The organism is Paenibacillus radicis (ex Gao et al. 2016) (genome assembly GCF_014641555.1).
Lineage (GTDB): Bacteria > Bacillota > Bacilli > Paenibacillales > Paenibacillaceae > Pristimantibacillus > Pristimantibacillus radicis.
Genome location: NZ_BMHY01000001.1, coordinates 230,686 through 346,028 on the forward strand (window position 1 = coordinate 230,686; position 115,343 = coordinate 346,028).

The 115,343-nt window shown below is 46.4% G+C and carries 92 protein-coding genes and 1 pseudogene (2 of these 93 only partly in view); 63 read left to right on the forward strand and 30 right to left on the reverse strand.

Going from position 1 to position 115,343, the window contains the following annotated elements:
* Window positions 1–336, forward strand: the final stretch of a protein-coding gene (locus IEX98_RS00960) for an alpha/beta hydrolase (RefSeq protein WP_188887078.1). Its footprint begins 561 nt before the window's first position; only the last 336 of its 897 coding nucleotides appear in the window; the start codon falls outside the window, past its left edge; it ends in the stop codon at window positions 334–336.
* Window positions 337–421: 85 nt separating this feature from the next.
* On the opposite strand, the gene IEX98_RS00965 is transcribed toward IEX98_RS00960, so the two are convergent.
* Window positions 422–3,904: an NHL domain-containing protein gene (locus tag IEX98_RS00965; RefSeq protein ID WP_188887079.1), complete on the reverse strand. Its 3,483-nt coding sequence runs from the start codon at window positions 3,902–3,904 to the stop codon at window positions 422–424.
* A gap of 121 nt (window positions 3,905–4,025) precedes the next feature.
* On the opposite strand from IEX98_RS00965, the gene IEX98_RS00970 reads away from it, so the two are divergent.
* Entirely contained in the window at window positions 4,026–6,023 is a 1,998-nt protein-coding gene (locus IEX98_RS00970) for a hypothetical protein (protein ID WP_188887080.1), read from the forward strand.
* A gap of 38 nt (window positions 6,024–6,061) precedes the next feature.
* Here IEX98_RS00970 and IEX98_RS00975 read toward each other — a convergent pair whose 3' ends face one another.
* A complete protein-coding gene (locus tag IEX98_RS00975) occupies window positions 6,062–7,069 on the reverse strand; it encodes an ABC transporter substrate-binding protein (protein ID WP_188887081.1) in 1,008 nt (335 codons plus the stop codon).
* Between the two features lie 109 nt (window positions 7,070–7,178).
* A complete protein-coding gene (locus IEX98_RS00980) occupies window positions 7,179–8,762 on the reverse strand; it encodes an AraC family transcriptional regulator (protein ID WP_188887082.1) in 1,584 nt (527 codons plus the stop codon).
* Between the two features lie 129 nt (window positions 8,763–8,891).
* On the opposite strand from IEX98_RS00980, the gene IEX98_RS00985 reads away from it, so the two are divergent.
* The 11 genes from IEX98_RS00985 to IEX98_RS01035 all read left to right on the forward strand — a co-directional run bounded on the left by IEX98_RS00985 (window position 8,892) and on the right by IEX98_RS01035 (window position 23,691).
* Window positions 8,892–9,050 (forward strand): hypothetical protein, encoded by a 159-nt coding sequence (locus tag IEX98_RS00985; protein WP_188887083.1) that lies wholly within the window; start codon window positions 8,892–8,894, stop codon window positions 9,048–9,050.
* A gap of 265 nt (window positions 9,051–9,315) precedes the next feature.
* Window positions 9,316–10,590 (forward strand): ABC transporter substrate-binding protein, encoded by a 1,275-nt coding sequence (locus IEX98_RS00990; protein ID WP_188887084.1) that lies wholly within the window; start codon window positions 9,316–9,318, stop codon window positions 10,588–10,590.
* Between the two features lie 64 nt (window positions 10,591–10,654).
* Complete coding sequence (locus IEX98_RS00995; protein WP_188887085.1) at window positions 10,655–11,539, forward strand: carbohydrate ABC transporter permease; 885 nt, start codon at window positions 10,655–10,657, stop codon at window positions 11,537–11,539.
* 21 nt (window positions 11,540–11,560) lie between these two features.
* Window positions 11,561–12,388 carry a carbohydrate ABC transporter permease gene (locus tag IEX98_RS01000; protein WP_188887086.1) on the forward strand — a complete coding sequence of 276 codons (828 nt, stop codon included), beginning with the start codon at window positions 11,561–11,563 and terminating at the stop codon, window positions 12,386–12,388.
* Window positions 12,389–12,414: 26 nt separating this feature from the next.
* Window positions 12,415–13,443 carry a LacI family DNA-binding transcriptional regulator gene (locus IEX98_RS01005; protein ID WP_229691920.1) on the forward strand — a complete coding sequence of 343 codons (1,029 nt, stop codon included), beginning with the start codon at window positions 12,415–12,417 and terminating at the stop codon, window positions 13,441–13,443.
* A gap of 25 nt (window positions 13,444–13,468) precedes the next feature.
* Complete coding sequence (locus IEX98_RS01010; RefSeq protein ID WP_188887087.1) at window positions 13,469–14,440, forward strand: carbohydrate kinase family protein; 972 nt, start codon at window positions 13,469–13,471, stop codon at window positions 14,438–14,440.
* Entirely contained in the window at window positions 14,419–15,699 is a 1,281-nt protein-coding gene (locus tag IEX98_RS01015) for a glycoside hydrolase family 125 protein (protein ID WP_188887088.1), read from the forward strand. The genes IEX98_RS01010 and IEX98_RS01015 overlap by 22 nt, the downstream gene beginning before the upstream one ends.
* A 34-nt stretch (window positions 15,700–15,733) precedes the next feature.
* Window positions 15,734–18,769, forward strand: coding sequence for a glycoside hydrolase family 2 TIM barrel-domain containing protein (locus IEX98_RS01020; RefSeq protein WP_188887089.1), 3,036 nt, complete (start codon window positions 15,734–15,736; stop codon window positions 18,767–18,769).
* Between the two features lie 65 nt (window positions 18,770–18,834).
* The gene (locus IEX98_RS01025; RefSeq protein WP_188887090.1) at window positions 18,835–19,770 is read left to right on the forward strand and encodes an aldo/keto reductase; all 936 of its coding nucleotides are present in this window, start codon (window positions 18,835–18,837) and stop codon (window positions 19,768–19,770) included.
* Between the two features lie 2 nt (window positions 19,771–19,772).
* Window positions 19,773–20,528, forward strand: coding sequence for a sugar phosphate isomerase/epimerase family protein (locus IEX98_RS01030; protein WP_229691921.1), 756 nt, complete (start codon window positions 19,773–19,775; stop codon window positions 20,526–20,528).
* 31 nt (window positions 20,529–20,559) lie between these two features.
* Window positions 20,560–23,691: an alpha-mannosidase gene (locus tag IEX98_RS01035; protein ID WP_188887091.1), complete on the forward strand. Its 3,132-nt coding sequence runs from the start codon at window positions 20,560–20,562 to the stop codon at window positions 23,689–23,691.
* A gap of 91 nt (window positions 23,692–23,782) precedes the next feature.
* Here IEX98_RS01035 and IEX98_RS01040 read toward each other — a convergent pair whose 3' ends face one another.
* From IEX98_RS01040 to IEX98_RS01060, 5 genes are all read right to left on the reverse strand, one after another.
* Entirely contained in the window at window positions 23,783–24,262 is a 480-nt protein-coding gene (locus tag IEX98_RS01040; protein WP_188887092.1) for a hypothetical protein, read from the reverse strand.
* Between the two features lie 20 nt (window positions 24,263–24,282).
* A complete protein-coding gene (locus IEX98_RS01045) occupies window positions 24,283–24,840 on the reverse strand; it encodes a nitroreductase family protein (RefSeq protein WP_188887093.1) in 558 nt (185 codons plus the stop codon).
* Window positions 24,837–25,340, reverse strand: a complete 504-nt coding sequence (locus IEX98_RS01050; RefSeq protein WP_188887094.1) for a MarR family transcriptional regulator — start codon at window positions 25,338–25,340, stop codon at window positions 24,837–24,839. Before IEX98_RS01050 ends, IEX98_RS01045 begins: the two co-directional genes overlap by 4 nt.
* 176 nt (window positions 25,341–25,516) lie before the next feature.
* Entirely contained in the window at window positions 25,517–25,774 is a 258-nt protein-coding gene (locus IEX98_RS01055) for an EamA family transporter (RefSeq protein ID WP_268237816.1), read from the reverse strand.
* Window positions 25,775–25,865: 91 nt separating this feature from the next.
* The gene (locus IEX98_RS01060; RefSeq protein ID WP_188887095.1) at window positions 25,866–26,279 is read right to left on the reverse strand and encodes a MerR family transcriptional regulator; all 414 of its coding nucleotides are present in this window, start codon (window positions 26,277–26,279) and stop codon (window positions 25,866–25,868) included.
* A 168-nt stretch (window positions 26,280–26,447) separates the two neighbouring features.
* Here IEX98_RS01060 and IEX98_RS01065 point away from each other — a divergent pair, with 168 nt between their 5' ends.
* On the forward strand, window positions 26,448–27,278 hold the full coding sequence (locus tag IEX98_RS01065; RefSeq protein ID WP_188887096.1) for an oxidoreductase: 831 nt from the start codon (window positions 26,448–26,450) through the stop codon (window positions 27,276–27,278).
* 341 nt (window positions 27,279–27,619) lie between these two features.
* Here the strand turns inward: IEX98_RS01065 and IEX98_RS01070 are convergent, their stop codons facing one another.
* On the reverse strand, window positions 27,620–28,225 hold the full coding sequence (locus IEX98_RS01070; protein ID WP_188887097.1) for a TetR/AcrR family transcriptional regulator: 606 nt from the start codon (window positions 28,223–28,225) through the stop codon (window positions 27,620–27,622).
* A 166-nt stretch (window positions 28,226–28,391) separates the two neighbouring features.
* Here IEX98_RS01070 and IEX98_RS01075 point away from each other — a divergent pair, with 166 nt between their 5' ends.
* The gene (locus IEX98_RS01075; protein ID WP_308421728.1) at window positions 28,392–29,531 is read left to right on the forward strand and encodes an NAD(P)-dependent alcohol dehydrogenase; all 1,140 of its coding nucleotides are present in this window, start codon (window positions 28,392–28,394) and stop codon (window positions 29,529–29,531) included.
* 109 nt (window positions 29,532–29,640) lie between these two features.
* Here the strand turns inward: IEX98_RS01075 and IEX98_RS01080 are convergent, their stop codons facing one another.
* Entirely contained in the window at window positions 29,641–31,476 is a 1,836-nt protein-coding gene (locus tag IEX98_RS01080) for an amidase (protein ID WP_188887098.1), read from the reverse strand.
* 303 nt (window positions 31,477–31,779) lie between these two features.
* Here IEX98_RS01080 and IEX98_RS01085 point away from each other — a divergent pair, with 303 nt between their 5' ends.
* Entirely contained in the window at window positions 31,780–32,397 is a 618-nt protein-coding gene (locus IEX98_RS01085; protein WP_188887099.1) for an acetate uptake transporter, read from the forward strand.
* Window positions 32,398–32,568: 171 nt separating this feature from the next.
* Here IEX98_RS01085 and IEX98_RS01090 read toward each other — a convergent pair whose 3' ends face one another.
* The 4 genes from IEX98_RS01090 to IEX98_RS01105 form a co-directional block, all read right to left on the reverse strand.
* The gene (locus IEX98_RS01090) at window positions 32,569–33,405 is read right to left on the reverse strand and encodes a phosphotransferase (RefSeq protein ID WP_188887100.1); all 837 of its coding nucleotides are present in this window, start codon (window positions 33,403–33,405) and stop codon (window positions 32,569–32,571) included.
* Window positions 33,402–33,977 (reverse strand): TetR/AcrR family transcriptional regulator, encoded by a 576-nt coding sequence (locus tag IEX98_RS01095; protein ID WP_188887101.1) that lies wholly within the window; start codon window positions 33,975–33,977, stop codon window positions 33,402–33,404. Before IEX98_RS01095 ends, IEX98_RS01090 begins: the two co-directional genes overlap by 4 nt.
* A 621-nt stretch (window positions 33,978–34,598) precedes the next feature.
* Window positions 34,599–35,927 carry a catalase gene (locus IEX98_RS01100; protein WP_229691923.1) on the reverse strand — a complete coding sequence of 443 codons (1,329 nt, stop codon included), beginning with the start codon at window positions 35,925–35,927 and terminating at the stop codon, window positions 34,599–34,601.
* Window positions 35,928–36,017: 90 nt separating this feature from the next.
* A complete protein-coding gene (locus IEX98_RS01105; protein WP_188887102.1) occupies window positions 36,018–36,914 on the reverse strand; it encodes a LysR family transcriptional regulator in 897 nt (298 codons plus the stop codon).
* A gap of 125 nt (window positions 36,915–37,039) precedes the next feature.
* Here IEX98_RS01105 and IEX98_RS01110 point away from each other — a divergent pair, with 125 nt between their 5' ends.
* Window positions 37,040–38,194 (forward strand): MFS transporter, encoded by a 1,155-nt coding sequence (locus tag IEX98_RS01110; RefSeq protein ID WP_188887103.1) that lies wholly within the window; start codon window positions 37,040–37,042, stop codon window positions 38,192–38,194.
* 117 nt (window positions 38,195–38,311) lie between these two features.
* Here the strand turns inward: IEX98_RS01110 and IEX98_RS01115 are convergent, their stop codons facing one another.
* From IEX98_RS01115 to IEX98_RS01125, 3 genes are read right to left on the reverse strand one after another with little or no spacing between them, the layout of a single operon-like run.
* Window positions 38,312–38,677: a GntR family transcriptional regulator gene (locus IEX98_RS01115; RefSeq protein WP_188887104.1), complete on the reverse strand. Its 366-nt coding sequence runs from the start codon at window positions 38,675–38,677 to the stop codon at window positions 38,312–38,314.
* The gene (locus IEX98_RS01120) at window positions 38,677–39,330 is read right to left on the reverse strand and encodes an ABC-2 transporter permease (protein WP_188887105.1); all 654 of its coding nucleotides are present in this window, start codon (window positions 39,328–39,330) and stop codon (window positions 38,677–38,679) included. Before IEX98_RS01120 ends, IEX98_RS01115 begins: the two co-directional genes overlap by 1 nt.
* A complete protein-coding gene (locus IEX98_RS01125) occupies window positions 39,323–40,177 on the reverse strand; it encodes an ABC transporter ATP-binding protein (protein WP_188887106.1) in 855 nt (284 codons plus the stop codon). The genes IEX98_RS01120 and IEX98_RS01125 overlap by 8 nt, the downstream gene beginning before the upstream one ends.
* 147 nt (window positions 40,178–40,324) lie before the next feature.
* Here IEX98_RS01125 and IEX98_RS01130 point away from each other — a divergent pair, with 147 nt between their 5' ends.
* From IEX98_RS01130 to IEX98_RS01155, 6 genes are all read left to right on the forward strand, one after another.
* Complete coding sequence (locus tag IEX98_RS01130; protein ID WP_188887107.1) at window positions 40,325–41,017, forward strand: response regulator transcription factor; 693 nt, start codon at window positions 40,325–40,327, stop codon at window positions 41,015–41,017.
* 83 nt (window positions 41,018–41,100) lie between these two features.
* The gene (locus IEX98_RS01135) at window positions 41,101–42,024 is read left to right on the forward strand and encodes an ABC transporter ATP-binding protein (protein ID WP_188887108.1); all 924 of its coding nucleotides are present in this window, start codon (window positions 41,101–41,103) and stop codon (window positions 42,022–42,024) included.
* Window positions 42,017–42,778, forward strand: coding sequence for an ABC transporter permease (locus IEX98_RS01140; RefSeq protein ID WP_188887109.1), 762 nt, complete (start codon window positions 42,017–42,019; stop codon window positions 42,776–42,778). The genes IEX98_RS01135 and IEX98_RS01140 overlap by 8 nt, the downstream gene beginning before the upstream one ends.
* A 19-nt stretch (window positions 42,779–42,797) precedes the next feature.
* Window positions 42,798–43,736 carry a sensor histidine kinase gene (locus IEX98_RS01145; protein WP_229691924.1) on the forward strand — a complete coding sequence of 313 codons (939 nt, stop codon included), beginning with the start codon at window positions 42,798–42,800 and terminating at the stop codon, window positions 43,734–43,736.
* Between the two features lie 64 nt (window positions 43,737–43,800).
* Window positions 43,801–44,250: a MarR family winged helix-turn-helix transcriptional regulator gene (locus IEX98_RS01150; protein ID WP_188887916.1), complete on the forward strand. Its 450-nt coding sequence runs from the start codon at window positions 43,801–43,803 to the stop codon at window positions 44,248–44,250.
* Between the two features lie 49 nt (window positions 44,251–44,299).
* The gene (locus IEX98_RS01155) at window positions 44,300–45,124 is read left to right on the forward strand and encodes an SDR family oxidoreductase (protein ID WP_308421729.1); all 825 of its coding nucleotides are present in this window, start codon (window positions 44,300–44,302) and stop codon (window positions 45,122–45,124) included.
* Between the two features lie 83 nt (window positions 45,125–45,207).
* On the opposite strand, the gene IEX98_RS01160 is transcribed toward IEX98_RS01155, so the two are convergent.
* Both IEX98_RS01160 and IEX98_RS01165 read right to left on the reverse strand, forming a co-directional pair.
* Window positions 45,208–45,825 carry a DUF2306 domain-containing protein gene (locus IEX98_RS01160; RefSeq protein WP_188887110.1) on the reverse strand — a complete coding sequence of 206 codons (618 nt, stop codon included), beginning with the start codon at window positions 45,823–45,825 and terminating at the stop codon, window positions 45,208–45,210.
* A 4-nt stretch (window positions 45,826–45,829) separates the two neighbouring features.
* On the reverse strand, window positions 45,830–46,873 hold the full coding sequence (locus tag IEX98_RS01165; RefSeq protein ID WP_188887111.1) for a DJ-1/PfpI family protein: 1,044 nt from the start codon (window positions 46,871–46,873) through the stop codon (window positions 45,830–45,832).
* Window positions 46,874–47,085: 212 nt separating this feature from the next.
* On the opposite strand from IEX98_RS01165, the gene IEX98_RS01170 reads away from it, so the two are divergent.
* Window positions 47,086–47,781: a response regulator transcription factor gene (locus IEX98_RS01170; RefSeq protein WP_188887112.1), complete on the forward strand. Its 696-nt coding sequence runs from the start codon at window positions 47,086–47,088 to the stop codon at window positions 47,779–47,781.
* Window positions 47,778–49,103, forward strand: a complete 1,326-nt coding sequence (locus tag IEX98_RS01175; RefSeq protein WP_188887113.1) for a sensor histidine kinase — start codon at window positions 47,778–47,780, stop codon at window positions 49,101–49,103. Before IEX98_RS01170 ends, IEX98_RS01175 begins: the two co-directional genes overlap by 4 nt.
* A gap of 87 nt (window positions 49,104–49,190) precedes the next feature.
* On the opposite strand, the gene IEX98_RS01180 is transcribed toward IEX98_RS01175, so the two are convergent.
* The gene (locus IEX98_RS01180) at window positions 49,191–49,571 is read right to left on the reverse strand and encodes a DUF418 domain-containing protein (RefSeq protein ID WP_188887114.1); all 381 of its coding nucleotides are present in this window, start codon (window positions 49,569–49,571) and stop codon (window positions 49,191–49,193) included.
* A gap of 356 nt (window positions 49,572–49,927) precedes the next feature.
* Here IEX98_RS01180 and IEX98_RS01185 point away from each other — a divergent pair, with 356 nt between their 5' ends.
* The 3 genes from IEX98_RS01185 to IEX98_RS01195 all read left to right on the forward strand — a co-directional run bounded on the left by IEX98_RS01185 (window position 49,928) and on the right by IEX98_RS01195 (window position 54,216).
* A complete protein-coding gene (locus IEX98_RS01185) occupies window positions 49,928–52,666 on the forward strand; it encodes an AAA domain-containing protein (protein ID WP_188887115.1) in 2,739 nt (912 codons plus the stop codon).
* Between the two features lie 32 nt (window positions 52,667–52,698).
* Window positions 52,699–53,709 (forward strand): hypothetical protein, encoded by a 1,011-nt coding sequence (locus IEX98_RS01190; protein ID WP_188887116.1) that lies wholly within the window; start codon window positions 52,699–52,701, stop codon window positions 53,707–53,709.
* Between the two features lie 81 nt (window positions 53,710–53,790).
* On the forward strand, window positions 53,791–54,216 hold the full coding sequence (locus tag IEX98_RS01195) for a DUF6892 domain-containing protein (RefSeq protein WP_188887117.1): 426 nt from the start codon (window positions 53,791–53,793) through the stop codon (window positions 54,214–54,216).
* Between the two features lie 109 nt (window positions 54,217–54,325).
* On the opposite strand, the gene IEX98_RS01200 is transcribed toward IEX98_RS01195, so the two are convergent.
* Entirely contained in the window at window positions 54,326–54,769 is a 444-nt protein-coding gene (locus IEX98_RS01200) for a hypothetical protein (RefSeq protein ID WP_188887118.1), read from the reverse strand.
* Window positions 54,770–54,890: 121 nt separating this feature from the next.
* Between IEX98_RS01200 and IEX98_RS01205 the strand changes: the two genes are divergently transcribed.
* Window positions 54,891–55,253 carry a hypothetical protein gene (locus tag IEX98_RS01205; protein WP_188887119.1) on the forward strand — a complete coding sequence of 121 codons (363 nt, stop codon included), beginning with the start codon at window positions 54,891–54,893 and terminating at the stop codon, window positions 55,251–55,253.
* Between the two features lie 80 nt (window positions 55,254–55,333).
* Here the strand turns inward: IEX98_RS01205 and IEX98_RS01210 are convergent, their stop codons facing one another.
* On the reverse strand, window positions 55,334–55,978 hold the full coding sequence (locus IEX98_RS01210) for a phosphatase PAP2 family protein (protein WP_188887120.1): 645 nt from the start codon (window positions 55,976–55,978) through the stop codon (window positions 55,334–55,336).
* A gap of 409 nt (window positions 55,979–56,387) precedes the next feature.
* Here IEX98_RS01210 and IEX98_RS01215 point away from each other — a divergent pair, with 409 nt between their 5' ends.
* The 4 genes from IEX98_RS01215 to IEX98_RS01230 all read left to right on the forward strand — a co-directional run bounded on the left by IEX98_RS01215 (window position 56,388) and on the right by IEX98_RS01230 (window position 60,860).
* On the forward strand, window positions 56,388–57,293 hold the full coding sequence (locus IEX98_RS01215; protein WP_229691926.1) for a DUF2167 domain-containing protein: 906 nt from the start codon (window positions 56,388–56,390) through the stop codon (window positions 57,291–57,293).
* 105 nt (window positions 57,294–57,398) lie between these two features.
* Window positions 57,399–57,905, forward strand: a complete 507-nt coding sequence (locus IEX98_RS01220) for a hypothetical protein (RefSeq protein ID WP_188887122.1) — start codon at window positions 57,399–57,401, stop codon at window positions 57,903–57,905.
* A 487-nt stretch (window positions 57,906–58,392) separates the two neighbouring features.
* On the forward strand, window positions 58,393–59,496 hold the full coding sequence (locus tag IEX98_RS01225) for a DUF3626 domain-containing protein (RefSeq protein ID WP_188887123.1): 1,104 nt from the start codon (window positions 58,393–58,395) through the stop codon (window positions 59,494–59,496).
* A gap of 347 nt (window positions 59,497–59,843) precedes the next feature.
* Window positions 59,844–60,860, forward strand: a complete 1,017-nt coding sequence (locus tag IEX98_RS01230) for a phosphotransferase (RefSeq protein ID WP_188887918.1) — start codon at window positions 59,844–59,846, stop codon at window positions 60,858–60,860.
* Window positions 60,861–60,962: 102 nt separating this feature from the next.
* Here IEX98_RS01230 and IEX98_RS01235 read toward each other — a convergent pair whose 3' ends face one another.
* From IEX98_RS01235 to IEX98_RS01245, 3 genes are all read right to left on the reverse strand, one after another.
* Entirely contained in the window at window positions 60,963–62,132 is a 1,170-nt protein-coding gene (locus IEX98_RS01235; RefSeq protein ID WP_188887124.1) for an MFS transporter, read from the reverse strand.
* 271 nt (window positions 62,133–62,403) lie between these two features.
* A complete protein-coding gene (locus tag IEX98_RS01240; RefSeq protein ID WP_188887125.1) occupies window positions 62,404–62,712 on the reverse strand; it encodes an ArsR/SmtB family transcription factor in 309 nt (102 codons plus the stop codon).
* Between the two features lie 105 nt (window positions 62,713–62,817).
* Window positions 62,818–63,693 (reverse strand): AraC family transcriptional regulator, encoded by an 876-nt coding sequence (locus IEX98_RS01245; protein WP_188887126.1) that lies wholly within the window; start codon window positions 63,691–63,693, stop codon window positions 62,818–62,820.
* Between the two features lie 123 nt (window positions 63,694–63,816).
* Between IEX98_RS01245 and IEX98_RS01250 the strand changes: the two genes are divergently transcribed.
* The 4 genes and pseudogenes from IEX98_RS01250 to IEX98_RS01260 all read left to right on the forward strand — a co-directional run bounded on the left by IEX98_RS01250 (window position 63,817) and on the right by IEX98_RS01260 (window position 66,502).
* Window positions 63,817–65,214, forward strand: a complete 1,398-nt coding sequence (locus tag IEX98_RS01250) for an MATE family efflux transporter (RefSeq protein ID WP_188887127.1) — start codon at window positions 63,817–63,819, stop codon at window positions 65,212–65,214.
* A 31-nt stretch (window positions 65,215–65,245) separates the two neighbouring features.
* A pseudogene (locus tag IEX98_RS29480) lies at window positions 65,246–65,407 on the forward strand (maltose acetyltransferase domain-containing protein); the annotation flags it as partial.
* A gap of 246 nt (window positions 65,408–65,653) precedes the next feature.
* The gene (locus tag IEX98_RS29485) at window positions 65,654–65,857 is read left to right on the forward strand and encodes a DapH/DapD/GlmU-related protein (RefSeq protein WP_374705315.1); all 204 of its coding nucleotides are present in this window, start codon (window positions 65,654–65,656) and stop codon (window positions 65,855–65,857) included.
* A gap of 30 nt (window positions 65,858–65,887) precedes the next feature.
* Window positions 65,888–66,502, forward strand: coding sequence for a sugar O-acetyltransferase (locus IEX98_RS01260; protein WP_188887128.1), 615 nt, complete (start codon window positions 65,888–65,890; stop codon window positions 66,500–66,502).
* A 57-nt stretch (window positions 66,503–66,559) separates the two neighbouring features.
* Here IEX98_RS01260 and IEX98_RS01265 read toward each other — a convergent pair whose 3' ends face one another.
* On the reverse strand, window positions 66,560–67,036 hold the full coding sequence (locus IEX98_RS01265; RefSeq protein WP_188887129.1) for a YfbM family protein: 477 nt from the start codon (window positions 67,034–67,036) through the stop codon (window positions 66,560–66,562).
* A 172-nt stretch (window positions 67,037–67,208) separates the two neighbouring features.
* Between IEX98_RS01265 and IEX98_RS01270 the strand changes: the two genes are divergently transcribed.
* Genes IEX98_RS01270 through IEX98_RS01280 form a run of 3 tightly spaced genes read left to right on the forward strand, consistent with a single transcriptional unit; the run spans window position 67,209 to window position 70,270 of the window.
* Window positions 67,209–68,417 (forward strand): helix-turn-helix domain-containing protein, encoded by a 1,209-nt coding sequence (locus tag IEX98_RS01270; protein ID WP_188887130.1) that lies wholly within the window; start codon window positions 67,209–67,211, stop codon window positions 68,415–68,417.
* A 57-nt stretch (window positions 68,418–68,474) separates the two neighbouring features.
* Window positions 68,475–69,467 carry an ABC transporter substrate-binding protein gene (locus IEX98_RS01275; protein WP_229691928.1) on the forward strand — a complete coding sequence of 331 codons (993 nt, stop codon included), beginning with the start codon at window positions 68,475–68,477 and terminating at the stop codon, window positions 69,465–69,467.
* Window positions 69,464–70,270, forward strand: a complete 807-nt coding sequence (locus tag IEX98_RS01280; protein WP_188887131.1) for an alpha/beta hydrolase — start codon at window positions 69,464–69,466, stop codon at window positions 70,268–70,270. The genes IEX98_RS01275 and IEX98_RS01280 overlap by 4 nt, the downstream gene beginning before the upstream one ends.
* Window positions 70,271–70,459: 189 nt before the next feature.
* Here IEX98_RS01280 and IEX98_RS01285 read toward each other — a convergent pair whose 3' ends face one another.
* Window positions 70,460–72,595 carry an alpha-galactosidase gene (locus IEX98_RS01285; RefSeq protein ID WP_188887132.1) on the reverse strand — a complete coding sequence of 712 codons (2,136 nt, stop codon included), beginning with the start codon at window positions 72,593–72,595 and terminating at the stop codon, window positions 70,460–70,462.
* A gap of 284 nt (window positions 72,596–72,879) precedes the next feature.
* Here IEX98_RS01285 and IEX98_RS01290 point away from each other — a divergent pair, with 284 nt between their 5' ends.
* From IEX98_RS01290 to IEX98_RS01370, 17 genes are all read left to right on the forward strand, one after another.
* Window positions 72,880–73,872 carry a LacI family DNA-binding transcriptional regulator gene (locus IEX98_RS01290; RefSeq protein ID WP_188887133.1) on the forward strand — a complete coding sequence of 331 codons (993 nt, stop codon included), beginning with the start codon at window positions 72,880–72,882 and terminating at the stop codon, window positions 73,870–73,872.
* 117 nt (window positions 73,873–73,989) lie between these two features.
* Complete coding sequence (locus IEX98_RS01295) at window positions 73,990–75,381, forward strand: ABC transporter substrate-binding protein (protein WP_188887134.1); 1,392 nt, start codon at window positions 73,990–73,992, stop codon at window positions 75,379–75,381.
* Between the two features lie 136 nt (window positions 75,382–75,517).
* A complete protein-coding gene (locus tag IEX98_RS01300) occupies window positions 75,518–78,397 on the forward strand; it encodes an extracellular solute-binding protein (RefSeq protein ID WP_229691929.1) in 2,880 nt (959 codons plus the stop codon).
* 92 nt (window positions 78,398–78,489) lie between these two features.
* Window positions 78,490–79,374 (forward strand): carbohydrate ABC transporter permease, encoded by an 885-nt coding sequence (locus tag IEX98_RS01305; protein ID WP_229691983.1) that lies wholly within the window; start codon window positions 78,490–78,492, stop codon window positions 79,372–79,374.
* Between the two features lie 5 nt (window positions 79,375–79,379).
* Entirely contained in the window at window positions 79,380–80,249 is an 870-nt protein-coding gene (locus IEX98_RS01310; protein ID WP_229691930.1) for a carbohydrate ABC transporter permease, read from the forward strand.
* An 11-nt stretch (window positions 80,250–80,260) separates the two neighbouring features.
* On the forward strand, window positions 80,261–81,715 hold the full coding sequence (locus tag IEX98_RS01315) for an SMP-30/gluconolactonase/LRE family protein (protein WP_188887136.1): 1,455 nt from the start codon (window positions 80,261–80,263) through the stop codon (window positions 81,713–81,715).
* On the forward strand, window positions 81,705–82,325 hold the full coding sequence (locus IEX98_RS01320; RefSeq protein ID WP_188887137.1) for a Yip1 family protein: 621 nt from the start codon (window positions 81,705–81,707) through the stop codon (window positions 82,323–82,325). The genes IEX98_RS01315 and IEX98_RS01320 overlap by 11 nt, the downstream gene beginning before the upstream one ends.
* Before the next feature lie 20 nt (window positions 82,326–82,345).
* Window positions 82,346–84,928 carry a DUF5696 domain-containing protein gene (locus IEX98_RS01325; protein WP_188887138.1) on the forward strand — a complete coding sequence of 861 codons (2,583 nt, stop codon included), beginning with the start codon at window positions 82,346–82,348 and terminating at the stop codon, window positions 84,926–84,928.
* Window positions 84,925–85,830 carry a carbohydrate ABC transporter permease gene (locus IEX98_RS01330; RefSeq protein WP_308421730.1) on the forward strand — a complete coding sequence of 302 codons (906 nt, stop codon included), beginning with the start codon at window positions 84,925–84,927 and terminating at the stop codon, window positions 85,828–85,830. Before IEX98_RS01325 ends, IEX98_RS01330 begins: the two co-directional genes overlap by 4 nt.
* A gap of 18 nt (window positions 85,831–85,848) precedes the next feature.
* Window positions 85,849–86,853, forward strand: a complete 1,005-nt coding sequence (locus IEX98_RS01335; RefSeq protein WP_308421731.1) for a carbohydrate ABC transporter permease — start codon at window positions 85,849–85,851, stop codon at window positions 86,851–86,853.
* A gap of 55 nt (window positions 86,854–86,908) precedes the next feature.
* Window positions 86,909–89,569 (forward strand): carbohydrate-binding protein, encoded by a 2,661-nt coding sequence (locus IEX98_RS01340; RefSeq protein ID WP_188887139.1) that lies wholly within the window; start codon window positions 86,909–86,911, stop codon window positions 89,567–89,569.
* A gap of 202 nt (window positions 89,570–89,771) precedes the next feature.
* Complete coding sequence (locus IEX98_RS01345; protein WP_188887140.1) at window positions 89,772–91,424, forward strand: helix-turn-helix domain-containing protein; 1,653 nt, start codon at window positions 89,772–89,774, stop codon at window positions 91,422–91,424.
* Window positions 91,417–93,198, forward strand: coding sequence for a sensor histidine kinase (locus IEX98_RS01350; RefSeq protein WP_188887141.1), 1,782 nt, complete (start codon window positions 91,417–91,419; stop codon window positions 93,196–93,198). Before IEX98_RS01345 ends, IEX98_RS01350 begins: the two co-directional genes overlap by 8 nt.
* Window positions 93,199–93,424: 226 nt before the next feature.
* Window positions 93,425–94,366, forward strand: a complete 942-nt coding sequence (locus IEX98_RS01355; RefSeq protein WP_188887142.1) for an ABC transporter permease — start codon at window positions 93,425–93,427, stop codon at window positions 94,364–94,366.
* A gap of 23 nt (window positions 94,367–94,389) precedes the next feature.
* A complete protein-coding gene (locus IEX98_RS01360) occupies window positions 94,390–95,283 on the forward strand; it encodes a carbohydrate ABC transporter permease (RefSeq protein ID WP_188887143.1) in 894 nt (297 codons plus the stop codon).
* A gap of 69 nt (window positions 95,284–95,352) precedes the next feature.
* On the forward strand, window positions 95,353–97,008 hold the full coding sequence (locus IEX98_RS01365) for an extracellular solute-binding protein (RefSeq protein WP_188887144.1): 1,656 nt from the start codon (window positions 95,353–95,355) through the stop codon (window positions 97,006–97,008).
* Window positions 97,009–97,080: 72 nt separating this feature from the next.
* Complete coding sequence (locus IEX98_RS01370) at window positions 97,081–99,117, forward strand: endo-alpha-N-acetylgalactosaminidase family protein (RefSeq protein ID WP_188887145.1); 2,037 nt, start codon at window positions 97,081–97,083, stop codon at window positions 99,115–99,117.
* Window positions 99,118–100,108: 991 nt separating this feature from the next.
* Here the strand turns inward: IEX98_RS01370 and IEX98_RS01375 are convergent.
* Together IEX98_RS01375 and IEX98_RS01380 are read right to left on the reverse strand one after the other, a co-directional pair.
* The gene (locus IEX98_RS01375) at window positions 100,109–101,359 is read right to left on the reverse strand and encodes a response regulator (protein WP_188887146.1); all 1,251 of its coding nucleotides are present in this window, start codon (window positions 101,357–101,359) and stop codon (window positions 100,109–100,111) included.
* A gap of 28 nt (window positions 101,360–101,387) precedes the next feature.
* Entirely contained in the window at window positions 101,388–103,130 is a 1,743-nt protein-coding gene (locus IEX98_RS01380; protein ID WP_188887147.1) for a sensor histidine kinase, read from the reverse strand.
* A gap of 266 nt (window positions 103,131–103,396) precedes the next feature.
* On the opposite strand from IEX98_RS01380, the gene IEX98_RS01385 reads away from it, so the two are divergent.
* From IEX98_RS01385 to IEX98_RS01405, 5 genes are all read left to right on the forward strand, one after another.
* Window positions 103,397–104,692, forward strand: coding sequence for an ABC transporter substrate-binding protein (locus IEX98_RS01385; protein ID WP_188887148.1), 1,296 nt, complete (start codon window positions 103,397–103,399; stop codon window positions 104,690–104,692).
* Between the two features lie 72 nt (window positions 104,693–104,764).
* Window positions 104,765–105,637 (forward strand): carbohydrate ABC transporter permease, encoded by an 873-nt coding sequence (locus IEX98_RS01390; protein WP_188887149.1) that lies wholly within the window; start codon window positions 104,765–104,767, stop codon window positions 105,635–105,637.
* Window positions 105,634–106,467 carry a carbohydrate ABC transporter permease gene (locus tag IEX98_RS01395; protein ID WP_188887150.1) on the forward strand — a complete coding sequence of 278 codons (834 nt, stop codon included), beginning with the start codon at window positions 105,634–105,636 and terminating at the stop codon, window positions 106,465–106,467. Before IEX98_RS01390 ends, IEX98_RS01395 begins: the two co-directional genes overlap by 4 nt.
* Window positions 106,468–106,622: 155 nt before the next feature.
* Window positions 106,623–111,041, forward strand: coding sequence for a discoidin domain-containing protein (locus IEX98_RS01400; protein ID WP_188887151.1), 4,419 nt, complete (start codon window positions 106,623–106,625; stop codon window positions 111,039–111,041).
* 269 nt (window positions 111,042–111,310) lie between these two features.
* Complete coding sequence (locus IEX98_RS01405; RefSeq protein WP_374705304.1) at window positions 111,311–112,522, forward strand: MFS transporter; 1,212 nt, start codon at window positions 111,311–111,313, stop codon at window positions 112,520–112,522.
* On the opposite strand, the gene IEX98_RS01410 is transcribed toward IEX98_RS01405, so the two are convergent.
* On the reverse strand, window positions 112,505–112,963 hold the full coding sequence (locus tag IEX98_RS01410; RefSeq protein WP_188887153.1) for an Lrp/AsnC family transcriptional regulator: 459 nt from the start codon (window positions 112,961–112,963) through the stop codon (window positions 112,505–112,507). The two genes, IEX98_RS01405 and IEX98_RS01410, sit on opposite strands and share 18 nt — an antisense overlap.
* A gap of 533 nt (window positions 112,964–113,496) precedes the next feature.
* Here IEX98_RS01410 and IEX98_RS01415 point away from each other — a divergent pair.
* A protein-coding gene (locus IEX98_RS01415) for an S-layer homology domain-containing protein (RefSeq protein ID WP_188887154.1) crosses the window boundary here: on the forward strand, window positions 113,497–115,343 show its start. It continues 2,341 nt past the right edge of the window; the window shows 1,847 of its 4,188 coding nt (coding positions 1–1,847); the start codon lies at window positions 113,497–113,499; its stop codon lies beyond the right edge, outside the window.

The following is a 115,343-nucleotide window of genomic DNA, read 5'->3' on the forward strand; positions in this document are numbered from 1 at the left end:
GGAGTAGATCCCGTTGTTACCAAAGAAGCCCTCGTACAGCTGGCTGATAATTATTTAAATGGAGTTTCCCCAAATGTGCCTTATGCTTCACCGATTTATGGCGATTTGAGAGGGCTGCCGCCTATTTACGTAATGGTCGGTGAATCAGAACTTATGCTGAGTGAATCTCTGACGTTTGTGACTCGGGCCGCACTGGCAGGTGTTGATATCCGTTTCAGATCTTGGCCTTCCATGTTTCACAACTGGCTCAGCTTTCATTCCAGCTTGGAGGAAGCGCAAGAAGGCGTAATAAGTACCGGAAACTTCATGAATGAATTGTATGAGAAAAATCAGTAATCTGTGCTGACCCTTTCGCGTACAACAAGAGGCTGCTCCAGAAGGTGTTGAAATCCCTTCCGGAGCAGCCTCTATTCAATTGCACCTATTCGATTAGCTCCGATTTCCGAAGCAATCTCTGTACGATCACGGCAGCTTCCGCTCGCGTAATGAACGCTTTCGGAGCGAACTCTTTACCGCTGCGGCCGGAGATGATTCCGGCTTGTATGCCGGCTGCGACGCCGCTTTTTGCCCAGACAGCTATACGAACCTCGTCTGCGAAGGCCTTGAGCAGCTCATCTCCCGCTTGGGACGAAGGAAGCTTGTCATTCAGCCCAGTCAGCTTCATCGCATTCGCAATGATTGCCATCGCCTGCTCCCGCGTAATGTTGTCCTCGGGGCGGAAGGTCCCGTCTTCAAAGCCATTGATGAGCTGATAAGTATGAGCGGTTTGGACTGCTCCGCTATACCATGCATCCGGCCTCACGTCTGAGAAAGGCGATTCCGCGCTGCTGTCGGCCTTCAGTCCCAAGCCCCGAACGAGTATTGCCGCGAACTCTGCGCGAGTGATGTCATGGTCAGGGTGGAACAGGGAATTGGTATCGCCACTCACGACCATGCGTGAACCTAGATCGATCACGGCTTCTTTGGCCCATTGCGCAGTTACATCCTTGAAGGCGACCGAATGCCGAATGACGGCGTAAGTGCTGTTCGTTAGGCTGTATACTTTTGCATAGACCTTGCCGTCACGCGTCTCAAACCGGGTAGGTACATGACGGACCGTTCCATCCGCTTCTACGACGACGGCAGTCGCAGCTGGGCTGGAATCTGTGCCATCCGGAAGCGTGATTGTTCTCTCCACATAGGTGCCGAACTTGGTTACTTCTTTATCTGCACTGCCGTAGAACCCCCTCACTGTAAAGTTTACTGGAGGAGAGATAAGGGCGAAGCCGCCTTGAGCCGCAGCGTTCTCGACGAGCTGCACGGTTTCGGCTGCCGGTTTGGCGATTTCGAGCTGAACCCTAAGCCCTTGCAGCGCCGCTGAGTCTCCAAATGATTGAATCAGCAACTGAGTGTCAAGCTGCTGGAGAGGCATTCTGTAGGTGGCGTCCGTGGTCCGGACTTCCACAATCACTTGCTGCTCTGCCAGGTATTGAAGAAGCAGCCCATTAAGTTCTACCTTAGCAACATCAGAAGGAGGATCGACTTGAATGGTGATGACCGCCCCGCGCGCAGCTCCTGCAAGCTGCTCCTCCAGCTTGGTTTGAACCAGCTGGACAGATGTCGTATGCTGGCCATCCCTGTTCGCCTTCTCCACAGTTGCCGTTCCAGCTTTCGCCTCTATGCCGTTGATGGACACTGACACGCCAGTCGCCGGTTTCTCCGGTTCAGCCGGAACCGATGGCGTAACACTCGGCGGCGCACTTGGCGTTACGAAATTTGAAGCCGCTGAAGCCGTTCCGCTTCCTGCCAGATTTATTGCCTTCACCGTGAATGTATAGGTCGTACCGTTCGTTAACCCTGTAACCTTGATCGGGCTGACGCTGCCCGTTGCGGTAAAGCCGCCGGGTGAAGCGGTCACCTCATAGCTTGTAATCGGACGACCTCCGTCATTCGAAGGAGGCGTGAAAGGGACCAATGCCTGTCCATTGTCCGCTGTCACCGTGCCGATTGCGGGCGCATCCGGCACCGTAAATGGCGTAACGCTAACGGTATTGGAGAGCGGGCTGTCTCCTTTGTAATTCGTGCTCTTAACTGTAAAGTAATAAGTGATCCCATTCGTTAATCCGGCCGCTGTGTAGCCATATACCGATCCGCTGACTGAACCGACCTCCATTCCAGTCACAGCAGAATTATCGCTTTGATAGATGGTATACCCTGATGAATCGCCCACGGGGCTCCATTCCAAGCTTGCCTGCGCGTCCCCAGCAGCTGCGGGCTTCAATAGCGGTGCTCCCGGTACCGGAGTCGTGTCGCTGATGTCGATCGCAAACGTCAGTGTATCTCCCTTAGCGAACGAGAAGAGGAGGGACTTCGTTCCGATTGGTTGACTGGCCAAGAACGATTTCTTAATCGTTACTGCATTGCCAGATAAACTGTAATCGATGTCTTCAACGAGTTCTGTTCCTTCGAGAGATATCCTTTCAAGCGTATGGCCGTTCCAGATGATCGTCGTCGTAACATCCGCTTGAGCGGAGGCATTCTTATCGAAATCGCTTGTCGCCGGGCTAAGTTGCGGAGCCAGGATCGTGGCGCTAGCTTCAATAGAAGCTCCGCTAACGCCACCGGGAGTTGATGCTTTAACGGTAAAGTAATAGGTTGTTCCATTTAATAAACCGGTCGTCCCATAGTTATATACCGATCCGCTTACAGTAGCGATTTCTGAACCGGAGTCTCCCGTAGTCGTGCTTCTGAATAGTTTATATTCATCCACTCCGCGTACCGGATCCCAGTTCAGTGTCACCTTAGCCGTTCCTGCCGTTGCAGTTAGATTTGCCGGTGCCGAAGGCACTGCTGCGAACGTCACCTTCCGTATTCGATGATTCAACTTATCCGATAAATAGAGATGACCCGCACTGTCGATCACTATACCAAGGGGAAAATTCAATAGCGCGGACGTGGCTAATCCGCCATCTCCTGAATACCCGCTTATTTCCATACCCGCTACTATGAGGACATTCCCTGTCGATTTCTCCACTTTATGGATTCTATGGTTATCGTCCAAACCTTCGAAATACAAATTTCCTGCGCTATCAATTGCTATTTCACTAGGATATCTTAATTGCGCTTTCACAGTAGTAATTATTCCAGTCAATAGGTCAACTTTCCGTATACGAAAATTCTCAGTATCCGCTATATACAAATCTCCGGAGTTATCTATTGCAATTCCTATTGGATATTTCAATTTCGCTGAAGAGGCTGGACCGTCATCTCCCGAAAATCCGGCTGCACCTGTACCTGCAACCGTACTGATTATTCCAGTCACTGAATCAATCATCCGGACACAACTATTTAATCTTTCTGTGATAAATAAATTACCCTTGCTGTCAAAGGCTAACGCCACGGGTCTGTTAAATGAAGCAGATGCGGCTAAACCTCCATCTCCTGAATATCCTATTGTACCCGTACCTGCTACGGTACTGATTCTTCCGCTTGGATCAACCTTTCGGATACGATGATTTTCACTATCGGCAATATACAGATTTCCATTATTGTCGAACGCTATTCCTCTAGGAATATTAAGTTTTGCAGACGTGGCTAACCCTCCGTCTCCGGAATATCCGCTTGAGCCCGTTCCCGCAATCGTGCTAATTTTGCCTGTTCCGTCGACCTTCCTGATCACATGATTAGCTGAATCTGCAACATACAAATTCCCCGCGCTATCGATTGCTAATGAAGTTGGCTGCCTTAGTTTTGCATTTGAAGCCAACCCGCCATTTCCTGAATATCCGGGTGTACCCGTACCGGCCACCGTCTCAATAATTCCTTTTGCCGACGCGGCGCTAACTCGATTGCCCAGCGGTGTCAAGCTGCTTGTGAGCAGTAATGCTGCAAGGAAAACGACCATGCCTCTTTTGATCCCCTTCATTCTTACATTTCTCCCATCAATTAATCTCAGAGTTTGCTATGATCCCAATCCTAACAACGTCTAAGTGGAAATTATAGTATACTTAGGTATACATTTTTCTAGATGAGAGGCAGATTGAGCGATGAGCGAGAATCGGATTAAGTATATGGAAAGCCGGTTTTTCGTCGGCCGTGAAAGAGAGAAAAGCCTGTTCATTGATTTTTTATCGCAGGAATATCCATATGATAAGATCCTCAACATTTACGGTACAGGCGGCATCGGCAAAAGCTTTCTGCTTGACGAATACCGAAGATTAGCCGAATCGCGCCATGTCCCATTCCTGCTTATAGACAGCAATGATTTCCTACATACTCCACAAGGGCTATGCGAAAAATTGAACACACTGCTTCAGGCGTCCCCTGCTGGCGAGATCACACAGCATCCAGTCGAAGATTGCCTGAAAAAGCTGAATAAGATGGCAGACGTTACTCGTATCATCGTAGCGATCGATACTTATGAAGAACTCGGCGAGCTCGATTGGTGGCTGAGAGAAAGCTTTATTCCTCATTCCGGGGACAATATCTTATTTATAATTTCAGGGCGCCATGCGCTACAAGGAAGCTGGCTTGCTTCGCCGGTATGGCGCAGCCTGGTAAAGCCCGTGCCGGTTGACCCGTTTGACACAGCAGCCTGTACAAGCTATGCGGAGAGGTTCGGTATTGTGGACGAAGCGATATTGCGCCGGCTATATGCGTTTACGCTGGGTCATCCGTTAACCTTGTCACTTACAGTTGGTCTGTCGTTAGAAGAGCTATTCGCGGAGAAAAATGACGATCAGCGGGAGGACTTGTTTCGGGAATTAACGTACCGGTGGTTGCGTGAGGTTCCAGACGAATCTCTTAGCGAATTGGTAGAGGCTGCATCGCTCGTCCGGAATTTCGATCAGGAGCTGCTAGAGGCGATGATTGGCGAGTCCGTTACCGGAGCGAGTTTCCGCAGGCTGACCGATCTCTCATTCATCCGGCCCGGCAAGGGCGGCTATCGTATTCATGCACTGCTGAGAACGACCCTCTCCGAAGAAATTCGCGCCCGTACACCTAAGCGTTTCAAGCAGCTTCGGCATCGCAGCATTGCCTACTATCATCGGGAAATCGTCACACCGTCCTCAGAAGGGAATATGACGGATACGATAGCAAATTTGATCTTCGGACTCGAGGATTCTGTCCTTCTCTCGACCTTCTTAGAGGATACGCCGCAAGGAGAATACGAATATGAGACGGTTCATGCAGATAATCTTCACCTAGCCGAGCAGCATATTCAAGACGTTATGCAAGCAGAAGCGGATTACGAACGAAGCTATTTCAATCCCCAAACCGGGCAACAGCATCAAATGGACATTCCCGCTCAGCATGACCGAATCGCATTCGGCAACCTTGAGCCGGTCAAGTTGATAACGTTCGGTCCGGATACGGTCAGAATGATCAAGAACCACGAAGGGGCAACGATCGGACTGGCGATTTTCATTCCGATTCACCGTGACTCTTTGTCATATTTGCAGGTACAACCCGTTTCCAGACATTTTTTTAACACGCTAGACCCCGAGCAGTTGGAAGAGTACCGTACTTCCCCTGATCAGCCTGCGGGAAGATTCATCTACCATGTCGATCTAAGAAAAGATGATAGCATAGCGGCTCGCGCCGCTTTGATGCGCCTCCTAATTTCTCTCCTGTTGAAACCAGGGATGTTGGCATTCTCGAGCCCGCTGCCTTATCACCAAGAAATCACTAGACGGATGGGCTTCAATCAAGTGGAGGGAGCTACCCATTATGATTTCGGCGAGCATATTCCTTCTCCCACCTTCATGCTGGACATTCGCGGAGAGAGGCACAGGGCATATTTCGACCGATGGGTCCAGAACGCAGGTTTATCTCTGGCACCGAAATTACCGGATCATCTATTCGGCTTCACGGCCAAAGAGCGTGAGGTGGCTATGCTGGTATTGTCTATCGATTCCATTGCCGAAATTGCGAATAAGCTAAACGTTACGCAAGCCGCAATCAAGAAGCATCTCGGCCGAATCTATAAGAAAGCCGGCGTTGCGAGGAAAAGCCAATTGCTAAAGAAGCTGATGGAGCTCTAGCTCCACCAGCTTCTTTAATTTGTTTTATTCGATTTGCATCATTTTTGTTGTTTCTGGGAAAGCCATGCCGCAAGCTCCTCTGTCTGCGAAAGAACTGCGATGGGGTCATAGTACCAGGAGCGCTCTTCCTTCCACACATACAGACGGTCATTTTTGACAGCATCTAATGTATTCCAGAGCGGATCTTTTTTGTAATCTTCAAGCGTCCGTGAGTTTGAAGTCAGAATGATATAATCGCCAGCATATTGCGCCATCATTTCTTTGGATAGCTCCACATATTGCTTTTCCATAATTTCAGCTGCGACGTTTGAAGGCGGTTTGCGTCCAAGCGCCTGGTAAACAGGCTGACCGCCCCGGCCAAAATTATCTCCATACACATAGACGGCTTTTTCGACATCTTCAAAGATCGTAAAGGTAGCCTCAGGCGGAATCGCTTGATCGACTTGTTCTTTCGCTTTAGCCAGTCTTTCCTCATAGGCTGTCAGCCAAGCTTCAGCCTCTTGTTCCCGGCCAAGCAGCTTGCCGAAGTAGGTCAATTCTTCTCGGGCGTTCTTCAGCTCGCCGTAAGGAACAGAAATAGTAGGAGCTGCTTTGGACAGATTGTCATATTTGGCTGGATCATTTTCCGCTGTGATGATCAGATCCGGCTGCAACGCAAGAATCTTTTCCAGAGAAACGTTGCCATAGTCGCCGATATCTTCAACACCTTTAAGCGCTTCGGCAAAATAGAGATTTTTCAAATGCAGGCCAGGCGTACCAACAGGCGTAACCCCTAGTGCAATTAAAGAACCCAGATAGTCATCGGTTACGATGCGCATCGGCTTGACAGGGATTTCAATGTCGCCATTCTTTGTGGATACGATTTTGGTCGTTGATGCTGTCGTTCCATCGGATGGTTCCGGTGAATCTGTTGTCGCTGCAGCGGCTGGCGGAACGTTGCTATTACCGGCTGCCTTTGAATTATTGTTCCCGCAAGCGGCTAGAAGCAGCACGAGCAAGAGTAATGCCAGCCCTAAGCAGGAAAAATTCCATTTGTTTTGTTTCATGTGCTTAATTCCCCTCAATCTCTAATAATGATAATCATCCTCACTTGAATACTTTAAGCTTGTATGCATCCTATCGCCATGTCACAAAATGATATGGCAGGATGGCATTTTATGATGTGAAGCTGGCCATTAATAGTTTCAGTTGTGCAAGGGTGGATTGCGGGTCAAATCCATAGAAGAGATCGGCATACTTCAGAATCACAACACGCTGCTGCTTAACGGCCTCCAACGCAAGCCAGTCGGGTGAATCAAATAGTCGTGCTGTCTGCGGAGAATGGGGCAGATCCAAGAGAATGATATAATCTGCGGGATAATTGCAGATCTCATCCAAAGGCACCTCAATATAACCGGTTGTACCTATTCCTTCTTGGATTAAGAGGTCAGGGATCTGAAAGCCAAGATCATCATACAAGACATGACCGCCGCGGCCGTAACGATTGCCAAACGCATAGGCTGCATTCTCTTGTAATTCCCATATAATAAGGCTTCCGCGGCCGCCGAGCTCTCTATCCAGCTGAATATTGGCAAGCTTAACTTGCTGGTTATACTGCTCAAGCAGATGCTCTGCCTGCTGCTGCTTCCCGGCGATTTCCGCGATTTGACGAAACTGTTCACGCCAATCCAGTCTCATAAAGGGTATGGCGACTACAGGCGCAATGCTTTTCAGTGTCATGTCCTCGGACAACTTCTCGAAGCCAATGACGACATCCGGCATCAGCGTCTGTATCTGTTCATAACTGCCGTAGCTCCCATCCCACCTAAGCTCTTGTCCCTGATCATTTGGTGCACTTGAATATTGCGTTTGCACAAATGCAGAATAGGCACCCAGAACCGGCTGGGTTTGTAAGGTAAGCAGCATCGCGGTATAGTTGTAGTTTGTTGATAAAATGCGTTTTGGCTTGCGTAGGAATGTAGTGGGGGAGATCCCTACTACTTGCTTAAATTTGCGGCTTAAGTAATAGCCGTCTTTGTAACCAACCTTCTGAGCTAGATCATGCAAGTTACTTGGATTTCCAGTTAACAGTTGTTGCTGTACATCCCTAATGCGCAGCGTGTTCATATAAGTGCTAAAGGTGCTGCCAATCTGCTTATGAAAAGTCCGGGAGAAATGCTCGGGGCTAATGCTTCCCAGCGCGGCAAGCTGCTCTCGTGTAAGCTCTTCGCGATAATGCAAATGGATATGGCTTAGCACGCTATGCAGCCAATCATTTCCTTGGTATTGGGCTTCTTCTAATTCAAGCTGGAGCTGTTCAATCAGTTCAAGAAATAACCGCTGAGCCCGAAATGGATGCTCAGACCTTGACTGCCACGCGGTATATAACTCCAGAGCCAGCATAGCTGCACGATAAGAGCAAGATAGAGGCAGCCTGCTGCTTGGCAGCGGCCTTGGAGCAGAATGAGTTAGCGTCGTACAATTGTATGCAATGAGGAATGCCCGTTGAGCTTGATCTTCTATTAATTGCAGGCTGGAGCCTTTATCGCATAACAACACCGAACGGCCTTGTAGAGACTGCTCAAATCCATTTATAACAAGTCGTATGCTGCCATCCATAATGACCAGCAAAAAAGGATAGTCACGAGTAATTACATGACCATTATTAGGAAGGGCGTCCAGCAAGCTATGAATTTCAACAGGGAAATAATACGTATAGTCAGGCATCCCAGCTAGCTGTAAGCTGTTTTTATTGTTCATGAGGATACCTCTTTCACTCGAATTTATTGATAATTATTCTCAATTAGAATTATAGTCGATGCTTGATCTATATTCAAGATGAAACGAGGAATGTCAGTGATGAAGTAACCATGATGAGAGGAGACTGCGATGCAAGTGAGCTTGGGTGATTCTCAAGACCAAAAGATGATTAAGAAAAAGGCACTTGTCAAAGTAAATGAGGGCGTATATAATGATCACAAGATGAAAGCGGTTTATATGTTAGCGGTTACAGCGAATATGGAACCGATACCAGATATCCTGCAATGAGGGATACAAGCGAAGCTTCATCATAGGAAGATAATTTCTGGTCGCAATATGGAATCGATACCACATTAAGTGCATTCTCATTTATGGTATCGATACCATATCAATGATGTCAAATATGGTATCGGTTCCAGTTGATGAATGGACGTAAGATTGAATGACTAAGGGAGGTGATGCAAAAGATAAATGAAGGAACGCCAGGCAAATAAAGGACCGATTAATCAATGAGGTAAGCAATCAATCGTTTACTAATAGGGGGAATATATCGATGAAAATCAAAACATACTCCAGTATTTTATTGGCACTCTGCCTTGCACTAGTCGTTTCCGCTTGTTCTTCAAACCCTTCTAAAACAGATAATGAAAATAAAAGTGAAAATCAAAAAGTTACGCTTAAGTTATGGTATTGGAACGGTGCAATTTCTGATGCATCGCTGCAAGCGGCAAAAGAAAAGTTTCCAAATATCAACTTGGAAGCGGAAAAACTGCCATCCGGTGATGATTATCTTACTAAGTTAAGAACGACACTTGCCGGTGGAGGCTCGGGTCCAGACATTGTAGCGATGGACAGCTGGATCTCCTCCATGCTGGAGTACAAGAATCAATTTGTGAACCTGTATGACCAAGGCGCTCACGATATTGAATCCCAGTACTTGGATTGGAAATGGAAGCTGGGTGCAGATCAAGAGAACCAATACTTAATCGGGCTGCCGATTGACGTAGCGCCGGTCGTGCTTTTCTACCGTACAGATTTGTTTAAGCAAGCAGGTGTACCAAGCACACCGCAGGAAATTCACGAGCAAGTGAAGAGCTGGGAAGATTACTTTGAACTGCTGAAGAAAGTAAAAGATAAAACCGGCAGCCAAACGGGAAATATCGCTGATATCTTCAGATCGATTGTTGGTCAAAGCCCAGAAAACTTCTTTGATAAAGACGGGAAATATATCGGTGATCAAGGGGATGTAAAACGCGCTTGGGATCTTTCAGTTAAAGCTTTTCAAGACGGACTGACCTTCCCGTTCACGAGCGATACAGAGAAAAACGCAGCGATTAATGCAAGCAAAATTAACTCTTTTAACGGCGCTTCTTGGAGCGTTGGGGATTTGGTCAGCGCTGCTCCGGATACAACGGGCAAATGGGGAATTGCTTATCCGCCAGGCGGAGTTGGCAATCAAGGGGGCTCCTTCTTGGGCGCATTGAAACATACGAAGCATCCAAAAGAAGCTTACGAAGTGATCAAGTTTCTGGTAAGCCCTGACAACTTGGTTCAAGCGTATAAAGAATTCGGCAACTATCCTTCGACACCGGAGATTTACAGCCTGCCGGAAATGGAAAGTAAAAATGAGTTCTTTGGCGGACAAAACCTGAACGAAGTATTTAGTGAAGCGGCTAAGGATGTACAGATTGCGCCTAGCAATTCACAAGACATCATGGTTTTGAACACGATTATTGAAGGCTTGACCAAAGTAGACACCATGAAAAAGGATGCTAACAAAGCATGGGAAGAAGCTCAAACTAAAGTTAAACGTCAGCTTTCACGTTAGTCGCTAGAATGCAGGGAAAGCATCACAGCTTTCCCTGTACATCCTACTTAGTGGAGGAATAAACATGGGAGGACTCTTAAAGGAGATTTATAAAAGCAGAACGTTATATCTGTTTATTTCTCCGTTTTACATCTTGTTTTTATGTTTTTCCGTATTCCCGATTTTCTTTTCCATCTACTTAGCTGCCCATAGCTGGGACGGAATCGGGGAAATGAAATATGTTGGTTTAGACAATTTCGTTTATCTGTTTAATGACCCGGTATTTTGGAAGGCTCTTCAGAACAATATCATTTTGTGGCTGCTCAGTAACGGTCCGATGCTGGTCATTTCATTAGCCATTGCCTTTATTATTAATTTACAGCTTGTTAAGTTTAAAAGCTTTTTTCGGATCGCTTTCTTCTTGCCCAATATTACGGCGATGGTAGCAGTCGTTATCATTTTTCAATCGTTTTTTGGCAATGAATTTGGTCTGATGAACTATTTGCTGACAGAGCTTGGGTTGAACAAAATTGCTTGGTTTAACTCTGAGCTAGGCGTACAGACTGTAATTGCTTTAATGATTGGCTGGCGCTATATGGGTTATAACGCCATTATTTATTTGTCTGGCCTGCAAAAAATCCCGAAGGATTATTATGAGGCAGCCGAATTGGATGGCGCAACCTTGTTTCAGCAATTTACGAAAATTACGCTTCCCGTCCTTAGACCTATCATTTTGTTTACGATTATGATGTCGACGATCGGCGGATTTCAAATCTTTACGGAGCCGCAAGTATTGGCCGGTCCGCAATCGCCATATCCGGGCTCTGATACCGTTGTTTTGTACTTGTTCCGCGAAGGCTTTAAATATCAGCATTTCGGTTATGCCGCATCCGTGTCGTGGATTTTATTCATCATTATTGGTCTCTTCTCGTTTATTAACTGGAAGTTCTTTAACAAGTCGGAGGATTAGTGAAAAAGAGGTGAACCGCATATGAATGTTGAAATTTTATCGAAGAAAGTATTTTTTCACGCACTATTACTAGTTGGTGTTATTATTTCTGTGTTTCCGTTTTATTGGCTTGTAGTCATGTCTACGAACGAGACCAGTGCAATGTTCGCCTTTCCTCCCAAACTGACCTTCGGCAGTTATTTTTGGAATAACTATGACAATGTCATGCAAAACATGAATTTTTACAGAGCATTTTTGAATACCGTATTTATTGCAGTTGTTAGCACGACCCTACAATTGTTTTTCAACTCGCTTACGGGCTTTACTTTCGCTAAATTCAAATTTCCTGGTTCAAAGATTCTGTTTTATATTATGATTGGTACGATGATTCTTCCGAGTCAAATGCTGTTAGTGCCTCAATTTATTATTATGAGAAATTTGGGCTGGCTTGGAAGCTATGTAGCATTGATTATCCCGAGCATTGCAACCGCTTTTGGTATATTTTGGATTAGACAATACGCATTGGCTATCTACGATGACTTGCTTGAGGCTGCTAGAATTGACGGATGTAATAAGTTTGGCCAATATTGGCATGTAGCTTTGCCGGTATTGCGTCCAGCACTAGCCTTCTTGGCCATTACGACTTTCGTAGGTGTGTGGGAGGATTATTTATGGCCTCTAATCGTATTGACTGATTCATCCAAATTTACAATGGTGCTGGCTCTTCAGCAGTTGAAGGCTGCTCATACATCAGATTATTCAATGGTAATGACAGGAACGATGCTTGCTACCATTCCATTGATTGTATTTTTCCTAATTGTAAGCCGTCAGTTCATTGCAGGAATTATGGAGGGGGCGGTAAAAAGCTAAAACGTTATTCGGAAGGTAGGATGATAATGATGGCACCGAAAATTAAAGATGTAGCTAAACGTGCGGGTGTTTCTGTAACGACTGTTTCCAGAGTTTTGAACGGTGAAAAGTATGTGAAGGATGACCTGAAGGAGAGAGTCAGAAAGGTAATTGATGAGCTTGGCTATTCACCTAGTCACATTGCTCGCAGTTTAGTTCGTAACAAAACCAATCTAATCGGGGTTATCGTACCGGATATAACGTCAAGCTTTTATTCTTCGATTCTTAGCAGCATCGAACGATCCACGAGCTTAAATGATTATAACCTTGTCGTATGTAACATTATGGAGGATGAAGACAAGGAATATAAGTATTTGCAGGTATTCAAAGAAATGCGCGTGGAAGGCATTATTATTATGCACGAGAAGTTGAATGACGAGACGCGAGAGCTGATTGGCAAGCTCGGAGTTCCGATTATTTTTTCCAGCGTAAAGCCCGTTGAACAGCCTTTTATCTCTGTCATTATCAATGATTTTCATGCCGCTTATGATGCAGCCTGTCATTTGATTGGTCTTGGGCATAAGCGAATTGCTTTTATAGGCGGTGATATGCGGGACGTGACCTCGGGTCAGAATCGTTATGCCGGTTATATTCAAGCTCTTAAGGATCATGACATTGAGGTTATTAAGGAATATATTCATTTCGGGGATTATAAAACGCCTAGCGGCTACGAGATTATGAAGCAGCTGCTTGCCTGTGAAGAGCGGCCTACCGCAGTGTTCGCCGTCAGCGATGATATGGCGCTTGGAGCGATGAACTGCATTCATGATCACGGTCTAAAGGTGCCTGATGATATGTCTGTGATGGGTTTTGACGGCAGCCAATGGACAGAATTGGTTCGTCCGCGTTTGACTTCGATGGGGCAGCCGATTCAGGAAATGGGTAAAGAAACGGTTAATGTGCTATTGAAGCTAATCTCAGGCGAGCAGAACGTCGCCAAACATGACGTTATTTTCGAGCATAAGCTGGTCGTGCGTGAAAGCTGCAGACCATATGAGGAGCAATCGCAGACATAAATGTGGACTGGAAGAGGGAGACAGAATGGTTAAAAATTTCGATGCTGTAGTTATTGGCGATGCCAATGTCGATCTGGCGGTTGTAGGAGCGAGTGAAATACCTCTGCCAGGTCAGGAGGTTTATGTGGATGATGTCATGCTGAACGTTGGAGGAGGGGCAGCTATATTTTCCCTCGGACTTGCCAAGCTTGGTCTGCGCGTGGCGTTTAACGGTGTGCTGGGAGATGACTTCTATGGACGTTATGTCCGGGATCATTTCTCCAATTATGGTATCGATACCAGAATGGTAAAAACGAGTGAAATTAATCAAACGGGCATTTCAATCGCCTTTAATCCGGATAAGGACCGCTCCTTTATCAGCTACGCCGGTACGACTACAGAGCTGCGTATGCATGAGCTGGATTATGAGCAAATTGCACAAGGCAGGCATGCTCATATTACGGGATATAAAGGGAAAAGCAATCATGAGACTTATATAAAAATGGCCAAGGAATTGAAAGCAAGAGGGATGACGATATCCTGCGATGTTGGCTGGGATGATACGGGAGAATGGTATAAAGGGATCTTTGAATTTATGACGTATACAGATATTTTCTTAATGAATGAAACCGAGGCCTTTCATTATACAGGTCTTGAGGATATAAATGAAAGCTTGCGCTACATGTCGCAATATTGCGGCAATGTTGCGATTAAGCTGGGAGAGCAAGGCTCAGCAGCCATTAAAGACGGCGTTATTACGCATCAAGCAGCGTTTCGTGTGAAGTCTATCGATACGACCGGTGCAGGGGATTGCTTTAATGCCGGCTATTTAATGGGCTTCTTGACCGGACAGGATGTAAGCAGCAGTCTGATCCTCGGAAATGCCTGCGGCGCGAAGTCGGTGTCTGCGTTTGGCGGAAGCACAGGCTTGATAGACAAAGCAGATTTACTGCAATTTATTGCACAGCAGCAAGCGGATGAAGGAGCGGATCACGCATGCAACTCCCAAGCTCAGTAATAGCGCTGTTAGAAGAAGCGAACGAGAAGCTGGCCCATGAGCCAAAGCTGCTTGAGCTGTTTAGAAACTGTTATCCAAATACACTGGAAACGACGACTAGTGAATTGCAGGATGGCACGACATTCGTCATTACAGGAGATATTCCTGCCATGTGGCTCCGCGATTCGGTGGCACAGGTCCGGCATTACTTGCCGCTTGCCGCAGAAGATAAAGAGCTTCAGGGAATTATTGAAGGCTTAGTCGAAAGGCAAATCCGATACATTCATATCGATCCTTATGCCAATGCCTTTAATGTTGAGCCAAACAGCAATCGCTATGATGAGGATTTAACGGAGCTGACGCCTTGGATCTGGGAACGCAAATACGAGATAGACTCGCTATGTTATCCGATACAGCTTGCTTATCTATATTGGAAGGCGACAGGACGCAAGGAAGTATTTACGGATCAATTTCGTGAAGCAGCCGGAATCATCATGAAGCTTTGGAAGGTCGAACAGCGTCACTTCGAACAATCTCCCTACCGGTTCGCCCGTGAAAACTGCCCGCCTAGCGATACGCTGCGCAATAACCGCATGGGGATGCCGGTTAATTATACCGGAATGACCTGGTCCGCTTTCCGTCCAAGCGATGATGCTTGCACCTTTGGCTACTTGATTCCATCCAATATGTTTGCAGTTGTTGTGCTTCGTTATATTGAGGAAATTGCCAATGATGTGTGGAAGGACGAAGCTTTGGCTGCGCTTGCCGAGGAGCTGCGCGAGGAAATTGATTTCGGTATACAAAATTACGGAACAGTGCTTCATCCGAAATACGGGCGTATCTACGCTTATGAGACAGACGGTTTCGGCAACTATAATCTCATGGACGATGCGAATGTACCTAGCCTGCTGTCGATCCCTTATCTTGGTTATACGGATGCTAATGATCCGATCTATAGAAACACACGCCAGTTTTTGCTCAGCACGGATAATCCGTATTATTATATCGGCGAATATGCGCGAGGAATCGGAAGCCCGCATACGCCAAAAGGCTTCATATGGCATATTAGCCTTGCTATGCAGGCGCTCACCTCCGAGGATGATGCGGAAATGAAGGAACTGCTGGAGACCTTCAAGCGGACAGATGCCGATACCGGTTATATGCACGAAGGCTTCCATCCTGATGATCCTGCGCGCTACACCAGACCATGGTTTGCATGGGCAAACAGCTTGTTTGCAGAATTGATTCACAAGCTGATGCTGAAAGGATATTTTAACTAGCTGATCTTCTGTACCTGAAAGGAGCGCGTAACGGATGCTGAACATAAAACGTTATTGGGAAGACTTAAGCGTCATGCAAATTAATCGTGAGGCGGCCAGAGCTCATTATATTCCTTACGGCGATAAGGAAGGTGCAAGCTCTGGCAAGCGCGGTTATTCGCCCTATTATCAGCTGTTGAACGGGATATGGAAATTCCGATATTACAGCAGCATTGCCGATGTACCGGCTGACTTCTATGAAGCGCATACCGATGCAGAGCAATGGGATGATTTGATTGTTCCTTCCTGTTGGCAGATGCAGGGCTATGACCAGCGTCATTACACCAATTTGAACTATCCGTTTAACGTGGATCCGCCATTTGTTCCGACAGACAATCCGGCGGGAACCTATGTACGAGAATTTAATATAGCCGACGAGTGGGAAGCAAAAGAGAAGTACATCGTATTCGAGGGCGTAAACTCCTGCTTTTATTTGTGGGTAAACGGGGAGTTTGTCGGATATAGCCAAGGAAGCCGCGTACCTGCAGAATTTAATATCTCGTCCCAGCTTCGACCGGGAAAAAACCGGATGGCCGTTCTGGTCTTGAAATGGTGCGACGGCTCTTACCTGGAAGACCAGGATGCATGGCGTTATACGGGGATTTTCCGCGATGTTTATCTGCTTGCTCGCGATACGGTTCATATGAAGGATGTTTTTAACCGTCAAGCCTTCGATGAAGGGTTCGCCAGAGCGGTTCTGACCACAGAGATTGAGACGACAGGCTCAACGACGGTGGCTGGCGAGCTCGAGGATGCTGACGGACATGTCATTGCCTCTGCCCAAGCAGTCATTGACGGTAAGGGAGCTCTTACCTTTGAAGTCCAGCAGCCGAAGCTGTGGAATGCTGAGCAGCCTTATTTGTACCGGCTCTACCTGATGAGCGGCGAAGAGGTATTGAAATTCCCGGTCGGTTTCCGTCAGATCAAGGTGGCGGACGGACAGTTTCTAGTAAACGGCCAATCGATCAAGCTAAAGGGCGTGAACCGTCATGATTCACATCCGGAGCTTGGTCAGACGATCCCGGTTAAACATATGATTCAGGATCTGGTGCTGATGAAGCAGCACAATGTGAATACCATTCGTACAGCGCATTATCCGAATGATTCCCGTTTTATGGAGTTATGCGACGAATACGGCTTTTATGTGATCGATGAAGCGGATCTGGAGACACATGGTATGGGAATTGCCGGTCCCGATTGGAACCAACAGAGCGTTCACCGCTTGTCGGCTAACCCGGAGTGGCGCGAAGCCTACTTGGACCGCATCGTACGGGTTGTGGAGCGGGACAAAAACCATCCTTGCGTCGTGATGTGGTCGCTGGGAAATGAGTCCGGCTATGGCGTCAATCATATCGCTATGGCGGAATGGACGAGAGAGCGTGACCGCTCGATCCCGATTCATTATGAAGGCGCTGCTCCTATTAATGAAGGATTGACGGACACCGCTTGTCTGGATGTTGAGAGCCGCATGTACACCTCTGTTCCAGACATCGTGGCTTATGCGACGGATGACAAGAATACAAAGCCTTTATTTATGTGCGAGTACAGTCACGCCATGGGACAAGGGCCAGGAGATCTTCGCGAGTATTGGGATGCCTTCTATAATCATCCGAAGCTGATCGGCGGATGCGTGTGGGAATGGTCCGACCATGGCATCTTGCAGCATGCAGAAGACGGCAAGCCTTATTATGCTTACGGCGGTGATTTCGGCGACAGCCCTAACGACAAGCATTTTTGCATCGATGGACTTGTATCCTCTGATCGCAAGCCGCATACCGGCTTACTGGAGTTAAAGTATGTGATGGCGCCAGTTGTCGTGAAAGCGATCGATCTTCAAACAGGTATTCTGGAACTGGAAAACCGTTATGACTTTGTTGATTTGTCTCACTTGGATATCTATTGGAAAGTGGAGTCGTCTGCGCAAATTATGCAGCAAGGCCGTTTGTCTGCACCTAACATCGCACCTCATCACTCCGATAAGGTAACGATTCCATATCAGCTGAACCAAGCGGATACGGAAGTGAATTTGCTTACGCTATCCTTCAAGCTTAAACAGGAGACAAAGTGGGCAGATAGCGGTTATGAGCTTGCTTTTGCTCAATTTGAGCTTCCTGTGGAGCAGACTGCGCCGAAGAAAGCTGTGTTCCGTCCGAAGCATCCGCTGCATGCGGCCGAACAGGGACAACTATTGCAAGTGGAGGGCTTCGATTTCCGTTATGTATTCAATCTTGCATCCGGTATGCTGCAGTCGATAGAGCGTAATGGCGTTGTGATGCTGTCAGCTCCGGCGCAATACAAGATATGGCGAGCCCCGATAGATAATGATGCGCAAATCAAGGAAAAGTGGCAAGATGCCGGGTATGACCGGGCTGTTATGAAAACTTATCATACGCATTGGAATCAGGAGACTGACGGTTCTATTCACATGGAGAGTTCCTTCTCGATGGGAGCGGTTGGCAAGTTTGTTCTTCTGCATGGAGAAGCGGTATGGAAGATTGCCGCAACCGGTGAGATTGCGATTAAGACCGACATCAAGGTTGCCGAGGACCATCCTTTCCTTCCGCGCTTTGGTCTTCAGCTCATACTGCCGCAAGGAATGGAGCAGATCGAGTATGAGGGGCTAGGCCCGGATGAGAGCTATATCGATAAGCGTCAATATGTACGGCAGGGCCGGTTTCATACGACGGTAAATGACATGTTCGAAAATTATGTTATGCCGCAAGAAAACGGTTCACGTTATGGAACGAAGTGGGCGATTGCAGCGAATCATCAAGGCATGGGATTACGATTTGCGGCTACTGAGCCGTTTTCATTTAATGCTTCCCATTTCATGCCTGAGGATTTGACTGCAGCTATGCATACTTATGAGCTGAAGGCGCGCAAAGAAACGATCGTTCATTTGGATTACAAAATGAGCGGAGCAGGATCGAATTCTTGCGGTCCTGAGCTGCTGCCCGAATATCAATTGAATGATCAAGCCTTTGCATTCGAGCTGACCATTCGTCCGATTTTCAGCGAGGATGAAGAATAAATTACGGCTTTGCGTTTGGCAATTGGTAATTGGCGATTGGCGAGACATCAAAGGAGGAGTTCATAATGAAGCAATTGCATATTCCAGGTGTAGACAAGCCTCTCTCCCGATTAGTAATGGGCACAGGCGATTTAAGAGTGCTCGAGGAGCCGCAGCGCCAGATGCTGTCTGCTTATATTGAAGCGGGCGGCAACGTATTTGATACCGCGCATCAATATCGCGGAAGAGAGCAGGTGCTTGGACAATGGCTTGCCGAAAATCATTTGCGGGAAAAGGTCGTGATTTTGTCTAAGGGCGCCCATCATGATGATGGAAGCCCAGGCGCACGTGTTAACCCTGAAGCCATCCGCAAAGATTTGACGGAAAGCCTGGAGCGGCTAGGCACTTCTTATGTTGATTTGTATGCCCTCCACCGTGACGATCCGGCAGCGCCAGTCGGCCCGGTGATCGAGGAGCTCAACGAGCATTTGGCAGCGGGACGTATTCGCGTCATTGGCGCATCGAACTGGAGCCATCATCGTGTTCAGGAAGCCAATGACTATGCCGCTGCCCACGGATTGACGGGCTTTACGTTTAACAGTCCAAACCTGAGTCTGGCAAAGCCTAATGAGCCACGCTGGGAGGGCTGCGTATCCGCAGATCTGAGCACTTGCCAGTGGCATGCCGGCAATCAATTGCCGCTGCTGTCCTGGTCGGCGCAAGCAGGAGGCTTCTTCTCCGGCCACTTTACGCCAGAGAATCAATCTGATGAAGAAATGGTTCGTGTTTATTACAGCGACAATAACTGGGAACGATATAAGCGTTCTGTACAAATTGCCGAAGCGAAAGGGGTAACGCCGATTCAGGTTGCCTTGTCTTATGTATTGAATCAGCCGTTCCCTACTTGTGCGATTATCGGTCCTCGTAATCAAGAAGAGCTGCAGTCTTCAATTGAGGCTATGAACTTGGAATTAACGCCTCAAGAGGTAGAGTGGCTTGATTTGATCAGGGAGGAGATCTAAGTATGAAGATCAGACATCAATTAGCGGCGCAGCTGTCTACCGTTCGCAAGGAGCTGAAGCAGGACTTTGAAGGGGTATTGCGCGAGCTGCATAAAATGGGCTGGACTGCCGTTCAAATCGACGGCTTGCACGGAAATCCGGCTAAGGATATAGCTGCTATTATGAACGAGCTAGGTCTAAAAACAGCAGGCATGCACGTTGGCCTTGAACGAATGAGCAATGATTTGGATGCTGTGCTCGAGGAAGGCCGCCTGTTTCAGACCAAGGACTTTATTTGCCACTCGCTTCCGGACGGTTTGCAAACGCCAGAAGGCTATGCAAGTGTGCGCAAGGATTTATTAAGCGTAGCGGAAAAGGTAAAAGGGACTGGCTTCCGTCCGGGTTATCACAATCATGATTTTGAATTTCATACGAAGCTTGAAGGGAAATATGCGCTTGAATATTTGCTGGATGACCCGGCTATTTATCCGGAAATCGATACGTATTGGGTCCGGAAGGCCGGTCTTGATCCTTTAACCTTCATTAGCAATTATGCAGGGCGGATGCCGATTCTGCATTTGAAAGATATGACGAGCGACGGAAAAGAGTATTTTGCTGAAATTGGAACGGGACTCATCGATTTTATACCGATCTTGCGCTGGGGACTGGAGAATGGCGTCGAATGGTTTGCGGTAGAGCAGGACTATTGCCCGGGCAGCCCGCTCGACAGTCTGGCGCTTAGTCTGGAGAATCTGCTGAAGCTTGAGGAACAGCTGTAAGCAAAAGGCCATTAAAGGAGGGCGAGAGCCAATGTTATTTACAGAGAAAAAGTTGGGTGCAAGGCTTGAAGAGCTAAGCAAGACTCGTTATAGAGACGTAATCAAGCTGAAAAGCTTCTGGGCTACAGAGGACGAAGCAGGTGCGATTGGCGGAAGACCGCCAGCTGCCGCTTCTTCCTCCAAGCTTAGGACCGGGGAGAGCTGGGTTGGCCGGGACCGTTATTTGTGGCTGACTGCTAACGCAGACATCCCTGCGGCTTGGGCGGGAAAAGCGATAATGGGCCGTTTTGATTTCGGCGAGACGGGCGGAGGAAATAACAGCGGCTTTGAGTCGTTGTTGTATTGGAATGGACAACCGTATCAAGGCGTGGATTCCAACCATCAAGAAGTTTTTCTTCCCGAGAATGCGGCAGGAACAACAGGGAAGATGGATATTCGCCTATGGTCCGGTCTCGAAGGCGGCGGAGTGCCTTGTGATCAGAAGCATACGATTAATACAGCCGAGCTTTGCTGGCTGGATGAAAAAATCGACGATTTGTATTACACAGGACGCGCAGTGCTGGAAACGATTGAAGTACTAGATGCTAACAGCCATGACCGTATGCGTCTGCTCAAGGCGCTTGACCGTGCGTTCCTGCTTATCGATTGGGCAGTGCCCGGCTCCGATGCTTACTGCGAGTCCGTATATGCGGCCCGCGAGCAGCTTCATGCAGAGCTGAATGAAATCGAGAACAACCATCCCGTTAACGTTACGGCAATCGGACATACGCATATTGACGTAGCTTGGCTATGGCGTCTGAAGCATACACGGGAGAAATGCGCGCGCTCCTTCTCGACGGTATTGCGCTTAATGGAACGTTTCCCGGACTATGTATTTTTGCAAACGCAGCCTCAGCTGTACGCTTATATTAAAGAGGATTATCCGGAGCTGTACGCGCAAATTCAAGAACGGGTTCGTGAGGGCCGCTGGGAGATCGGCGGAGGCATGTGGCTGGAGGCGGACTGCAATTTGACCTCTGGCGAATCGCTCGTCCGTCAATTCCTGTTCGGCACACGGTTTATGCGCGATGAGTTTGGTGTAGAGAGCACTTATTTGTGGCTGCCTGACGTATTTGGCTATAGCTGGGCGCTTCCGCAAATTTTGCGCAAATCCGGCTTTGATGCGTTTATGACGACTAAGATCAGCTGGAATCAAATTAACCGCATGCCGCATGATACGTTCAAATGGCGGGGCATTGACGGCTCCGAAATCGTTACGCATTTTATTACAACGCCAGATGACTGGGAAGAGGCCAATTCTTTCTTCTATACGTATAACGGATTGATTTCTCCGCAGACGGTAAAAGGAACCTGGGATGCTTATCAAGATAAAGAAGTTAACCAGGAATTGCTGCTGTCCTACGGCTACGGTGACGGCGGAGGCGGGGTTAATCGCGAGATGCTGGAAATGCGCCGGCGGCTGGAGGATATGCCAGGGCTGCCAACTGTGAAGACGGGCAGAGCGGACGATTACTTTAAGCGCTTGGTGAAAACTGTGGAAGAAACCGATCGTTATGTTCATGTATGGGATGGCGAGCTCTACTTGGAGTATCACCGCGGAACGTACACCAGCCAAGCGTACAATAAAAAAATGAACCGCAAGCTGGAGCTTCTGTATCGTGAAACCGAGTGGCTGCATGCTCTTTCGGCAACAGCACGTCAGGACTGGAGCAGCTACCCGCAGGAAGACATTAATCGCGGCTGGGTCATCATTCTTCGCAATCAGTTCCACGATATTATTCCGGGCACCTCCATTGCCGAGGTTTATGAGGATAGCCGTCTTGAGTATGCAGAGGCGCAGCAGCTAGCCGATCAAGCTTGGTCTAATGCGGCAAGCGCGCTGGGCGCAGCGAAAGCAGATGAAGGGCAAATGACGGTAATGAACAGCTCGCCTTGGGTGCGAGAAGATCTTATCGCTATTGACGGCGATGCCGACGGCGCCTGGTATGATGCAAAAGGGCAAGAACTAGAAGCTCAATATCAGAATGGACGCTGGCTCGTTAAAGCGCCATCGGTGCCTTCGCTTGGAATGGCGGGCATTCGGTTCCAAGTTGTAGAGGACTCTGGAGCAAAAGCAGAGTCGCCATTCCGCTTGGAAGGCCGTCAGCTAGTGACGCCGCATTACGAATTGGAGTGGAATGAGAACGGCCAGCTTGTTCGTATATTCGACCTTGATCACAACCGCACGGTATTGGCAGAAAAAGCGCGCGGCAACGTGCTTCAAGTATTTGAAGATAAGCCGCTTCATTTCGATGCATGGGATGTAGATATTTTTTATCAGGAAAAAATGCGTGAAATAACGGATCTGATCTCTGCTGAGCTGGTAGAGAACGGGCCGCTGTCTGCAACGGTCGTCTTTAAATGGCGTTACGCCAAGTCGTTGATTACGCAATATATGACGGTCTATACGGATAGCCGAAGAATTGACTTTAAGACCGAAATCAATTGGCAGGAACATCAGCAGCTGCTGAAGGTGGCTTTCCCTGTGGATGTTCGTTCAACGGAAGCGACCTACGACATTCAATACGGCAACGTGAAACGTCCGACTCACTGGAATACAAGCTGGGATTGGGCGCGATTTGAAACAGTAGGCCACCAATGGGCGGATCTGTCGGAACGCGGCTATGGGGTCAGCCTGCTGAATGATTGCAAATACGGCTATGACATTAAGGATAACGTCATTCGTTTGTCGCTGATTAAATCCGCGATCCATCCGGATCCAAATGCTGATATTGGCATGCATTCGTTCACCTATTCCTTGTTCCCGCATAGCGGCGACTGGTATACAGGCGGAACCGTGCAAGAAGCATGGGCGTTAAACAATCCGCTGACAATCAGTAAAGCCGAGTATGCGCAAACGCCAGTGTCCTTGTTTACGCTGTCTGCTTCAAACGTCATGGTGGATGCGGTTAAAAAGGCTGAGGATAGCGATACGCTGCTTTTGCGTGTACATGAATTTGCCGGTGTAAGAACGCAGGTGGAGCTTGGCAGTGATTATGGAATTTCGTCCATGCAGGAATGCGATCTGATGGAGAAGGAGCTGGTGGACGGTTTGCTGTCTGCCCCTGTATTTGAGCTTAAGCCTTATGAGATCAAAACGTTCCTAGTCAAATTGAAAGGCTAACTGCACGCAAATAAGCAATAGGGAAAAAACGGATGCCGATTAACTTGGCATCCGTTTTTTTTAGCAGATACAGGCAGGAATGTTGCTGAACTTAGAATGCATCAATCTGCAACTGAATGTTTGCCCGGTCTGTTGCTTGAGAGGAAGCAGCTCCGGCGTATCCCAAATCCAGCACAGCAGCAATTCGTTCCTGCTGACCTAACCGGAAGCGTGTTTGGAGATCTGCAGCGTGCATTCCAGTCTCGATAACGGTTCGCACACAAAGCTGATATTCACTGGCGAGCAATCGGAAATTTTGAATGAGTGCGAACACGGCGCACAGATCCTCTACTTGCTTGTGTGAGGATTCGTTCAGACTAGCTACAACGATCAAATGTGCCGGAGCATAGGGATGTCCCGGTAATGCATTTTTGCCGTCAATTCCGTTTATATAAATAAACCGCCAAGGTTCGCGCAGTCCGTCATTAGGAGCCCAGACGGATGAATCCAGTATGGCAAGTACATCTTTCTCGTCCACAGGGCGTTCTGCCCATTCTTCTACAGATAATGGTTGCGGTATAACGAGTGGCATGGCCATTCCTCCTTTGATAGTTATTCGGTTGCTGAATAAACGATCCAGCGTTTTGTAGCAGGGGTGCGTTTGCGCGGACGAGGCGCTTTGATGAAGTAACCATAATGAATAATGCCAAGCATCCGTTCATTCTGCTTAAGGGAAAGGGATTCAAGCAATTTGGGTGAATAGAGCAGTTCATCCGTATCCCACAGCATGCCAATCCCGCGCTCCCACGCGAGCAGCTGCAAGCTCTGCATCATATAACTGGCCTCAGCGATATATTCATCCTCTTGCTCTGTGATCACGACCAGGTGTCCGGGTATTTCCATGAAACGATTGTAGGTCGCCTCCAACAGCTTGTCAGGCAGCCACTTCCCTAACTTGGTAAGGGAGAAGGCATCTGTCATGGTGCGTGACAAGCGTGATCTCGTATCCTGTTCGTTGGCCAATAAGAAGCGGGTACCCTCTAGACGTTGCGGATGAGGACATAGCCCGGCGGACAAATGCAGCAATTCATTCAGCACGGAGGCTTCCACTTGTTTTTGCTCATGTCTCCGAATGCTTCTGCGATTTTCAATCAAATCTTTAATACTCATGCTTCACCTTCCCCTTCATGGATTCTTTGCTCCAGTACATTCCCCAGATGTTGGACGAATCGCAATATAGTCGTTAAGTCTTCGCTGCTCCATTCCTCCAGATATTGCATGAACTCCTTTTCCGCTTGCTGATGCAGCTGCTCATGCAGCTCATACAACGCCTTGCCCTGATCTGTAAGGGAGAAGAGGTACTCCTTCTTGTTTTGCGGCAATTGGCTGCGTGCAATCAGTCCATCGTTTGTTAATCGGGTGCAAATTTTCGTAATGGCTGCTTTGGACAGCCGCATAAGGGCTGCCAATGCCGTTCCGTTGACCGGTTCGAATCGTCCAATACAGTCCACCACATGAATGGCAGTGATATTTAGAGAGAGAGAGGGAAAAGAAGCAGCCTCGGCCAATTGCTTCAATTTCAACGGCTCCAGCTCGATCGTGCGCTCCGTTATGTGAACCAGATGCAAGTATTGATCGTAAAACTGGCGTAAAAGTGTTTGTCGATGCATGAGCAGCCGCCTTTCTAAGGATGATTGTTAACTAGTTAACAATATTTATAACACAAACAGTAATGAGAATCAATATCAATTTATTATTTATTTGGATAGTGACTTACTCAATGAAAAAGGAAAAAACGCCATCACACTGTGTGATGACGTTTTTGTTCGCCAATGCTCATTTTATTTTATCCAGCGTGGGTACAGACTTTAGGGTAACTGTGCTGTTGCTTGAACCGACGAATGTTTTCAGGCAGGGCAATAGCTAGTAGTACGATAAGAACACCGGCCCAACGTATCGGACTAATCGTCTCATGAAGAACGAAATACGAAAAAAGAACGGCGACGGGAAGCTCTTTCGCTCCCAATATGCTAGCCATCCCTTCTCCTACATGCGGAACACCGTAAGCAAACAACAGGGGTGGAATAAAAGAGCCCTGTTCCAAAGCATGCAGATCCCGTCATTACGGCTGCCATATACAAAGCTTTAGAGTATGGTCGAAGTCAAGCAAACTGTGAGATGTTTTGTCGGCTCAATTATCTTACATCCAGCCATGTGCAGTTTGTTTGCGCGTGTATGGCTTCTGTCCCTGCATCAATAGCGGTTTTGTAATAGTCAATTTTAAAATCGATTTTCTTTAAGTATTTGGTTAGTTCATTCAGTTTCTCTAACACTGCTTTTTTATGTGCTTCAAACGTTTCAAGACGTTCGGTTAACGTAGCGTCTCCCTCCATGCACATATTGATGTACGTTCTGATTTGTTTAACGGGCATTCCGCTTTTTTTCAAGCAGGTTATAATGTCCAGCCATACAAAATCACTTTCTTTGAAATCCCGGTTACCTGCCTTATCGCGATCAACGAAGGGCAGCAAGCCTTGTTTGTCATAATAACGCAATGTATGTGTAGTTAATCCTGTCCGCTCGGCAATCTGACTAATTGTATATCCCATTTTTCTCCACCTTTATAGTGAATGATCATGAACTTATTGATTATACAGGTTAGACTACGCTCTAAGTCAAAGCAATATTCAATTCGGGAGCGGGTGCTTGACTTCGACCAGGCTCTAACGTTTAGAGTTCGATTTGTATCAATAACTATGAGCTAAGGAGAGATATAGATGAGCAACAACAAGGTTTGGATCATTACGGGATGCTCCACAGGATTCGGTAGAGAACTGGCAAAAGCAACGATAGAAGCAGGCTATAATGTCGTTGTTACAGCAAGAAAGCTTAATGCGATTGCTGATCTCGTCAGCGGGAATAGGGATAATGTTCTTGCGATGGAGCTTGATGTGACAAAGCCTGATCAAATCGAAAAAACGGTAAAGGGTGCTATAGCGAAGTTTGGCCGGATTGACGTGCTTGTCAACAATGCTGGGGTCGGTTATTTTAGCTCAATTGAGGAAGCGGACGAAGAAGAAACGAGAAGGATGTTCGAAATTAACTTCTGGGGTCTCATGCATATGACGAATGCTGTTTTACCGTATATGAGAAGCCAGCTTTCTGGGCATATTATTAATATCTCGTCCATTGGTGGTTTAGCTTCGTTTCCTGGAGTTGGTTACTATAATGGCACCAAATATGCGGTTGAGGGCATATCAGAAAGTCTCGCCAAGGAAGTCGCTTCGTTTCATATTCATGTCACGTTGATTGAGCCAAGCAATTTCCGTACGGATTGGTCCGGACGTTCAGCTGCCAAAACCCATTCAGCGATTAAGGAATATGAGGAGCTCATCGCACCATTTGTTAATGGGGAAAGTCATGGGAAAGAGGCCGGAGATCCAAAAAAAGCTGCAGAAGCGATCGTCAATATTGCGGAGCTTGATGAGCCGCCCCTTCGATTGCTGCTGGGAGCGGAGGCTTACCATACCGTCGTGAACAAATATTCAGAGTCATTGGAACACTTCGAAAAGTGGAAAGATGTTGCGGTGAATGCTGATTTTCAATAACTAATATCAACGCAGAACGCAGAACGCAGTCCAACTGGACTGCGTTTTTTTGTTGAGCTAGCACATAATCGAATCAAAATGTTGTCAGCCGTTTTTTCGGCAATTTATTGCATCAAAATGCAAATGTGCATTTTGATTGGCCTAGATTGTCTATTTTGAGTGAATTGAGGCAGTTTCAAATGCACTTTTACATTTTGATGGCCATTTCGGGCCTTTTGAGGCTCATCAGCCTGCACTTTTGCATTTTGATTGTCACCTAGCAGGGGAGGGGCAGTATCTGGGGCAAGCTTTTGAAAGTAAAAGAAGGCAAGGGCAGCTATGCCCCGCCGATTCGAAAAAAATCATGGATTGTTTTTCATAATCATAGCAGTCAGCGGTTTAGAGACTAGGGTTGTGATTTGATCACACATATATTCCGCAGAATATTTAAAGTCGCTGCGTATCCAATATTTGAAGACGCCCGCTATCGCATGTGATTGATAGCTGATCAAGATTTCATAGTCGGTATTCAGAGCAGCATTTGCATGCTCGACTTGTATTTCTTTAGTGAAAAGTTCCCAATGCATCTGCTCTAAGCGGTCATAAACATTAGGCGAGTTATGCACCATATCCAAAGCCTTGAAAAGGCGCTTATGAAGCTCTATATGCTTACATAGCAATATAGTTGATGGGACGACAGCGCTTAATTCGACTCGATTTACATTTTTATAGGGTGAGGTTAGCGCTTGTTTAATCCCTTCAACAGCATCATGGAATAAAGCTTCCAGCAGCTCCGATTTATCTTTGAAATGTGTGTAATAGGTTCCTCTGTTCAAGTCTGCTCTGTCAGATATTTCACTAACCGTAATCTTATCCGATGTCCCATTCTCGATTATAAGATCAATTAATGCTTGCTTCATGAGATTGATGGACTGTAATTGATGTTTTTGGCGTCGTGTGCCATTCAACGATATCCCCTCATTTTGTTCAAAATAAAGTTTATATTCATCATACGAAATCATTCTGTTGAAGCATCAACATATTTGATTTCTTTGTTGATTGATCGAGCAATTTATAAAACTTACTATAGAGGTGTAAGCGCTATTATCCGAAAGACAGTTGAGCAAACAACGTGTGAAGGAAGGTATTATTATGAAAATTAAATCAGCTGTTGTTAATGAACTCAATGCTCCCTACGTACTGGAAGATCTAACGATTAGTGAAATGCGTGAAGATGAAATTTTAGTTAAAATTGTTGCTTCCGGGATGTGCCACTCGGATGATTTTGTACGCAGCAAACAAACGATGTATACATTCCCTATTGTACTTGGACATGAAGGTTCAGGTATCGTAGAAAAAGTAGGTTCAGCTGTGCACGGCTTCGAGGCTGGCGATCATGTTGTGCTTTCCTTCGAATATTGCGGACATTGTGATAGTTGTTTGACCGGTGTTCCAGCGTCATGTGACGATTGGGGAACTTTAAATGAAAGAGGACGCCGCGCGGATGAAACGTATTATTTCCATCGGGAGGACGGTTCTCCGGTTTCCAACTATTTCAGTCAATCTTCCTTTAGCACCTATACGCTAGCGCGTGAGCGTAACCTTACAAAGGTAACGAAAGATGTAGATCTTCGTCTAGTTGGACCGCTAGGCTGTGGATTTATGACTGGCAGCGGTACCGTACTAAACGGCTTGAAGCCTGCACCTGGCTCAAGTATCGCTGTATTTGGAACGGGCGCAGTTGGTCTTGCTGCTATGATGGCAGCGAAAATCGCTGGCTGTACGAAAATTATCGGAATCGATATTCATGATAATCGTTTAGAAACAGCAAAAGAACTAGGTGCAACGCATGTTATTAATAGTAAGACGGCTGATGTGCATGAAGAAATCAACAAGCTCACAAATGGCAAAGGTGTAAACTATACGGTTGATACGACTGGTGTTCCGCCCGTTATTCGTACAGCGATTGAAGTATTGGCAAAAGGGGGCGTTACTGCACCTGTTGGCGGTACAAGCAAGCCTGTCGAGCTTAATACTTTTATGGATCTGGCTGCACAAAACAAAGCGATTCAAGGCGTTTTGATGGGCAAAAGTATTCCGCAGCTGTCAATTCCCCAGCTCATTGAGTTTTTTGAAGCGGGCAGCTTTGCCTTCGATAAGTTAGTTCACTTCTACAAATTCGAGGATATTAACCAAGCAGCCGCTGATTCATTATCAGGTAAAGTGGTGAAGCCTGTATTAATTATGGATGAGGAATACGCTCCGGGTCAATAATTGGGGCACTCAAAGGGAGTTTAGTAAAAAGAGAAACTCGCGTCTTTTTCAAAGACAGCGGGTTTCTCTTTTGTTTGATAGCAAAGTAATTGATTTATGCTTGAGGAAGCTATTTTTTGCGCCTCCGGATGATAAGTATGATTAAGGTAATGAAGGCTGCAGCGATTATTGTCAGTGCAACAGCAGAAGGTGAGATGGATGACGTGGTTTCGTTCGATGCTTCATCAGATTCGGGAGAGATGTTCGTTCCTGAAGAATCAGCCGGGTCACCTGCGGTGTGCAGGAGCGAAGGAGTCAATTCAGGCGTTTTGCGATGCGGGGCTGCCTGTTCCAAATTATAGGCAAATCCGAGCAGTTTGGCGTCGCCGAACTGGGACCCGAGCATGCTGAGTCCGACAGGGAAGTTGTCTGCAAAGCCCGCGGGTACACTCACGACAGGACGTCCGGTGAAGTTAGCCCATCCGCAATGTGTACCGAATTGCTCCGAATCGAGCAGATCAGCTGGATTCTCATGTACCTTGGCTGGAGGTGCTGCGACTGTCGGGTATGCGAGCGCATCAAGGTTATAGGAGGCGAAAAGCTCATCCACACCTTGAGCAAAATTGTGACGGGCATTGACTGCTGCTGCAAATCCAGCCTCGTCCCGCGGCTGCTTATCATCCGCCATGACCCACTCTACTGCAGTCTTCTCCATATTTGGACTGCCTGCGACGATATCGCCGAAATTAATCGCATCTTTCGGCTCGGTCAGTTCGGCCAGACCTTTTGGCCATGTTGCTTCCGTCCTTACAAAGTAATTTTCATGTCCGGTTGTCGCCCAGAAGGAAGCATCCTGCGGAGCGTACCTGTTCCACCAGCTTCGGTTGAGCGGAATTTGGACAACTGTTGCGCCTTGTGCCTCAAGCTCAGAAATCGCATTTTCCGCTGCATCAAGAATGTTATCAGATTCGGGTCCAGGCGAGTAATCATAACCTCCAAACGGGGCAATGACGTAACCGATGCGGGCGCCCTTTAGAGTAGAACTTTTCAATGAGGAGAGGTATGAATCTGATTTGTGACTGTCTGCTGCTGAGGTCGAGGGATCTTGAGGATCGGTACCTGCCAGAACATCAAGCAGCATGGCTGCGTCTTCAACGGATAGCGCCAGTGGACCAATAGCATCGCCGAGCGGATTGTAATCAACCCCGGCCATAGAGCCAAGTCCTACTGTGGGGCGGAAGCCGACCAAATTGGTGAAGGAAGCAACATCCGTGATCGAGCCGCAAGATTCCGTTCCAAGGCCAATCGCAGCTAGGCTTGCGGCGATTGCAGCGCCTGTTCCGCCACTGGAGCCGTTAATATTTTTCGTTAGATCATACGGGTTATACGTTCTGCCTTTGACCGAGCTATCAGTGTCCCAAAACATAGCGAACTCTGCCATATTTGTTTTGCCCAGCACGATAGCTCCTGCATCTTTCAGTCTCTTGACTGCGGTCGCATCCTGTTTAGGCTGGTAGGCGGCAAGTGACTGATTGCCTTGGCTAGTGGGCATATCTGAAGTATTGATGTTGTCTTTTACCAGCACTGGGATGCCATGCAGCGGGCCGCGCAGATGGCCGCTTGCCCGTTCCTTGTCAAGCTCGGCTGCTTCCTCCAACGCATGCTGGTTAATAGTAATAATTGATCCTAGTCCAGGCTTGTCCCCGATTTTAGTATCATAAGTCTTTATCCGGTCCAAATATTCCTGGACAGCCTCTACGCTGGTAATCTTGCCTGCCTCAAGAGCATTAGCCAATTTTACGACACCAAGCTCCGTTACATCGGTTTCCGTTTGCGCATAGGCAAGCAGTGGAGTTGTATTTAGCAGTAACATAATGCCGAGCATTGAAGCTGATAGCAGCTGCATCACAGCCCGCATACGACGCTGTGTGCGCTGATGCTGGGATGGTGTGGATGTTGTTTTCACAGTAGTGCCCCCTCATGATGTCTTATATAATGTTATATATTATTACACAATATTAAGAGGGTCAACAAAACTTTACTTAAAATCGCTAGTTTTTGATAATCTATGTCATATTACTTTACGTTGGTTTAGGTTTTTAAGAGAGGCTGTATTGTATATCGTTGTTTTGGATTGTATAAATGACCATCTGTGGGATGAAATTCTATCATCAAATGTGTCAATATAGGTACAGACATATGAAGTTTGATCGTTATGTGATAAAATAAGTGGTCAAATTGATTACTTTTATCGGAGGCTTCTTAGTTTATGACATCACAGTCGAGTCAACATGTAAAAATCGTAACAGCAGACCCTAGCGCAATTGGATTATTTGGTCTGGCCATCGTAACGTTCGTTGCGTCATCGCAAAAGCTGGACATCACTTCGGGATTGAGCTATGTCATTCCTTGGGCTATTTTCCTCGGTGCATTTGCACAATTATTCGCTTGCATTCAAGATGCTAAGCATAACAACACGTTTGGGATGACGGCGTTTGGGGCGTATGCATTCTTCTGGTTTGGAATGGCATCAAGCTGGTTAATTAAACTAGGCGTTTTTGGTCCAGAGCTGGCATCTGCTGTTGATGTTAAGCAGTTAGGTTTTGTATTCGCCGGCTATCTGATCTTTACGCTCTTTATGACCATTGGCGCAATGGAAACGAATAAAGTGCTATTCGTTATCTTCCTATTAATTGATTTCTTGTTTATCGGGTTAAGCTTAGATTCTTTCGGAGTAGGAAACGGAGCTTTTCACGATTTGGCGGCTTATGCTGAAATGGCAATTGCTATTGTATCTTTCTATGGATGTGGAGCTGCCGTGCTGAACACGCACTTCGGACGTGTATTTCTGCCAGTTGGTGCGCCTTTCAGAATCTTCAAGAAATAAATTCAATGAATATATACCTGCCTGCTTAAATGCGGGGCGGGTTGCATCATAGAAAATTAAGCCCGCAGGACAGACTACTTTCAGAAAAGTGGCTTCCTGCGGGTTTTTCTTTTGCTCAAATGAATGGGCAGGGGAATGGGTCGGGGAGCGGAGGGCGGTTGGTTCAGGCAACTAAAGCCGTGATCTGATCTCGGCGAGAAGCAGCGTTTTCTCTTCCTCGCTAATTGCATCCGCACATAATTTACGCGCCGCAACGGGCATAATCCAGTCCTCAACTTCATCCAGAGAATTGACGCCCGACAAACGGCGATACTCCTCGCAAAATACTTCAATAATATACTCTCTCAGCAAATCGAAGCGGTCGGCAGCGCTGCTTGGCGTGTGGGGAGGCAAGATGGCATAACGAATCATTATGATGTATTCGGCTAAATCTGCCTCAGGGTTGCCCGTCGAAGCATTCATCCAATCGATGAATACCGCTTGGTCCCCCCGAACCATAATGTTGCCGGGGTTAGGGTCGCCGTGACAAACTTGCTTTTTGAGAGGTAAGCCCTGTAGATGTTCAATCACCTGAGCTTTCTCGGACTCAGTTAAATAGGAGGCAGAGCGTATGGCGTGTATCATCATATCTCTTTGCGGGGGTAGAGGAAGGTTATCTATACGATGCGTTTCACTTAATAATCTGGCAGTAATTTTTATCGTTTCGTCGTCACTTGGAGCGTTATCGGAAGGAGCCTGCATAAGGTAACGGAAGAAGTGCTCCATTAACGATTCCCCTTGAATTCTCTCCATAACAATTGAAGGCCGTCCATCGATCTCCAGGAATTCATAGGGACGGGGTGAGGGCAATCCTTTTTCCCATACGAGCATGCTATTCGAAAATTCTCTTTTCACCGCATCCACGTTCGTGTTCGCCTTCGCCATTTTGACAATTTGCTGCTCTCCGCCCCATTCGAATACTTCGGAACAACCGCCTTCGCCGACTTTTTTTCCAGTCATTTGTTTCATGAAGATGCTCTCCCTTCATAGGTCATGATTGCCTCATACATGTCTCTAACCATTTGCACAGCTTCATGGAACTCCATCTTCAGTGTGCCTGAATTAATCATCGTACCCGTTCCAATGAGATAGATTGAGATTTTGATAAAAATATTTCGTTGCTTACTCTCGTCAATGGTCTGAAATCGCTTGCTGTGGAGCATCGGCTTCATACTTAACGTCTCGCCCACAAACAATTCCTCATGTAGATCAAAGCTTTTGTACCCGGATAAATAAACGAACTGGAATAGATAGTGCTCTTGCTTGGCAAAATGCAAAAAGCCGATTGCCATATTCAATGCGGGCGAGTTTTGCTCATCCTGATAGCTGAATACTTGCTGCTGCATCAGTTCTACAGCCATTTCGTATACATGGTCTTTAACCTCATCCATATTGGCATAGATTCGATACACCGGCTGCGTCGAGCAATTAAGCTTCTGTGCGATGCTGCGGGCAGTCAAGGATTCCAAGCCCTGCATCCGGACGATTTCAAATGCCGCTTGCAAAATTTTTTCTGCGGTAACGATTGCTTTTGGAGGCATTGCGTTCAACATCCTTTTTATAAAATAACATACGTTATGTAACTAATGTTATTTTAAGGAGCAGGGAGTGTCAACCCATTTTTTTCCTAAGCGGCATTACTCTTGATGGGCATCATCAAACATCAAGCTGGTGGATGCTGCAGGTAAGGCAGAGCTCGGGAAGTCGGACAGTTATTCCTTTTTCTATGGGCGTGTGAAGTAACGCTGCTCCTATGAAAAGAGGGAAGGGAGTATTTCAAATGAGATACGCAGCGTCCATCGAGACGCTGTATCAGTTCTTGAGATCAGCCTCCTGTCCCACAGAAGAAACAAAATGCAAAAGTGCAGGTTGATGCGCGTAAAAATGCCCAAAAAGGCGTTCAAAATGTAAAAGTACATTTGAAATCGCCCGCTTTCACTATATGGAGCTGTTTTAGGCCAATCAAAATGCACATTCGCATTTTAAGGCCATAAATCACCGAAAAAACGGCGTACAACCTGTACATTTACATTTTGATTCAAGTTGACGGCGCATGTGGACGGAGCATATAGAGTGAGTTCCGCGTGCAGCCGTAAATAGATAAAAACGCTAAACACAACCGGGTGTTTAGCGTTTTTTTTGCAAGTATAGCTTGAGAGATTCTACTTCGGAGCTTGAATTTGCTGCGCAACCCGCTCGCCCAGCTCCACAGAGGCTTGATTGAGGTAGCTCAGCACAACGGCCTGCGTTTGTGGCGAAACGCCGCGCAGATCCCCAGCAAGGTTCTCAACAAGATGCTCTTGCTGCACGGGAGGCAGAGCTTGATAGTACTCGCCGGCTTGTGAGAAATCATCCCTTTTGAACAAGTCAGACCGGACGAGGTGGCCTTCGACGAAACGTCCTGCACCGCTGGTTACAAGGGAATCAGGTGTCCAGTTCTGCTGATGATTGATAGGAACGCTTCGGAAATCAGGCCCTATCCGCCGACGCTGTGAATCCCAGTATATGTTCGCTCGTCCTTGCAGCATTTTATCATCCGATAGCTCGGCACCTTCTAGAAGGTTGGATGGCGAGAAGGCGAGTTTCTCGACTTGTTCCATATAGTTGTCTGGATTGCGGTTCAAGACGAGCCGCCCGACCGGCATGAAAGGATACTGCTGCTCATCCCAAACCTTCGTATCATCAAGCGGGTCAAAGGGCAAATGAACTTCGTCTTCAGGGTTCATAAGCTGCACGTAGAGCCCATACTCGACCGTCTTTCCTGAAGCCAAATGATCATAGAGATCCTTGCCGGAATAATCCGGGTTTTCTCCCGCCAAATGGGCTGCTTCTTGACTATCGATGTATTGTATACCCTCAAGCGGATACCAGTGATATTTCACATAAGTGCGGTGGCCATGTTCGTTTTTCCAAACGTAGGTGTTGACGCCATGACCGGGAATATGCCGATAGCTTTTGGCTGTTCCTGCATCTGAATACAGCCGTACCAGAAAATTCGTCGCTTCCGGGGCACTAGCTATGAAGCCCCAGAATCGTTCTGGATCAATCAGGTTATTGACCGGTGAAGGCAGAAAGGCTTTGATTGACTCTGGAAAGCGGATGGCATCCCGTACCAGAAACACAGGGATATGATTGCATAGCAGATCGAACACACCGTGGTTGGTGTAAAACTTGGTGGAAAATCCGCGTACATTCCGCGAAGTGTCCGGAGTTCCCTTGTTGCTGACCGCAAGGGAGAACCTTACCGTTACAGGTACTTGTTGGCCGGGCTGCTGCAGAAAGCAAAGCTTTGTATAGGCGCTCATGGCATTTACGGTTTCGAAGTAACCGAAAGCGCCAAAACCCTTCACATGAACGGGTCTTTCAAGGATTTTGCTATGTACAAAAGTCTCCATGGTCTCATGCAAAATATTGTCCTGCTCCAGCACAGGACCTCGCTCGCCAACCGTCTGCGAATGAAGCACGGAAGGAATGTCACTATGATCTTTCACTCTCTAACCTCCTAATATTAATAGGTTCGCCCTAAATAATATATATGCGGAGGAGCAAGCCCTCATGTTGCCTGATTTTCCGGGATGCTGCTACGGATTAAGAAAACGATTGTTAAAGAAATCCATTAGCCAATTCATTAATTGCCGTTGTGAGCTGCCGATAAACCGGTCTGCGCCATAGATAAGCTCGAGGTGGCGTACAGGTCTTGGGCCAGTAATCGGTATGGAAATAATATCTGGCCGTATCGGAAATTGGCTGAGCAATTCCTTCGGCTGAATTGTAGCGCCTACACCTGCAGAGACTAATTGCAGCAGCGAGGTAGCGGAGCTGGTTTCCATTGCAGTATGCAATTCAAGCCCTTCATCTTGGAAAACTTTATCAACCAGATCACGGCCCAAATAGCCTTTGGGATACATAACGATCGTGTGCTGCACCAGTTCTTCGAGCGTAATTTCCTTTCTGGCGGCGAGCTCACTGGCTGAATTCACGAATAGATGGTAGGGCTCAGAGCCAAGCGGGATTTGAACTAATTTTTTGTCGGCAGGGCCTTTCATCCCTATTCCCATATCGACATTATGATTAAGCACCTCATCTTGTACATAGATTGTGGAGAAAACCTGCAGCTGAATGTTGGGGTACTTCGACTTAAATTGAACGAACAGCGGAACAAGCTGAAAATCCAAATCGGAAGGGAGTACGGCTAACCGCACTGTACCCCGATCTCCGGACAGAAGCTCTTTAACAGCGCTTTTGGCATCACGTTCGGCCTGCAGCATTTTTTCTCCATACTGACGAAGGAGGTGGCCGGCTTCGGTGGCGACGACCTTTTTCCCGATGCGGTCAAATAGTGGTGTGCCAAACTCCGCCTCAAGGATGCGAATTTGCTGACTTAGAGTAGGCTGAGAAATGTTAAGTTCCTCGGCAGCTTTCGTAAAATGAAGATGTTCATAGACGGCTATAAAATATTTGATATTCCGAGTGTCCATTCGTCGCCCTCATTATTGATAGTATTTTACTATCATAATAATATAAATTATAGGATTGTACAATGAAACTTAACCTCATATAATTGAGACTGTAAGCTACAGATCAGAAAGAAGGCGCATCACGAATGAAGAAATTTTATCTATTGTTCGCTATATTTATTGCGGCATTAAACCTAAGACCGATTATTACATCCGTCGCCCCTTTGCTTGGTACGTTGCAAGACGATCTGGGCATGAGCGCCTTAACAGCAAGTCTGCTGACTACATTTCCTGTACTATGCATGGGCATTTTTGCTCCTATGACAACCGTGCTGCGGGACCGATTTGGTCTAGAGCGTACCATTTTCATTGCCTTACTGCTAATTACCGGAGCGACGGCATTGCGGGGAACCGTTGGTTCTGTCACCGTATTGGTCGTTACAGCTCTAATCGGAGGAATCGGAATCAGCTTGGCGGGGCCACTTCTGTCGGGCTTTATTAAAAAGTATTTCCCGACAAAGCCCGGAATTGTAAGCATCTATTCGGCATCGATGACTGTAGGGGCAGCATTGGCCTCGGCCTCGGCGATTCCTTTATACAATCGAACCAGTCATAACTTAACATTGACCTTATCATGCTGGGCTATTCTAGGCGTTATTGCTCTAATTGTGTGGTCGGCTTTTCTTAAAACGAAAGCCAATAGCCAGCGCTCAGCAAGCTCCAAGCTTCCATTCCGCAATAAAAAAGCGCTGCTGTTAACGCTGTTTTTTGGATTGATGGCCAGCATGTTTTATTCCATTACAGCTTGGATCTCACCGATTGCGCATAATTTCGGGTACAGCCCGTCAAGCGCAGCTATGCTGCTAACCGTGTTTACTCTGATTCAAATTCCGGTGTCACTGATTGTTCCGGGTCTTGTATCAAAATTCGGTAAACGAAGATTTTTTCTAGTCCTTTGCAGCGTGTTTGAGTTAATAGGGATTGTTATGCTGCTGCTCAAGCTGCCAATGCTGCCGGCTGTAATTGCTCTAGGAATCGGGGCAGGCGGATTATTTCCACTGGCGCTTATGCTGCCGATTGTCGAGACGAATACTTCGGAGGAAGCAGGGACTTGGTCGGCGTTATCCCAGTTTGGCGGTTATATCATCGGCTCGATGGGGCCATTAATGATTGGCGTCATTTACGATCACAGCGGCAGCTTCGTGGCTGCGCTTATCGCGATGCTCGTCATTGTCGTTGTGATGATCGGAGTGCAGATGCTTATCACGGGGCGTAAGACTGAAGTGCAGGCAAACTCTTAAATAGACGCACGAGGGCCGAATGGGCTCCGTAACATTCGTAACAAAAAGAAACGTTACCGCATGATGCGGTAACGTTTCTTTTTGTATAAAGGCCGATATAGGGTGTTGCAACTGCACTCAATAAACTTCCTTTAATAATTCATAAACTTCTTCAATCGTGAAACCAAATGATTTGTAATAAGAAATATCAATCATCATCTGCTTCAAAATCATTTCTTTACGTCTTTGAAGCATCTCATCCGGGGAGAGCTCAGCTACGAAACATCCTTTGCCGGTAACGGTATAGATTAGACCAAGCCGTTCGAGCTCTTCCCATGCTTTTTTTACCGTAATGATACTAACGCGAAGCTCTGTGGCCGCTTGCCGTATGGGCGGCAAACTATAACCGCTCTCGAGCTCCCCTTTGAGGATTTGCGCACTAATCTGTTCGAAAAGCTGCTGATAGATCGGTTTATCAGAAGTATTTGATATTGCTATGTTCATTATGTTTCCACTTTCTCAAACCGTTTAATGGCAATATAATAAGCGATTATCGTAAATAGCGCAAATATCGCGATGCCAGCTAGCAGAATTAATAGGTGAGCGGTCATATGATCGGTTCCCGTTCCTTTGAACAGATTAAACACAGACGAATTCTGTATGCCCAGCCACTCAGCGCCTCCTGCAAACAGAATAGCGGCTGTTGTCCCGGCAAACGTGGCTGCGCCATATTTATAGGCTGTTTTATAGTACATGGGTATAAAAAACACGTTAAAAAGCGCCAGCATGACGAAGCATAGTCCCCAAAAACCTAAGGATGGTCCGTAGAAATAATAGATCAGATTCGGATATAACCGAAGGCTAATCATGCCGTAGATCATGGCAATCACGATATGCATCAGTTCCAGGATGACAATAACGGACACCTTTGCTTTTACCATATCTTTTTTATTCACAGGGAGCATGTTCGTAAAGATCAAATCGTTCTGCGTCTTATACCCGGCGAACATATTCGGTATCGTTAGAAAACAAAAGTAAAGGAGGACGATGAAATATAACCATCCGGGAATGAGCATTAAAGCGCCTGTTAAAAAGGGTAAAAAATAAAAGAAAGGACTCACGCCTAACTTCAATTCTTTCATTAATAAGTTATACATGTGCGTCCTCCTTTTTTGCACAATAGATCATAATTTCCTCCAGGTTCGGTATGGTGGATTTGATATCCAATGAAGGATCGAAGTCTTGGGTATGGATCAAGCCTGTAAAGCCGAATGAATTTTTCTTGTACGAAATTAAATCGTTCTTTATCAAATCCAATTGCTCAGCCTTCCCGTTCACCAAGCGGTAGGCGTCAATGAATTCTTCTTTCTCGGCGCTGTTAATAATTCGTCCGTTATCGATGTAAGTGATATAATCTGCACATTTCTCCAAGTCGGAAGTGATATGCGTGGAGAAGAGAATGCTGATTTCTCCGTCCTCCACCAGCTCTTGGAAAATATCCAGCAGATTGTCTCTTGCAACAGGGTCGAGTCCGCTTGTTGGTTCATCCAGAATAAGCAGCTTCGCGCCGTGTGACAAAGCAAGGGCTAGCCGGTATTTCACTTTCATTCCCGTCGATAATTCCGCTATTTTTTTGTTCTCGTTCAGATTGAATTTTTTCAAATAGCTGTAGTAGGTCTCGTCATTCCAATTATGGTAAAAGATTTTGATGACGTTCGTTAACGTTTTGATTTTGTTACGCATATAGAAATTGATGTCCCCGAATGCGGAGCCAATCTCCTGTTTTAATTCTAGCTCATGGGTGTGCATCGCCTTATCCATAATCCGGATCTCGCCGCTATCTATCCGGGTCAAATTCAAAATGGACTTTATAGTCGTTGTTTTCCCAGCGCCGTTAGCTCCGATAAACCCCATAATATAGCCCTTCTCCAGCTGAAAAGAGACGTCCTTCAATTGAAAGTCTTCATATTTTTTATTTATGTTTCTAATATCCAAGGCCAGCATAGGATCCCCCTCCGATTCGATAATTGTGTATGTTGTATATGCACAATATATCAGCAAGGCAGATGATATGTCAATTCTTAGGTGCCGGTTTTAACTTTTTATTTTATACTGTTACTTATGAACGCAGGGGACCACAAAGGAGAAACAATGAATAATCCGATACATATTCTCGTTGCCGAGGACGATAATGACATCAGCCGCTTGCTGTGCAGCATTATTAAGAAAAGCGGTTATATCCCACAGCCCGCATACTCTGGAACGGAGGCATTGCTCTATCTGGAGCAGCGCCAGTGGAGCATGCTGCTTCTCGATCTGATGCTGCCAGGCATGACAGGCGAAGAGCTTCTCAATCGCATCGACAGACGTGATAATATGCCCGTTATTGTCATTTCGGCCAAGGGTGAGCCAAGCACCAAAGTGTCTGCTCTGCGCGGGGGAGCCGATGATTTCATTACGAAACCATTCGATGTCGAGGAGGTTTCCGCGCGAATCGATTCCCAGCTTCGCATGTATGCCCGAATTGCACAGCCGGCTGTGCCTAATGTGCTAACGCATAAGGAGCTTGTGCTTGATCGGGACACCATGTCAGTTACTGCAGCTGGGACGGAATTGACGCTCACCGCAAGAGAGTTTGATATACTCTCGCTGCTTTTATCCGCACCGAAAAAGGTGTTTACGAAGTCAAATCTGTACGAAAGAGTTTGGAAAGAGCCATTTTACGATGATGACAACATAATCAACGTCCATATGAGCAACCTGCGCAGTAAGCTGGCCAAGGCGGCTCCGGGAACCGAATTTATTGAGACGGTATGGGGGATGGGGTATCGATTAAAGCCTTAATACATTCTTAAGTATTGGCTTTAGTTCCTCTTATGTTTTTGTTTCTATACTTGGTCCATCACATGAAGGAGGCCAAGAAGAAGATGCAGGAGTATGTATTACGAACTAATCAGTTGTCTAAAACGTACAAAGGCCATACGGCGCTGGATAAAGTGAATCTATCCATTCGCAAAGGCTCGATTTACGGGTTTATTGGGCAAAATGGAGCCGGAAAATCAACGCTGATCCGCTTAGTGACAGGGCTTGCTTTTCCGACCAAAGGATCGATAGAGCTGTTCGGCGCGAGCGATGATAAGGCGTTGATTCAGGCTCGCAAAAGAATCGGCTCTATTATCGAGAGTCCGGCTTTATTTCCCCATATGACGGCGAGCGAGAACTTGGAGGCGAACCGGATTTTGCGCGGCATTCCCGGCAAAGAGTGCGTTCCCAGAATGCTGGAGCAGGTTGGATTGCAGGGGACAGGCAACAAAATAACGAAAAATTTCTCGCTTGGAATGAAGCAGCGGCTAGGTCTTGCTATCGCCTTGCTGGGTGATCCGGAGTTTTTGATTCTGGACGAGCCGACAAACGGGCTAGATCCGATGGGTGTTGTGGAAATGCGGGAGCTGCTCAAGCAGTTAAATCGTGAGCTGGGCATGACCATATTAATCTCAAGCCATATTCTTAGTGAATTGAATCTGATGGCAAGCCATTACGGCATTATCCATCGCGGTCAGCTGCTGGAGCAATTTACGGCTGAGGAGCTTGACGGGAAATGCCAGCAGTATATTTATATCAAAGTGAGTGATCCAGGCAAGGCGGCAGCCGTCATCCAGAACGAGCTGAACACGACTGACTTCGAGGTTATGCAGGATGGCGCGATTAAGCTGTATGGCCATATGGAACAGCCAAGTAAAATATCGTCGGTGCTTTTCACGGCGGGCCTGGAGATTGAGAAGTTCACACCGATGGGTGAAGACTTGGAGAGCTACTTCAGTAAGCGGATCGGGGTTGATTCGCATGTATAATCTGATTAGAGTAGAGTTTTTCAAGCTCCATAAGAACAGATCGTTCTGGACGCTGCTTATTGCCCTTGCCGTACTTTCACTGGCTTACCCTCTGTTATATTACTTTGACCATCGATCCAGCGGAGAGCCTCAATTTACGGGCGCCGAATTTCTGATTACCTTCATCACAAGCAATGCTTATGTTATGAAATTTGGTGTTGCAGTTCTTTCCGGATTCTTTATTTCTAACGAATATTCTACCGGTATTATGAAAACGATCGCTTCATCGGGCAATACGAGAGGACGGCTGTATGCAGCCAAGCTGACCGTATTCGCAATCGGTGCGATGCTGATTTCTCTCGTTTTTCCAATCGTTAGTACGCTGGAAGTGACGCTGCTTTCAGGCTTTGGTCATTTGCCAGAGGGAAGTACGCTGCTTTTCATTCCCCGGGTACTCGGACTAACGCTATTATATACGGCGGCCTATGCTTCCGTTGGGGCGTTGTTCACTGTAGTCCTTACAGACAGCGGAAAAACGATCGGGTTTTCAATGATTTTCTTTCTGCTGATTGATTTTGTTCTTGCGGGACTAGGTTCAAAGGTCGAATTCATTGGTACATTGTACGATTATTCGATCTTCAAATTAGTGGGCGAAATCGCCGAATCTCGTATCCATAGCGGTGATTTGCCAGCGCTCCTGCTCGTGCCTTTGCTGACTATTGCTTTAACCGCTATTCTCGGTATTCTCGTATTCCGCAGGAAGGATATTAAATAATAGAGGGGAGGAGGAGAGGATGCTGCTTATTCTAACGATTTTATCGATGACGGCAGCAGCTCTCCTGCTTGTCCGTCTGATAATGCTAAGGCGGGAATTAGGAAGAATGACGGAGCAATTGCGAAGCTATAATGAAGGGCGAACCGGTAAAAAAATCGACGTGGCTCTATTCGACCGGAAGCTTGAAGCGCTTGCTGGACAAGTTAATCGTCAATCTCATATAATCGTCGAAGCGGAAGCCCGCAGACAACGGATCGAGTATGAATTCCGGCAGGCAGCGGCAAATATTTCTCATGATATACGCACTCCGCTAACCTCTATTCTCGGATATATCCAACTATTAGAGGCGGAGAGTATAACGCCTGAAGAGAAGCTTGAATATGTCGCGACCGTCAAAAATCGGACCAAACGGTTGCAGGCGTTGTTGAATGACTACTTTGAGCTGTCCGTGATCGAATCACTGGATTATCCCCTTAAAGCTGAAAAGCTTGGGTTAACCGGCCTGATCTCCGACATTGTGGTCGAATATTACGATTCGTTCAACGCGCGCGGCATTACGCCTGAAATTATGCTGCCGGAGGAAAATGTGGCCGTATACACTGACGAATCGGCTGTACGGAGAGTTGTTGAGAATTTGCTTATCAACACGGTGAAATATACGTCCGGGCAGGTACTAATCCGTCTCGACCGGCAGCGGGAGACAGCAGATTTGACAATCATTAACGAAGCAAAGGATTTAGCCGGAAGCGACGTCAGCCTCTTGTTTGACCGGTTCTATACGGCAGATCGTGCAAGGTCCGCCCAAACCTCGGGGCTTGGACTCTCCATTGCCAAAAGTCTGATGAACAACATGGGCGGCACGTTGACGGCCGAGCTGCAAGGCGAGACACTGATAATTGTCTGCCGTTGGAAGCTAGCAGCCACGACTATTTCTAAAACATCCGCAGTATGCAATTGACAGATGTATGGCGTATGTAGTATTTTTAATAAAGTTAAGTGCTTAACTATTTAATGGTGGTGACATTTTGAAAGAGCTGCAACAATATGTTCATGATTTACCGCTGCATTCACTCGTTTTTTTCTCACTAGTTGAAGCAACGGCCAATTTAGTCGATGTATCGGAGCAATATTGGAAGTCCAAAGGCTTGAATGGTGCCCGAATTCGCATCTTAGTTGAAATTATGAAAGAGGGCGGCACGATACTCCCCTCTATGCTTGCAAAGCGAATTGGGGTTACGAAGCCGAATATTACCTTATTGCTTGTCCCATTAGAAAATGACGGATTCATTCGTCGGGCGAGTCATCCGCAGGATGGCAGGAAAACGGTAATAACGATCACAAGTGAAGGCCAGAGCCTGTTGTTGCAGAACCTGCCTGAAAATCGTGAACGAATTGCCGAAAAGATGAACACGCTGGAAGAACATGAATTGAAACAGCTCCTTATGCTATTAGAAAAACTACAGAGAACATAAATTTTTTTGATTATTTAGTTAAGGGCTTAACTAATTGGAAGCAGGAAGGATGAAAGCAATGTCGATCGTCATTACAGGTGCCAATGGCAAATTAGGTAGTTTAATCTTGAAGCAGCTCCTTCAGAAGGTTTCATCAGATCAAATTGTGGCCTGTGTTCGCGACCTGGAGAAAGCGAAGGATCTTCTAGAGCAGGGAATTGAAGTACGACTGTGTGATTACGATAAACCTGAGACGCTTGATCAAGCATTTGCCGGCGCCTCCAAGCTTTTGCTCATATCAAGCTCTAATCAGGATGATACGATTCGGCTGCGTCAACATGCTCATGTCATCGAAGCGGCAAAAAAATCGCAAGTGGGGCAATTGCTGTTTACAAGCTTTGCTTTTCCCGAGCATGATTCAATTTCAACCTCACATTTGTACATGGCAACGGAGCATGCCATCCTCACGACCGGAATTCCTTACACGTTTCTGCGGAATTCATTATATACGGATTTTGTTGGAGTGCTTGGTTTGAATGCGGCTATCGATACAGGTGAGCTGCGTATCTCTCCCGGGGAATGGAGCTTTAATACAGTAACGCGTGAAGACCTTGCGAAGGGGATAGCAGCCGTTCTGGCAGAAGGGGATCATCAGAACAAAACCTATGAGCTTACGGCATCCCGTCCATGGACCTTTGATGATCTAGCAGCAGCATTGTCTGAAATGTCAGGCAAGCCTATTGTTCTCCGTGAAGATGCTGACATCCAAAACTGGATCTATGGATTTCTGCGTAAAATTAATACGACTTCAACCTCAACCGATTTGGAGAAATTAATTGGAGGTCCCGTCACTCCGTTGAAAGAAAGTATTAAGCCATTTATCACTACTATATAGGCTAGCTATAAAAAACACCTTCGTTGCAGAACTGCTTACAACGAAGGTGTTTCATTAGGGCACCGTTTGGATGTCCAAAAGTTTCAGCTTGATTTTCTAGCTTTAATCATGAAGCTGGGAACAATCAGCAGCAATACAATAGAGCTATATATGCTTATCGTATAGCTGGCAGCATAGTCCACACCAAACCCTTCATGGAAGAGGGTGGTGATCAGATGAATTAGCATATTCGTAAAGCAAAACGCGTAGCTTCGGATCATCCAGTTGCGATGCTGAACGATTCTTTTCCTCTTGATCTGGACAAGTGCAGTAATGGTAACAAACAGCCAGATGAGATTAAGAGCGTTGAAGCCCATGCTGCTTATTTTTCCTCCAGTTGCGTAGGGGGCCATATATCCCGATGTCAGCACAACAAGCAATACGGACACGAAATAGATATAGCCGTTGGTACGGTGGAATTTGCGGCTTTTCTCAAAGAGACGATTGGAAAAGTTAAGCAGCCCTGACGCCATGGTGATACAGGCAAATGCAACATGCACATACATCACGTTTAACCAGACGGGTAGGTTAAGATCGCGTTTCAGTCCGATTTTCTGGCTTAGAAACGCCTTGGCTTCGGGATCAATGAGATAATTGTTCACTAGGGAATAAAGGATAATTAGAAACGTAATCCAAGCAAAAATAGTGTAAGGCTTCTTCATCTGATCAGATTACCTTCTTGCCCGTTAATTTGGATGCCGGCAGTATACCGGCCTTAGCGATCCCGGTCATATCTTCGCCTTCAGTTTCAACTTCGAACTTCAGATTCAAGCGCATCGGTTTCGTAATTTTCAGCGACCAGAGCAGTTTGTTGTCTTGAACTACAGGATTCAAGAAATCAACCGTTTCATTGCCTTGAGTTGCCTTACCCTGAATGATTCCATTGCTTGTTGTGATGGATAGCTTAACTTGAAGTTTCCCCACTGGCGTAGCGATCGTCGTATCCCAGTCGCCATCAAAGACAGAGGAAGTAGTGGCCGGGTTATGGAAGGTTACGCCCGATGTCGCGGTCTTCTTCGTGTCCATCCTGTCTGTTTCTCCGTTCTCATCAGCGGATTCCTGGTGTGCCCTTGGTGCAATTCCTGTCCGCTGCCAAACCGTTCCCCTTCGTTCGAATTCGAACAGCTGCTCTACCGCATGTGCGATACGCGGCCCAAGCTCATGCTCTACCAAGTATAAAGCAACATCAAGCCCCGAAGTTACACCTCCGCCGGAAATCAGATTTCCATCGTCTACTACGCGTGCGGCTACAGGAATAACTCCGGTTGCTCCCAGCACATCCATGCCCATATGATGAGTAACCGCCGTTCGGCCCTCTAGAAGTCCGCCCATAGCTAATAGCAGCGAACCTCCACATACAGTAGCGACGATGATATCAGGTTGCTTGAGTGCTTGTTGCATCATTCCGGTTAAAGCTGTATTCATGGCTCGTGCCAGAATAGCAGGAATAGATTGCGGACCGTTGCCTTGGACTTCACCAGATGCTCCAGGTACAACAATGATGCCTGCACGCTCCGGATTCAACTTGCCGCTTGCTTCAATTTTTAGACCGTTGATGCCGCTAGGGACAAGCCGCGGTCCTTCCGCGGTGACAAATTCGACATTCATTACACCGCCTGCCAGCATTTCCGCGGCACAAAATACCTCATAAGGCGCAATAGCATCCAGCAGATCAAAGCCGTCAAATAGTACAATTTGAACAGATTGCATCGTAATAGCCTCCTATGTCAGTGATTAGCGTCATATTGCTTCACAACAGAAGCATAACAACCAAATATCTCGAACGACGGTGCGAAAAAGTCACAAAATAATAAACAACTCATCACAAAACGAGACGGATTGTTTTTTCATTGAAAATAAATGATAAACTTATAGCGAAAATATACGTGAGCAGCTAGCATGGCTTAAAGGTGGCGTTTGATGTGGGTGAAGCAGTAACGGTTCTGGTCGTGGATGATGACCCAAGTATCGTTGAGCTGTTGAAGGATTTTTTGGAAAATGAAAATTTTGTGGTGAAAACCGCTTTTGATACCGTTCAAGCGCTTGCTGTATTCCGGCAGAGAAACGTTCATTGCCTGATTATCGATATTATGATGCCGGGGCTTGACGGTTTTGAGTTATGCAGGCGTATCCGCGCGGAAAGCAATGTGCCCATTCTATTCTTGAGTGCGCGCAGCGACGATGTGGATAAGATAAGGGGACTGACGCTTGGCGGCGATGATTATATTGTGAAGTCAGCTTCAATCGGGGAGATTGTAGCGAGAGTGAAAGCTGTACTTCGGCGCACCGGGTCTCATCATGAGAACAGAAGCAGTGTTCTGGACTTTGGACGGCTCCAAATTCATTTATCTACTCATGAAGTTTATGTAGACGGGCAAAGTATCTCGCTTACTCCGAAAGAGTTCGAATTGCTGCGCTCATTTGCGGAAAACCCGCGGTTTGTTTTTACTTATGACCAGCTTCTCGATAAATTTTGGGATGGCGTAGGTGACAAGCATACCATCCGCGTCCATCTCAGCAGGCTCCGTGAGAAAATCGAACAGGATCCGAATCAGCCAGCCTATCTGATTAACGTATGGGGTGTAGGGTACCGGTTCGAAGGCGGGAGGGTGAAATGAAAACACTTCGTATCCGCAAATTTACCCTGCTCAGTTTACTGTTCATCCTGACGGTGCCGTGGGTGTTTTTCGTTGCTGCCCATTATTTGCAGACGGGTACTTTAAGCTTAGGCAGCAACCGCTTGCATAATGAGACATTGCAGGAGGAATTTAACCGCATGATTGGCTTCATCGAAACAAACTCCAGTAATTGGGGCAGTGTTGCTTGGCAAAATCAGCTTCAAGCTCAATTACAGAACATGAATAGGGATGCGCTTATTCTGGATGCTTCCGATGGAATAATTTATAATTCCGATCCCAAGCGTCAACAGGCATTATCGCGTACGGAGCAATTTTCCATTATCGAGAACGGTCAACTGCTTGGCAGAATCGTTATATATGAGCCAAACACTAGCATAATCTCTATGCTTGCGATCATTACCGGGCTTTTACTTGGCTTTTTCATTGTGGGTGTCGAGATGCGGCGATTCATTCTCAAGCCGCTGGGCAGAATGAGCTCCGCTGCCAGACAAGTTGCTGCCGGAGACTGGGAGGTTCCGCTGCCCTCGTCCCGAATAACTGAAATTGCCGAAGTCAGGGATGCCTTCAAAGTGATGGTGGAGGGGGTTAAAGAAGCCAATCAAAAACAGCGAAAGCTGGAGGAAGAGCGCCGCTTCGTCATAGCTGCGGTTGCGCATGATTTAAGGACGCCTTTGTTCGCATTGCGAGGATATCTGGACGGTATAGCGCAAGGCATTGCCCAGACGCCGGATAAACTGGCGAAGTATGTGGCGGTCTGCAGAGAAAAGTCCGCACAGTTGGACCGTCTGGTGGAGGATCTGTTCACTTTTACTAAGGTGGAGTATTTGGAGGAGGAGCTGAACAGAAGTACAGTTGACCTTAGAAGTATCCTGCAAAATGCGATAGACAGCCTTCAGCCGCTAGCCGAAAAAAAGCAGATTTCCGTAAAGTTGAATCATACGGCTGAAGATATGAGAGTGAGTGGCGATCCGCACTTATTGGAGCGTGCTATAAGCAATCTGTTGGATAATGCCGTCAGACACACGCCTTCTGAAGGGCAAATTTTCGTTCAGTGCTCTAAGGGAGAGCATCAAGCAAAGTTCACCATTAAGGATACCGGGCCGGGTTTTAGCGCGGAGGAGCTTGGGCGCATCTTTGACCCTTTATATCGCGGTGAAGCTTCAAGAAATCGTTCCACAGGCGGAGCGGGATTAGGTCTGACTATTTCGCAGCGGATCATTAGACAGCATGGAGGAGAGCTTACTGCGCGCAATCATCCGGATGGGGGCGCTCTTCTGGAAGGCTGGATACCGTTAGGTTAGTTGACGGATGATCATATTCAGATTAACAGGCAAGGCCGCAAAAGGCAGAAAGGAGACTTAGCCAGTCTCCTTTCTGCCTGACGGGTGTTATCTGCCCCAGTAAGTGAATTTTCTCCAAGCCCATTCCAGCGGGCCCGTTTTGAAGCGGCTCAGCCACAGCTTACTAAACAGCATCTGCAGGGCAAAGATGACAATCGTGATCCCTAGCCCGGCAACATCGCTTACTTTACCGAACATCCCCAGACCGTAGCTGTAAAAAATAAAGGTGCATAGTACCGTTTGCATGATGTAGTTGGTAAACGCCATACGTCCAACATAGGAGAACGGATGGAGATATTTGCGCCACCGAGCCTTTTGAAATAGAATCGCGATCAGGCTCATGATGCAAATCGCTCCAAACGGCCAGGTAATAAATTTGAGCACCGCTGAACCTCCATCATCTGTAGTAGGTCTAACCTTTTGCTCCATCAGAATAGCAGTCCGGACTGTGCAGCAGCCATCGATTTTCCTTTCATTTCTAGTGGAATGCTTACATTATTGCAACCTATACTGTAATCTTCTTGAAAAATCCAGTATGGGAATTCATTTGTCATGCTGACTATATGCTGTATGTAGAATTATGGAATGATCGCTTGTTGTAATAGGTCATTAGATAAATCAATTTAATTTATGAGTGTATGCTCTTTAGTGTTGATAATAATTAGAATGTCTACGGCCCTTATTTTTCCTATATGCAGGTTAATAGTCAGGTTATGTCGAATACTGCATAAAAATGAAAATAGTATATAAATATACTTGAATTAATAATGATAGGGACGATACATATGGACGAACAAAAAGTTTTGATTTTAGTCGATCAGATCGACAAAACAAATGAAATTGAATATTACAATATACTAGAACAAATTGTAGAAATCAAATATAAGAATTCTGAAATAGAATATAAATTCCCCTCATCAAGGGTTAATATCATTAGGAATCCTGTTCAAGTAAATATTGAAAATCAAAAATTTATTTACCAAGGATTTCCGATACGAAATGTGAAATTTGTAATGAAGTTTGAAGGGTGGCTAAAATTTTTTTTCGAAGAACAGCATACTCGAATTTATTCTCCTTCCTTGATTCAAATAATACCTGAAGAGGATTCGTCCCGTCTGACAATTGATCCTATGGACTATTGGAAAGACATTTCACAATATACAACAATAGAAGATGATCTTGAATCGTTTTTGAAAAAACAGTTTTCTAAACTTAATGTTATACATCATAAAAGTGTACTAGCTTCATACTTGAACAAGACTCCTGTAGAAAAAACTAGTAAATTGGTTACTCCAATTATTTATCCATTTAAATTTAATTTAAGTCAAAAAGCAGCGCTTGAACAAGCGTTAAGCAGTAATATCTCTATTATTGAAGGGCCGCCAGGCACTGGGAAAACCCAAACGATTCTAAATATTTTAGCAAACTTAACCGTAATTCATAAGAAGTCTGTGGCTGTAGTTTCGGGAAACAATGCTGCCGTACAGAATGTTAGAGATAAGCTTGACGATAAAGGGTATGGTTTCATGGTTGCAGCATTAGGTAAGTGGGATAACAGGAAGGCTTTTTTTAACAACTTACCTGAGCCAGATGTGATAGGATGGGATTGCGAAGCTGAGGAAAAACAGATAGGTGAAACAATTAATGAGTTGACCCATAAATTAGAACGGTTGTTGTTACTCGCCAATCGTAAAGCTGAAATTGAAAGAATGATTTCCGCATATCGTCTGGAACAGAAACATTACCAGTTCCATAATGATGAACGCAACTTGGATGATATGAAGAGGTTGTTTTTTCGTAATCAAACAGCGGATACAATTATTTCATTTTTAGTCGATGAGTATTTTTTAGGTGAAAGGTCCTTCCGTTTTTTGCAAAAGGCAAAGTTACTGTTTAAATATGGTTTTTTTGATTTTAAGAAATTAAGAGAAGACAGATTAGAGTTAATTACACGCCTACAGACGAAGTATTATGAATCGAAACTCTCTGAACTGGAGAGAGAAAAGGATCAAATAGATAGAGAGCTTAAAAAAGAATCGTTTAAACCTCTTTTACAAGAGCATGAAATGTATTCAACTCAATTGTTTAAGAAAAAACTATTTGAAAAGTATCATGGTAAATCCAAGTATAAAGGGAATGTTAATAACTATAGGAACCGGATCGAGGACTTTTTGAAACATTATCCTATAGTATTAAGCACGACTCATGCATTGCGGTCTTGTATACCAGATGATTATCTCTTTGATTATGTGATAGTAGATGAAGCCTCTCAAGTAGATTTACTAACGGGTGTACTCGCCATGTCTTGTGCTAAAAGGATCATTATTGTAGGGGATACCAAGCAACTTCCTCAAATTGTTGATGAAAAGATAGAAAATAAGCTGAAAACTTCAGATGTTGAGGAACCCTACAATTATTTTAAACATAGTTTATTGTCCTCTATGTTTGCCATATACGGTCAAAACATTCCTAGAGCTATGCTGAAGGAGCATTATAGATGTAAACCTAAAATTATTGGGTTTTGCAATGACCAATATTACAATAACGATTTGATACCTATGACAACTGAAGAAGAGTCAGATGTATCGATTAGATTACACTACACGGCTATTGGCAACCACATGCGAAGAGTGACAGTGGGAAAAGATCGAGGTAATTTTAACCACAGGGAAATTGATGTAGTTAAAGAAGAAATTATTAAAGAGCTCCAGCTCAATGATGTTCCATTAAAAGATATCGGGTTCACTACTCCATATCGTTTGCAGGTAACAGAAGCAAATTCTCAATTGGAGCAGATTGAGATTGATACAGTTCATAGGTACCAAGGCCGAGAAAAACCGGTTATGATTTTGTCTACCGTGTTAGATCAAACTAAAAGCGGGAAATTCGGGAAGCAATTCGTGGAGAATCCAAACTTAGTTAATGTAGCAGTTTCTAGAGCTCAAAATCAGTTTATTCTTGTTACAGACCATTCATTATTTCGAAACTCTCGAAAAGATATCGGTGATCTTATACGCTATATTGAATACAATACGCTTCACGAACATATTACACAAAGTCAATTGATATCAGTTTTTGATTTGCTGTACTCTGAGTACTCAGATCGGTTGAACGGACTTCAGGCTCGATTAATTAATAAATCTAAATTTAAATCGGAAAATATTATTTGGCGTGTTCTAAGCGATTTAATGGAAGAAGATACTTATAAGTGTTTTACTTTCAGTATGCAAGTATATTTAAAAGATATATTTAAGGTAACAGATCAACTAAATGAAACGGAGAAGAAATATGTAAAAAACAGAGCTTCGTTTGATTTTGTTGTGTATGATGCAATAAATAAACAGCCGCTTTTGGCAATTGAAGTAAATGGCTTTAATTATCATCGGAACAACTTGGTTCAAACTGAAAGAGATAAACTTAAACACAATATTTGTGTAAAATATGATCTATCCTTTCTTCCTCTCCTGACTACTGGTTCTAATGAAATTATAAAAATTCGTAATAAGTTAAACGAGTTTTTATAAGTCTATTACTATGAAGTATTGGAGTTGAAGTGATGTTTATAACTGAACAGGAAAAAGGTTTGAATCTGAACCGTATCATGACTTTAATCCCTTATATTTTTGCTTACAGTATCTTCATATTGGAAGAAGATCGGTTTTCAAGATTAGCGGTATGTATAGCATTATGTATAATCTTCATAATAGTTGATGTACTAAAAGTTAACTATAGAGTTTATGGTAATTATAATAATAGTTATTCTGCTTTTTTCACTAGATGCATAATAGTTGTAATTTTGTTGTCTTCGTTAATAAATGATTATGCTTACTTTATATTTGGATTAGTTTCAATATCAATTATTCTATATAAAATTTTTGAATTCTTTGGTGACTATATCGAGAGAATATTGATTAATAAATCGGACATTCCATTGATAGTGGTTTTTATTATTAAATATATGTTTTGGGTAATTGGGTTTCTGGTGTTTGTTTTTTCGTTTTTTGGTTTTATTATTAGGTTTGTAAATTTATATCCGAACAATTCAATTTCGTCATTTTTAATGAAAACAGATGTTGGTATTATAACTAATGTTGGTGTAGTTGTTCTTTCTATATTAAATGCTATTTTTATTTTAGATTTTCTTTACAAATGGATTATTCGGAGTTTTAAATCTATTAGCTTTAATGTAATTAATCGAGTTCAGATTCAACTGTTATTTATTAAGATAGCTGTTATTATAAGTTTTGCAGATATTACTTACTCTCTATTGTATCTTGCATTCTCAGGTATAAAAATTGAAGAAGTAAACTCAATGCCGGCATTTGTAGTGTTATTAGGGAATTACGTTAAATCCTTTTACTATGCTTTCTGTCTTCATTTTTCCGCTACATTACCTACTACTTCCTTTTTTGTAGATATGGATTTAGCGGTAAAACAAAAATTCCCTCTTCAAATCATTCAATTCTTTCATTTCTGTCTAAATAAAATTATAGATATTACTGTGCTTGCTTATTCAGCAGGTGTTATTTTAAGGGCTCTTGGAATAACGAATGAAAAGAGTAAGTAATATTTCCCTTTATTTAAGCTTGATTTGAACTGGGAGAGGATCAACTAAACTTAAAAGAAATTATGAAATGAGGATAATGCCATGAATACCTATACGGATCACACGGGAATGTTTCAAGATTTTAACTTTAAACTGACAGTAATCGATGCATTGCTTGATCAAAATCCGGCATTTGAACAGGAGCTTGAACAGCTAAAATCAGATTTTACGGACAAGTATGAATGGTATACAGAGGATTCCGGTCCTATACCAGAAATTTTAGCGTTTTTTTCTAAGCTGCTGCTTGAAAAAGTGGATTTGGACAAAGTAACTGAACTGTGCTTTGATGGCGGAAATGAAATCTATCAAATCATTCAGCCTGATTGGGACGGGGAAGATGATGTCTTTGATATTCGGCATGTAGGCGGATTTGAGAACCTGGCAAATCTCAAGTCCGTTATCTATATCAGCATGTGCGAGGAAGAAGTGCTGAAGCCCATCATGGATAAAAATATTGAAATTAAATGAACATAAAAAAGAGGTTATTTCAATGCTGGCCGTAATGGCGGCCGGAGAAATAACCTCTTTTTTTTATTTGTTTGCACAACGGTTTCCGTTCGTTCAATTATTTGAAGTCTTAACTTAAATTCAGATCGAACCATCTGCAATATTGCGAAAGTAAAGATTCTTTAAGGTTGTCATCAATCATGTAGAGTGCCTTTTCCAATGAATGGTGATAAAACTCTAAAAAATCTGTCTCAATTGCTTGCAGCTTATTCATTAAGTCATCCCGTACATACTCGATATAAAACACTTTTTGTAAGTCTTGCTCTGACAAATCCTTTCTAAATGTGCCAGAATAATCATCAGACCAGACTCTTACCAATTTATTTGTAAATTCCAAAGTGGGGTATGGATCATGACCAAGCCATACTTCCTTTTTGAGTAGGACCGCTTCAAGCACTTTTCTCCAACCCTCAAGCCCGCAACAACAACTCGGAAATATTACTTTACTTTCAACCTCAAAGGCTAATCCACCACTTATTGCTACTTCTTCAATATGGATTTTGTATAACAGCACTAACTTTCCCCATGATTCAAACTCCTCACGATCTAATGTCTAGCAACTATTTCCTGCTTGACCCAATCCAAAACTATTAAATCCTCATATCTTATTGTATTAAATTCTCGGGGTGATTTATTTGTTCCAATTAAACGGAATCGTCGGCGGCAGGCTAACAAATATCAAGGTAGGTGGACGGAAAACTATTCTTCTGCAACAGATTGTGCTCGATGTGAAAAAGGGCCAAAAATTAATATTACGGGACATTAATTTCTTATTCAATAATGAAGCCTTCGCGATAAAAGTAGAAGCCCAGCCTTCACCTGGTACTTTTATTGCAAGAGGTGGCGCAGGCGATTTAAGACCCAATAAAATATTGTTTAATAACAATACAGGGGATGAGGTTCGTATCTTTTTATTAGTCAGTGCAATAAATACGGCACGTAATTCTAGAAGTTTAAGTCGCTCAGACAGCTGGCATTTAACCTTAACGAGACGTTAAATATCATACACAATTAGATTAAAGAGGTTATTCCAATGATGGCCGTAAGGCCGTCGGAGGAATAACCTCTTTTTTAACTGCTACACACTAGTAGTGAGCTGCTTGTCACGCCGCTGGTTGCGGGAAGCAACATAATGGACAAGCTGGTAAGTCACTTCTGCAAACAGAATTCCGCCAAACACATCGATGAGCGCATGTTGTTTGGTAAAGACGGTAGAAGCAATAATGAGCCACAGTAGGGTGTACATAAAAATTCGCACAGGCAGCTTGGCAGTCAGATCACGTTTTAGCGTAATGAACAGCAAGTAACTTGTTAAGCAATGGACGCTCGGAAAACAGTTATAGGGAGCGTCAGATTGGTAAATGAAATGAACAAGTCTGCTGGCCAAATCCGAACCCAACAAATCAGGACGTGGCACATAAGTAGGGAAGAAAAAGAACACGACATTGCAGGCCATGACGGAAATGTTATAGATCAATAAGGTCCGCCAATAAATATTGCGATTTTTAATAGCCAAATATAAAAAACTAAGATATAGAACAGGCATCCAGCTTATATAAGGGAAGATGAACCATTTGTTGAACGGAATCTTGGTATCAATCCAGAAATAATCCAGAAAAACGTCCGATCCGACCGTTCGTGCAATCCCCATATAAATAAACCCCTGAATAGGAATGGATAAAATACCTAGAAGGTGCACCCATTTATTCAACCATAATTTCATTATGCGCCCTCGCTTGATCTTCAAGAAGTTTTTTTCATTCTAAACGTTAAAGGCCCGCAGCACAACATACATTTATTACATTTTTTGTGTCGGTTTATAATCTTTTTCATGATGTCCGGAAGCCTAATCGGTTGAGTTTTAATTATAACTTAGAAGTGTGGGGAGATGATAGCTGGACGAAAGTCGGGGTCAACCTTGATTCGCCAGCATAGGTGTTGCAGTAAACATAATTTATGGATCAATTTTACTTTAATAGGTTGAAAAAGTATAAACTATACAGCAATCCCTGCCGATATAGATGTTTGTACTAGCAGAAATGGCATTTTACTCCAATGGAGAAGGAGCACCGTTTCAAAAAAAGAAAAGGGGATTAATGATGTATTTCTTCAAATCAATGAGTCGTTTCAAAATGGCTATGTTTACTATGGCAATTGCCCTAAGCATAGCTTCTTTACCATGTGTTGCTTTGGCAGAAGCCGTGGCAGAGACGGGAACCGAGCCAGAATTGTTGTGGGTAATTGGATCAGGGCAGAAGATTGAACTCGGCCAAATTGCACAGCTCACACTGAAACAAGATTATGGTTTCCTGGACGGAGAGAATACGAAACAATATGTGCGCAGCTATGGTTCTATTCCAAGTGAAAGAGAAATAGGCGCTGTTTTTCCAGCCAGTGAGGACCAGCAATGGGTAGCCTATTTTGAATATACAGATTCAGGACATATCGAGGATAAAGAGAAGGATAAAATCGATGCCGATGCTTTGCTGGAAAGCTACCGGAAAGGGACGGAGCAAGTTAATAAAGAAGTATCCGATGACAATAAAATGTTCGTAGACAGATGGTTCGTGGAGCCGTCCTATAACGAATCGCTGCACAGCCTTACTTGGTCTATCTTATTCCATGACATCAATAACGAAGATATTATTAACTATAATATCCGGATGCTGACGCGGGAAGGGTATGTATCCGCTATTCTAGTAAGCGATCCGGAGCATCTGGAGGCTGACCGCAAGGTTTTTGAGAGCCAGATCATCTCAAACTTTAGCGTGAAACCGGGAGAAACCTATAGCGACTTTGATCCGGCTACGGACAAGAAAGCGGAATATGGATTAACCGGTCTAATTCTGGGAGGCGTAGGGCTGCTTGCTGCGAAGAAGGCGGGTCTGATTGCTGTTATGGCAGTGTTTCTGAAAAAGTTTTGGTTTGTTATTATCCTCCCGTTCATGTGGCTGTGGCGTGTCATCCGGGGAAAATCGAAGAAGAATGAGGAGTCTGCGGCGGATGAGCCGTCTCCTAATGAAAACATCCCATCCTAAAATTCGGAGGCACATATTTTGAACCTATTTATAATACGAAAAGTTATACATGCCATGTATGCGAGTTACCTGAGGAGCCCAGCTAAAAGAAACTGGAGCGGGGAAATGGTGATTTTTCCAGGGAGATGGATAACTTGGTCACTATTTTTACTATTGCTGTTGGCTATTGCTGTGAGTATCGGTTTATTCGCGGATACTATAAATGATGTGGAGATCAGTCCGAATGGCGATATCTATTATGAGGATGACGCTGTGGAGTACAAGATCATTTTCTTTTTCACTAGCGTAATCATTGCGTTTAGTCTGCTTCTCTGCTGGATTGCTTCGTTGATCTCCAAAGTTGTTATCAGCAAGGAAGAGATTCGTTCGTACAAATGGTATGGAAGAAAAACGATAAGCTTCAACGATATTATCCGAATTGATAGAACCAAGCTTTTTGGAGGAGCTATCGTTATCGTGGCACAAAAGAAATCTATGATGATTACACTTGATAATCGGGGTATCAGTCATTTCGTTAAGTTCTTATCGGAACAATTAGGATCTGATCGAACTGAAAATGCCACTGCATTAATTGCCGAACGGAAAAAAATGATTCAATTCAAAGAAATTTAAACGAATTCGAAAAAAAGGTCAATTAGGGTCAATCTTGGCCAGGATTGACCTTTTTAGTGTGTAAAGCGTCCGCTAAATTCGGCGGTGCCGATACTTTCATATGCCGTCATCTGTACGCCCCTAATCACAGTAACATTCAATCGTATCGATCCGATCGTCACTTACCAGATCAATTAATTCAGCTACAGAATGCTGTAATTGTTCAGGCAATTGAGGCTTTAGCAGCTGCAATTCAGCGATCAGGATGGGGATTTCATTTGTAGCAATGAAATGGTCATTATAGTAATCTTTAAGTCTAGCAAGTATAGGAAACGCAATTGGTTGAAAGTTTCTGCTGAAAATACTACGGTGTAAGGATTCATCAATCGGATAATGATAGAGTGTCGTTCCCATTTGGTCCTTAAGGTAACAATCTAACGCCACTGGATTCACCTCTATTTTATCAATTGGATACGCCTTCATTATATAATATAGTTTAAGGCAGGTGATGCAGATGTCAACTAACAGTCGACTTTCGATGTCGCAAAATATGGCAATTCAGCATATCAGTCAGTATGCTGCTTCGAGAAGGGGAGCTGCGCAGGCATCAATCCGAGAAATTCTCCATTTGTCGAATATTTCTTTGAGTAGTTTTGAAGATGCTGTCTCGAAACTTCGATCGCATGCCAGAGTAGCGTTACATTTCCATCCTGATCGTCCGCTTGCGGACAAGAAAAGCGTGGCACAAGCATTACTTGAGCAAGGGATATATAAGAGTCAGTTTGAGACGCAGATTTCTAATGGCAGCGTGTCCGCCTACCCGGGCGGCGCTCGGGATCTTTGGGAGATGAAGCTGTTTGGGGGCGCTTATCAGATGGAGGGCATCGCCAACAGTGAAAGGCCAAAATATGGGGCGTTGGATTTAATGCTGCATTCTGATGGTCCGTCTCCGAGGTTTGGTTCGTGCTATTTCCTTCTTGCTCCACAGGTATCCTATCGTTGCACATATACTTACGGTGGTTCTCAGGATGATCCTCTAGAAAAAGGAACCTATGAAGAATTCGATGACATTTTAGCTGCTGTTCTTAAAGATGCATTCTTTCGAGAATATGCTCTTGGAGAAAAGGGTCTGTCGCCCCCAAAAGTGGTCGATTGGCTCTTGCTCTGCTTAAATCTGCCTATCACTGAACGTTTAAAACAGATGCCCAGTCGAAATCTTGATCACTTCATTGAGGCCCAAATTCACGGTGATATTTTTCTGCATGATGACGTGGAAATACTGGTGGCTGATCCTTCGTTTCAAGGAACAGACATAGAGGCAACTTTTGAGAAGCTATGTTTAAAATATGCAATAGAGCTTCATTGGCATAAGGGATTTGCAATTCAGGCCGATAAAGTGCCACCGGATTTTAGGGGGCCAACTATGCCATCACTCGCCAAACGGTTAGCCATCAATAATCTAATTGACGTTAGAGCAGTCGGAGCTGCGGTCAATGATTTGAAATGCAATCCGGATCTCTGGAGTGATAGAGGGAATTTAGATGAGGTGCTTCAGGAATTGAAATACATGTGGCACGTGCTGGTGCGGTTCGGTGAACCGTATCATAAGTAAGGTATTGATTTTTTTTCCAAAACAGGTTATTTTATAAACAGCTTAGTGATAAGCAAGTTCCTGACACGAAGGGAGATGTTTTGAATGGCAATTACTTATATGGTGGTTTGGTCTTAAAACCGAATAGCAGGCATATGCGTAAAAAGCGGGAAAACGCCCGTATTATTTGCTGTGCCATCCAAAGTAACCTTTCGTGAATATTGCTGTTTGCAGATACGATGAAGGTCGTATCTATTTTGCGTCCTGATGCCGTGCGACAGCAGCTTCTTTTTCGAGGCTGCTTGTCCGCGGCATTTTTGCGTCCAAAAAACAACATTAAAGGAGCTAACAAAAAAACGATGATGGAAATGAATATGAAACCCGAAACGTTGATCTATGTCTTAAGCCAACAGTTCAAGAAGGATATCATCTCGGCGGACTGCCAAACCATACCGCTGCAAGGCGGAACTGTGGGAGATGTATGCCTGGTAACAGGGATCGCCGAAGCCGTAGATGGCGAAAAATTGCCTTACCGTATCGTGCTGAAAGTCCAGAAAAAATGGGAGCGTTACGGCGATCCTGGTTCATGGCGCCGGGAATATGATCTCTATGCATCTGACCTGGGAGCGACGTTCTCGGATGCCCTCCGCTGGCCGACTTGTTATCACGCCGAGATGAATGCCGAAGAGAATAAATTTCAGCTCTGGCTGGAATATATCGATGGCGTAACCGGTTTAGACTTGACCGGTGACATGTATGAACAGGCCGCGCTGGAGTTAGGACGCTATCAAGGCAAGCTGTATGCGGAACAGCCCGCCGTACTGCAGAGCCTGAACAACTTGAGCCATGCGGATCTCATGAAGAATACGTATTTTCATTACCGGTCATGGCCGGTCGTCTACGATTATATACGCTCGGAGGATTGCAAATTCCCGCAGCACATTCGGCAAATGCTGATCGATATCGATGAGCACGCAGACGAGATACTCGCCCGCATTGAGAAGTTGCCCCTCGTGTTATGCCACCGGGACTTCTGGGTGACCAATCTGATCTATGCCGACGGCAAAATCGCGCTCATTGACTGGGATACATCCGGATGGGGTTATCTGGGCGAGGATCTGGCAAGTCTGATTGCGGATGAAGCGGATATCGATCATATGGTCGAATTCTACCAGCGATGTGTCCCCGCGTATTACAAAGGCTTTTCGGAGTATGCGGATATACCCCCTCTTGCGAATCATTGCGTCTACGAGATGATCCTTCTTTGGTTCGGGTACAGACTTGTGGAGTGGTATCTCCACACAGAAGATGATGACGAGAAGATGAAGTGGGTCCATACCCTCCAAAAAATCTATGAAATGAAGACCAGCCCTCTGCAAGGTTAAATCTAAAGAAACTCCGAAAGCCCCAGAATGCAGCGGGTTTTCGGAGTTTCTTTTATACAGGTATAGCATTACCCAGGAAATATGACTTCAATCTGCTAGGCATTAGTGTGACCCTGTTAATGTAGAACGGTAGATGGAGGTTCTCAGCATGATCGCAAGGAAGGAGAGGACCATAAAGATTACACCGCCCCATACGACGTGCTCTGTTCCCATTCCTGAGATGAATAAACCGCCTACGGATGTGCCGATTGTAACGCCGAGATTCCCAAAAGCGACAAACAGGCCATTGGCGAAATCAGGCGCTTCGGAAGCCGCGGATGTAATCCAGTATTGTGAAATATTCAGACCAAACGTGAACAGTATGCCCCATACTAAAATTAGGATGGCCATCGGAATCGTGAATGCACCCATGAAATAAATGAGCACATAAATTACGCCTAATGCGAATGGAAACACGAGAGCAGTTCGGGCCGCATTAGAGCTCAGCCATTTTCCGGCAAACAAATTGCCCAGAATACCTGTAACACCGAATAAGACTAACATGAAGCTGATCATGCCGCCGGACATATGAGTAACTTTTTCCATATACTCTGCAAAGAAGCTAAATACAGCATACACCCCTGAGAGTATGAATGCGGCAGTTGCCATGCTTAGCCACACTACAGGTTTTTTCAGAACGCTTAGCTGAGAACCGTAGGATTGCCGCTCTGTTACAGGCATAGATGGGATGAACAGAAGAATGGCAAAGAAGGTAAGGGCATTCACTAAGGCAAAGAACGACATAGCCAATTCAATCGTGGAGACGTCTGCGATAAAAGAGGTGATCGGAATTCCGATGACCATTCCGGCCGTAACCCCCATAAATACACGGGAGATTGCTTTAGGCGCTTGGTCTTTGCTGACGAAGCTGGCCGCAGACGTAAAGGCGACGGAGAAATACACGGGATGCAAAAAGGCAGGAATAATTCGCGCAATTAAGGCGACAGTAAAGTTAGACGCGAATATAGAAATGACGTTGGTGACGAGAAATAATCCGACAACCAGAAGCATGACGTTCTTGCGGTTCATTCCAGAGAAAACTAAAGGCAGAATAGGCCCGGCAACTGCCACGGCAAGTGCGAAGAGACTAACCAGCAGACCTGCCTGTGATACGGTGACGTCATATTTCTGAGCAATTTGCGGCAAAATGCCGATAATGCCCATCTCGGTATTAATGATGCCAAAGATACCGAAGGCGAGAATGAGAACGATAAGTGATTTTGATTTAGCCATGAGATGGTTCAACTCCGATATAATTTATAGTAGACAGCCGCTTATATGCAATCATCGATAAGCAGCTAACGTTGTGCGAACAGCTTCAGCATGAGATCGGAGCTCCTTTTTTATATCTATCAATTAGACAATTATAAAACTATCATATTGAAAATCGTTCGTCAAGCTTTGCAATTTACAGTGGAAATATAAAAAAGGAGCCCTTCGGCTCCTTCATGAAAGTGCATTTGTTGTTCGTAATTAATCGATTTCAAAGAAACAAAAAAACCTCTCACGCCGGAGAGGTGGAAGGCAAAGCTTGTATAATTTCTCCCAATTGCGTTAAGTATGCCTGCAGCACTTCCTCTTGCAGGACATAGCTCATGAACTTTCCTTCGCGAAAGCCTTCAATTAATCCAGCTGTCTCAAGCTCTTTGAGATGATGAGAGATCGTTGCCGCACTAACCGGGTGTGTTTCATGCATCATGCTGCATGGCAGCGGCCCTTTGGCTGCTCCTATTTCTTTGAGCATCTGATAACGCCGCGGTTCGGCAAGCGCCCGTGAAATTCTCGAAAACTGTTGGTCCGATAAGGTAACCATTGAGTGTGTTTCCCCTTTCTCGATGGCATAAGTGAGTCGATTTTGTTAAAAAGTTTATAGACATCATATCATAGAATTTTGAAGATTTGAAACTTGACCACTATTCTAGCAACGAGCCTTCCTGCGGTATTCCTTTGGGACGATCCCCATTTCCTTTTGAAACACAAATGAATAATAGCTTGCACTTTGAAAGCCGCAAGATATAGAAATCTCACTGATGGATCTGTCGGTATGAAGCAGCAGCTCACAGCTTTTTTGGATCCGGTATTTGATTAGATAGGCGTTTGGCGGTTGTCCTACATACTTATCGAACAGAATACAGCATTGGCTTCTGCTTACTGATCCTGCTTTTGCAATATCATCAAGCTTTATTTTGTTTTCATAATTGCCATGTATGAATGCAGTCATTTTCCATACATAAATCCATGACTGATCGATCTGAGCATGTTCTTTCACCTCTGCGATATGATCCCCAATATTCGCGCAAAGGGACAGTGCCATGGACAGCAATTGAAGCGGATTACAGTCTGGACTGTGCATCTCTTCATAAAGTTGGGTTAGGCTAATGAGCGCATTTTGTTGCCAGGAAACATGATCATGTAACCGGATATAGTCCACTGTATTTGAACCAAACTTCTCATCCCAATATTGTTTGCCAATCCAGCGATCATTTCCTAGCAAGGAAGAATTAATGCAAACGACGATATAGCTGCAATCGGAATTATCGGAAGAAAAACCATAGTGCAACCGCTTGCTATTGACGAATATTCCGCTTCCCTTTTCCAAATGAACCGTTTCTCCGTTAACAAAAAAACTCATATAGCCTTCGATAACTGAAATGAACTCCAAATCAGGATGCCAATGGCATGTTGCGGATAATTGGTCAAAAGTATGCAGAGTTCCCTTCTTGACGTACAAGTCGAGATTATTCAGATTGTAGTTCAATTTCTCAGATAGGTCTGAAAAAACATCCAGCTGCATTTGTTTAAATCACCTCTCTAATAAATATGATTTTGATATTATTATAGTCAATTCTGATGGTTATACCTATGAAAATGTATTATTTTTTTATTATGCTTAAAGTTCAGAGAGGGGAGGAAGGATATGCTGCGCCATTTAAAATGGAGTTTTCATAACGACAAAAACTTTAACCGTCAATTGATCAGCCTAGTCGTACTAATCACTTTACAGAATCTTATCTCAGCGCTAGCCATTACGGTGGATGTCGTTATGTTGGGTTTCATCAATCAATCGTTGATGTCTGCTGTATCTTTGGCCGGACAAATCACGTTTGTATTAACTTTATTTTATATGGGATTGGCTACAGGAGCAGGTGTCCTAACCGCACAGTATTGGGGGAAAAAAGATTTAAAAACAATTCAACGTGTTCTTAATATCGGTTGTATATATTCGATTATTATTTCCTGTGTGTTTTATGGATTATCTTTTTTTATGCCTGATACGTTGATGCAATTATTTACAAAGGACGGGGAGTTAATCCGGTATGGATCAAGCTTCCTGCAAGTTATTTCATTTTCTTATTTAGTAAGCGGAGTTTCACAGATGTACTTTAGTGTGATAAGAAGTATGGAAAATGCACGCTTCAGTGCTTGGATTAGCTCCATATGCCTCATTGTAAATATTCTGCTTAATGCACTAAGTATTTTTGTTCTCTGTCCAGGCGATCCGGAAAGAGCTGTTATTGCAGTCGCTTTATCTACGGTTATTGCACGTGTTTTAGAGCTTTGCTGTTGCATTATCCATTCGGGAAATAAAAAAATAAATTTCAAATTTGCTTGGCGTGATATGCTCCAACACAAATTGCAAAAGGATTTCTTAAAGTATACGCTGCCAGTCCAAGGGAATTATATCGTGTGGGGATGCGCTTTGACTGCATCTACAGCGATAATCGGTCATTTCAATGCCGATATGGTTGCTGCAAACTCCGTCGCCTCGGTCGTTAAAAATTTGGCTATCGTATTTTGCGGAGGCCTTGCAAGCGGGGGCGCTATACTCGTAGGCAAATATCTAGGAAAAGGTGAAATTGAGAAGGCTATTAGTGCCGGCAAACAAATAAATGCATACGCCGTGCTGTTTGGTATCCTCGCAGGCATTATCGTCTTAATAATTAAACCTTTCGTTTTTCAAATTGTAAATCTTAATGAGCAAGCGCAAAGCTATCTGAGCGGAATGCTGTTTATATGTGCTTATTACTGTATTCCGAAATCAATAAACTCCTCCACAATTGGAGGCATTTTTGTCGCGGGGGGTGATTCCAAGTTTGGATTTTGGTGCGACACTATTGTCATGTGGGGCATCATCCTGCCGCTAGGGTATTTAAGCGCATTCGTATGGCAGCTCCCGCCAATCACTTTATTCGCAATTCTATCATTGGACGAAGTGATTAAATCTCCGATTGCTTTATACCGTTATCGTAAATTCAAGTGGCTTAACAATATAACAAGAGATCTTTCTGGAGCTGGGCATGAGCTAGTTAGATGAGGAGGAATGAAATTTGAATATCAGAGAACGTATGGCGAGTATTCAGCTGTTTACCGACCATGATGCGAATTATCCTGAAGAAGCGGCAGCATTAGCTAAAGCTCGTCAACGCGGCAAAGCGCTTTGTTATGAAATTAACCGTATGCACCCTGATGACACGGAAGGCCGGTTGAAGTTGATGAAAGAGCTGTTTGGAAGCATGGGCGAGAATGTATGGATGGAACCGCCAATTTGCATGGCCTATGGTTCAAACACAACAATCGGGAACGGCGTTTATATCAATTTCAATCTAACTGTTATTGACGATTATAAAGTAACGATTGGAAATAATGTGATGTTTGGACCTAATGTGACGATCGCCGTTACGAATCATCCTCTGCACCCTGACGTGCGAAGAGCGGGAGGCATGTTCGCATTGCCAGTCGTCATTGAAGATGATGTGTGGATTGGAAGTGGAGCTATAATTGTCCCCGGTGTTACAATTGGCAAAGGAAGTGTTATTGGGGCTGGGAGTGTGGTCACCAAGAACATACCTGCTAACGTAATTGCAGTCGGGAATCCATGCAGAGTGCTTCGTGAAATGACGGAACGGGACAAGGACTATTATTACAAAGACATGCGCGTCGATGAGGTTCAATGGTAATGCTATTCGATTAAAGGGGAGATTATTAGAATGAATATTAAAGATCAACTGCATAATGGCAGCTTATACTTGCCTGGAGATGAACAATTAGCTAAAGAGCAAACGATTTGTCTCGAAAAACTCTATGATTTTAACCAGACACGGCCCTTGGAGTATGACAAAAGAACCTCGTTACTCAAAGAGATGTTTGCCGAAATTGGTGAGGGGTGCTACATTGAACCCCCGCTTCATTCTAATTGGGGCGGCAAGCATGTTCACTTTGGGAAAAAAATATATGCCAACTTCAATTTGACGTTGGTTGATGATACGCATATTTATGTTGGTGATTACACCATGTTTGGTCCTAATGTGACGGTAGCAACGGCCGGACATCCGATCTTGCCGGAGCTTCGTGAACAGGCTTATCAATATAACGCACCTGTATCGATCGGGAAAAATTGCTGGATAGGAGCTGGTGCAATCTTGCTGCCTGGTGTTTCCATTGGAGATAATACTGTCATTGGGGCAGGCAGTATAGTGACAAAGGATATACCAGCAAACGTTGTTGCGGTTGGCAATCCGTGCAAGGTGCTTCGAGAAATCAATGAACATGATGCAAAATATTATTTCAAAAATCGGAAAATCGCCGATAGTGATCTCATTTAATGAAAAAGGAGCAGAATATCCCTTTGATTGGGACGTTCTGCTCCTTATTTTGTACGACTAGAAAATATAAAAGATAATGCCCTTGCCTTCGGCTGCAGCTTGGCTGTAAAAACGCTGGATCTCTTCAAAATTTTGCAGCACATAAGCGAAAAGCTCATCCTCGTCTTCATCTTCAACAAACGGATAGATCTCCTCTTTTACCATTGCCTGAAAATCATACCGCAAGCGGAGCTGCCCTTCATCCAGTTCAGCTATCGCCTGATGTGCTTCAGCAACTTGCCCGGCCCGCAAATAAAAGGCTCCAAAAGCGCCATATTCCAGGTGTTGGCTGGTTAACAGCGGCACAACATAGCCAAGGGGAGGCTCGCCATCCGAAATATCTTTGCAGAGCAAGTAGTGAATGGCCTCCCAGGACTTGTCGATATCGAGATTGGGATAGTCATCCGGATTCAAATTATGGAGTTCAGCTTTTCCTTCAGTAACTTGTTGTACCAGTGTGTCATCAATCGCAAAGTAACGGCCGATCATTCCCATCTTCTCAAACCCTCCATTTTATAGTAGTGAATATACTAATTATAGCATTTGTTTACAGAATCCAAAGCCACATTGATATCTATAGAAAGATCGCCTATTATTATTGAGAATGATTTTTATTATTAATTAACTAATAGATTCAACTGTTCAGATGTGAGGGGGGAATGCTTGAATGGAACATCTGCCTGTGCAACATGCTTCCGCCCGCTTGGGGGATGCTCAGAAACGAGCCTCTTTGGAGCATGTGCGCAATTATATAAGGACTAATTTCGGAGAACCTTTGACCCTTGATCTGCTTGCTCAAGAAGCAGGCTTGAGCGCCAAATATTTGAGCGAAGCGTTCAAGAAGGCATTCGGGCAAAGCGTGACCGATTATTTGACTTCGCTGCGTATCGGCCATGCGAAGCAGCTGCTTCGCGATACGGATTGGGGGCTGCGCGATATTGCCCGTGCTTGCGGGTATAGCGATGAATTTTATTTTAGCCGCAAGTTCAAGAAGGAAGCAGGCATGGCTCCATCTGCATACGGTCAAAAGTTTTTCAATCGTATTTCGACAATTTGTACACCGCTCGTTGGAAATTTGCTTGCGTTAGGCATCGTGCCGATTGCCGCGCCTCTGGACCCGAAATGGACGCCTTATTATCACTATTACTATCATTCTGAGATAGAGGTGCACTTGCATTATCAGAATAGCTGCAAAGATGAGGAAAATATGAGAATGCTGGTAGCAGCAAAGCCGGACATTGTGTTTACCCAGGAGAAAATTGAGGGACATGCAATTAGTCAATTGGAGATGGCGGGTGTACGAACGTTTCAGGTGGAGTTAACGGATTGGAAAAAGCAGCTTAGAGAGATGGCTGCCGTATTAGGCAAAGAAGTGGCTTGCGAGTCGTGGATATACGGCTACGAAGCGAGATTAGCCGAAGTGAAGGAGGATATTCGTCAAGCGGCAGGACAGGATCAGTTTGCTGTTCTGCGTATAGCGGACGATCAACTATTTCTGTATACAAACAGAGGCATTCGTAGCGTACTGTTTCAAGACCTTGGCCTGCATGCTGCACCGGGACAGCAAGAGTTATGCAACAGGCTGGTTACCCTAGAAGAGCTGCAAGCTATTAACCCGGATCGTCTTCTGCTCATGGTCTGTCTGAATGCCCGCACACGGCATCAATGGCTCGCTCTCCAACACAACCCGTTGTGGCAACAGCTTAGGGCCGTTCAGTCCGGGCGGATTTATTCGCTGCCATCCAATCCATGGCTGGAATATTCGGCCGTTTCGGTGTATCGCTTATTAGAAGAAACGTTTATGCTGCTGACCGGAAAAAGTCCAAATCCCGTACCGACTTCTGTCCATGGCCTATTGCCAAGTACAGGCGTATAATCCATTCTTGTGAGAATCATTATCAACACAACGAAGAGATAAAGGGGATGAACGATTTTGTTTAAGGTTTGGAGCAAGAATCAGAAGCTGTGGTCCATGTTTACCGGGGTACTTGTACTGGCTGTTCTTATCGCTGGATGCGGTAATGCAGGGGGAAATAGTAATAGTAAGGCTGAGCCGCAACAGCCTGCTGAGGAGAAACAGGAGGGTGGGGCGACTTATCCGATGGTCGTTACGGACGAGCTTGGTCATGAGGTAACGATACCTGCAAAGCCAACTCGCATATTTGCTCCGATATTGGAGGATTCGCTGGTCTCCTTGGGAGTTAAACCTGTCGTTCAATGGTCGAACGGGGTCCGGCTGCAGGAATATTTGCAGGATCAACTTAGCGATGTGCCCGTTATTACGTTTACTAACGGTGTACCGCCCGTATCTGAAGCGGTTTTAGCCTATTCGCCTGATTTAATTATTTTGCATAACAAGAACTATTCCGATAATGGCATCTACGAGCAATATTCAAAGATTGCCCCTACTTATGTGTTTAAGAGCGCTACAATGGATGTCTCGAATTCGCTGCAAATTTTGGGACAAATATTGGGTGAGCAGGAGAAGGCAGAGGAAGTTCTGACGGGATATGCAGAGAAGGTTAAGGCCGCCAAGGAGAAGCTGGGAGCGGCTATCGAAGGAAAAAAAGCGGCTATTATCCGTTTTAACTCGAAGGGTATGTTTTTTATGAGCAGCGATTATTTTGGCGGATATGTACTGGCGCATGACTTGGGCTTGAGCCAGCCTGAGCTGGCGAAGAGCGGGGCTTTGGAAGTATCCTATGAAATTTTGCCTGATCTTGACGCCGATTATATCATTCTGGTTAAGGATGGTCATTCCGGCGACAGCACTTTAGATGAGCTAAAAGCAAGCAAGCTGTGGAATAGCAATCAAGCGGTGAAAAACGGCCATGTACTTGAGACAGCCAACGAATATTGGCTTACGGGTGGCGTAATCGCACAGAGCAAGGTCGTAGACGATATGGTAAAATTCTTGGCGCCATGAGCAAGTTGACTGAAAAACCATTCCTAGCCGAACGCTGCTATGAATATGAGATGACTTCTGCTCAGGGCGGTCATTACCGGATTCTGATTGGAACTCCCCAAGCAGGAGAAGAACCTCCGGCGAACGGTTATCCGGTTATTTATGCTCTGGATGGGGATGCGATGTTCCAGACGCTTGCTGAAGCTGTTCGGCTGCAGACGCGCAAGCCCAAGGGATATGATCCTATCCTCGTAATCGGAATCGCGTATCCGTCCAAAGAGCCTTTCGATGTGGAGCGGCGCTGCTTAGACTTTACCATGTCAGCAGAAGGGAGCAAGCTCCCGGCTAGACCGGACGGCAGGCCATGGCCGGAGCATGGGGGAGCGGATCATTTCCTCGACTTCATTGAACTGGAGCTAAAGCCCGCAATTGCCGAACAATGGCCGATCGACTTCGAACGTCAGCTCATCGTTGGTCATTCGCTGGGGGGACTGCTTGTCCTGCACGCCTTATTTACTAGACCGCAGCTATTTACGCATTATGCCGCAGGCAGTCCGTCTGTATGGTGGGCTGAAGACAAGATTTTCAAAGAGCAAGAGCAGTTTGCGCGTACTTGGCAGAGAGACTCGCACATCCGGCTGCAGCTGACTGTTGGCGCTGACGAGCTGCCTCATATGGTGCAAGGGAGCGAGCGAATGGCTCAAGCAATGCGCCCTTTAGCGGAAAAGGGGATCACAACGAGTATGATCCGGTTTGAAGAGGAGGATCATGTAAGTGTTCTCCCAGCTATGTTAAGCCGCCTGCCTCGGTTTATAGGGTCATAATGCAAAGTAGGCGATGGGGCAATGGAATCAAGAATGGCAGCACGAACCAATACGCGCAGCGGACCCGGATGGATGCTGGAACGGTGCGTGTAAGCAAACCGCCGCATGTGCAGCGGACCCGGGGGCGGGAATGTAGCATCCCAATAAAAAAAGCCGCAGACAAACTGCGGCTTTTTCCCATGCTCTATTTTAATCCACATTTACCCGATTAATCTTCAACAGCTTGCTCGCCATATCGCCATGCAGATTAACGTCAATTCCTCTGGCCATCAGTGCACGGCCGCTAAGCGGCTCTTCGATGTCGCTCACCTTGTACAGCGACTCTTCCTGAAGACCTCTCAAATAAATACGAGGCGACGGATTTTGGAATTTTTGCGGATGCATGAGCGCGATGACCACCGATTCATTCTTATCGGCTGTTACATATTGAACAGCCGTCGTATTGCCTTCCCTTGGGGAAAGAAGACGATATTGGTCGCCCTTCTGAACAATATGACGAATCGATTTGTACTCTTCTACCCAGAAGCGGGATTCTTCCAGCTCCTCTTCAGACCACTGGGTCAAATTACCCCCGATGCCAAGCGAGCCCATCATGGACGAATGGAAACGGTAAGCTACAGAGGCAGGGCGGTTTTTCACCCATTTGCCGGCATCGGCAACCCAGCACATCATCGCTTGCGCATTGTAGCCCATGGAATAACCCTCTTGAATGAACAATCTTTCATAAGGGTCCGTATTATCGCTGGTCCAGACCTCGTCGGTCAGGCTCATGATGCCCAGATCGATCCGTGCACCGCCGCCCGAGCAAGCTTCAAACGCGACATGCGGGTGGTTTTTCCGCAGGCGAGCGATAATATCGTACAATCCTTGAACGTGACGAACCCAAATTTCTTTTTGATTTTCTTTAGGAGCATCAGGCCAGCCCGGCTCGCTAAAGGAACGGTTCATGTCCCACTTCACGAAGTGGATGTTATTGCTGCTAAGCAGCTTATCAAGCGCTTCGAACATGAAGGCTTGAACCTCAGGCTTCGTAACGTTCAGCACCAATTGATTGCGGCTTTCTGTACGCGGCCGATTCGGGAAGTGATAGACCCAATCCGGATGGTTCCGGTACAAATTGCTGTCCGGATTGACCATCTCAGGTTCAACCCAGATGCCGAATTTCATTCCCAGCGACTCTACCTTATCGATCAGCGGCTTGAGGCCATTCGGGAATTTCTCCGGATTAACCGTCCAATCCCCAAGTCCGGCGCGGTCATGGTTCCGTTCGCCAAACCAGCCGTCGTCAATAACGAACAATTCTACCCCGATCGCGGCAGCTTTTTCTGCCAGCTGCACTTGACCTTGCTCGGTTACATCGAAGTAAGTAGCTTCCCATGAATTGTACAGAACAGGCCTAACGTCCTGGGCAATAGGTTGAGGCAATACATGCTCGCGCTGGTAGCTGTGAAGATTGCGGCTAGCCTGACCGAAGCCTCCGCGCGTATATCCGCCAACGAATCCCGGTGTCTGGAACGAGCTTCCGCCCGCCAAATGCCAGGAGAAGTCAAAGTCGTGAACGCCGCCGGAAACCTGCAGCAGCTTGAACGGATTGTACTCAACGGTAATTTTCCAGTTGCCGCTCCAAGCAAGCGCTCCGTACCACACTTCGCCCTGATCCTCGTCAGCAGTCCCGCGGTCGATTGCGAACCATGGGTTGGCCTGAGCGCCCGTATTGCCCCGTCGGCTTTCCAGTGTCTTTTTACCCGGTGTAATCTCATCCCGATAGATCTGAGTCTCCTCAATCCATTTGCCAGCGAGATGCGTCAAGCGGTAGCGGTTTCCTCTGGGCGCATGCCATGTTCCAGAAAGCGCTTGCTCTAATGTGATTGCCTCTTGTCCTGTATTCTCGATCACGGCATATCGTTCGATAATATCTTGTCCAGGGAACAACCGGTAGTGCAAATGGACCAGCAGCGGATAATAGGAGTCCTGAAGGACAATGACCAGCTCATCCATCTGCTCGCCTTCGTTCATACGGTGTTCCTTGTATACGAGTCTTGTATCTCTTACGTCATCGGAAAAGGTAGCTTTCAAGCATGGCTCATTATAGTACATCCCGCCCCATGCAGGGTATTCCTGCTGAGTAATTCCGCCCGATGGTTCAAAGGAGGAGTGATGAATCGCTACATTTGAATCCGGCAAATCGGTTATAAAAGGCAGCTTGGAGCCGTAATACAGATGCTGCAGCGTTCCATTCCGATCTACGCCTAGTCCATAAGATATGTTGTTGCCTTGGAGCAGCCAACGTGACGTTTGTTTATCAAACCATAATGCCAATCCCATTCGCCTCTTTCTAAATTTTAGTGAATAATTACTTTATAAGTGTAGTATAATTAAGTAAAAAAAGGAATGGTATTTTTGATATTGCGATTATAAAGCGCTGTCATTTAGTAAAAGGCAGGAAAAAGCGTTTTCAAATTTTTGATTGTCAAAATATTCTTTATTTGCTATGATCAAATTGTTCCGAAAATAAGCTGTAAATTCAGTGAAATTAACACCTTGTATTTCACTGAAAGAAAAACATAAAATATAACTGAATATATAAACTAGACAGGGTGAAATCGAAGATGGCTACAATTCGTGATATTGCTAATTTGGCAAAAGTTTCCAGTGTGACCGTCTCCCGGGTACTCAACAAAGACAACACGCTTTCCGTCTCCAAAGAAACCAGGGAACGTATCTTAGCCATTGCGGAGGAGTTGAATTATAAGACGCCGAGAAACCGCAAAGGAAAAGAAAACTCAGATTTATCAAACATCAAGATCGGAACTGTCATGTTTTTGACGGAGCATCAGGAGGAGATGGACCATTACTTTCTCGCTATCCGTCAGGGAATCGAGAAGGAATGCGTTGCGCAGGGCATTAACTCTACCAATATCCTGAGAATGTCATTGTTTACAAATCCGGAATTGAACTTTGACGATGTAGACGGAGTCATTTTTATTGACCGGTCGTTTGACTTTACGGTGCAGCATGAGAGTCAGGTTAAAAATGTCGTCTTTATCGACTCGTCTCCCGATGTCGAAAGCTTTGACTCAGTCGTCATCGATTTCGAAAGAGTAACGATGCTGGCGATCAATCATTTGATCTCGCTTGGTCATACCCGGATCGGATACATCGGCGGTTTTCGTACATATGGCAAGGATCAGCGCGAATATTATTTCGAGCGGATTATGGCGGAAAAGGGGCTGCTGGATCCCGAACATATTTTTATCGGGGGCTGGGGAACACCGGAAGGCAACCGCTTAATGAAGGAAGCGATTGATAAAGGAAATCTGCCAACAGCTTTTTTTATCGCCAGCGATCATCTTGCTATAGGAGCTATTCATGCGCTTAAGGAAGCAGGAATTCGCGTTCCCGAGGATGTTGCTGTCGTAGGCTTCGATGATATTGAAATATCCGAGTTTATGAGTCCTCCTCTGACTACCATTCGTATTCAGGCGGAAATGATGGGCCGAACAGCGGTGAAGCTGCTGCTGGAGCAAATGAACGGAAGAGAGATTCCATTGCAAGTAACACTGCCGGCAAAGCTGATTGTGCGCAGCAGCTGCGGGTCGTAACTAACAATATCTGAGTGTATAAGAGGAGGTGATGCCTGATTAAGCAGGCAAAAAAGTTTTTCATCTTCAAATGGTAGCGTTCTCAAGAGAATAAAATAACGAGAGGGGTATTATAAGATGACAAAAATGAAAACGCTTTCAATTCTATCTTTGGTAATCGTACTGTTATTTGTGCTGTCTGCATGCAGTGGTGGCAATACGCCGCCGCCGGCTAAACCTTCCGATTCATCCAACCAGGAAGCTGAAGGAAACAAGAACCAAGAGGAAGAGAAAGAGCCTGTAGTGGAAGAAGAGAAGTATGATCTTGGCGGCAGAGAAATCAGATTTTCCGCTTGGTGGGACGGTACGCCAAACCCTGATACGCCAGAGGGCGAGAAGGCGCTGGCGCTGCAGGCCGAAGTGGAAAAAAAATATAACGTAAAAATTAAATACGTCGCTCAGGACATGTGGGAAACAGCAGAGAAGTTTTCCTCTACGGTAATGGCAGGCGAGCCATTCGCCGATGTCGTCCTGGTACCGCACGTATTCGTATTGAGCCTGCTCAAGGGCGGATATTACACAGCGCTGGATGACTTTATGAACGTGAAGGAAGAAAGCAAGCTCTCTGATCTCATTATTGAATCGGGAAGCTATGGCACGGGCAAAACCTATGGTTTTCTGAATTCGGTTGCTCTGTACGACAACACTGGATTGTTCTACAACAAACGGATTTTCCAGGATGCGGGTTTGCCAACGCCTACTGAATTACAAGAGCAAGGAAAATGGGACTGGGATACGTTCGTTGATGTGGCGAAAAAGCTGACTGTCAGCAAAAGCGGCAATGGAAAAATTGATCAATGGGGTCTCACGGGGTCGCAAATGACACTCGGCTCTTACTTGATTTATTCCAATGGCGGTGTAATTTACGACGAGGGTACCGAGAAGATCGCTCTCGATTCGCCGAATGCAATGGAAGGCCTTGAAATGATGAACAAGCTGTACAACGACTATAAAATCGTGAAGCGCGACGAAGGAAACTCATGGGAAGATCCGGTCCGCTACTTCAGAGAAGGCAAAGTCGCGATGTACCCGGCAGGTCTTTGGGAAGTTGGCCGTTTCCAAAAAGAAATGGTAGATGAATATGCATTCGTTCCATTCCCTAAAGGGCCAAAAGCGGACGGCTTCATTATGGGGCAGCCGCAAATGCACATCAACGTCATTCCACGCGGTGTTAAGGATCCTAAGGTCGTCTACAAAATTTGGGAGGACCTGCAAGATTTCGAGCATATCGATGAGAACAACCGCACAACTGCGGAATCCTGGTTTACCGACGAGGCTTCTGTAGAAAATGCTTTGAATACGCTCAAGATTATTAAATTCGCTCGTTACGGCGGATTGAACATCGATGATGCGATGTGGGATCTCGTTCGTGACATTTCCGATTCCAAGCTGACTCCTGCTTCTGGAGTTGCCAAGCTGATGCCGGTTATGCAGGCAAGTGTGGACAAGGTGCTGAAGGGTACGGAATAGCTTAAAGCGATAGTAATGGAATGAAATCCCTGCCATTTCGTACGGGTGGGGATTTATTTTCCTCATATACAGGTACAGGTACTTCGCAAGACGGGTACCTCATAATTTTTCAGCAGGGCAGGGGATGTTTGTGAATATGCCTAAAGTGTTGCGCGTTGCGGTTGCATTGTTGCTTTTGTGCACATGGGTCATTCCATCGGCGGGGCCGCATTTGGCAAGTGCGGAAGAGAGCGTGAAAGCGGAGCGTGCAGATGGCAATGTCTTTCAAGCGAACAGCTATGACAGCTATTTGCAAACGCATCAGAATGCTGCAAGGCCGGACCGGAATATCGTTGTGCAAGGCGGTTCCTATACTTTTGCGGAAGGCATGGAGCCGAAGAAAGTGAACGACGCGGGAGACCGGCAAGGTAATTTTGTAGAGACGGGCGACTCCGGCTCAATCGGATGGGATGTCACCATTCCAGAAGATGGGCTGTACAATTTGTCTCTGCGCTATTTCACAGTTGACGGCAAAGCTTCTTCGATCGAAAGAATGCTGATGATCGATGGCGAAGTCCCGTTTTCTGGTGCGAGAAGCTTTCTGTTCCCGCGTATCTGGACGGATGAGAAAGCGATGGAACAAGATAATCGAGGCAATGATATCCGCCCCCGGCAGGTAGAAACGTTCGGCTGGCAGGAGAAACCGTTCCGTGATTTTGAAGGCTATTATGAGAAGCCTTATTCATTTTATTTTTCTGCAGGCAAGCATACGATCACGCTCGTTTCTTTGAAAGAGCCGGTCATTATTGATGCGATTGAGATCGGACAGATCGAGGAGCCTCCAACCTACGAGGAGATCAAGAAGCAATACGAGCAACAAGGTCTTAAAGAAACAAGCGGACAGACGATTAAGGTTCAGGGCGAGAGCGCGCAATTCAAATCATCGCCGACGTTATACCCGATAACCGACCGCTCCAATCCTAATACGGAGCCGCAATCCGTCTCGGAAGTCCGCATTAATACGATAGGCGGACATAATTGGCGGATGCCAGGCGACACGATCACATGGAAGATTGACGTTCCCGAAGATGGACTTTACAAAATTGCGATCAAGGGAAGGCAAGAACTGTTAAGAGGTGTTTACTCAACCAGAACGTTAAGGATTGACGATCACATTCCGTTTCAGGAAATGCGTGAAATTCCTTTCTATTATTCGAGTGAATGGCAGATGAATACGATTGGCAACGGGGAAGAGCCTTATCTGTTTTATCTAACTAAGGGGACACATGACTTGCAGCTAGAGGTAAGTCTGGGGTCGATTGCTCCGCTTATCCGGGAAGTGCAATCCAGCATACTGGAATTGAATGCGATCTACCGCAAAATATTGATGATTACAGGTGGGGTTCCCGACCCGTTCCGTGATTATAATCTCGAGAAAAAGGTTCCGGAAATGGTAGAGGTGTTCAACAAGCAGAGCGACATTCTGTACAAAATTTCCGATCAGTTAGTTGAAATTACCGGCGAGAAAAGCGATCAGATCGCGATATTGACGAAGCTGGCTTATCAATTGAAGGATTTGGCGGCCAATCCGGAATCGCTTCAAACCCGTTTGGAATCATTCAAAATCAACGTCGGCGGCCTAGGTACCTGGATACTGCAGGTGAAAGAACAGCCGCTTGAAATCGATTATCTCGTCATCGCTTCTCCTGAACAGCGCATGCCGAAAGCGAAAGCTTCGTTTGCCAAAAAAATGAAGCATGAGATCAGCACATTGCTCAGCTCATTCTTCATTGACTACAACAGCATTGGCAATTCAAGCGAAAGCGAACGGTCGGTAACGGTCTGGATTGGTACGGGCCGCGACCAAGCGCAAGTGCTGAAAGCGATGTCTGACGACAGCTTTACGCAGCAGACAGGAATTAGCGTCAATCTTAAATTGGTTAGTGCTAACGTGCTGATGCCTGCAACGCTGTCCGGCCAAGGACCGGACGTTGCGATGCAAATATCGAATGACATTCCGGTCAACTACGGCATGCGTACAGCGATATATGATTTGACGCAATTTAGTGATTTCGAGCAAGTGGCGGACCGGTTCCGCGACAGTGCACTTACTCCTTACAAGTACAAAGACGCTGTATTTGGTCTTCCGGAGCAGCAAGTCTTTCCGATGCTGTTCTACCGCAAGGACATTCTAGAGGAGCTTAAGCTTGATGTTCCGCAAACGCTGGAGGACATCTACGAAGTCATTCCGGTGCTGAAGAAGCATTACATGGACTTCGCCTTGCCGATTGCGGAAACGTCAGGCGTCTCCACACTGGAGCCTAGCAAAGCGTTCGCGATGATGCTTTACCAGCAGGACGGTACCTTTTATGAAAAAGACGGCAACAGCAATCTGGACTCAGAAGCCTCTATGCAAGCTTTTAAAAGATGGACGGATTTGTATATGAATTACAAGCTGCCGCTCCAATTCGATCTGACAACCCGTTTCAGAACCGGTGAAATTCCGATGGCAATTACCGATTACACGTTCTACAACACGTTGTCGGTTTCGGCTCCGGAAATTAGAGGACTGTGGGATTTCGTTGCGGTACCGGGGATTCAGCAGGAAGACGGCAGCATTCGCCGGGATGTGTCGAGCGGCGGTTCTGCGGTCATCATGATGGATCAAGCGAAGGATAAGGATGCCGCATGGGAATTTATGAAATGGTGGACGAGCAAAGATACGCAAGTTCGCTTCGGCCGCGAGATGGAAGGTCTGATGGGAGCTGCGGCTCGTTATCCGACTGCCAACATTGAGGCGCTGAAGGAATTGCCTTGGCCGACCAAAGACTATCAAAGTCTGGAAAAGCAATGGGAGTGGGTAAAGGGGATTCCTGAAGTTCCTGGCGGTTACTACACCGGACGAAATCTGGATAACGCCTTCCGGGAAGTCATTAACAATGGCACGAACCCTCGAGACGCTTTGTATGACTACGTGGAAGAAATTAATCGCGAGATCGATTTCAAACAAAAAGAATTTAATTTGAAGCAGAGTTAGAGGTGACCGGATTGCAGCAAACAGATGCATTGCCCGCAAAAGTGAAGGGACGATCACAGCAGACAGCCAAGCAGCCGAATCTATTCAGTCGCATTGTGACGGATTTAAAGCGCGATAAGCATCTCTATGTGTTGATCGGTCCGTATATGATCCTGTTTTTCCTGTTTACGGTTGTACCGGTAGCGTTATCGATTCTAATCAGCCTGACCTACTTCAATATGCTGGAGTTTCCGCGTTGGGCCGGCTGGAGCAACTATATGCGATTGTTTCTGGACGATGATATTTTCATAATCGCATTGAAAAACACGTTTATTTTCGCCATTATTACCGGTCCGATCAGTTATATAGCCTGTTTCTTGTTTGCTTGGCTCATTAACGAGCTGCGGCCGAAGGCGCGGGCCATTATGACACTCGTATTTTATGCGCCTTCTATATCCGGGAACATCTATTTCATTTGGCAAATCATGTTCTCCGGCGATGCTTATGGCATTGTGAACGGCTTTTTGATGAAAACCGGCTTTATAAGCGAACCGATTTTATGGTTCCAAAATCCGAAGTACACGCTCATGATCATCATTATCGTGCAGCTATGGCTGAGTCTCGGAACGAGCTTCCTGGCCTTTATCGCCGGCTTGCAGACCGTTGACAGAACGCTGTTTGAAGCGGGAGCGGTGGATGGCATTCGCAATCGCTGGCAGGAGCTATGGTATATTACCTTGCCCTCCATGCGGCCGCAGCTTATGTTCGGGGCGGTCATACAGATAACGGCGTCATTCGCCGTAGCGGATGTCGCCATGAACCTAGCCGGCTTCCCCAGCGTCCAGTACTCGGCGCATACCGTCGTTACGCATCTTATCGACTACGGTACGATCCGGTTTGAGATGGGCTACGCATCTGCGATTGCAACGGTATTGTTCATGATCATGCTCGGCTCGAACTTGATTATTCAGAAGCTTCTCAGGAAGGTGGGTGACTAGACACAGTGAGAATTTCACTCCGATTTGGCGGTCAAAAAAGAATCAACCGTTCCTGGCAAGTGGATTTTCTGTTGTTTCTTCTGCTTGGTTTGTTTGGAGCCTTTATGATCATCCCATTGATTTATGCGATCAATAATGCCTTTAAGCCTTTAGATGAGCTGTTCCTGTTTCCGCCCAAAATTTTTGTGCGTAATCCGACGCTCAACAACTTTCCGGACTTGTTTCATCTGATGGCGAAATCATGGGTTCCGTTCTCCAGGTATATTTTCAACACGGTGTTTATAACGCTTGTCGGGACGATAGGCCATGTTCTTCTGGCCTCGGCTGCCGCCTATCCTCTTGCGAAATATAAGTTCCGCGGCTCCAAGGTGCTCTTCTCGATCGTTGTGCTGTCTTTGATGTTCTCGCCGCAAGTTACGGCGATTCCGAACTATATGACGATGTCTTGGCTCGGATGGATCGATACGTATTGGGCCATTATCGTTCCGGCATTTGCCTTTCCGCTGGGGTTGTACTTAATGAAGCAGTTTATTGAGCAGATCCCGACAGCTTTGCTTGAATCGGCAAAGATTGACGGGGCCAACGAGTACCGCGTTTTCTGGTCGATCGTCATGCCGCTCGTCAAACCGGCATGGTTCACGCTCATTATTCTGCTGTTTCAAATGCTCTGGGCCAGCGATGGAGGAAGCTTCATTTATAGCGAGGAGTTAAAAACGATGCACTTTGCGATGGGACAAATCATACAGGGCGGTATAGCCCGTGCAGGTGTAGCGGCGGCAGTAGCTTTGCTGCTGATGATTGTTCCGGTTGTGATGTTTATTATTACCCAGAGCCAAATCATCCAGACGATGGCATCTTCCGGAATTAAGGAATAGGGCGGGGGGACATGATGAAGCTCATCAAGTTAATGACTAGTGCGGCTCTGCTGCTCGCAGCCTTCCAATTGTTCGCATCGCCGCTGCAAGCGGCGGCGCCCTACGAGGGGTATTCCTATTCGTATTGGGGAACGACGTCAACGACACCGAATGCTTATTTGCCAGAAACGGTTATAAACGGCGTCGAACAAGGAATTGGAAAGTTCAAGGAGCCGACGGACTTATATGTAGATGATGATGGTCAACTTTATGTACTGGATGCAGGCAACGGACGAATCGTCGTTTTCGACGAACAGTGGAAGGTTGTAAGGGAAATCCGCGGATTTCAAAACGGGGGCAAGCAGGATCAGTTCGCTAACCCTCAAGGTTTATTCGTAACGAAAAAGGGCCAGATCTTTGTAGCTGACACCGACAACAGCAGAGTCGTCGAGCTAACGAATGAAGGCGAATTTGTCAGGGAAATCGGAGCTCCGAAATCGGAGGTCATCCGCGACGGTTTTGAATATTTTCCGAAAAAAGTAGGCGTGGACAATGCCGGCCGCATCTATGTTATCGGCAGAGGTGTCTTTGACGGCATTATCGAGTTTGATTCCGACGGCGTGTTTACCGGCTTTATGGGTACAAACCGGGTCAAATTCGATGTATGGGATTACTTCTGGAAGAAGCTGTCGACCAAGGCGCAAAAAAGCAAGCTGGCGCAATTCGTCCCGCTTGAATTCAACAACCTGGATCTCGATCAGGAAGGCTTCATTTATACGACAACTGCCGAAGTCAATTCCGCAGATCCGATTAAGAGGCTGAATTCGACTGGCGTGGATGTGCTGCGCCGCGAAGGCTACTTTTTCCCTCGAGGGGATGTGTATTCCAGCAATCCCAATGCAAGCTCGATCTTAATTGATGTGCAAGTGGGAGCAAACGGCGTATACAGTGCGCTGGATTCCCGGAAGGGCCGCGTATTTACCTACAACGAGGACGGCAATTTGATGTATGTCTTTGGCCGGATCGGCACGCAGGAGGGAACGTTCAAAACACCGGTAGCCGTTGAGAGCAGAGGCAGTCAGTTTTTTGTACTGGATCAAGGCTTGAACCGGATTAATGTGTTCAGTCCAACCCGTTACGGCACCTTGATCAACGACGCCAATGCCTTGCTTGTCTCCGGTGATTACAACGGAGCGGAGAGCAAATGGCGGGAATTGCTTCGCCTCGATGCCAACAACGAGATCGCATATGTCGGGATCGGCAAAGCGATGCTGAGGCAAGGGGACAACAAGCTGGCTATGGAGAATCTTAAGCTTGGCTATGACCGGGTTTACTATTCCAAGGCATTCGGGAAATACCGTAAAGAAATGACCAGGAAATATTTCGGAGCGGGCATGACGGTCGTGTTCGTCCTCATCGCTGCGCTTTGGAGCTGGAATATAATCAAAAGACGATCAACAGGAAAGGTGAAGGCCAATGTTATCTGAGATCGCGAAATTTCCGTTTTATGTGCTGCTTCACCCGTTCCAAGGCTTCTGGGATTTGAAATATGAGAATAAGGGAAAGCTTCGGATTTCATTGTCCATCCTGCTGCTGTTGACGATCGCAACGATTATATTGCGTCAATATTCCGGCTTTGTCGTCAACTTTAACTATCCTTATGATTTGAACAGCATCAGCGAGCTTCAATATATTGTACTTCCCTTTTTTCTATGGTGTGTGTCCAATTGGTCGTTAACGACGCTGATGGACGGGGAAGGAAAGTTTAAAGAAATCGTGATGGCTACAGGCTATGCTTTGCTTCCGCTTGTACTCATGCGCTTTGGCAATACGTTCCTCAGCAACATCATTACGCTGCGGGAATCTTCCTTCTATTATTTAATCGAATCGATAGCTACGCTTTGGTTCATATGGCTGTTGTTTATCGGGACGATGACCGTCCATCAATATTCCGTTATGAAGACCATCGTAACGATGCTGTTAACGCTGGTGGTTATGGGAATCATCATATTTTTGGGCTTGCTGTTTTTTAGCCTGCTGCAAGAGATGCTGGGCTTCGTGTTCGCGATTTATACAGAGATTTCATTACGCTTGTAGGAAGGGAGGTAGCTATACGGGTGAACAGCAAATGGAAAACAACGATGATGGCAGCCATTGTATGCAGTATGCTTGCTGCGGCAAGCAGCGTGAACAGCGTATCGGCCGAGCCAGCAGCAGAAGCAACAGCGTCAGGCGAAGCAGCGGCAGCTGAGACGACGGCAACTGAAACAACGACGCAAGCTGTAGTCGAATCGGCAAGTGTATCGTCGCAGACTGCAGAGCTTGCCAATATGGAATTAGCCGCACAGAATGAGTTTTTGGCTTTGTATTACAATCGGGAGACGACAGAAATTGCCGTCAAAAACAAGCGCGACGGATCGGTCTGGTATTCCAATCCTCAAGACCGCGAGCAGGATGATCAAGCATCCGCCTTTAATAAATCCATGCTTTCAAGCCAGCTGCTGCTCTCCTTTTCCGACAGTTCGGGCAAACCGCAACAATTCAACAACTTCAATCAGAGTGTGAAATATCAGCAATATGACTACGAGAAGCTGAATGACGGCATTAAAATTACGTATACCGTAGGCGAGAAAGTACGTGGTGTCGAGCAAATTCCTCCTCTTATTAGCGAGGAGCGCTTTCAGACACTCATCCTCGATAAGCTTCAGGAAAAGGATCAAACTGAACTATTAAAGCGGTTCAAGCATAATGCGGATAAGAAGGTCTATGAGCGGCGGGACGCGGCGCTAAACGGTCTGGCTTTGACCAAAGCACTGAAGCTGCTTGCTGAGGCTGGTTATGACGAGACAGAGATGAACATCGACCGGGAGGCTTATGCGGACGGACAATCCGCAAGTCAGGCGATATTTGTCCTTCCCGTAACCTATCGCTTGGATGGGGAACAGTTCGTTGTCCAAGTATCGACGGAGAATATTGAGTCGAGCGGATTTTATTTGCAGCAGCTGTCGGTGCTTCCTTACTTCGGTGCTGCCGGAATCGGGCAGCAAGGGTATATGTTTGTGCCAGACGGTTCGGGTGCGCTCATCCGATTGAACAACGGCAAGCTGGATGCTTCGCCTTACAATGAAGCGCTGTACGGGATTGACTCCACCCGTATCAATCAATTTAAGCCGCTAGGGGGCTCGGCGACCCGTTTGCCGGTATTCGGGATGAAGAAAGACGACGCTGCTTTTGTTGCCATTATCGAAGATGGGGATGGCATCGGCCGAGTGGAGGCGGATGTTAGCGGCAGAACGCACTCGTACAACTATGTGCACAGCAGCTATGAAATCAATTCATTCGAGCCGTTGACGTTGTCCGGCAACTGGACGTCGAATACCGTACCTAAATTCCAGGTGAAATCGTACCAAGGAGACGTAACGATCCGTTATGGCTTCCTGAAAGGTCAAGAAGCGAGTTATGCAGGAATGGCAACGTATTACCGTAATTATTTGATGGATAAGTACAGTCTTGAGAGGTTGGAGCAAAAGGAGCAGACGCCTTTCTTCGTGGAATTGATTGGCGGCGTGCCGAAGAAAAAGTTTTTTCTGGGCGTACCTTACACTTCCTATCAACCGTTGACTACTTTCAGTCAAGCACAAGAAATTATGGATGAGCTGAAAGGCAGCGGCGTCGATAATATCAAGCTGCGGTACACGGGATGGTTTAACGGAGGCGTTGCCCATTCGATGCCTTCCTCGGTTTCAGTCGACAAGAAGCTGGGCGGGCAAAAAGGATTTGCGAAGCTGCTTGCGTATTCGGAGAGCAATGGCGTTGAGTTGTACCCGGATGCCAGCTTCATGAGAGTGAACCAGAAATCCGGCGGTTTCAAGCCAAAGAAAGATGCGTCTCGTACGATAATCGGGACGATAGCGAGCATTTATCCTTATGACCGTGCCGGTTACTACAAGGATACCTACTCTAACGATCCTGCTTTTGCATTGTCACCCTCTAAATTGCCTGGGGTCGTTGACAAGTTTACGGGCAAATACAACAAATTGAAAGCTTCTGCTTTATCTTTACGAGACTTGGGAAGTGAATTAAATTCCGACTTCAATACAAAGCATGTCATTACGCGGGAAGAAACGAAGCGTACGGTGCAGGAGCAGTTAGCCAGCTTGAAGGAATCCTCCAAGCTGATGGTTTCAGGAGGCAATGCCTACTCGCTTCCGTACGTGGATAGCATTGTCGATGCCCCGCTGTCCGACAGCGGCTACAATATTGCCGATGGCGGCGTACCGTTCTATGAGATGGCTCTGCATGGGCTTATCGATTATGCCGGTTCCGCAATCAACATGTCCGATGATCAAACGATGCGCTACCATGTTCTAAAGTCGCTGGAGACAGGCTCGAACTTGTACTTTACATGGTTTTATGCCAAATCATCGTCTGTGAAGGAGACGAGCTTCGACTACTTCTATTCGGCACATTACAAGGATTGGATTAGCGAGGCAACAGCCGCCTATAACGAGGTTAACACTGCACTTCAACAAGCTCGGACCCAGTTTATCGTGGGTCATGAAGAGCTGGAGAAGGGCGTCTATCAAACTACCTATGAGGATGGAACAACTGTGGTCGTCAATTACAATGACTATGCGGTTAAGGTGAAGAGCGAAGCCGTTGAATCGATGGGATACCGGATTGGAGGGGAGCGCAATTGAAGCTGCCCAAACTGGGACTAACGCTGCATCAGAAGCAAAAATATAAAGGGGTTTGGTTCATTCTCCCTTGGTTTGCAGGATTTCTGCTTCTCTTTTTCACTCCGCTTATCAATTCTTTGCGTTACAGCTTCAGCAAACTGGAGCTGAACGAAACCGGCTTCTCGATCCAGTCTGTGGGCTGGGCCAATTATCGGAACGCCTTGTTTGTAGATGAACATTACGTACGAACGTTGACGGAATCCATGCTTAACATGGTCATTAATGTACCGTTGATCGTCATTTTCAGTTTGTTTGCAGCAGTGCTGCTCAACCAGAAGTTTAAAGGCAGAGCTCTATCACGAGCGATCTTTTTTCTCCCTGTTATTCTGGCTTCCGGTGTAATCGCCTCCATTGAGAACGGTGATTACATGCAGGGTGTCATCAAAAGCGCAAGCCAGCAAGCGAGCGGAGAATCCGCAATGTTCCAAAGCTTGGAGCTGGCAAAGCTGCTTTACAGTTCGGGAGTCAATCATCATATCGTTCAATACCTGGTTGGTGCGGTCGAACGCATCTATCAAATTGTGACTTCTTCAGGCGTACAGATTCTCATATTTGTAGCAGGTTTGCAATCGATCTCGGGCTCCTTGTACGAAGCCTCCAAGATTGAAGGGGCAACGGCTTATGAATCGTTCTGGAAAATTACCTTTCCGATGATCAGTCCGCTAATTTTGACGAATGTCATTTATTCCATTATCGATAATTTGCTTGGCAGTCAGACGACGAAACAAATCCAGGAGACGGCTTTCAAGTCATTCCAATTTGGCCTCAGCGCCTCAATGGCCTGGATATACTTTGCAGCCATTTCAATCTTCCTGTGGGTTGTTGCGATGCTTATTTCCAAAAAAGTATTCTACTACGATTAATCGACAAGGAGGGATAGCATGAAGACTGGTACGGAAGGCGCGAAGCGCGGTTTTGTAGATTACCTTTGGGAACGGATGTCCAAAGGAAGCTTTTGGGCAACCAAGCTGAAATCATGGTTATGGGTATTTATTCGGACGGTTCTCATCAGCGGCATTTCCTTTATTATTTTGTATCCGATTCTAATCAAAGTTGTCATCGCATTCAAAGATCCGATCGATTTATACGATGCTACGGTCGTCTGGATTCCAAAGCACTTTACGCTGGATAACTTCAAGCTCGTTAGCGATGCCTTGCATTTTCCGAAAATAATGCTGAATACCGCTCTGCTGTCGGGAACGGTCATGTTCCTCCAGACGCTTTGCTGCGTGCTGGCGGGATACGGATTTTCACGAATTAAATTCCGCGGCAGCGGCCTGCTGTTCGGCTGCGTTATTTTCACCATTTTGGTACCGCCGCAGACCATCATGATTCCGACATATCTGCAATACAAAAACTTTGATGTGCTGGGCATTGTCTCTCTTTTTACAACGCAGCCTATCAATTTGATCAATACGTATTGGCCGTTTTTAATTTCGTCCGCGCTTGGGATGGGATTGAAAACCGGATTGTTCGTCTACATTTTCAGACAGTTTTTCAGAGGCATTCCGAAGGAGATGGAGGAGGCTGCATTAGTAGACGGCTCCGGCACTTTCGGCACCTTTACTAAAATCATCCTGCCCAACGCTATGCCAGCTGTCGTAACGGTCATGCTATTCTCGTTCGTATGGCAGTGGAATGATTCCTACTTCACAGGATTGATTTTGAATGATGCTAAAGTGATGTCGTCCATGATGTCTACTGCGGCCGCGCAAATTTTGTTCTTCCTTACGCCGCCAGGCGGATCATTCAAGCCGGATCCGTTATATCTGTCCATGATTCAGAACACAGCGGTACTGATGGCGATTTCTCCGCTCATCGTCATGTATCTGTTTGTACAACGGCATTTCGTTGAAAGCATGGAGCGCAGCGGTCTTGTCGGCTAACAATCCGTCCATTTGCTAAATGACGTAAACGAGAGTTTACAGGAAGGGAAAGGTGATGTGGTTGAATAGACAAAAGTGGACACGATTCATCGCTGCTCTTATTGTCGTCATCGGCATTTCATTCGTTATGTATCGGATAGCTGCCCCTGGGCAAACGAAAGAAGAAATCCCGGTTTCTCAGAATGAGAGCGCAGAGGAGGAGAGTTCACCCATGCCGGAAATTGCTGAAGTTGTCTATACTTACGAGGCGCATGACCCTGGCAATACGTTGAAAGGTCCTCATACGAACATAGCCGACTGTGCCCCTTGCTCGGGAGGGAAGCAGGTCGGCGGCCTGTTCGAGGGCGGGTCAGTGCAATTCAATGCGGTTGAGGTTCCCGAAGCGGGAGACTATGTCGTCACCATCCATTATATTTCCGGTGACCCGCGCTCCTTTTATGTAGGCGTAAACGGCGGCGAGTCGGAGAAATATGATTTGCCGGCTGTCGCCAAGGACGATTGGGAATCGGTAGGAACGTATGATGTAGCCGTAAAGCTGAATGCAGGCAGCAACGTTCTTCTATTCTCGGATGGAGACTGGTATTCGCCCAATTTGGACCGGATTGTCATTAAGAAGGCGCCTAGCGTCACGGAAGGACAGAATCCGAGGACAGCCTGGGGCGACTCGGGTAATATCGGCGAACAGGTTTCTTCATCGGAGTATGGGTCCATTCAGGTAGCGCAGCACACGAACGGTCTAACGATCGATAACGGCGTCTATCAAATTCTGTATAATACTTCAACGGGTCTGGCCTCTTATTCATGGAATGGCCGGATCATTGCCAAAGGGGTTCATAGCAGCTTTAAGCAGGATGACAAGAAGCTGAACAGCTATGAGTACACCTCGCATGAGTTGTTGCTAGACGGGATCATCCCTGTAGAGGATGGTCACGGCAAAGGGATCAAGCTTTCGATCCGCAATGAAAAGGAAGGTCTGCCGTCCTTCGATCAGCATTATTACATCTATGAAAAACTCGATTATTTTGTAACCGAGGAAGAAGTCAGCAGCAGCGGCAATGATCCGCTCAGCAGCAACTATATGGCGCCTGTCGTACTGGATACGGAGGGCGGAATCGACATTGGGCAATACGAGGATAACCGGGTGCTTATCGTTCCGTTCGATAATGATGCGTTTGCCCGTTTTGCCTCCAAAACGATCAATACAAGCTTGAATACGGAACGTAATATTAGCTCGGAAGTGACGGCTGTTTTTGATAATGCAAGCCGAAACGGACTTATTATGGGCTCGGTCTCTCATGATACCTGGAAGACGGGCATTCACTGGAGCGGTTCAAATGACCGGTTGAATCAAGTGCAAGTATACGGGGGCTTCACCTCCGAAAGCGTCACCTATGACAAGCTGGAGCATGGCAAAATTACGGGAACGAAGCTGCGGTCTCCGCAAGTATTCGTTGGATTTTACAGCGATTATCGGGATGGGCTTGAAGCATATGGCCAGGCCAATGCGGCAGTCAGCCCTCCGCTTAGCTTTGGGTCAAACATTCCGAAGGGCGTTCCGGTAGGCTGGAATAGCTGGGGAGCTTATGCGGAGCATCTGTCGTATGACAAAATGATCGATGTATCGAATTTCTTCCATAAGCATATTCAAAATTCTTCATTTAACAATGAAGGAAATATTTACATTAACATGGATTCTTTCTGGGATAACCTTACGCATGAGCAGATTAAGGACGTTGTCTCGACGATTCATAAGAACGGTCAGAAGGCAGGCTCTTATCATACTCCGTTCGTCTATTGGGGCAAAAACTTCCTGCAAGAGGTAGAAGGAACGAATGGCAAATATACGTATGGCGATATTGCCCTCAAGGACAGCGAAGGCAAGATCGTTCCTTATCAAATGGGGATTGCTCTTGATCCGACGCATCCAGGAACGAAGATGAAGATCGATCATGATATTGCAAAGTTCAAGGCGGACGGCTTTGAATTCCTCAAGCTGGATTTCTTGACGCATGCGACACTGGAAGGCGAGCACTATAACAAAAATGCGCAAACGGGAATACAGGCTTACAACGAGGGTATGGCGTACCTGCTGGAGCAGTTGGACGGCACGATGTTTATCAGTGCTTCGATTGCTCCGATATTCCCTAGCCAATACGCGCACAGCCGGCGTATATCCTGCGATATCGACGGCTCGATCGGGACGACGGAGTATCAGTTGAACAGCTTAACCTATGGCTGGTGGCAGAATGGCACAATTTATCCGTATACCGATCCTGATTATATGACGCTGGAAAAGGGCGAGACGTTCGAAGGCTCGCAGACGCGGGTTAATGCTGCAGCCATATCCGGCACTGTATACTTTAGCTCCGATGACGTGAATAAACCGGAATCCCAGAAGCTGATGAAGCAGCTGTTGACGAATCCGCGGGTTAATGAGCTCGCCGTGAAAGGAAAAGCTTTCCGGACGGTAGAGGGCAACACGGGAGCAGCGGCATCGGATACGTATGTGCTGGAGGATGACGGTACGTTCTATCTGGCCGTATTCAACTTCAGCAAGGACGGGGCGGAGAAGACGGTAGACCTTGCCCGCGCAGGAATTAGCGGAAACTACAAGATTTCCGATATGTGGACCGATAAAGCGGTTCAGGATGATTCGGGCAAGCTGAAGCTGTCGCTGGCCGGCAGGGAATCGAAGCTGTACCGGATCACATTTTAACCTTAGCTGATGAAGATTTCTGGTGCTCTGCACCTTGAGTGAAAATCGAGAGCTCTGATGGCATGAATCGCCCTCAGAGCTCTTTTTTCTTTGCCCGTCAGGCGGCTGCGAATAATAGAGTAACACAATAAGCCGTTTGACTTAATGAATAAGGGCTGATATTTTAATCATCATAGCAATAGACGAGTGAGCAGCGAGAGAGGTGAACGATCTGGGAAAAGTGCTTATCGTGGAGGATGAGAAGGAAATCCGCAAAGGATTGTGCAGTCATCCGATGTGGCGTGAACTAAATATAGGTCCTCTTTATGAGGCCGATGACGGACATACGGCTCTGGAGATCGTGAGACAATGGCCTGGCATCCGGCTCGTCATAACAGATATTCGGATGAAGCATATGTCGGGTCTGGAATTGATTCAGAAGCTGTACGAGGAGCTGGCTTTTGACGGGAAAGTCATTATTATTAGCGGCTACGACGATTTTCAATATGCGCGCAAGGCGATGAGCTATGGGGTTGTCGATTTTCTGCTAAAGCCGGTTAACATGGCGGAGTTAGGCCAGGTGGTTATGAAAGCGCTATTTCTGCTGGAGAAGGAGGAAAAGCAGCAAAACAGTCTGAGCATCATGGAGGATGCGATGCCTAAGCTGCGGGAAAGCATGCTGCAGGAGATGGTTGAGCAAGCAGGACGGGGCAGCGCCGCACCGTCCATTCATCATTTGCTGGATCAATATGACATCAGCTGGGTAGGCTCCGATAAGCTAATGCTGATGCTCCTTGAGGCGGATAATTTAAAATCATACGTTCATCAGGGCTACTCATCGACGGAGCAGAACCGGATTATGTTTGCGGTGGGCAATGTGCTGGAGCATTCGCTGCTGGAACAAGCGGAGCAGGCCGGTCGTTATGTACGTTTTCGTACGATGTCCGAAGACAAATGGGTCGTTTTGTTTAGCGTTCCTCAAGGCTCATCGGCGGCATTTGCCAACTGGATTCATACCTTCAAATCGATGATTGCTTCCCGAATAAAGAAGTATGTGAAAGTAACGGCAACGATCGTTATGACGCCAGAGGGAACTATGGAAATGCTCCCGGATTTATATAAAGACGCGCTGGACCGGTTGACCCAGACCAAAATATACGGGGATGCAGAGGCGGCTAATGAGCTTGAACTGGAAGCGTTGAATGCTTTCCGGGACGTCGATCTGCTGATGGAGACGAAGGCGCTGGCAGATTTGTTGAAGCATGGGGAGGAGCATGATGTCCGGGAGGCAATGTCGCTGTTTCCCGTCATGGTTCGAGAGCGGGGTGTCAGTCTGCTGCGGGACGTGCATCATCTCGTATTCGAATGGCTGCTTGAAGTGTTTGATGATGCCAGAAGACTAGGGTGGAAAAATGAGGAATGGCGAAAAAAGCCTCTTCTGGTCTGGGAGAAGATCGAATCCTTCGATACGGTAGAAGCACTCCATCTGCTGGTGCTCGACTACTTGCTGAAAGTGAATGCCGAGCTGCAGGGGAGTCCGCGCAACCAAATATTGCAAAAGGCTGAGCAATATATACAGGAGCACTTTTCGGAGCCGATTACAGTCCAGATGGTTGCTGATTATGTCTATTTATCGCCCGAATGGCTAAGCACATTGTTCAAAAAGAACGTCGGCATGACATTTCTCGATTACGTGACCCATCTGCGGATGGAGAAGGCCAAAGAGCTGCTTCAGGATGTTTCTCTGAAAATCTACCAGATCAGCAGCGACGTAGGCTATCGGGATACCGTGTACTTTTCCAAGCTGTTCAAAAAGAAGTTCGGCTATACCCCCAATGAATATCGCAACTTAAAGGGGATCGACGGGAATGATTAAACGCTGGCTCCGTTATCCGATGTCGATGCGATACCGGTTTATGTTCGTGTTTTTTATTCTGATCGCCGTTCCCTTTGCGCTGGTCGGTTATATTGCGTTGTCCAAGTCCGAGAAGACGATTCATAACAGCAATCTGGATTCGGTCGTGCAAACCGGCAAAAACCTGGACAACTTCTTTTATTACGTGAGGAATGAGCAGGATAAAATTATGGCGTCGGATGAACTGCAGACGTTATTCAATGATGAGCTGAACGATGGGATCGACGAAATCGATTATGCGAATAAGCTGATTTCGTATACCGACACGTTGAATTATGCCAATAAGCTGTTTAAAATCCGTTTGTTCCCGCTCAATCCGGCCGAGCATCCGGTCTACATGAAGTCGGCCTATGACGTCGTTGATATGAATCAGGTGCCTTGGTTCGAAGAAATCGTGGCTAACGGCCGGTCTTTCTGGAACGTATTCGGGGCGGAGGAGCATTCCAGCCTGTTCGTTCAATCGACGTTAGGCAGCGTAAAACGGCTTCACAGCTTAAAAACCTTCCAGCCGCTAGGCATCGTCGTGATGGAAATCCGGCCTTCTATTCTTGCGGAATTCATCTACCCCGTCAAGCAATTGGACAATCAGAAGCTGATGCTGGTGAACAAAAACAATGAGATCATCTACAGTACAGACGACAAGTATGGGGAAATCGAGGACAGCTTGAAGCCTGAACTGCTTGCTTCACAGGTGTCGAAGACGATGAACTATGAGGGCAAAAGCTCACTTATTAGCGCATCCGCTGTAATGGGTGGCGAGCTTAGGCTGGTCAGCATCGTGCCGCTTAAGGATTTGAACAATCCCGTTGCGGTCTTGAATAAATTGACGCTAGCGTTCTTGGTTTTTTACTTCCTGCTGTCTATTTTTCTTGCCGGGTATCTGACAGTGAAATATACAAGTCCAATCTCATCACTGGTCCGGCAGATGAAGGTGCTGGCGCGCAACAACTTTAAAGAAGACAGCTTGTCCCGTACAAATCTGGTGGAGAGAAGCGATGAGGTCGGCTGGCTGTATCGCGGCATGCACAATATGATCGGTGAAATCAACAAGCTGCTTAAAGAGACGAAAGAGTCGGAGAAAAGAAAGAAACAGCTGGAGTTCCAAGTGCTAGCCTATCAGATTAATCCTCATTTTCTGTATAACACGCTGGATACGATCCGTTGGAAAGCCGAAGCACATCATATCGATGAGATTAGCGAGATTGTCAGTTCGCTCGGCTCCTTATTCCGTCTCAGCTTGAACGGGGGCAAGGAAATTACGAATGTGCGCAAAGAGCTGGAACTGTTGAAAGCTTATGTAAATATCGAGAAGGTGAGGCAGTCGAGTCTGGTTCGGATCACCTATAGGATTGAAGAGGAGATTTTGCAGCTGCCGTTCATGCGTCTGGTGCTTCAACCGCTAGTGGAAAATGCGATCCGGCATGGCATTGCGGACAAAGGCGATGCCGGCATGATCTTAATTCAAGGAGGGCTGGAGGAGAACGGCATTTGCTTTCGGATTACCGACAACGGACCGGGCATTCCGGAGGAGATGAGACAAACGCTGCTTGATCCTGCTGCAGCAACGAAGAATGACCGTGAAGGCGGGCTTGGTCTGATCAATGTACATGAACGATTAAGGCATTACTTCGGAGAGGCTTATGGCTTGGAAATTGAAAGCGAGTTGAACAAGGGCACGACAATCGTGTTGTGGCACCCTATATTGCCAGAAGATACAACGGAGCTTGATGGCTGACCGGCGGACCGTATAAGCCTGAACAGAATAAGAGGAGTGTCTGACTTGGCGGCAGGCATTCCGAATTTGCAGGAGAGACCCATGCTGGATGCAGGGGTCTTTTCGTTTTATAGGAGATTTATTAGGAGGCAGACTGATCCCTTAGATTTATAACAGTAAAGCTTAGAGTTGTCTCATAGGCAGCCATTCTCCCCGCTGGTATCCTTGTTTACAGGAGGGGAACGCCATGAAGCAACTGGATGCATCATTGAAACCTAAGAGCAATCGAACCTGGAAAATATTCAAATCACAACTAACGTTGCAAATGATGATTTTGCCCTGCATGCTTTTTTTGCTCATATTCGCCTATATTCCGCTGGCGGGCAACATTATCGCTTTTCAGGATTTTAAGATCATTTCCGGATTTACGGGGAGCGAGTTTGTCGGGCTGAGCAATTTTCAAGAGATGTTCTCGGACCCGACTTTCTATATGGCGATGAAAAATACGGTCATTCTAAGCTTGTTTTATTTGCTGGTCGTATTCCCTGCGCCTTTGCTGTTCGCACTGCTGATCAATGAAATTCCCTTTGTACGATTTAGAAAAATACTGCAAACGACGAGCTATTTGCCGCATTTTATTTCCTTTGCGATGGTCGCTTCCATGTGGATTATTTTACTCGATTCCCAGGGAGTAGTGAATCAATCGCTGCTGACGCTGCAATTGATTCAGCATCCGATCGAGTTTTGGACCGACCCGGATCTGTTCCGGCCGTTATCCTTGCTTGTGAGCATATGGAAGGAGACGGGATGGGGAGCGATCATCTTCCTGGCTGCCGTAGCCGGCATCAACCCAGACCTTTATGAGGCTGCGATGATGGACGGGGCTGGACGAATCAAACGGATCATTCACATTACGCTGCCGAATCTGATTCCTTTGTTCGCGATATTGTTCATTTTGAAAATCGGCACCTTGTTCACCGGCAACCTGGATCATTCCATACTGCTCGGCAATTCATTTAACAAAGAATCGTCCTACGTCATTGAGTATTATTCCTTGCAAATGGGACTGGAGCTTACCCGCTATTCCTATGCAACCGCAGTCAGCTTATTCCAAGCTGTGATGTCGCTGCTGCTCGTATTGTTCGCGAACTGGTTCTCTGGCAAAGTATCCGGCAATCGCTTGTTTTAATTTTACTGATGGGAGTGTCTGCGATGCGTTCACCTATTAAATTGACGCGAGAAGACAAGATCGTGAACGTTACCGTAATAATCGTTGGTTTCATCGCTTTCGTGGCGACTTTTTACCCGCTTTATTATTTGCTGATCTACTCATTGAATGATCCGGTGGACGCGGCGAGCGGCCAGCTCTATTTGTTCCCGAGGCAGTTCACCTTGTCCAACTACAGTGTTATTTTTCTAGACGATCAGCTGTTGAATTCCTTTCTTGTAACGGTCGCTCGTACTTTTCTTGGTACGGTCACGGGCGTATTGTTCACAGCAATCGGGGCTTATGCGCTGTCTAAGGAGCGTTTGCTGTTCAGAAAGGTGTACTCCTTGGTCGGGCTGGTTACGATGTACGTGAGCGGCGGTTTGATTCCGACTTATTTGCTGCTGCAAAAGGTGCATCTGCTCAATTCCTTCTGGGTGTATATCATTCCGTCTTTGTTTAATATTTTCAACGCTTTGTTGTTCATGGCCTTTTTCCGGCAAATGCCGAAAGAGCTGGAGGAGTCGGCGAAAGTAGACGGCGCTGGTGATTTTTATACTTTTATGCGAATCATATTGCCGTTGTCGAAACCGGTTCTTGCTACCGTTGCTTTGTTTGTCGCAGTCAATCATTGGAATGACTGGTTCAGCTCCGCCTACTTTGTATCCAACCAGCAGCTATGGACGCTGCCGACGATTATCGTTCGGATGTTATCCGACACGGCTATCATCGAGAACATGCAGAACCTGCCGCCTAATATGCGGACCGATCCGTTGTCGACTTTGCTAGCTATTAAGTACGCGACGCTAATCGTCACCGTATTGCCGATTACGATCGTGTACCCTTTCATTCAAAAGTACTTCGTTCAGGGCATGATGGTAGGGGCTATCAAAGCTTAATTAGGGTATCATAAGGTCTATCGTTTACAGACCTTTTGGATATAAAAACATAGGGGAGGTAGTTTTACTATGAGAAAATCAATGTCGGCGTTATTAATCGCCAGCCTGCTGGTCGCCATGCTGGCCGGGTGTGCAAACAAAAATAACGGTAACGCCAATCCAAGTGCATCGCCCGGGACAAATGCAGAAAGCGGCGAAGGCGCGATTACGCTCGATCTTTATTCCGACCGGTCGTGGTACAGCGATTGGACCGGAGCGGGAGCGAAACGGATTACAACGAAGACTGGAATCAGCTTTAACGTAAAGAAGCCGGTTCAGGATGACGGCGACGGCAAAGATATTTCATTAATGATCGCCAGCAACAGCCTGCCGGATCTAATGGTGGTTGATAAGGAAAATAAAATGCTGAAGCAATTGATCGACGGCAATTATTTATATTCTATGGATGAGTTGATCGACCAATATGCGCCTAACCTTCGTAAAATATTGGACGAGCAATACGGTGAAGAACTGCTCACCAGCTTTAAGGAGAAAGACGGCAAAACCTATAAACTGATTTCGGGCTATCAGACGAAAAAGTATTTGGAGGAAGCGAAAGCCAACGGCGGTCTGGCGCCGGTATGGCTGCCTCAATTCGTAGTCCGGAAGGATTATTACGATGAAATCGGCCGGCCGGATACCTCGACCCCGGATAAATTTCTGGATGCGCTTCAGCAAATGGCTAAAAACCATCCTGACAAAATTCCGTATTTGGGTGATAAAGGACAGCATTCGAAAGACTTGGGCTGGTTTTTGCCGCAATTCGGAATTGAGGACTATTATGTAAACGGTGACAAAGTTCAGCATAAGCTTCATAACCCGCAGTATAAGGAAATGGTTAAATTCGCGAATGCCATGGCGAGCAAAGGGCTGCTCACGAAGGAGTCGTTCGTCAACACCGGCGAGGTGACTGCGCAGAAAGTGGCAGCGGGCTCGGTTATCGTATCGGCTCAAAACTCGGCTGCCAAAAACAATACGCCGCCAAAGGATAATCCGAACACAAGCTTTGAAATGCTGACGCCATTCTCCACCTATATGTATCCAACGATTCCGAAGGGCTGGATGGCGCTTGTCATTCCGAAGAGCAATAAAAATCCGGAGCGTACCATTAAATTGCTGGAATATGCGGCATCCAAAGAAGGCCAGGCCGACTTCTTCTTCGGTGTACAAGGGACCGGCAAGGATGACTTTAAAAGCCTGGAAAGCGGACCTCATTTCTACTATGACAAATCGGTTCCGAACAACTATTTCCCTGAAGGCAAACCAAGCTTTACAACAGGCTTTAACGATGAATTGAGCAAGGATTGGAGCGGGTCTTGGAAGCAGGCGGGATTAGGCGAGCCGATTATGCTGGTAGCAAACTGGGCTGTATCGAACACCGTTTTCTGGAATCCGCAGGACCCGGACAAATTAGCTTACGATAAGCTGATGTCTCCGAAAATGAAATTTTTCCCTGAATTTAATTTCACGATCGACAGTACAAGTGAACTGGGCGTTATTGAAGCTAAAATCAACACGCTGCGTGCCGATTATTTGACGAAGCTTGTATTCGCCAAGTCAGAGACGGAGTTCGACTCCATCTATAGCGAAATGATGGGCGTTGCCGACAATATCGGCCTTGCGAAGCTGGAGAGCGAATATACGAAACAGTACGCAGACAATAAAGCGAAGCTTGCGAATCAATAGGGAGAACAGGCAAAGGAGAGGGCGGAGAGCTGGGCGCTGCCCTCTCCTTTGCTGTCAGAAGGAGGATATAAGATGTTTATTTTGGAGAATGATGAGCTAAGAGTGGAACTGTATGACTGGCCGGGGGTTAAGCAGTATGTGCATAAGGCTGCCGGGGCAACGATGAGCGGAAGTGGTTCTGACGGCAAATGGGCGTTGAACGGCAATGCGGTTTCCTGGGAGCAATGGGAGATTGCTGCAGTGTATGATGCCGGCAGCGCTGCGGTTGCTTATCAGATGAGATTGAGGGAGTCTGCTGTGGAGATTTCTGTGAACTATCAGCTGGAGCAGAATGAAGTACGGGTCACGTTAGCGGTAGTAGAGGACCGTTCCGAGTGGCTGCAGACGATCGATTGGATAGACCAGCCGCTGCTTGCCTGCAGTGACAGCTGCTATTCATACGCAAGAACTGAAATCCATGCGAAGAGCTGGAGATTAATTCCGACTGGAGGCCGGGGATTGTATGACCGGAAGCAGGTCAAGGAGATCATTGGCGATTCGGTTCCCGATCAAGCCGCTGTACCGACGATGCACACTTGCTTGTTCAACGACGAGCTTTGCTGTTTCGTTCATACCAATTATCCTGTTATTCCTCTTCTGAGTAAGGCTTCGGGCAGTGGCAAGTATAAGGGCCGGGCGGATTCATATGCGATTACACCGAATACGTATCAGTATCGGGTCCGCAATCGAGTGATGGAACCGCTGGAGATGAGCGTTGTTTTTCTAACGGACACCAATGGCGACGGCAAAGCGGATGAATGCGATTATCAGCTTTGGCTGAACCGGAAATTCCCGGATGCCGATCCCATTTATAAAGAAGCGATCTGGTACAAAGTGTTTTGTGCGGAAAGAAAACGGGGTGTGCTTACCACGTTCAAGGAGACGCTGGACATCATACGCCAAATTCATCATATTACCGGCGGTGTTCCGCAAATCGTCTATCTGGTTGGATGGCAATTCGACGGGCATGATACGGGCTATCCGTCGCTTAATGTCATTAATCCGAAGCTGGCAGTGAACCCGGACAAAGCCCGCGAGGAGCTGATGGAGCTTATTCAAACGGCTAAAGACGAATACAACTGTACGATCAGCTATCATATTAATGTAGATGATGCTTATGAAGATTCGCCGGATTGGAATCCGGGCAATCTGAGCCGTGATCCGGACGGAGCGGCACGCGTATGGCTGGATTTGGAGCAGCGGGTTTATCATATTTCCCATACGAAGGATGTGGAGAGCGGTCACGCATTTGCTCGTCTCGAGCAATTTCTGGAGCTTGTACCGGTGGAGAAGACGGTGCATCTGGATGCTTTCAGAAACACGAATGCAAGCTGGGATGAGGATGGCTATATTGGGCCATTAGAGGAGCTTGTTTGCGGTATGAAACCGATTATCGATTACTTCAACGAGAGAGGGATCGACGTGTCGACCGAAGGGCAAAACGGTATGCCGATCGAGGATAGCGGAATTTTCAGCGCATATTGGCACTTCTCTCCTTCGCAAATGTATCATGGCAAAATTGTCGGCGGCGGCAGTGTCGATCTGAATGCGGTGGCCTGGGGAAAAGGGGCTTCGATCGATGCCGATATTTTGTACCGGGGTGAGCCTACCCGCCTTGAAGGCGAGATGGTGCAATCGACGGCATTCCATGACAACTGGAATCAAGTTGTCGATATTATCTATCTTGGTTCCATGCTCTACCGCTTTTACTTGGCAAGAGAAATGGCGGAGATGCGGGAGGATGAGCATCGCGTCATGATGCGATTCGGCGACGGTGTTACGGTTCAGATTAATAAAAAGACCGAGCAGCTCGCCGTGACATGGGGCCCGCTGATCATTGCGGACAACCATGACCGCTTTATCCCGATGGATAACCGGATCTATGCGTACAGCAGACATGGCGTCACCCGGGAATGGCCGCTGCCAGAGGTTTGGCAAGAAGCGGAGTTTGAGGTATATCGCTTAACGCAAAACGGTAAAGAACTCATACATGACTATACCGTCAAGGACGGTGCGATTCAGTTCGTACTCGAGCCGCATGTACCTGTAATGCTGGAGTTAAAAGCTTAATATCTTTCTGAGGACCGCTTCCCGGTATTCTGCTGGGGAGCGGTTTTTTGTATGCGTTGATACAATCGCAAGTTTGATCCGGGGCAAAAGGCAGCACAGTCGCGCAACGGAGAGGGTGTGCTTTTTTCTTATTCGTAACGCGTTCGGAAGGGCTTCTATTATTGGCAAGGGCATTACGCCTAAGCAACTATTGAATCGCAATTGCTCTTCCAATTACTTAACCAACTCCATAATCCAACCTTTTTCTCACGGTATCCTGTATCTGATGCTCTAACGGACCATATGCGAACATCACTCACTAAACAAAATGCAAAAGTGCAGGTTGAAAAGCCTCAAATGGTCAAAAAGACCGTTCAAAATGCAAAAGTGCATTTGAAATCGCTTGATTTCACTCTTTAGAGGCTTTTTTGACCAATCAAACTGTACATTTACATTTTGATGCGCAAAAACGCCGAAAAAGTGGCTCACAAACTGCACTTTTACATTTTGATTCGTTGCAGCCTTATATTAAGCGATGCGAGAGCTAATTGCCGGCAGCAAATAGCCCAGTTGACTGGGGTGAGCGGAGCGTTTTGAGCTCAGGCTGCTTTTTTGCAGATTCTATCCATTATTCATCGCGAAGACGATGAGGACAATGGAATCAAGAATAGCAGAATGAGCCAAAACGCGCAGCGAAGCCATGCACAGCAGTCGGTCTGGCAAGTTCATACATCAGGTGAGCGGAGCATTTTGAGCTCAGGCTGCTTTTTTGCAGATTCTATCCATTATTCATCGCGAAGACGATGAGGACAATGGAATCAAGAATAGCAGAATGAGCCAAAACGCGCAGCGAAGCCGCGTAAAGCAGTTGGTCTGGCAAGTTGCATACATGAGAGAGTGGAGCGTTTTGAGCTCAGGCTGCTTTTTTGCAGATTCTATCCATTATTCATCGCGAAGACGATGAGGACAATGGAATCAAGAATAGCAGAATGAGCCAAAACGCGCAGCGACCCTATTGCTCAATTATATTATTCACAGACAGCCGGTAATCGGACGGCGAAATACCATGCACCTGCTTGAATTTGCGGAAAAAGTAATTGGGATCGAGGAATCCGACCGTCGTAGCAATTTCCGATGCTTTTAGAGGCGTGACGGCCAGCATTTTCTTCGCATGGTTTAACCGGACGCGGTTGAGGTAGTCGTTGAAAAACTCCCCCGTTTCCTTCTTGAACAATCGGCCCAAATATACGTTATTCACATTGAATTGGATCGACAGCAATTGGAGCGACAGCTCCTCACTATAGTTTTCCTGCACATATCGTTCGACCTGTCTCGTAATCGGATTGTGGGAGATCAGACTGATCTCTCCTTGAGTTTCCTCAGATGGTTTGCTGCCGCATTGCGCCAGCGCTTCACTATACGATTCATGCAATTGATGGGGAAGGCAGGTGACCTTCCCGAAGTAATTGCTCCAAGGCGTTTTTAATATGGCCCCATACCGCATGGAAAGATCGGCCATCCAGCTAACGTTGCCGGCACTGAAGCATTCGGCATCCTGCTGACTTTCATCCGTGAATAGTACAACTATTTGTCTATGCTCGTTGAGAAAGGCGATGCCGCGGCCGCTCTCTTGCAGCGCCTCATCGACGCTGTTCAGAATCGCGAAGGAGCGGTATTGCTCTTCGCTTTGTTTCAGCTCGCCCTCCTGACGGTCATGCCAATCGATGATGCAAATTTGGTAGCGCTCATTCATGAGAAGTGGCAGCTGCAAAAACTTCAGCTTCTCCCGGAGCTGATCGTATTGAATCCGATTTTGCGCCCAGCGCAGCAAAATGTTGTTTTTCAATAACAGGAAGGACTCGCGCTGCATTTGCTCAGCTATATATTGCCCCTGGAATCGTTCGGTACAGGACGCGATAATCTGAGTCAACTCGGAGGCATCAATGGGCTTGAGCAAATAATCCTCCACCTGATATTTCATCGCTTGCCGCACATAGGCGTATTCATTGTATCCGCTCAGCACGACAATCGAAGTCTTCCAATTCCGCAGTCTAATCTGCTCGATCAGATGCAGCCCGTCGCCCTTGGGCATACGGATGTCGGTCAGCACGATATGGGATCGATTTGCCTCCATTAGCTCCAGCGCTTCGTAAGCACCCTCTGCCTCAGATAGATGCGTCACATTAAGCTCTTCCCAATTAATTAATCGCTTTAAGCCTTCTCGAATATATTGATCGTCATCGACAATTAATAGCCGGGTCATCGGAAATCTGCCTCCTTATACAAGCTGGCTAACGTTTATAGGGAAAAATCATAAATAACCGAAACGGTTGAGTGCCCGTTTGCTTCGCGGGCAATGACAAGCCATACTCGTTGCCGTAATAATGCTTGATGCGCTCGTGAATATTTTTCAGTCCCAGATGCTGCTCCGGGAATGTGTTTTCGGTTTGCAGAAGCTGCTGCAAACGGTCGTATTCCTCCGCTGTTATCGGTTTGCCGTTGTTATGAATTTCAATAATGAGCAGATCGGACTCTCTCTTGATCGCTACCGTAATAACAGGATCATCATATTGCTCCAATTGGCCGTGCTGGATCGCATTCTCAATAACAGGCTGAAGTGTGAATTTGAGCATAAAGCAGTTTTCCAGATTAAGCTCCGCCATCACCTGAAGCTCGATGACATTGGACTTGCCTAGCATGAGAAGCTCCAAGTAATAGTTCGTATGCGCGAGCTCCTCTTGTACCGATATGAGATCATCGGTAGGCTGGAGCATCCAGCGATAGAGCCGTCCCAGATGATAGAGCTTCTCTGCGAGATAAGGCTGGTCGCTAATGACGGCCTGCATGCGCAGCGATTCCAAGGTATTGTATAGGAAATGAGGATGAATCTGCGTTTTTAAAGCGATAAACTCGGCGTTGCGCTTACGAATCTCAGCTATGTACACCTGGCTGATATGATTTTGCAGCTCTTGGGCCATCCGGTTAAAGCGAAGCATCAAATCGCTAATTTCATCCTCACCGCTCACAGGCATTAATGGGGCGAAGGGATTGCGCTGCACCTTCTTGAAATGCTTGCTCATCAGATTGAAGCGTCCGACGATAAACCGCTGAATAACGTGAATGATAATGATGCACATCAGCCAGCTTAGGCCAAGTATCATAAAGATACGGACGGCAATGTCCGACAGTTTACTCTGCAAGTTGGATTTATAGCTGATGCCTATAATATCGAGCCCGTACTTATCAATAGTGAGCCGGGAGATGAGATCATCTGAAGAATCCCAAGCGGAAGGCTCCTCCGGCCTGCTGTCCAGCAGCACATTTTCCTTCTGCTTAATAATGAGACGATAATCAAGGCTTTGGGAATCGAATTCATTTGCTATCGTGCGTGTGTTTAATGTAACGAGATAGTAGCCATACACCCGGTCGGGATGAATGCTTGTCGGATTATAGATCGGATTGACGATATATAACATAGGGTCTTCAGGCGCCAGCAGCTGATCCGAGCTTCCGAAATAAGGATGCCGGTACAGCTTCGGAAAGGCTTCGAAAAACGGCTCGTACGGAAACGAAAGCTGAGTGCGATACTTTTGCTGCTGCGACTCCATAAACAATCGTTTATCCTGCACACGATACATCATCACGGAAGAAATATAAGGATTGCGGGAGAGCATATGCGTCATTACGTTTTTAATGTAATTTTGCTCCGTAAGCGCTTTCCTGTCTTCCGTTGCGTCTGGAATATTTTCCGGAAGGAACAGCTCGTATACACTGGTCTGCATGTTGCTATTCTGATAGAGGCTCATTGAATCATATTTGAACCGTTCCATCATATCGGTCATTAGAATTTTCATCTTTTCTGTCCGAAAAGTTAGAAGCTCCAGCTCCTTCTTCTCCAGAATGGAGTAGAAGTTGTTGTAGACGACGAGGCCAAGGAGCAGAAAGATGACCAGCAGTGCCGTACCAATGCCAATATTCAGCTTGCGAAATATAAATCTGCCGACCCATTCACGGTACAGGTTTTTTATCCACATGGAGCCGACTCCTTCGCTGTTGATCTTACGTCATTTTATGAACAAAATTAAAGCGCTGTCAACTGCTTGCAAGCGTGCAGATACAGTTTATCCAGTTAAAATATGGTTTTTACTCTAGCGCTAAAGGCTGCGAATCATAGCTGGATCTGTCCGTAAAAAGAAGTTTAATTGTTCTAGTGAAAGTGGAATTTATGCTGTGGCAGCGTCTCACAACATCTTCCTATAATAGATTTGAGAATACTAAACGAGACGAAGAGGTGGTCGAAATGAAAAAGTGGTTTGCATTATGTATGGTGATTATGCTGGCTGCGGTATTGGCGGCTTGCGGCGGCAAAACTAATAATAGCCCAGCTGAGAAGGGGACCAATCAGGAACCGGCGGCCAAGGATGTAGAGATCGTATTTCAATCCTGGATTACGCCAAACCTGACGGTCGAATATTACGATAACTTGATCAAAAAGTTTGAAAGCGCTAACCCTGGCATTAAAGTGAAACGTATTCAGCCTCCAGCGAACGAAGGAAATCCGGACAGCTATCTCAAGACGCTGCTGGCATCAGGAGATTTCCCTGACGTGGTCCAGAACGCGACGATTCAAATGTTCGTAGACGCGGACGCTTTGCTGGAAATTCCAATTGATGATGACATTAAGAAGATTAACAATTATGAAGCGGAAATGATCGACGGCAAGCTGTACAACATTTCGGCGATCAGACAGCCGCAATCGCTTATTTTCTACAATAAGAAGCTGTTTGCCGAAGCGGGCATTACATCCACGCCTAAATCTTGGGCTGAGCTTGAAGCAGCTGCCGAGAAGCTGAAAGCGAAAAACATTACGCCGCTGCTGACAGCAGGCGATTGGACAGCAGGATTTACATTCTCGGTTATGACGTCGCCTACGATCTATAAAGATAATAAATCCTGGTATGCGGACCGCTTCGACAATAAGGTGAAGTTTACGGATGCGAACTGGAAAGAAGCAGCCAGCTACTACAGCGGCCTGATTGAAAAGGGTTATTTCAACAAAGGTGCTCTAAGCATCGACTACACAGCTGTGGAGCAGGAGTTTCTGAAAGGCAAAGGCGCGATGTATCCGATGGGCTCGTGGTTCAGCGCAGCTGAAGCAGTCGCACAGAAGGACTTTGAAGTAGGCGTATTCGCAACACCAACGAAAGATGGTACACAGTATTTGCTTGGCGGGGAAAATGCGGGCGGTTACGCAGTTGCCAAGAACAGCAAGAACCCGGAAGCGGCGCTGAAATTCGCCAAGTTTATGATGCTTGATCCGGAAGCGCATAAAGGCTATCTGCAAGCGGATGCATTGTTCTCGAACTTGAAGGAGCCGCTCAAATGGGAGATGTCTCCGCTGCAGACGGAAATTTACGAACTGCTGCTCAACAACCCGCCTATGGTTGGCCATATGAACAATAAAGTGGGCAGAGTGCCTGTTGCAGGCATTCAGGATCAATACAATAAAGTGGCGCAAAACATTATGCTCGGCGACATGGATGTCGAGAAGGGCATGCAGTCACTCGACGAATATTGGGATAAACATAACAAATAAAGCTGCTAGCAGAAGGGGCGGGCAGAGCGCTTCGCCCCTTTCCCAATGGCATCATTAAGGCGGTGGTAGGATTTGCTTAACAAGGATCGATGGTCTTATGCGTTAATGTTCTCACCAGGCATTCTCATTTATTTCGCTTTTCTTCTGATTCCGATTATTCTGTTGGTCTATTATTCCTTCTACAATTGGGACGGCATCAGCCCATCCTATCAATTTGCCGGGCTAAGCAACTTCACGGAAGCTTTTCAGGATAAAGGCTTCAGGCGCGCATTGCTGGTCACTCTTTTTATTGCAGTCGTCTCCACTTTTTTCGTGAATGTACTAGGTATCGCTTTTGCGGTTCTGTTGAATAAAAAAGGCCGGATGACGAATTTCTATCGCTCCGTCTTCTTCTTCCCGCTGCTGCTGAGCACGGTGTCTGTCGGCTTTATTTGGAAAAGCATTTTAAGCTATAACGGCTTGCTTAATAATTTGCTGGAGCAGCTTGGTGCGGAGCGGATCGAGTTTTTCGGCAATCCGAATCTGGCTGTATTAACGATTACATTTCTCGCCATCTGGCAGTCCACCGGCTTCATCATTGTCATTTATCTAGCCGGGCTGCAATCGATTCCGGGCAGCTTGTATGAGGCGGTTCGAATCGACGGGGCCAACCGCTGGCAGCAGTTCAGACATATTACGTTCCCGATGCTGGCACCTGCTTTTACAATGAGTATCATCTTCATGTTCACAGGCTCCATGCGGGAGTATGACCGTGTTGCTGTACTTACTTACGGAGGCCCGGCTGGAGCGACAGAAACAATTGCCTATCAAGTGGTTAAGGTCGGCTTCAGCGCGAACCGGCTGAGCTACTCGGCAAGTCTGGCTGTCTACATGCTCATTATCGTAAGTCTGCTGTCGGTATCCTTGACGGTCTACTTGCGCAGAAGGGAGGAGAGGCTGTTATGAGGAGAAATCTCGCATCCTATCTCAGGCATTTGTTCCTCATGCCGTTGTCGCTATTGCTGCTCGTTCCGTTCTACATTGCAGCGGTCAATGCATTCAAGACAAAAGCGGATATTTTGGACAATCCCTTTTCGCTGCCGCTGTTACGGCTGACGGTAGACAATTTTATTCGATCGGCGGTTACGCCATCGTTTAATATTTTCAAAGCGTACGGCACGTCCATATTGATTACGTCGGTTTCAGTCGTACTGCTGATTATACTCTGCTCGATGATGTCGTTCGTATTTGCCCGCGTGAGCAACCGTTTTCTGTCGGTATGTTATCTGCTGCTTCTGTCAGGGCTCATGATACCGCCGCAAGTGATTCTAATTCCGCTTGTGAAGGTGCTGGCAAAGCTTGGACTGATGTTCACGCCTCAGGGTCTTATCCTTTATAACATCGGATTTTACGTTCCGTTTACCGTATTTATATTCGTTGGGTTTATCCGTACGCTCTCACGGGAGCTGGACGAGTCTGCGAAGATCGACGGAGCGAGCCAGTTTACGATTTTTTGGAAAATATTATTTCCGCTGCTGCGTCCGGCAACAGCCTCGGCAGTCATTTTCTTATGCCTGTGGATTTGGAATGATTTCATTAATCCGGTTATTATTTTGGGCTCGACCAAGAGCTATACCGTTACAACCGGTATTTTTCAAGCCGTCGGGCAGTACAGCACGAACTGGGAGGATGTGTTTGCACTGGTGGTGTTGGCCTCGGCACCGATCTTCCTGCTCTATCTATTCATGCAGCGTCAATTCATTGCAGGACTTACGGAAGGTTCGTTAAAGGGGTAGCACGTTTCATATTCTCTGGAAAGGGGGCGGAGTTCTGACTTTGGCTGCGGTTATCGTCCGTGCAGGATGAGGTTAATCCGATCCTGCTTGGACTGCAAGGCTATAAGTAACCACCGAATAACAAAAATGATAAGAAGCGTAGGAGGCGTAAATCAATGAAAAGAAAGCTGGCGTTATTATTATCTCTGTTTCTGTTATTCACAAGCTTGTCGCTGCCAGGCTCGGTTCAACGGGCTCAAGCTGCAGCACCTCAAAGCTTTTACGTATCGCCGCTTGGCGATGACAATAATAGCGGGACAGCTGAAGCGCCGTTTCGAACGATTGAAAAGGCAAAGCAGGCCGTGCGAGAGATTAATCAAGCGATGACAGATGATATTTACGTCTATTTGCAAGACGGCGAGTATTTCTTGAACGACACGCTGACCTTTGACAGCTTGGATTCCGGCAATAACGGATACAATGTCATTTATACGGCAGCTGATGGAGCGACACCTGTTATTAGCGGTGGTGTGGACATTAGCACCGGCTGGGAGCTGTACGACAGCGATCAGAACATTTATAAGAGAACAGGCGTAGACTGGAATTTCCGGCAGCTGTATACCGGCGAGGATCGTGGCATTCGGGCTCGTCAGCCGAATCTGACCGATGACGTCGTCAAGGGCCCTTATTACAGAGCCCAAAATGGAGAATATCCCTATGTGATTGGTGAGGATGAGCGCGCTTGGGCGGAGCAGTTAAACGGCACGTCCGCCGAAATGGTTATCCTGCAAAGCTGGAGCCAAGTTCGCGGCCGTATTGACACTATGAATGCAACGACCGGTCAAGTTGATTTCAAATTTCCTGAAAGCGGTTTCTCTTATAATCATCATGGTCAAGGCAATTCGCCATACTTTTTTGAAAACGCTTTATCTTTGCTGGATGCGGAAGGAGAATGGTATCTCGATACCGCTGAAGCGACGGTCTATTATAAGCCTAGAAGCAATGAGACGATAAATACGACTCGAATCATTGCGCCTAAGCTGGAGACTGTCGTTAAGGTGGAAGGCAGCGAAGGCAATAAAGTGCATAACCTTACCTTCTCAGGCATCCAGTTTATGCATAGCAATTGGCTGGCGCCATCCAGCTATGGTTATGTAGATGTGCAAGCCGGCTTCCGGTATCAGTCTGTTACCGGGGGCAATAACAGCGAGATTAGAAACACTGCCCGTTATACGGCGTCCAGAGCGATGCTGGAGCTGAAGTATACGAGCCATATTACGATTCAGAACAATGCATTCCGCTATGCGGGAAGCTGGGGCATTATGGGGTATGAGGGTACGGATCACACCCTGATTACTTGGAATCATCTTAGCGATAATGCCGGGGGCGGGATCGCGATGGGCATTGTCGGCGATTTGTGGGATGACAATGAAGGACAAGACCCGACGTATACGCTGCCTGACGGTCAAAGCCAATACGATACGATTACGCATAATACGGTTGATCATGTAGGTCTCGATTATGGCGACATGGTCGGAATTGGAGCGATGCTGCCTCAGAACATGACGATTGCACACAATGAGATCAGCAACCTGCCTTATTCCGGCATTAGTATCGGATGGAACTGGGCGGATACTTACCATGGCATGACGAACAATCAGGTGCATAACAACTATATTCATGATGGTGTAAGGCTGGTTCAAGATGGCGGAGGCATTTATACGCTTGGCCGGATGGATGGCAAATCGAATATCTACCATAACTATATTAAAAATATGCGGCAAGGTTCTTATGCGGCCTGGAACCATATCATGGGTGTCTACCTGGATGGTGAGACGAGCTACAGAATGGTAGAGCGCAATGTGATTGATAATACGGAGCATGGCTTCTCCGGCTCGGCACATGACAATATCATCCGGTACAACTATTACAATGTAGACTTTGGCGGTGTTAATTCATCCAGCACGGCTTATGGCAACATAAGCGTCTCCGGCAATAACTGGCCGCAAGAGGCACTGGACATTATCGCGGCAGCAGGACCGGGGAAAGCATCCCAGCCATTGCCGACTGAGCCAGTCAATCTGGCATTGAAAAAGCCGGTAACGGCTTCCTCGCAAAGCAAAGATCCTGCATTTGCCGTTGATGGCGATACGGGAACGAGATGGGCGCAGGAAGAGGGAAGAACAGATCCGCAGTGGCTGACCGTAGATTTGGGAGATGTCTATTCGATTGCATCTACCAGCACGATGTTTGAACTCAACTCGGGCTATAAGTATAAAATCGAATATTCGGAGGACGGAGACAACTGGTCGCTGTATGCCGACAAGATGGCTGCTGCGACAACTCAGCAAACGAATAATGACGTGAACGCCGTCATGGCGCGTTATATGCGAATTACGATGACCCATGACTGGGGCGGCAGCATTTATGAATTCAGCGTATATCCGGGTGAAGGCGGCACGCCTCCGGAAGCCAACTCTTTGATTTTGAAGGATGAAGTGACCTTTGATAAAAATCCGCTTAGACAAAGCGATATTCAAATCAAGATGGTCATGAACGGGGGAACGCTGAACGGAATTAAAAACGGTTCGGCTGATTTGGTGCCAGATCAAGACTACACGCTGTTCTGGGATCAAGTCTTGATCTATAAGTCATACCTCCAAACGCTGCCAGCCGGGGAAAATAGTCTGACGTTCGATTTTGCAGCAGGCGCAGATCCCGAGCTGAAAGTTAACGTCATTGAAGATGACGGCTCTGTCAATGTGGCATTGAACAAGCCGGTAACGGCTTCTTCGCAAAGCTTTGATCCTGCCCTTGCGGTGGACGGCAACACGAACACAAGATGGGCGCAGCAGGAAGGAATCTGGAATACAGAAGGCTGGCTCATGGTTGACCTTCAGGGCGTGTACAACATTAAATCCGTTACGACGATGTTTGAATTGAACAACGGTTATAAATACAAAATCGAGTCCTCCTTGGATGGGCAAAGCTGGAGCACCTATGCAGATCGGACAGCAAGCGTAACAACACAGCAAACGTATCATGACAATGCTGCGAGTCCTGTAACAGCTAGGTATATGCGCATTAAGGCGTTGTACAGCTTAGGCCCAAGCATCTTTGAGTTTAGCGTATTCGGCACGCCGGTTACACCAAATTCAACGATTGATAAAACAGCGGCAGCATTCAACAAGACGCCAAGCAAGCAGTCTGACATTACGGTCGGCTTGGACCTTCAAGGCAATACGCTGACTGGCATTAAAAACCGGGCGATCTACCTGAAGCCAGACGTCGATTATACGGTTTCTGGAAGCAATGTGACGATTCTACGCTCGTATCTGGCTACTTTAGGCGAAGGGAAAAGCAATCTGGCTTTCGAATTTAGTGCAGGTGACAATCGTACGCTGGAAGTAACCGTAACGGAGGTTGGCGGTACGGAAATTGACATCGCTTTAAGCAAAGCGGTCAGTGCTTCCTCGCAAAGCAAAAGTCCTCTCTTCGCGGTGGATGGTGATCCTGCGACCAGATGGGCACAGCAGGAGGGTTTAACTGTATCGCAATGGCTGAAGGTTGATCTTGGCAGCGCTTATGACATTACTGGCGTCAACACGAGATTCGAGCTAAACACAGGCTACAAATATAAGATTGAATACTCGACAGATGGCTTTAGCTGGACCACGTATGCTGACAAGACGAGTACAGCTACTACGCAGCAGATTAATGAGGATCGCAAGGCAACGGCTGTATCAGCCCGCTATGTCCGGTTGAGTGTAACGGATTCCAATGGGAACGGTGCCAGCGTGTACGATTTTAACGTCTATACGTTAAAAGCAGCCGACCCCTCAGATGGAGGAGGCAACGGCGGTGAACCCGGCGGAGGCAATGGCGGCGAACCTGGCGGTAATAATGGCGGCGAACCCGGCGGTAACAATGGTGGCGGCACCGGCGGCAACAATGGTGGTGGCACCGGCGGCAATAATGGTGGCAACAATGGAACGGGTAATAACAACGGCAGTGAAGGCGGCAGCACTCAGCCGGGCGACACTGGCTCCGAAGCTGTGAAGTTTACCGATGTGAGCGGCCATTGGGCGCAAGCTAACATCGAAGAGGCTGTGAAGCTTGGCATCGTTAAGGGCTATACAGACGGCACGTTTAAGCCAAATGCAATTGTGACGCGTGCAGAGTTCGTTGTGATGCTGATGAACGGACTAAAGCCAGCTGATGCAAGCAGCGGAGAGTTGAGCTTCGTCGATGGCAGCCAGATTGGCGCCTGGTCGCAAGAGGCTATCGCCAAAGCTCTGCAAGCAGGCATCGTAACCGGCTATAATGATGGAAGCTTCCGCCCGTCGGCGAGTGTGACCCGCGCGGAACTGGCCGTCATGATTGCCAGAGCGAGCGGAGCGAAGCTTGCTGATGTGGAGACGACAGGCTTCGCAGATGACAGCGAAATTCCGGCTTGGGCGAAAAGCGCAGTATCTGCGATTAAGGAAGCAGAGATTGTAAAAGGCAGGGAAGGCAACACGTTTGCTCCTAATGCTAAGGCAACTAGAGCTGAAGCCATTACGATGATTTTAAATTTATTGAAGGCTGGCAAATAACCCAATTTATATTTTAAGCGGCAGCCGCTTCTCGGATTTCTTCCGGGGAGCGGCTGTTTACGCTTACGGAGGGTTTTAGAAATCATGACTATAAATTAACGGAAATAATCTTGATAAAAGATAATTTTATAAGTATTTGTTCTTATTTGCCTTTATTGATAACTGTAAAATGGCAACTCCATTTTGTACACTTAGATTCAAGTAAAGCGAAAGCTTTCTTGGATGCCGGGTGCACCGATCCATTACTCATGTATAGGAGTTGCTTCAAATTGAATAGATCAAACACAGTAATTTCGGGAACGGCTGCTGCTAAAGCGGACACTGGCCGCCTTCCTTGGGCAGCATTACTTGCCTTGGCTATGGCAGCTTTCATCTGCATTTTCACCGAAACGATCCCAGCCGGACTGTTGCCCCAAATAAGTGAAGGGTTAGCCGTATCGGAGGGGCTGGCTGGCCAGCTTGTTACGTTATATGCGCTTGGCTCCGTTGTGGCGGCGATACCTTTAACGACAGCAACACGCGGCTGGCGGAGAAAACCGCTTCTGCTAATGATAATGCTCGGTTTCTTTCTATTTAATAGCGCTGCTGCTCTGTCTTCAAATATTGTAATGATGCTGGTTGCTCGTTTCTTTGCAGGCGTATGCGGCGGTGTGTTATGGGGGATGGCAGCGGGTTATGCGCGCCGGATGGTGCCAGATGCACTCAAAGGCAGGGCGATGGCTGTTGCCATGGTCGGAGCCCCGCTTGCGATGGCGCTTGGTGTTCCTGCAGGAACGCTGCTTGGTACCCTTATGGGCTGGCGTGCTGCTTTTGGTGTCATGTCAGTGCTTACCCTACTGCTGGTTGCTTGGATTATTTGGAAAATGCCGGACTTTGCGGGGCAGTTAGCAGAGAAGAGGCTGTCTCTTCACAAAGTTTTTCTTATTAAAGGAGTTAGACCTGTACTCGCTGTCGTTCTGGTGTGGGTGCTTGCTCATAATATTTTATATACGTACATCGCCCCTTATCTTGCTGAGGTTGGCCTGGCCCGGCGAGTAGACTTCATTCTGCTTATTTTCGGCGTTACATCGATTGCCGGCATTTGGATTGTTGGCATGTATATCGACCGCAAGCAGCGTTCATTGGTATTGATCAGCCTTGCCGGTTTCGCCTTGGCATCCATATTGTTGGGCGTGGGCAGCAATCAGCCGATTCTGATTTACTTGGCAGTTGCCGTGTGGGGGCTAACATTTGGCGGAGCGGGAACCTTGCTGCAGACAGCTATAGCGGAAGCCGCCGGCGAGAGTGCGGATGTAGCCCAATCCATGCTCGTTACATCATGGAATCTGGCCATCGGAGCGGGCGGCTTGGCTGGTGCATTATTGCTCGGAGTCATGGATGTTCGTTCATTTCCATGGGTATTGCTTATTCTAATTCTGGTCTCGCTGCTCATAACACGGCAATCCAAAAAATACGGATTCCCTTCAAAGCAGATCGGGTGAGCTTATATCATCGAGTGAGAAAATAGGATTTTTGTATTCCACAGGTGTCGACATCACAATAAGAATGGAATATGTCCCATATTTGTCGCAGCTATTGCCAAACTCCTCAAGAGAGCGATTGGACTCCGTAATCACTTTCATTAAATAGTTATGCTCGCCGCTAATGCGGTGGCATTCAATGACGTGAGGAGAGGTTTGGACAAAATCAAGAAAGGCATGGCAGTCGCTTGTTCGGAAGAGCATATAGGCAGTGGTATGCTTTCCTGTTTTTTCATTCGAAATGATGGTTCGGTATTGTTCAATAATACCTTTCTCTTCCATTCGTTTAACTCTCTCTGTTACGGCAGGCTGCGAAAGATTCACACATTTGCCCAGCTCTGTCATCGACATTCTTGCTTGGTTTTGAAGATGAAACAAAATTTGCTTATCAATGGGATCCATGTTTATTCTCCTTTATAATTAAGGTCATATTCTAATAATGCTTAGTATCATACACGAATAGCGATAATTTATCTACATTTATGAATGTCTTCCGTGATATCGCTATGGCATTATCAGCACAAAAAGCACATCCTTTTACATCCGGCTTGTAATCAGCCAGCTTGTAAAGGGATGTGCTTTTTCTATTAGGGCTGTCTATTGAATTTCACGAGATAGCTGGGCGGCCATGGCATCCATGAAATTTTGCATAATCGGGCTGATTACGGCTAGGAGCGCCGAGGGGCCGGATATGTATCGGAGATCGCAGGATTGGCATAGACACAGGAGCGGGGCATGGGGAGCGATTAACGCTAATCGATTTAAGCGGCGGCATCGCTTACAGTATCGATGTTACTCGTATGGATGGCCATATTGAGGAGTATGCCTGTGGCAAATTTAATCAATTTTAATGTTAGCATGACTTGCGCTTAACCCCCCTATGACATTTCGTTGCTAGAATGAGTTGAATGTATATGGGAGAGGGGTTTATCCATTTGAAAAAGTCCAATCAGCGCTGGGTGGCAGCATTTCTAGCGACAGCGATGTTCGTTCAATTACTTTGGCAGTTTGCAGGGACCAGTTATGCCGCTGCGGCAATTCCAGCTAACACCGACAATTTAGCCAAAAATGTAGTCATCAGCCAGTTTTACGGCGGGAAACTGAATGATACGGCTGACCTTTACGACAATGACTTTGTTGAATTATTCAATCCGACTGCGGTTCCAATCTCGCTAAACGGCTGGTCGATTCAATATGCCGATAATGGGCAAAGTACCTGGAAAGTTGCGGCTCTTGGTACGCCTACGGACAGCATTCCGGCTTACGGCTATTACTTGGTAGCCTTGGGAAGCAACGGTATCGTTCAGAGAAGTCTGCCCGCATCTGATGCGGCAGGTTCCTTTAAATTAGGCAATAACAGCGGCAAGCTGGCATTGCTTAATACGACCGACCCTCTTACCCTTAATAATCCTGTGGATGATGCGTTAAAAGGCAATGTCGTTGACTTTGTCGGTTATGATCCTGTAGTAGATGCCTATTGGGGCACCCCGGCCAAGCAGGCCGGCAAGTCGAATACGATGCAGCGTCTCGTATTTGACCCGCTCGACCCTGCCAAGAACACAACGGCATTAGCAGCCCCGAATCGCGGGCACAACTGGGATACGAAAAACAACGGCAAGGATTTCGAGAAAGTAAACACGGGAACTCCTCATAATTCCAGCCACTCTGTAGCTTACGTTATTTTGGGAGAAAGTCAGAGCATTCGGATGAACACGGGCTCTACTGTAGATCCTGCTAATAATACGATCCAATTGACTGCCTTTAATGGCCTTGCGAAGCAAGGAGCATGGGCAGCGGGCGATTTCATTGTGAACGGTCTGCCCGCAGGATTGTCTGCGACGGCAAATGCCAATGGGTCAGATATTGCGATTACGATAGCTGGACAAAGCTCCCAGAACGTGGACGCCGATGCCAATCTGACGATCACTATTAATCCGGGGGCATGGGATCAACCCAATGCGCCATCTGGACCGGCTGCTGTTTACCAGAAGACAAATACGGTAAGCTTGATCAAATACACACCGTCTAATCTTATTGCTGCCGCTCCAGACGCGTCATCGTCTACGATCCGTATGAGCAGCACGAAAGCTTTGAACGCTGTAATGAAGCTGAACTTAACAGCTGGAACGGCTGTGAATGGCAAGCTTGATGCTGCTTCTTATATTGTTACGGGATTGCCTGCAGGAAATTGGAATATCGAGGCAGAGGGGAACAGCAGTGACAATTCCATCACAGTCTCCATCTCCGGCACTTCCACTTCTGCGGTCATGAATGCGGTGCCGCTGACGATCGTGTTGAACCCAAGCGCTGTTCAGGATAGCGGCTTCCTGGCTTCCGGGCCGATTGCGGTCAATTTGCTTCGGTACAGCCCGCCGCTTCTTACTGATGAAGCACGGAAGCAAGCTGTAGAGCAAAGCATTATCGCGGACAATAAAAACTTCAATGATGCCGTTACGAAAGAGTATAAGTACGGAAGCAGCGCAATGGGGGCGAATGAATACACGTTTCTGCGCGGCACGAATTCTATGTTTAAATCCGATCTTGCGAGCAAGCTCATCCCTTCTCCAGAGTCATTGATTGACGGGTGGAAAGACAAGGATATTCTCGCTTATACACAAGGCGATGCCCATATCCAGAATGTAGGGTCTTTTAACGACAGCACAGGTGAAATGGTGTTCAGTCTCAATGACGTGGACTCCGCGGGTATCGGAAGCTTCTATGAAGACTTGCTTCGTTTTGTAACGAGTATTTATGTCGCCAAATATGAAAAAGACAGCTCTGG

Excerpts from the sequence above, each read along its gene's own strand:
- IEX98_RS00965 (WP_188887079.1), bottom strand. The coding sequence starts at position 3,904 with ATGAAGGGGATCAAAAGAGGCATGGTCGTTTTCCTTGCAGCATTACTG.
- IEX98_RS00970 (WP_188887080.1), top strand. The coding sequence starts at position 4,026 with ATGAGCGAGAATCGGATTAAGTATATGGAAAGCCGGTTTTTCGTCGGC.
- IEX98_RS00975 (WP_188887081.1), bottom strand. The coding sequence starts at position 7,069 with ATGAAACAAAACAAATGGAATTTTTCCTGCTTAGGGCTGGCATTACTC.
- IEX98_RS00980 (WP_188887082.1), bottom strand. The coding sequence starts at position 8,762 with ATGAACAATAAAAACAGCTTACAGCTAGCTGGGATGCCTGACTATACG.
- IEX98_RS00985 (WP_188887083.1), top strand. The coding sequence starts at position 8,892 with ATGCAAGTGAGCTTGGGTGATTCTCAAGACCAAAAGATGATTAAGAAA.
- IEX98_RS00990 (WP_188887084.1), top strand. The coding sequence starts at position 9,316 with ATGAAAATCAAAACATACTCCAGTATTTTATTGGCACTCTGCCTTGCA.
- IEX98_RS00995 (WP_188887085.1), top strand. The coding sequence starts at position 10,655 with ATGGGAGGACTCTTAAAGGAGATTTATAAAAGCAGAACGTTATATCTG.
- IEX98_RS01000 (WP_188887086.1), top strand. The coding sequence starts at position 11,561 with ATGAATGTTGAAATTTTATCGAAGAAAGTATTTTTTCACGCACTATTA.
- IEX98_RS01005 (WP_229691920.1), top strand. The coding sequence starts at position 12,415 with ATGATGGCACCGAAAATTAAAGATGTAGCTAAACGTGCGGGTGTTTCT.
- IEX98_RS01010 (WP_188887087.1), top strand. The coding sequence starts at position 13,469 with ATGGTTAAAAATTTCGATGCTGTAGTTATTGGCGATGCCAATGTCGAT.
- IEX98_RS01015 (WP_188887088.1), top strand. The coding sequence starts at position 14,419 with ATGCAACTCCCAAGCTCAGTAATAGCGCTGTTAGAAGAAGCGAACGAG.
- IEX98_RS01020 (WP_188887089.1), top strand. The coding sequence starts at position 15,734 with ATGCTGAACATAAAACGTTATTGGGAAGACTTAAGCGTCATGCAAATT.
- IEX98_RS01025 (WP_188887090.1), top strand. The coding sequence starts at position 18,835 with ATGAAGCAATTGCATATTCCAGGTGTAGACAAGCCTCTCTCCCGATTA.
- IEX98_RS01030 (WP_229691921.1), top strand. The coding sequence starts at position 19,773 with ATGAAGATCAGACATCAATTAGCGGCGCAGCTGTCTACCGTTCGCAAG.
- IEX98_RS01035 (WP_188887091.1), top strand. The coding sequence starts at position 20,560 with ATGTTATTTACAGAGAAAAAGTTGGGTGCAAGGCTTGAAGAGCTAAGC.
- IEX98_RS01040 (WP_188887092.1), bottom strand. The coding sequence starts at position 24,262 with ATGCCACTCGTTATACCGCAACCATTATCTGTAGAAGAATGGGCAGAA.
- IEX98_RS01045 (WP_188887093.1), bottom strand. The coding sequence starts at position 24,840 with ATGAGTATTAAAGATTTGATTGAAAATCGCAGAAGCATTCGGAGACAT.
- IEX98_RS01050 (WP_188887094.1), bottom strand. The coding sequence starts at position 25,340 with ATGCATCGACAAACACTTTTACGCCAGTTTTACGATCAATACTTGCAT.
- IEX98_RS01060 (WP_188887095.1), bottom strand. The coding sequence starts at position 26,279 with ATGGGATATACAATTAGTCAGATTGCCGAGCGGACAGGATTAACTACA.
- IEX98_RS01065 (WP_188887096.1), top strand. The coding sequence starts at position 26,448 with ATGAGCAACAACAAGGTTTGGATCATTACGGGATGCTCCACAGGATTC.
- IEX98_RS01085 (WP_188887099.1), top strand. The coding sequence starts at position 31,780 with ATGACATCACAGTCGAGTCAACATGTAAAAATCGTAACAGCAGACCCT.
- IEX98_RS01090 (WP_188887100.1), bottom strand. The coding sequence starts at position 33,405 with ATGAAACAAATGACTGGAAAAAAAGTCGGCGAAGGCGGTTGTTCCGAA.
- IEX98_RS01095 (WP_188887101.1), bottom strand. The coding sequence starts at position 33,977 with ATGCCTCCAAAAGCAATCGTTACCGCAGAAAAAATTTTGCAAGCGGCA.
- IEX98_RS01105 (WP_188887102.1), bottom strand. The coding sequence starts at position 36,914 with ATGGACACTCGGAATATCAAATATTTTATAGCCGTCTATGAACATCTT.
- IEX98_RS01110 (WP_188887103.1), top strand. The coding sequence starts at position 37,040 with ATGAAGAAATTTTATCTATTGTTCGCTATATTTATTGCGGCATTAAAC.
- IEX98_RS01115 (WP_188887104.1), bottom strand. The coding sequence starts at position 38,677 with ATGAACATAGCAATATCAAATACTTCTGATAAACCGATCTATCAGCAG.
- IEX98_RS01120 (WP_188887105.1), bottom strand. The coding sequence starts at position 39,330 with ATGTATAACTTATTAATGAAAGAATTGAAGTTAGGCGTGAGTCCTTTC.
- IEX98_RS01125 (WP_188887106.1), bottom strand. The coding sequence starts at position 40,177 with ATGCTGGCCTTGGATATTAGAAACATAAATAAAAAATATGAAGACTTT.
- IEX98_RS01130 (WP_188887107.1), top strand. The coding sequence starts at position 40,325 with ATGAATAATCCGATACATATTCTCGTTGCCGAGGACGATAATGACATC.
- IEX98_RS01135 (WP_188887108.1), top strand. The coding sequence starts at position 41,101 with ATGCAGGAGTATGTATTACGAACTAATCAGTTGTCTAAAACGTACAAA.
- IEX98_RS01140 (WP_188887109.1), top strand. The coding sequence starts at position 42,017 with ATGTATAATCTGATTAGAGTAGAGTTTTTCAAGCTCCATAAGAACAGA.
- IEX98_RS01145 (WP_229691924.1), top strand. The coding sequence starts at position 42,798 with ATGCTGCTTATTCTAACGATTTTATCGATGACGGCAGCAGCTCTCCTG.
- IEX98_RS01155 (WP_308421729.1), top strand. The coding sequence starts at position 44,300 with ATGAAAGCAATGTCGATCGTCATTACAGGTGCCAATGGCAAATTAGGT.
- IEX98_RS01160 (WP_188887110.1), bottom strand. The coding sequence starts at position 45,825 with ATGAAGAAGCCTTACACTATTTTTGCTTGGATTACGTTTCTAATTATC.
- IEX98_RS01165 (WP_188887111.1), bottom strand. The coding sequence starts at position 46,873 with ATGCAATCTGTTCAAATTGTACTATTTGACGGCTTTGATCTGCTGGAT.
- IEX98_RS01175 (WP_188887113.1), top strand. The coding sequence starts at position 47,778 with ATGAAAACACTTCGTATCCGCAAATTTACCCTGCTCAGTTTACTGTTC.
- IEX98_RS01180 (WP_188887114.1), bottom strand. The coding sequence starts at position 49,571 with ATGGAGCAAAAGGTTAGACCTACTACAGATGATGGAGGTTCAGCGGTG.
- IEX98_RS01185 (WP_188887115.1), top strand. The coding sequence starts at position 49,928 with ATGGACGAACAAAAAGTTTTGATTTTAGTCGATCAGATCGACAAAACA.
- IEX98_RS01190 (WP_188887116.1), top strand. The coding sequence starts at position 52,699 with ATGTTTATAACTGAACAGGAAAAAGGTTTGAATCTGAACCGTATCATG.
- IEX98_RS01195 (WP_188887117.1), top strand. The coding sequence starts at position 53,791 with ATGAATACCTATACGGATCACACGGGAATGTTTCAAGATTTTAACTTT.
- IEX98_RS01210 (WP_188887120.1), bottom strand. The coding sequence starts at position 55,978 with ATGAAATTATGGTTGAATAAATGGGTGCACCTTCTAGGTATTTTATCC.
- IEX98_RS01215 (WP_229691926.1), top strand. The coding sequence starts at position 56,388 with ATGGCTATGTTTACTATGGCAATTGCCCTAAGCATAGCTTCTTTACCA.
- IEX98_RS01220 (WP_188887122.1), top strand. The coding sequence starts at position 57,399 with ATGGTGATTTTTCCAGGGAGATGGATAACTTGGTCACTATTTTTACTA.
- IEX98_RS01225 (WP_188887123.1), top strand. The coding sequence starts at position 58,393 with ATGCAGATGTCAACTAACAGTCGACTTTCGATGTCGCAAAATATGGCA.
- IEX98_RS01230 (WP_188887918.1), top strand. The coding sequence starts at position 59,844 with ATGAATATGAAACCCGAAACGTTGATCTATGTCTTAAGCCAACAGTTC.
- IEX98_RS01235 (WP_188887124.1), bottom strand. The coding sequence starts at position 62,132 with ATGGCTAAATCAAAATCACTTATCGTTCTCATTCTCGCCTTCGGTATC.
- IEX98_RS01240 (WP_188887125.1), bottom strand. The coding sequence starts at position 62,712 with ATGGTTACCTTATCGGACCAACAGTTTTCGAGAATTTCACGGGCGCTT.
- IEX98_RS01245 (WP_188887126.1), bottom strand. The coding sequence starts at position 63,693 with ATGCAGCTGGATGTTTTTTCAGACCTATCTGAGAAATTGAACTACAAT.
- IEX98_RS01250 (WP_188887127.1), top strand. The coding sequence starts at position 63,817 with ATGCTGCGCCATTTAAAATGGAGTTTTCATAACGACAAAAACTTTAAC.
- IEX98_RS01260 (WP_188887128.1), top strand. The coding sequence starts at position 65,888 with ATGAATATTAAAGATCAACTGCATAATGGCAGCTTATACTTGCCTGGA.
- IEX98_RS01265 (WP_188887129.1), bottom strand. The coding sequence starts at position 67,036 with ATGGGAATGATCGGCCGTTACTTTGCGATTGATGACACACTGGTACAA.
- IEX98_RS01270 (WP_188887130.1), top strand. The coding sequence starts at position 67,209 with ATGGAACATCTGCCTGTGCAACATGCTTCCGCCCGCTTGGGGGATGCT.
- IEX98_RS01280 (WP_188887131.1), top strand. The coding sequence starts at position 69,464 with ATGAGCAAGTTGACTGAAAAACCATTCCTAGCCGAACGCTGCTATGAA.
- IEX98_RS01285 (WP_188887132.1), bottom strand. The coding sequence starts at position 72,595 with ATGGGATTGGCATTATGGTTTGATAAACAAACGTCACGTTGGCTGCTC.
- IEX98_RS01290 (WP_188887133.1), top strand. The coding sequence starts at position 72,880 with ATGGCTACAATTCGTGATATTGCTAATTTGGCAAAAGTTTCCAGTGTG.
- IEX98_RS01295 (WP_188887134.1), top strand. The coding sequence starts at position 73,990 with ATGACAAAAATGAAAACGCTTTCAATTCTATCTTTGGTAATCGTACTG.
- IEX98_RS01300 (WP_229691929.1), top strand. The coding sequence starts at position 75,518 with ATGCCTAAAGTGTTGCGCGTTGCGGTTGCATTGTTGCTTTTGTGCACA.
- IEX98_RS01315 (WP_188887136.1), top strand. The coding sequence starts at position 80,261 with ATGATGAAGCTCATCAAGTTAATGACTAGTGCGGCTCTGCTGCTCGCA.
- IEX98_RS01320 (WP_188887137.1), top strand. The coding sequence starts at position 81,705 with ATGTTATCTGAGATCGCGAAATTTCCGTTTTATGTGCTGCTTCACCCG.
- IEX98_RS01335 (WP_308421731.1), top strand. The coding sequence starts at position 85,849 with ATGAAGACTGGTACGGAAGGCGCGAAGCGCGGTTTTGTAGATTACCTT.
- IEX98_RS01340 (WP_188887139.1), top strand. The coding sequence starts at position 86,909 with ATGTGGTTGAATAGACAAAAGTGGACACGATTCATCGCTGCTCTTATT.
- IEX98_RS01350 (WP_188887141.1), top strand. The coding sequence starts at position 91,417 with ATGATTAAACGCTGGCTCCGTTATCCGATGTCGATGCGATACCGGTTT.
- IEX98_RS01355 (WP_188887142.1), top strand. The coding sequence starts at position 93,425 with ATGAAGCAACTGGATGCATCATTGAAACCTAAGAGCAATCGAACCTGG.
- IEX98_RS01360 (WP_188887143.1), top strand. The coding sequence starts at position 94,390 with ATGCGTTCACCTATTAAATTGACGCGAGAAGACAAGATCGTGAACGTT.
- IEX98_RS01365 (WP_188887144.1), top strand. The coding sequence starts at position 95,353 with ATGAGAAAATCAATGTCGGCGTTATTAATCGCCAGCCTGCTGGTCGCC.
- IEX98_RS01370 (WP_188887145.1), top strand. The coding sequence starts at position 97,081 with ATGTTTATTTTGGAGAATGATGAGCTAAGAGTGGAACTGTATGACTGG.
- IEX98_RS01375 (WP_188887146.1), bottom strand. The coding sequence starts at position 101,359 with ATGACCCGGCTATTAATTGTCGATGACGATCAATATATTCGAGAAGGC.
- IEX98_RS01380 (WP_188887147.1), bottom strand. The coding sequence starts at position 103,130 with ATGTGGATAAAAAACCTGTACCGTGAATGGGTCGGCAGATTTATATTT.
- IEX98_RS01385 (WP_188887148.1), top strand. The coding sequence starts at position 103,397 with ATGAAAAAGTGGTTTGCATTATGTATGGTGATTATGCTGGCTGCGGTA.
- IEX98_RS01395 (WP_188887150.1), top strand. The coding sequence starts at position 105,634 with ATGAGGAGAAATCTCGCATCCTATCTCAGGCATTTGTTCCTCATGCCG.
- IEX98_RS01400 (WP_188887151.1), top strand. The coding sequence starts at position 106,623 with ATGAAAAGAAAGCTGGCGTTATTATTATCTCTGTTTCTGTTATTCACA.
- IEX98_RS01410 (WP_188887153.1), bottom strand. The coding sequence starts at position 112,963 with ATGGATCCCATTGATAAGCAAATTTTGTTTCATCTTCAAAACCAAGCA.